General features: G+C 39.3%; 123 protein-coding genes, 2 tRNA genes, 1 other RNA gene, 3 pseudogenes and 1 riboswitch (2 of these 130 cut by a window edge). Of the genes and pseudogenes, 108 read left to right on the top strand and 21 right to left on the bottom strand.

The genetic code is table 11. The annotated features are described in order from the left end of the window. The 14 genes and pseudogenes from RG565_RS00920 to RG565_RS00855 all read left to right on the top strand — a co-directional run. Positions 1-827, top strand: the 3' portion of a protein-coding gene (locus tag RG565_RS00920; RefSeq protein WP_247936865.1) for a sugar transferase. It extends 547 nt beyond the left edge of the window; the window shows 827 of its 1,374 coding nt (coding positions 548-1,374); its start codon lies beyond the left edge, outside the window; its stop codon occupies positions 825-827. 37 nt (positions 828-864) lie between these two features. Next, positions 865-2,043 carry a beta 1-4 rhamnosyltransferase Cps2T gene (gene cps2T, locus RG565_RS00915; protein WP_247936864.1) on the top strand — a complete coding sequence of 393 codons (1,179 nt, stop codon included), beginning with the start codon at positions 865-867 and terminating at the stop codon, positions 2,041-2,043. A gap of 332 nt (positions 2,044-2,375) precedes the next feature. Then, the gene (locus RG565_RS00910; protein WP_247936863.1) at positions 2,376-2,636 is read left to right on the top strand and encodes a hypothetical protein; all 261 of its coding nucleotides are present in this window, start codon (positions 2,376-2,378) and stop codon (positions 2,634-2,636) included. 98 nt (positions 2,637-2,734) lie between these two features. Further along, positions 2,735-2,983, top strand: a complete 249-nt coding sequence (locus RG565_RS00905; RefSeq protein ID WP_308937436.1) for an NAD(P)H-dependent glycerol-3-phosphate dehydrogenase — start codon at positions 2,735-2,737, stop codon at positions 2,981-2,983. After that, a pseudogene (tagD, locus tag RG565_RS00900) lies at positions 2,980-3,371 on the top strand (glycerol-3-phosphate cytidylyltransferase). Before RG565_RS00905 ends, tagD begins: the two are co-directional and overlap by 4 nt. A gap of 9 nt (positions 3,372-3,380) precedes the next feature. After that, on the top strand, positions 3,381-4,208 hold the full coding sequence (locus RG565_RS00895) for a phosphorylcholine transferase LicD (RefSeq protein ID WP_247936861.1): 828 nt from the start codon (positions 3,381-3,383) through the stop codon (positions 4,206-4,208). Beyond that, positions 4,201-5,169 (top strand): capsular polysaccharide synthesis protein, encoded by a 969-nt coding sequence (locus tag RG565_RS00890; RefSeq protein ID WP_247936860.1) that lies wholly within the window; start codon positions 4,201-4,203, stop codon positions 5,167-5,169. The genes RG565_RS00895 and RG565_RS00890 overlap by 8 nt, the downstream gene beginning before the upstream one ends. Beyond that, positions 5,166-6,311: a glycoside hydrolase family 99-like domain-containing protein gene (locus RG565_RS00885; RefSeq protein ID WP_247936859.1), complete on the top strand. Its 1,146-nt coding sequence runs from the start codon at positions 5,166-5,168 to the stop codon at positions 6,309-6,311. Before RG565_RS00890 ends, RG565_RS00885 begins: the two co-directional genes overlap by 4 nt. After that, on the top strand, positions 6,304-8,244 hold the full coding sequence (locus tag RG565_RS00880; protein WP_247936858.1) for a capsular polysaccharide synthesis protein: 1,941 nt from the start codon (positions 6,304-6,306) through the stop codon (positions 8,242-8,244). The genes RG565_RS00885 and RG565_RS00880 overlap by 8 nt, the downstream gene beginning before the upstream one ends. Positions 8,245-8,253: 9 nt before the next feature. Next, positions 8,254-8,841, top strand: coding sequence for a DapH/DapD/GlmU-related protein (locus tag RG565_RS00875; RefSeq protein ID WP_247936857.1), 588 nt, complete (start codon positions 8,254-8,256; stop codon positions 8,839-8,841). A gap of 10 nt (positions 8,842-8,851) precedes the next feature. Next, positions 8,852-10,042: an O-antigen ligase gene (locus RG565_RS00870; RefSeq protein ID WP_247936856.1), complete on the top strand. Its 1,191-nt coding sequence runs from the start codon at positions 8,852-8,854 to the stop codon at positions 10,040-10,042. Further along, complete coding sequence (locus RG565_RS00865) at positions 10,039-11,472, top strand: lipopolysaccharide biosynthesis protein (protein WP_247936855.1); 1,434 nt, start codon at positions 10,039-10,041, stop codon at positions 11,470-11,472. Before RG565_RS00870 ends, RG565_RS00865 begins: the two co-directional genes overlap by 4 nt. 238 nt (positions 11,473-11,710) lie before the next feature. Further along, entirely contained in the window at positions 11,711-12,475 is a 765-nt protein-coding gene (locus RG565_RS00860; protein WP_247936854.1) for a hypothetical protein, read from the top strand. Positions 12,476-12,482: 7 nt separating this feature from the next. Next, the gene (locus tag RG565_RS00855; RefSeq protein ID WP_247936853.1) at positions 12,483-13,034 is read left to right on the top strand and encodes a hypothetical protein; all 552 of its coding nucleotides are present in this window, start codon (positions 12,483-12,485) and stop codon (positions 13,032-13,034) included. 193 nt (positions 13,035-13,227) lie between these two features. On the opposite strand, the gene RG565_RS00850 is transcribed toward RG565_RS00855, so the two are convergent. Next, complete coding sequence (locus tag RG565_RS00850) at positions 13,228-13,764, bottom strand: histidine phosphatase family protein (RefSeq protein ID WP_247936852.1); 537 nt, start codon at positions 13,762-13,764, stop codon at positions 13,228-13,230. A gap of 152 nt (positions 13,765-13,916) precedes the next feature. Between RG565_RS00850 and RG565_RS00845 the strand changes: the two genes are divergently transcribed. The 6 genes from RG565_RS00845 to RG565_RS00815 all read left to right on the top strand — a co-directional run bounded on the left by RG565_RS00845 (position 13,917) and on the right by RG565_RS00815 (position 21,838). Next, positions 13,917-16,013, top strand: coding sequence for an SSURE domain-containing protein (locus tag RG565_RS00845; protein WP_247936851.1), 2,097 nt, complete (start codon positions 13,917-13,919; stop codon positions 16,011-16,013). Positions 16,014-16,110: 97 nt separating this feature from the next. Beyond that, the gene (locus tag RG565_RS00840; RefSeq protein WP_221739136.1) at positions 16,111-16,797 is read left to right on the top strand and encodes a response regulator transcription factor; all 687 of its coding nucleotides are present in this window, start codon (positions 16,111-16,113) and stop codon (positions 16,795-16,797) included. 1 nt (position 16,798) lies between these two features. Further along, positions 16,799-17,830: a cell wall metabolism sensor histidine kinase WalK gene (locus tag RG565_RS00835; RefSeq protein WP_247936850.1), complete on the top strand. Its 1,032-nt coding sequence runs from the start codon at positions 16,799-16,801 to the stop codon at positions 17,828-17,830. A gap of 297 nt (positions 17,831-18,127) precedes the next feature. Beyond that, the gene (gene polA / locus RG565_RS00825; RefSeq protein WP_247936849.1) at positions 18,128-20,773 is read left to right on the top strand and encodes a DNA polymerase I; all 2,646 of its coding nucleotides are present in this window, start codon (positions 18,128-18,130) and stop codon (positions 20,771-20,773) included. A gap of 132 nt (positions 20,774-20,905) precedes the next feature. Then, positions 20,906-21,343 (top strand): CoA-binding protein, encoded by a 438-nt coding sequence (locus tag RG565_RS00820; protein WP_037619291.1) that lies wholly within the window; start codon positions 20,906-20,908, stop codon positions 21,341-21,343. Beyond that, complete coding sequence (locus RG565_RS00815) at positions 21,344-21,838, top strand: kinase (protein WP_247936848.1); 495 nt, start codon at positions 21,344-21,346, stop codon at positions 21,836-21,838. It begins immediately after the preceding gene. A gap of 256 nt (positions 21,839-22,094) precedes the next feature. On the opposite strand, the gene RG565_RS00810 is transcribed toward RG565_RS00815, so the two are convergent. Beyond that, on the bottom strand, positions 22,095-22,940 hold the full coding sequence (locus RG565_RS00810) for a DUF975 family protein (protein WP_247936847.1): 846 nt from the start codon (positions 22,938-22,940) through the stop codon (positions 22,095-22,097). A gap of 178 nt (positions 22,941-23,118) precedes the next feature. Between RG565_RS00810 and tgt the strand changes: the two genes are divergently transcribed. The 36 genes from tgt (at position 23,119) to tsf (ending at position 43,623) form a co-directional block, all read left to right on the top strand. Next, the gene (tgt, locus tag RG565_RS00805) at positions 23,119-24,261 is read left to right on the top strand and encodes a tRNA guanosine(34) transglycosylase Tgt (RefSeq protein WP_059221600.1); all 1,143 of its coding nucleotides are present in this window, start codon (positions 23,119-23,121) and stop codon (positions 24,259-24,261) included. Beyond that, positions 24,262-24,897, top strand: coding sequence for a uridine kinase (locus tag RG565_RS00800; RefSeq protein WP_247936846.1), 636 nt, complete (start codon positions 24,262-24,264; stop codon positions 24,895-24,897). A gap of 185 nt (positions 24,898-25,082) precedes the next feature. Further along, positions 25,083-25,547, top strand: a complete 465-nt coding sequence (locus tag RG565_RS00795; RefSeq protein ID WP_247936845.1) for an aromatic acid exporter family protein — start codon at positions 25,083-25,085, stop codon at positions 25,545-25,547. 312 nt (positions 25,548-25,859) lie between these two features. Beyond that, a complete protein-coding gene (rpsJ, locus tag RG565_RS00790) occupies positions 25,860-26,168 on the top strand; it encodes a 30S ribosomal protein S10 (protein ID WP_002894478.1) in 309 nt (102 codons plus the stop codon). Between the two features lie 206 nt (positions 26,169-26,374). Beyond that, complete coding sequence (rplC, locus tag RG565_RS00785) at positions 26,375-27,001, top strand: 50S ribosomal protein L3 (protein WP_003026558.1); 627 nt, start codon at positions 26,375-26,377, stop codon at positions 26,999-27,001. 24 nt (positions 27,002-27,025) lie between these two features. Beyond that, complete coding sequence (gene rplD / locus RG565_RS00780; protein ID WP_037598474.1) at positions 27,026-27,649, top strand: 50S ribosomal protein L4; 624 nt, start codon at positions 27,026-27,028, stop codon at positions 27,647-27,649. After that, on the top strand, positions 27,649-27,945 hold the full coding sequence (locus RG565_RS00775) for a 50S ribosomal protein L23 (protein WP_247936844.1): 297 nt from the start codon (positions 27,649-27,651) through the stop codon (positions 27,943-27,945). The genes rplD and RG565_RS00775 overlap by 1 nt, the downstream gene beginning before the upstream one ends. A gap of 17 nt (positions 27,946-27,962) precedes the next feature. Continuing rightward, on the top strand, positions 27,963-28,796 hold the full coding sequence (gene rplB / locus RG565_RS00770) for a 50S ribosomal protein L2 (protein ID WP_003031126.1): 834 nt from the start codon (positions 27,963-27,965) through the stop codon (positions 28,794-28,796). Positions 28,797-28,882: 86 nt separating this feature from the next. Then, entirely contained in the window at positions 28,883-29,161 is a 279-nt protein-coding gene (rpsS, locus tag RG565_RS00765) for a 30S ribosomal protein S19 (RefSeq protein ID WP_000533765.1), read from the top strand. A 14-nt stretch (positions 29,162-29,175) separates the two neighbouring features. After that, positions 29,176-29,520 carry a 50S ribosomal protein L22 gene (gene rplV, locus RG565_RS00760; protein ID WP_003026550.1) on the top strand — a complete coding sequence of 115 codons (345 nt, stop codon included), beginning with the start codon at positions 29,176-29,178 and terminating at the stop codon, positions 29,518-29,520. A gap of 12 nt (positions 29,521-29,532) precedes the next feature. After that, a complete protein-coding gene (rpsC, locus tag RG565_RS00755; RefSeq protein ID WP_003029478.1) occupies positions 29,533-30,186 on the top strand; it encodes a 30S ribosomal protein S3 in 654 nt (217 codons plus the stop codon). Between the two features lie 3 nt (positions 30,187-30,189). Further along, positions 30,190-30,603 (top strand): 50S ribosomal protein L16, encoded by a 414-nt coding sequence (rplP, locus tag RG565_RS00750; protein ID WP_003029477.1) that lies wholly within the window; start codon positions 30,190-30,192, stop codon positions 30,601-30,603. Positions 30,604-30,612: 9 nt separating this feature from the next. Beyond that, positions 30,613-30,819, top strand: a complete 207-nt coding sequence (rpmC, locus tag RG565_RS00745; RefSeq protein WP_003029476.1) for a 50S ribosomal protein L29 — start codon at positions 30,613-30,615, stop codon at positions 30,817-30,819. 27 nt (positions 30,820-30,846) lie between these two features. Further along, positions 30,847-31,107 carry a 30S ribosomal protein S17 gene (rpsQ, locus tag RG565_RS00740; protein ID WP_003026542.1) on the top strand — a complete coding sequence of 87 codons (261 nt, stop codon included), beginning with the start codon at positions 30,847-30,849 and terminating at the stop codon, positions 31,105-31,107. 25 nt (positions 31,108-31,132) lie between these two features. Then, on the top strand, positions 31,133-31,501 hold the full coding sequence (rplN, locus tag RG565_RS00735) for a 50S ribosomal protein L14 (protein WP_003026541.1): 369 nt from the start codon (positions 31,133-31,135) through the stop codon (positions 31,499-31,501). Between the two features lie 75 nt (positions 31,502-31,576). Continuing rightward, positions 31,577-31,882 (top strand): 50S ribosomal protein L24, encoded by a 306-nt coding sequence (gene rplX, locus RG565_RS00730; RefSeq protein WP_003026539.1) that lies wholly within the window; start codon positions 31,577-31,579, stop codon positions 31,880-31,882. Between the two features lie 23 nt (positions 31,883-31,905). Continuing rightward, on the top strand, positions 31,906-32,448 hold the full coding sequence (gene rplE / locus RG565_RS00725; protein ID WP_003040778.1) for a 50S ribosomal protein L5: 543 nt from the start codon (positions 31,906-31,908) through the stop codon (positions 32,446-32,448). 17 nt (positions 32,449-32,465) lie between these two features. Next, entirely contained in the window at positions 32,466-32,651 is a 186-nt protein-coding gene (locus RG565_RS00720) for a type Z 30S ribosomal protein S14 (protein ID WP_001085699.1), read from the top strand. 180 nt (positions 32,652-32,831) lie between these two features. Beyond that, the gene (gene rpsH / locus RG565_RS00715) at positions 32,832-33,230 is read left to right on the top strand and encodes a 30S ribosomal protein S8 (RefSeq protein ID WP_003026535.1); all 399 of its coding nucleotides are present in this window, start codon (positions 32,832-32,834) and stop codon (positions 33,228-33,230) included. A gap of 18 nt (positions 33,231-33,248) precedes the next feature. Further along, positions 33,249-33,377, top strand: a complete 129-nt coding sequence (locus tag RG565_RS00710; RefSeq protein WP_268732146.1) for a hypothetical protein — start codon at positions 33,249-33,251, stop codon at positions 33,375-33,377. Between the two features lie 95 nt (positions 33,378-33,472). Then, the gene (gene rplF / locus RG565_RS00705; protein WP_021002170.1) at positions 33,473-34,009 is read left to right on the top strand and encodes a 50S ribosomal protein L6; all 537 of its coding nucleotides are present in this window, start codon (positions 33,473-33,475) and stop codon (positions 34,007-34,009) included. Between the two features lie 81 nt (positions 34,010-34,090). Further along, positions 34,091-34,447: a 50S ribosomal protein L18 gene (rplR, locus tag RG565_RS00700; RefSeq protein ID WP_003040651.1), complete on the top strand. Its 357-nt coding sequence runs from the start codon at positions 34,091-34,093 to the stop codon at positions 34,445-34,447. A gap of 18 nt (positions 34,448-34,465) precedes the next feature. Beyond that, complete coding sequence (rpsE, locus tag RG565_RS00695; protein WP_003029472.1) at positions 34,466-34,960, top strand: 30S ribosomal protein S5; 495 nt, start codon at positions 34,466-34,468, stop codon at positions 34,958-34,960. A 14-nt stretch (positions 34,961-34,974) separates the two neighbouring features. Next, positions 34,975-35,157, top strand: coding sequence for a 50S ribosomal protein L30 (gene rpmD, locus RG565_RS00690; protein WP_003029471.1), 183 nt, complete (start codon positions 34,975-34,977; stop codon positions 35,155-35,157). A 160-nt stretch (positions 35,158-35,317) separates the two neighbouring features. After that, positions 35,318-35,758: a 50S ribosomal protein L15 gene (rplO, locus tag RG565_RS00685; protein WP_003029470.1), complete on the top strand. Its 441-nt coding sequence runs from the start codon at positions 35,318-35,320 to the stop codon at positions 35,756-35,758. Positions 35,759-35,770: 12 nt separating this feature from the next. Further along, a complete protein-coding gene (gene secY, locus RG565_RS00680) occupies positions 35,771-37,078 on the top strand; it encodes a preprotein translocase subunit SecY (protein WP_059221599.1) in 1,308 nt (435 codons plus the stop codon). Between the two features lie 241 nt (positions 37,079-37,319). Continuing rightward, positions 37,320-37,958: an adenylate kinase gene (locus tag RG565_RS00675; protein WP_003029467.1), complete on the top strand. Its 639-nt coding sequence runs from the start codon at positions 37,320-37,322 to the stop codon at positions 37,956-37,958. A gap of 116 nt (positions 37,959-38,074) precedes the next feature. Beyond that, the gene (gene infA / locus RG565_RS00670) at positions 38,075-38,293 is read left to right on the top strand and encodes a translation initiation factor IF-1 (RefSeq protein WP_001029883.1); all 219 of its coding nucleotides are present in this window, start codon (positions 38,075-38,077) and stop codon (positions 38,291-38,293) included. A gap of 24 nt (positions 38,294-38,317) precedes the next feature. Continuing rightward, a complete protein-coding gene (rpmJ, locus tag RG565_RS00665; RefSeq protein ID WP_001808836.1) occupies positions 38,318-38,434 on the top strand; it encodes a 50S ribosomal protein L36 in 117 nt (38 codons plus the stop codon). Positions 38,435-38,449: 15 nt separating this feature from the next. After that, complete coding sequence (rpsM, locus tag RG565_RS00660) at positions 38,450-38,815, top strand: 30S ribosomal protein S13 (protein WP_002262317.1); 366 nt, start codon at positions 38,450-38,452, stop codon at positions 38,813-38,815. A 19-nt stretch (positions 38,816-38,834) separates the two neighbouring features. After that, a complete protein-coding gene (gene rpsK, locus RG565_RS00655; RefSeq protein ID WP_001118385.1) occupies positions 38,835-39,218 on the top strand; it encodes a 30S ribosomal protein S11 in 384 nt (127 codons plus the stop codon). A gap of 44 nt (positions 39,219-39,262) precedes the next feature. Continuing rightward, positions 39,263-40,201, top strand: a complete 939-nt coding sequence (locus tag RG565_RS00650; RefSeq protein ID WP_247936843.1) for a DNA-directed RNA polymerase subunit alpha — start codon at positions 39,263-39,265, stop codon at positions 40,199-40,201. 11 nt (positions 40,202-40,212) lie between these two features. After that, positions 40,213-40,599, top strand: a complete 387-nt coding sequence (gene rplQ / locus RG565_RS00645) for a 50S ribosomal protein L17 (protein ID WP_003026513.1) — start codon at positions 40,213-40,215, stop codon at positions 40,597-40,599. 408 nt (positions 40,600-41,007) lie between these two features. Continuing rightward, a complete protein-coding gene (locus tag RG565_RS00640; RefSeq protein ID WP_247936842.1) occupies positions 41,008-41,481 on the top strand; it encodes a sigma-70 family RNA polymerase sigma factor in 474 nt (157 codons plus the stop codon). A 233-nt stretch (positions 41,482-41,714) separates the two neighbouring features. Further along, positions 41,715-42,497 carry a 30S ribosomal protein S2 gene (gene rpsB, locus RG565_RS00635; RefSeq protein ID WP_022525388.1) on the top strand — a complete coding sequence of 261 codons (783 nt, stop codon included), beginning with the start codon at positions 41,715-41,717 and terminating at the stop codon, positions 42,495-42,497. Positions 42,498-42,579: 82 nt separating this feature from the next. After that, on the top strand, positions 42,580-43,623 hold the full coding sequence (gene tsf, locus RG565_RS00630) for a translation elongation factor Ts (RefSeq protein WP_247906492.1): 1,044 nt from the start codon (positions 42,580-42,582) through the stop codon (positions 43,621-43,623). An 86-nt stretch (positions 43,624-43,709) separates the two neighbouring features. Here the strand turns inward: tsf and RG565_RS00625 are convergent, their stop codons facing one another. Continuing rightward, positions 43,710-44,060: a hypothetical protein gene (locus tag RG565_RS00625; protein WP_070670629.1), complete on the bottom strand. Its 351-nt coding sequence runs from the start codon at positions 44,058-44,060 to the stop codon at positions 43,710-43,712. 259 nt (positions 44,061-44,319) lie between these two features. Between RG565_RS00625 and RG565_RS00620 the strand changes: the two genes are divergently transcribed. The 3 genes from RG565_RS00620 to RG565_RS00610 are packed head-to-tail and all read left to right on the top strand — an operon-like array spanning position 44,320 to position 47,701. After that, positions 44,320-44,781 (top strand): CtsR family transcriptional regulator, encoded by a 462-nt coding sequence (locus RG565_RS00620; protein ID WP_037567136.1) that lies wholly within the window; start codon positions 44,320-44,322, stop codon positions 44,779-44,781. Between the two features lie 3 nt (positions 44,782-44,784). Then, positions 44,785-47,214: an ATP-dependent Clp protease ATP-binding subunit gene (locus RG565_RS00615; protein WP_247936841.1), complete on the top strand. Its 2,430-nt coding sequence runs from the start codon at positions 44,785-44,787 to the stop codon at positions 47,212-47,214. Positions 47,215-47,260: 46 nt separating this feature from the next. Beyond that, positions 47,261-47,701 (top strand): GNAT family N-acetyltransferase, encoded by a 441-nt coding sequence (locus RG565_RS00610; RefSeq protein ID WP_022525384.1) that lies wholly within the window; start codon positions 47,261-47,263, stop codon positions 47,699-47,701. Between the two features lie 74 nt (positions 47,702-47,775). Here the strand turns inward: RG565_RS00610 and dusB are convergent, their stop codons facing one another. The 4 genes from dusB to RG565_RS00590 form a co-directional block, all read right to left on the bottom strand. Continuing rightward, complete coding sequence (gene dusB, locus RG565_RS00605; protein ID WP_247936840.1) at positions 47,776-48,747, bottom strand: tRNA dihydrouridine synthase DusB; 972 nt, start codon at positions 48,745-48,747, stop codon at positions 47,776-47,778. Beyond that, positions 48,734-49,606 (bottom strand): Hsp33 family molecular chaperone HslO, encoded by an 873-nt coding sequence (hslO, locus tag RG565_RS00600; RefSeq protein WP_247936839.1) that lies wholly within the window; start codon positions 49,604-49,606, stop codon positions 48,734-48,736. Before hslO ends, dusB begins: the two co-directional genes overlap by 14 nt. 220 nt (positions 49,607-49,826) lie before the next feature. Then, positions 49,827-51,098, bottom strand: a complete 1,272-nt coding sequence (locus RG565_RS00595) for a toxic anion resistance protein (RefSeq protein ID WP_247936838.1) — start codon at positions 51,096-51,098, stop codon at positions 49,827-49,829. 17 nt (positions 51,099-51,115) lie between these two features. Then, positions 51,116-51,934 (bottom strand): hypothetical protein, encoded by an 819-nt coding sequence (locus RG565_RS00590; RefSeq protein WP_247936837.1) that lies wholly within the window; start codon positions 51,932-51,934, stop codon positions 51,116-51,118. Between the two features lie 311 nt (positions 51,935-52,245). Here RG565_RS00590 and RG565_RS00585 point away from each other — a divergent pair. Together RG565_RS00585 and RG565_RS00580 are read left to right on the top strand one after the other, a co-directional pair. Next, positions 52,246-52,497, top strand: a pseudogene (locus tag RG565_RS00585) (alcohol dehydrogenase); the annotation flags it as partial. 122 nt (positions 52,498-52,619) lie between these two features. Further along, positions 52,620-53,177: a GNAT family N-acetyltransferase gene (locus RG565_RS00580; protein WP_106383873.1), complete on the top strand. Its 558-nt coding sequence runs from the start codon at positions 52,620-52,622 to the stop codon at positions 53,175-53,177. A 96-nt stretch (positions 53,178-53,273) separates the two neighbouring features. Here the strand turns inward: RG565_RS00580 and gshAB are convergent, their stop codons facing one another. After that, positions 53,274-55,526, bottom strand: a complete 2,253-nt coding sequence (gene gshAB, locus RG565_RS00575) for a bifunctional glutamate--cysteine ligase GshA/glutathione synthetase GshB (protein ID WP_247936836.1) — start codon at positions 55,524-55,526, stop codon at positions 53,274-53,276. A 289-nt stretch (positions 55,527-55,815) separates the two neighbouring features. Between gshAB and RG565_RS00570 the strand changes: the two genes are divergently transcribed. The 19 genes from RG565_RS00570 (at position 55,816) to rsmA (ending at position 73,319) form a co-directional block, all read left to right on the top strand. Further along, complete coding sequence (locus tag RG565_RS00570) at positions 55,816-57,108, top strand: adenylosuccinate synthase (protein ID WP_003028706.1); 1,293 nt, start codon at positions 55,816-55,818, stop codon at positions 57,106-57,108. A 281-nt stretch (positions 57,109-57,389) separates the two neighbouring features. Next, positions 57,390-57,857: a tRNA adenosine(34) deaminase TadA gene (gene tadA, locus RG565_RS00565; protein WP_247936835.1), complete on the top strand. Its 468-nt coding sequence runs from the start codon at positions 57,390-57,392 to the stop codon at positions 57,855-57,857. A 152-nt stretch (positions 57,858-58,009) separates the two neighbouring features. Continuing rightward, an RNA gene (gene ffs, locus RG565_RS00560) (signal recognition particle sRNA small type) lies at positions 58,010-58,096 on the top strand. A 362-nt stretch (positions 58,097-58,458) separates the two neighbouring features. Next, positions 58,459-59,028, top strand: a complete 570-nt coding sequence (locus RG565_RS00555) for a TetR/AcrR family transcriptional regulator (protein ID WP_003074750.1) — start codon at positions 58,459-58,461, stop codon at positions 59,026-59,028. A 124-nt stretch (positions 59,029-59,152) separates the two neighbouring features. Further along, positions 59,153-59,500: a hypothetical protein gene (locus RG565_RS00550; RefSeq protein WP_003030591.1), complete on the top strand. Its 348-nt coding sequence runs from the start codon at positions 59,153-59,155 to the stop codon at positions 59,498-59,500. A gap of 18 nt (positions 59,501-59,518) precedes the next feature. Then, positions 59,519-60,280 carry a ferredoxin reductase gene (locus RG565_RS00545; protein ID WP_247936834.1) on the top strand — a complete coding sequence of 254 codons (762 nt, stop codon included), beginning with the start codon at positions 59,519-59,521 and terminating at the stop codon, positions 60,278-60,280. Between the two features lie 89 nt (positions 60,281-60,369). Beyond that, entirely contained in the window at positions 60,370-61,719 is a 1,350-nt protein-coding gene (locus RG565_RS00540; protein WP_106083626.1) for a glucose-6-phosphate isomerase, read from the top strand. Positions 61,720-61,871: 152 nt separating this feature from the next. After that, on the top strand, positions 61,872-63,383 hold the full coding sequence (gene glpK / locus RG565_RS00535) for a glycerol kinase GlpK (RefSeq protein ID WP_247936833.1): 1,512 nt from the start codon (positions 61,872-61,874) through the stop codon (positions 63,381-63,383). A gap of 253 nt (positions 63,384-63,636) precedes the next feature. Continuing rightward, complete coding sequence (gene rnpA / locus RG565_RS00530; RefSeq protein ID WP_003030605.1) at positions 63,637-63,996, top strand: ribonuclease P protein component; 360 nt, start codon at positions 63,637-63,639, stop codon at positions 63,994-63,996. Beyond that, positions 63,980-64,795, top strand: coding sequence for a YidC/Oxa1 family membrane protein insertase (locus tag RG565_RS00525; protein WP_247936832.1), 816 nt, complete (start codon positions 63,980-63,982; stop codon positions 64,793-64,795). The genes rnpA and RG565_RS00525 overlap by 17 nt, the downstream gene beginning before the upstream one ends. Positions 64,796-64,807: 12 nt before the next feature. Beyond that, positions 64,808-65,845, top strand: a complete 1,038-nt coding sequence (gene jag, locus RG565_RS00520) for an RNA-binding cell elongation regulator Jag/EloR (RefSeq protein WP_003041762.1) — start codon at positions 64,808-64,810, stop codon at positions 65,843-65,845. A gap of 92 nt (positions 65,846-65,937) precedes the next feature. Further along, positions 65,938-66,570 (top strand): hypothetical protein, encoded by a 633-nt coding sequence (locus RG565_RS00515; RefSeq protein WP_049514462.1) that lies wholly within the window; start codon positions 65,938-65,940, stop codon positions 66,568-66,570. Between the two features lie 154 nt (positions 66,571-66,724). After that, the gene (rpmH, locus tag RG565_RS00510) at positions 66,725-66,859 is read left to right on the top strand and encodes a 50S ribosomal protein L34 (protein WP_003026476.1); all 135 of its coding nucleotides are present in this window, start codon (positions 66,725-66,727) and stop codon (positions 66,857-66,859) included. 129 nt (positions 66,860-66,988) lie between these two features. Then, on the top strand, positions 66,989-67,768 hold the full coding sequence (locus RG565_RS00505) for a TatD family hydrolase (RefSeq protein WP_247936831.1): 780 nt from the start codon (positions 66,989-66,991) through the stop codon (positions 67,766-67,768). Further along, positions 67,768-68,340: a ribonuclease M5 gene (gene rnmV, locus RG565_RS00500; protein ID WP_106083621.1), complete on the top strand. Its 573-nt coding sequence runs from the start codon at positions 67,768-67,770 to the stop codon at positions 68,338-68,340. Before RG565_RS00505 ends, rnmV begins: the two co-directional genes overlap by 1 nt. A 9-nt stretch (positions 68,341-68,349) precedes the next feature. Next, positions 68,350-69,222, top strand: a complete 873-nt coding sequence (locus RG565_RS00495) for an SDR family NAD(P)-dependent oxidoreductase (protein ID WP_247936830.1) — start codon at positions 68,350-68,352, stop codon at positions 69,220-69,222. A gap of 314 nt (positions 69,223-69,536) precedes the next feature. Continuing rightward, a complete protein-coding gene (locus RG565_RS00490; protein ID WP_247936829.1) occupies positions 69,537-71,510 on the top strand; it encodes a retron Ec67 family RNA-directed DNA polymerase/endonuclease in 1,974 nt (657 codons plus the stop codon). A gap of 198 nt (positions 71,511-71,708) precedes the next feature. Then, positions 71,709-72,425: a hypothetical protein gene (locus tag RG565_RS00485; RefSeq protein ID WP_049514469.1), complete on the top strand. Its 717-nt coding sequence runs from the start codon at positions 71,709-71,711 to the stop codon at positions 72,423-72,425. Positions 72,426-72,443: 18 nt separating this feature from the next. Continuing rightward, positions 72,444-73,319: a 16S rRNA (adenine(1518)-N(6)/adenine(1519)-N(6))-dimethyltransferase RsmA gene (gene rsmA, locus RG565_RS00480; protein WP_247936828.1), complete on the top strand. Its 876-nt coding sequence runs from the start codon at positions 72,444-72,446 to the stop codon at positions 73,317-73,319. 59 nt (positions 73,320-73,378) lie between these two features. On the opposite strand, the gene RG565_RS00475 is transcribed toward rsmA, so the two are convergent. Both RG565_RS00475 and RG565_RS00470 read right to left on the bottom strand, forming a co-directional pair. Further along, a tRNA-Ser gene (locus RG565_RS00475) sits at positions 73,379-73,467 on the bottom strand. A gap of 125 nt (positions 73,468-73,592) precedes the next feature. Next, positions 73,593-73,675, bottom strand: a tRNA-Leu gene (locus RG565_RS00470). Positions 73,676-73,785: 110 nt separating this feature from the next. Between RG565_RS00470 and rsgA the strand changes: the two genes are divergently transcribed. From rsgA to gap, 11 genes are all read left to right on the top strand, one after another. Continuing rightward, positions 73,786-74,664, top strand: a complete 879-nt coding sequence (rsgA, locus tag RG565_RS00465; protein ID WP_247936827.1) for a ribosome small subunit-dependent GTPase A — start codon at positions 73,786-73,788, stop codon at positions 74,662-74,664. Between the two features lie 12 nt (positions 74,665-74,676). Beyond that, positions 74,677-75,336, top strand: coding sequence for a ribulose-phosphate 3-epimerase (rpe, locus tag RG565_RS00460; RefSeq protein ID WP_049514475.1), 660 nt, complete (start codon positions 74,677-74,679; stop codon positions 75,334-75,336). Next, entirely contained in the window at positions 75,329-75,961 is a 633-nt protein-coding gene (locus RG565_RS00455) for a thiamine diphosphokinase (RefSeq protein WP_247936826.1), read from the top strand. The genes rpe and RG565_RS00455 overlap by 8 nt, the downstream gene beginning before the upstream one ends. A gap of 1 nt (position 75,962) precedes the next feature. After that, entirely contained in the window at positions 75,963-77,219 is a 1,257-nt protein-coding gene (locus RG565_RS00450; protein ID WP_247936825.1) for a DNA recombination protein RmuC, read from the top strand. After that, positions 77,209-78,153: a 3'-5' exoribonuclease YhaM family protein gene (locus RG565_RS00445; protein ID WP_247936824.1), complete on the top strand. Its 945-nt coding sequence runs from the start codon at positions 77,209-77,211 to the stop codon at positions 78,151-78,153. The genes RG565_RS00450 and RG565_RS00445 overlap by 11 nt, the downstream gene beginning before the upstream one ends. A gap of 91 nt (positions 78,154-78,244) precedes the next feature. Next, complete coding sequence (gene purR, locus RG565_RS00440; protein ID WP_247936823.1) at positions 78,245-79,063, top strand: pur operon repressor; 819 nt, start codon at positions 78,245-78,247, stop codon at positions 79,061-79,063. A gap of 13 nt (positions 79,064-79,076) precedes the next feature. Then, a complete protein-coding gene (locus RG565_RS00435; RefSeq protein ID WP_247936822.1) occupies positions 79,077-79,661 on the top strand; it encodes a hypothetical protein in 585 nt (194 codons plus the stop codon). Positions 79,662-79,862: 201 nt separating this feature from the next. Beyond that, on the top strand, positions 79,863-80,276 hold the full coding sequence (rpsL, locus tag RG565_RS00430; RefSeq protein ID WP_003026451.1) for a 30S ribosomal protein S12: 414 nt from the start codon (positions 79,863-79,865) through the stop codon (positions 80,274-80,276). A gap of 19 nt (positions 80,277-80,295) precedes the next feature. Then, entirely contained in the window at positions 80,296-80,766 is a 471-nt protein-coding gene (rpsG, locus tag RG565_RS00425; RefSeq protein WP_003041799.1) for a 30S ribosomal protein S7, read from the top strand. 159 nt (positions 80,767-80,925) lie between these two features. After that, entirely contained in the window at positions 80,926-83,007 is a 2,082-nt protein-coding gene (gene fusA, locus RG565_RS00420) for an elongation factor G (RefSeq protein WP_003026447.1), read from the top strand. 244 nt (positions 83,008-83,251) lie between these two features. Further along, positions 83,252-84,259 carry a type I glyceraldehyde-3-phosphate dehydrogenase gene (gene gap / locus RG565_RS00415; RefSeq protein WP_003026445.1) on the top strand — a complete coding sequence of 336 codons (1,008 nt, stop codon included), beginning with the start codon at positions 83,252-83,254 and terminating at the stop codon, positions 84,257-84,259. 224 nt (positions 84,260-84,483) lie between these two features. Here gap and rnjA read toward each other — a convergent pair whose 3' ends face one another. Further along, a complete protein-coding gene (gene rnjA, locus RG565_RS00410; protein ID WP_106083610.1) occupies positions 84,484-86,166 on the bottom strand; it encodes a ribonuclease J1 in 1,683 nt (560 codons plus the stop codon). Positions 86,167-86,169: 3 nt separating this feature from the next. Then, complete coding sequence (locus RG565_RS00405; protein WP_020999859.1) at positions 86,170-86,400, bottom strand: DNA-directed RNA polymerase subunit epsilon; 231 nt, start codon at positions 86,398-86,400, stop codon at positions 86,170-86,172. Positions 86,401-86,677: 277 nt separating this feature from the next. Here RG565_RS00405 and tsaB point away from each other — a divergent pair, with 277 nt between their 5' ends. From tsaB to RG565_RS00380, 5 genes are read left to right on the top strand one after another with little or no spacing between them, the layout of a single operon-like run. Beyond that, a complete protein-coding gene (gene tsaB, locus RG565_RS00400; RefSeq protein WP_247936821.1) occupies positions 86,678-87,361 on the top strand; it encodes a tRNA (adenosine(37)-N6)-threonylcarbamoyltransferase complex dimerization subunit type 1 TsaB in 684 nt (227 codons plus the stop codon). Continuing rightward, complete coding sequence (gene rimI, locus RG565_RS00395) at positions 87,358-87,798, top strand: ribosomal protein S18-alanine N-acetyltransferase (protein ID WP_247936820.1); 441 nt, start codon at positions 87,358-87,360, stop codon at positions 87,796-87,798. Before tsaB ends, rimI begins: the two co-directional genes overlap by 4 nt. Continuing rightward, entirely contained in the window at positions 87,791-88,804 is a 1,014-nt protein-coding gene (gene tsaD, locus RG565_RS00390) for a tRNA (adenosine(37)-N6)-threonylcarbamoyltransferase complex transferase subunit TsaD (protein ID WP_247936819.1), read from the top strand. The genes rimI and tsaD overlap by 8 nt, the downstream gene beginning before the upstream one ends. 2 nt (positions 88,805-88,806) lie before the next feature. Continuing rightward, complete coding sequence (locus RG565_RS00385; protein WP_221739166.1) at positions 88,807-89,502, top strand: AzlC family ABC transporter permease; 696 nt, start codon at positions 88,807-88,809, stop codon at positions 89,500-89,502. Further along, on the top strand, positions 89,492-89,815 hold the full coding sequence (locus RG565_RS00380; protein ID WP_049533034.1) for an AzlD domain-containing protein: 324 nt from the start codon (positions 89,492-89,494) through the stop codon (positions 89,813-89,815). Before RG565_RS00385 ends, RG565_RS00380 begins: the two co-directional genes overlap by 11 nt. 440 nt (positions 89,816-90,255) lie before the next feature. Here the strand turns inward: RG565_RS00380 and galU are convergent, their stop codons facing one another. Then, positions 90,256-91,155, bottom strand: a complete 900-nt coding sequence (gene galU, locus RG565_RS00375; RefSeq protein ID WP_143876729.1) for a UTP--glucose-1-phosphate uridylyltransferase GalU — start codon at positions 91,153-91,155, stop codon at positions 90,256-90,258. Positions 91,156-91,183: 28 nt separating this feature from the next. Continuing rightward, positions 91,184-92,200, bottom strand: coding sequence for an NAD(P)H-dependent glycerol-3-phosphate dehydrogenase (locus RG565_RS00370; RefSeq protein WP_247936818.1), 1,017 nt, complete (start codon positions 92,198-92,200; stop codon positions 91,184-91,186). A 251-nt stretch (positions 92,201-92,451) separates the two neighbouring features. Here RG565_RS00370 and RG565_RS00365 point away from each other — a divergent pair, with 251 nt between their 5' ends. Beyond that, positions 92,452-93,141, top strand: a complete 690-nt coding sequence (locus tag RG565_RS00365) for a gamma-glutamyl-gamma-aminobutyrate hydrolase family protein (protein ID WP_247936817.1) — start codon at positions 92,452-92,454, stop codon at positions 93,139-93,141. A 321-nt stretch (positions 93,142-93,462) separates the two neighbouring features. On the opposite strand, the pseudogene RG565_RS00360 reads toward RG565_RS00365, so the two are convergent. The 4 genes and pseudogenes from RG565_RS00360 to rnhC form a co-directional block, all read right to left on the bottom strand. Continuing rightward, positions 93,463-93,861, bottom strand: a pseudogene (locus RG565_RS00360) (transposase); the annotation flags it as partial. A gap of 70 nt (positions 93,862-93,931) precedes the next feature. Next, positions 93,932-96,286 carry an ATP-dependent RecD-like DNA helicase gene (locus tag RG565_RS00355; protein ID WP_247937431.1) on the bottom strand — a complete coding sequence of 785 codons (2,355 nt, stop codon included), beginning with the start codon at positions 96,284-96,286 and terminating at the stop codon, positions 93,932-93,934. Between the two features lie 383 nt (positions 96,287-96,669). Next, a complete protein-coding gene (gene lepB / locus RG565_RS00350) occupies positions 96,670-97,284 on the bottom strand; it encodes a signal peptidase I (RefSeq protein WP_003039532.1) in 615 nt (204 codons plus the stop codon). Between the two features lie 3 nt (positions 97,285-97,287). Further along, complete coding sequence (rnhC, locus tag RG565_RS00345) at positions 97,288-98,178, bottom strand: ribonuclease HIII (protein ID WP_247937388.1); 891 nt, start codon at positions 98,176-98,178, stop codon at positions 97,288-97,290. An 85-nt stretch (positions 98,179-98,263) separates the two neighbouring features. Here rnhC and RG565_RS00340 point away from each other — a divergent pair, with 85 nt between their 5' ends. From RG565_RS00340 to trxA, 5 genes are all read left to right on the top strand, one after another. After that, a complete protein-coding gene (locus RG565_RS00340) occupies positions 98,264-98,569 on the top strand; it encodes a hypothetical protein (protein WP_003026418.1) in 306 nt (101 codons plus the stop codon). Then, positions 98,566-99,114, top strand: a complete 549-nt coding sequence (locus RG565_RS00335) for a CvpA family protein (protein ID WP_003039514.1) — start codon at positions 98,566-98,568, stop codon at positions 99,112-99,114. Before RG565_RS00340 ends, RG565_RS00335 begins: the two co-directional genes overlap by 4 nt. A 60-nt stretch (positions 99,115-99,174) precedes the next feature. Beyond that, a complete protein-coding gene (locus RG565_RS00330; protein ID WP_247937389.1) occupies positions 99,175-101,505 on the top strand; it encodes an endonuclease MutS2 in 2,331 nt (776 codons plus the stop codon). Between the two features lie 62 nt (positions 101,506-101,567). Next, positions 101,568-102,986 carry a C69 family dipeptidase gene (locus tag RG565_RS00325; protein ID WP_268732144.1) on the top strand — a complete coding sequence of 473 codons (1,419 nt, stop codon included), beginning with the start codon at positions 101,568-101,570 and terminating at the stop codon, positions 102,984-102,986. A gap of 225 nt (positions 102,987-103,211) precedes the next feature. After that, the gene (gene trxA / locus RG565_RS00320; protein ID WP_247937391.1) at positions 103,212-103,526 is read left to right on the top strand and encodes a thioredoxin; all 315 of its coding nucleotides are present in this window, start codon (positions 103,212-103,214) and stop codon (positions 103,524-103,526) included. A gap of 729 nt (positions 103,527-104,255) precedes the next feature. Here the strand turns inward: trxA and sstT are convergent. Next, positions 104,256-105,470, bottom strand: coding sequence for a serine/threonine transporter SstT (sstT, locus tag RG565_RS00315; RefSeq protein ID WP_119005798.1), 1,215 nt, complete (start codon positions 105,468-105,470; stop codon positions 104,256-104,258). 160 nt (positions 105,471-105,630) lie between these two features. Here sstT and RG565_RS00310 point away from each other — a divergent pair, with 160 nt between their 5' ends. Beyond that, complete coding sequence (locus tag RG565_RS00310) at positions 105,631-106,488, top strand: mechanosensitive ion channel family protein (RefSeq protein WP_247937392.1); 858 nt, start codon at positions 105,631-105,633, stop codon at positions 106,486-106,488. 17 nt (positions 106,489-106,505) lie between these two features. Next, complete coding sequence (locus tag RG565_RS00305) at positions 106,506-107,093, top strand: DUF4352 domain-containing protein (RefSeq protein ID WP_247937393.1); 588 nt, start codon at positions 106,506-106,508, stop codon at positions 107,091-107,093. Between the two features lie 71 nt (positions 107,094-107,164). On the opposite strand, the gene gdhA is transcribed toward RG565_RS00305, so the two are convergent. Beyond that, positions 107,165-108,511, bottom strand: a complete 1,347-nt coding sequence (gene gdhA, locus RG565_RS00300) for an NADP-specific glutamate dehydrogenase (protein ID WP_268732143.1) — start codon at positions 108,509-108,511, stop codon at positions 107,165-107,167. A gap of 491 nt (positions 108,512-109,002) precedes the next feature. Between gdhA and RG565_RS00295 the strand changes: the two genes are divergently transcribed. The 3 genes from RG565_RS00295 (at position 109,003) to RG565_RS00285 (ending at position 112,704) form a co-directional block, all read left to right on the top strand. After that, positions 109,003-109,938 (top strand): dihydroorotate oxidase, encoded by a 936-nt coding sequence (locus tag RG565_RS00295; RefSeq protein WP_247937395.1) that lies wholly within the window; start codon positions 109,003-109,005, stop codon positions 109,936-109,938. Positions 109,939-110,054: 116 nt separating this feature from the next. Beyond that, on the top strand, positions 110,055-110,990 hold the full coding sequence (gene msrB / locus RG565_RS00290; RefSeq protein WP_247937396.1) for a peptide-methionine (R)-S-oxide reductase MsrB: 936 nt from the start codon (positions 110,055-110,057) through the stop codon (positions 110,988-110,990). Between the two features lie 222 nt (positions 110,991-111,212). After that, positions 111,213-111,315, top strand: a riboswitch (purine riboswitch). 123 nt (positions 111,316-111,438) lie between these two features. Continuing rightward, positions 111,439-112,704 (top strand): TRZ/ATZ family protein, encoded by a 1,266-nt coding sequence (locus RG565_RS00285; RefSeq protein WP_247937397.1) that lies wholly within the window; start codon positions 111,439-111,441, stop codon positions 112,702-112,704. A 186-nt stretch (positions 112,705-112,890) separates the two neighbouring features. On the opposite strand, the gene RG565_RS00280 is transcribed toward RG565_RS00285, so the two are convergent. Then, positions 112,891-114,069, bottom strand: a complete 1,179-nt coding sequence (locus RG565_RS00280; RefSeq protein WP_247937398.1) for an ROK family transcriptional regulator — start codon at positions 114,067-114,069, stop codon at positions 112,891-112,893. Positions 114,070-114,241: 172 nt separating this feature from the next. Between RG565_RS00280 and RG565_RS00275 the strand changes: the two genes are divergently transcribed. Further along, positions 114,242-114,659: the start of a PTS sugar transporter subunit IIC gene (locus tag RG565_RS00275; protein WP_195323247.1), read on the top strand. Its footprint extends 848 nt past the window's final position; the window shows 418 of its 1,266 coding nt (coding positions 1-418); it begins with the start codon at positions 114,242-114,244; its stop codon lies beyond the right edge, outside the window.

The raw sequence follows: 114,659 nt of genomic DNA, 5'->3' as shown, positions 1-114,659 counted from the left end.
CAAGAGAACGTCTCATCGAATTTGCAACTCGCTCTGTTGTAGATGAAGTTTTTATTAGCTTGCCGAGCGATTACTATTCCATTGAAGATTTGGTTATTCAGTTTGAGAATATGGGAATCACCGTTAATGTGAATATTAACGCCTTGGATTTTCAAATTGGTGAGAAGAAGCTTCAAGAAATTGCTGGCTTTAGCGTGGTCACTTTTTCAACAAATTTCTACAATTATAGCCACATCATTGCCAAAAGAGTTTTGGATGTCATTGGTTCTCTCTTTGGACTTCTTATATGTGGAATTGCAGCTATTTTCCTAGTCCCAATGATTCGTAAGGATGGTGGACCAGCAATTTTTGTTCAAGAACGTGTTGGAAAGAACGGTCGGATTTTTAAATTTTACAAATTTCGTTCCATGTATGTAGATGCTGAAGAGCGCAAAAAAGAGCTGATGGCACATAATACCATGAGTGGTGGGATGTTCAAAATGGATGATGACCCACGAATTACGCCTATTGGAAAATTCATTCGGAAAACTAGTCTAGATGAACTACCGCAGTTTTATAATGTCCTTAAAGGCGATATGAGTCTTGTCGGAACACGACCACCAACTAAAGACGAATATGAGCAATACACACCAGAGCAAAAGCGGAGGTTGAGCTTTAAACCAGGAATTACTGGCTTATGGCAAATCAGCGGCCGCAGTAGCATCACAGACTTTAACGAAGTCGTCAAGCTGGATGTCGCTTATATTGATGGTTGGACCATATGGTCAGATATTAAAATCTTACTTAAAACAATTAAAGTTGTGTTAATGAAAGACGGAGCGAAGTAGTCTTACTTCCTCCTCTCTATTTATGATGGAAGAGAGAATGGGAAAAACAGTTTATATTATCGGTTCTAAAGGAATACCAGCTAAATATGGCGGTTTTGAAACTTTTGTAGAGAAATTAACAGAGTTTCAAAAGGATAAAGACATTCAATATTATGTCGCTTGTATGCGTGAAAACTCAGCTAAGTCTGGAGTCACAGAAGATATTTTTGAACATAATGGTGCCACATGCTTTAACATTGATGTTCCGAATATTGGACCGGCTCGTGCAATCGCTTATGATATTGCTGCCCTCAACAAGGCAATTGAAATAGCAAAGAAAAATAAGGACGAAGCACCGGTATTTTACATTTTAGCCTGTCGAATTGGTCCATTTATTTCAAATCTAAAAAAGAAAATCAAAGCTCTTGGGGGCACTTTGATGGTTAATCCAGATGGACATGAGTGGTTGCGTGCTAAATGGAGCTTGCCTGTTCGTAAATATTGGAAATATTCCGAACGACTTATGGTGAAGCATGCAGACCTTTTGATTTGTGATAGTAAGAATATCGAAAAGTATATCCAAAAAGATTACGCTCGTTATCAACCGAATACAACTTATATTGCTTATGGGACTGACACAACTAAATCACAGCTAACATTCTCAGATGAAAAAGTGCGTTCTTGGTATGGGGAAAAGAATGTCTGTGAGAATGAATATTATCTTGTAGTTGGACGTTTCGTCCCAGAAAATAATTATGAAGCCATGATTCGTGGCTTTATGAAGTCTAACTCTAAGAAAGATTTTGTCTTGATTACCAATGTTGAGCAAAATAAGTTTTATGAGAAACTGCGTCAAGAGACTGGTTTTGACAAAGACCCACGTGTCAAGTTTGTTGGGACGGTTTATGACCAAGAGTTGCTCAAGTATATCCGTGAACATGCTTTTGCTTACCTCCATGGTCATGAAGTTGGTGGAACTAACCCGTCTTTGTTAGAAGCACTGTCTTCAACAAAGCTCAATCTTCTGCTTGATGTCGGATTTAATCGTGAGGTCGGAGAAGATGGGGCGATGTATTGGAAGAAGGATGAACTTTATAGTGTAATTGAAAAAAGTGAGAAATTGTCACAAGAAGAAATTAATAAAGTGGATGAAATATCAACAAAGCAAGTGAAGGAAAGATTTTCTTGGGATTATATTGTTGATAAATATGAAAAATTGTTTAAGGAGTTTAATTAATTGTTTCTAATAGGTGCCATTGGTGCAGGAACATGAAGATTGCTTTAGCACGTGTAGTTTCATTAAATGATAATGTAACTGTTTGGGCAACCATTCTGTCAGAAATTGATGAACTGGTAGAAACGCATCGAAATAATTGAGCGCTTAATATGACTATCCCAAACAATATTATTTTTACAAAATCAATTGAGAAGTTTGTACAAATAGAGATATTATTCTGTTTGCTGTACCATCTGTATTTGTACGTGAAACAGTAACTAAAATTCGAGAATTTATTCCTGAAGATTAAATAATTGTTGATGTTGCTAAAGGAATTGAGAAAAATTCACTATATGTTATCGGAAGTGATAACAACTGAAATAAAGGAAAATGGAAAACATGATAAAATTGAAGTTATAGCTTTATTTGATTCAGCATATGCTGAAGATATTGCATTTAACTTGCCCACCACCATAGTCTCTGCTTGTGAAAATGTTGCTAAATTTGTACAAGTTATTTTTATGAAAGAAAATCTACATGTTTATACCCATAATGATGTCAAAGGTGTTGAATTATGTGGAACACTTAAAAATATTGTAGTGCTAGCTACATGAATTTGGACTTGGTTACTAAGGCAGCGTTAATTACAAGAGGAATGTCTGAAATTAAACGTTTAGGATGTTGGGGAAGCATTTTTTAGGGACTTGCTAGTATTGGCGATTTAATCGTTACAGCAACAAGCAAACATAGTCGTAATAATAAAGTAGGTCAACTTATTGGTCAAGGATATTCAGTTCAAGAAGCACTAAATAAAGTTCAAATGGTTGTAGAGGATGTTAATGCTTTGCCAGTAGCTTTAAAATTATCAGAGATTTACCAGATTGAATTTTCAATTATTTTTGAGGTCAAAGATATTACTTTTGAAAATACAATAATAAAAATAAAAGGGGAAATGAAATGAAACGTGTTATTACCTATGGAACATTTGATCTTTTACATTATGGGCACATTAATCTTTTGAAACGAGCTAAAGCTTTAGGAGATTATCTTATTGTTGTTATTTCATCAGATGAATTTAATTGGAATGAAAAACAGAAAAAATGCTATTTTAGTTATGAACAACGTAAAGCCTTAGTTGAAGCCGTTCGTTATGTAGACCTTGTAATTCCTGAAACAAGCTGGGAACAAAAAAATCTGATGTTCGTGAGTACCACATTGATACTTTTGTTATGGGAGATGATTGGAAAGGTAAATTTGACTTTCTAGAAGAAGAAGGTGTAGAAGTTGTTTATTTACCGCGTACACCTGAAATTTCTACAACACAAATAAAAAAAGATTTGAATAAGTAAAGGATAACCATGGAACCAATTGAAAAACTACATAAAATTGATTTAGAAATAGTAAAGAATGTCATTAAAGTTTTTGAAAAATATGATTTAAAATATTTCATGCTTGGTGGTACGATGCTTGGTGCGATTCGTCATGGCGGTTTTATTCCATGGGATGATGATATTGATTTAGGAATGCCTCGTAAGGACTATGAGAAATTTTTGGAAGTTGCAGAAGATGAACTACCTAGTCATTTACAGATTGTTAACTATAAGAATACTTCATCATATCAATATTATATTACGAGAGTTCAAAATACAGATGTTAAGGTAATTGAAGAACGTATTGGAAATGATTCGAAATTTACTTTTGCATCAATTGACATTTTTCCAATTGATGGTACCCCAAACAATAAATTACTTAGAAAAATATATTATTTTAGAGTATTGACCCATAGGGCATTAATGTCATTGCATTATAAAGATTCAATCGATAGGAAGCGAAAACGTAGAAAATTAGAGAGTGCTTTTATTTGGGTAATGGAAAAAATTCCTTTTGACAAAATAATTAATCCATATAAAGAAAAAGAAAAAATTGATAGATTGCTTTCACACCAAAATATTGATAATTCTAATTATATAGGTAATATCATGGGAGCTTATAGAACACGTGAGATAGTTCCAAAAGAATGGTATGGTGAAGGAACAAAATATAAGTTTGAGGATATTGAACTTATTGGATTTGATAACTATCATGAATATTTGAAATACACATATGGAAATTATATGGAGTTGCCTCCTGTTGAAAGTAGAAAGACGCATTATTGTTTAGAAAGTTTAGTCTCTGAGAATGAATAATAAAATTAATTCTTTTTCTAATATTTTTAAAAAAGTAAATGGATTTGGAGTTTTAAAGCAATACTTTAAATCAGGAGTTCTCTTCTTTGCAATTTTTCAAATTTTTTCACAAGGCTTTTCTAAAAAATCTTTAGAAATTGTTCGAAATTCAGTTGATAATAAAATTTTAAATAAGCTGAGAAAAAAATATACATCATATATTATTGAAAATAAACAGAGAATTTTAAATAGTTCTATTAATCGTAAATCAACCAATAAAGTTTGGGTGATGTGGTTACAGGGAATAGATAATGCTCCTGAAATAGTTAAAGTGTGCTATAATTCTTTGGTTAATAACTTAAAAGATAGAGAAGTTATTCTATTAACAGAAGATAATTATAGCAATTATGTTACTTTTCCTGACTATATTCAAACAAAAATTGATAAAGGTCTAATTGGGAAAGCTCATATGTCAGATTTACTCCGTTTAGAGCTTTTAGAAAATTATGGTGGCACATGGATTGATGCTACGGTACTTGTATCAGATAAGCATATACCTGATTTTATTTTTGATTCAGATTTTTTCATGTATCAAAAATTGAAACCAGCGTTAGATGGTAATCCCTTGTCGGTTTCCAATTGGCTTATCACATCTACGACAAGTAATCCAATTTTAATGATGACAAAAGAATTGTTGTATGAGTATTGGAAGAAACATAATAGTGCAATTCATTATTTTATTTTTCACATGTTCTTTCAACTTGTGATTGAAAATTTTGATGATGAATGGAAAAAAGTTGTTCCTGTTTCAAGTTCAACACCTCATATACTTTTATTAATATTATTTGATAACTATGACAAAGATATGTTGAGTGCAATCTTTTATCAAACATCAATCCATAAACTTACATATAAATTTTCTAAAGAAAAACAGAATCAACCAGATACATATTACCAAAAAATAGTAAAGGATAATAAATGAAAGCAAGGGTTATTGCATTTTACTTACCTCAATTTCATCCAACTGTAGAAAATGATAAATTTTGGGGAAAGGGTTTTACAGAGTGGATTAATGTTGCAAAGGCTAAGCCTCTTTTTAGAGGGCATAATCAGCCACGAATACCCGCTGATTTGGGATTTTATGATTTAAGAATGCCTGAAATCCGTGAAGAACAGGCTAAGTTGGCTAAAGAAGCTGGAATTGAAGGTTTTTGCTATTGGCATTATTGGTTTGGAAATGGTATTCAAACGCTAGAGCGACCCTTTAATGAAGTTTTAGAATCTAAGGAGCCTGATTTTCCTTTTTGTTTAGGTTGGGCAAATCATAGTTGGACAACAAAAACATGGGATAAAGGTAAAAGTAAATCAGACGACACAATGATTTTTGAACAGAAATATCCAGGTGTTGAAGACTATAAGAAACATTTTTATGAAATTTTACCTGCATTAAAAGATAAAAGGTATATTACGGTTGATGGAAAACCATTGTTTTATATTTGGGATCCAAATAATCTACCAAATCCTAAAGAGTTTATTAATTTGTGGAAGAAATTGGCGTATAAAAATGGTTTGCAGGGAATGTATTTTATTGCAAAGGTTGATCCACTTGGAACATTAGGTTTTAATAATATAAAAAATGTAGAGGATAACTTTCAGGAAGAATATCAAAAAATATTAAACATGGGGTTTGATGCAGTAAACTCTCATACTTTGAAATATGCTGAATTGAATGCGAATGGAAAATTAAAAAAAATATTTCATGCCCTAGTTAGAAAATATTTTTCATCAGTTTTTATTGAGAAGTATAAATATAAAGATATTATTCGTTCTTTTAATACGAAAGAGGACTTTCAAGAAAATATCTATCCTCAGTTAATTCCTGGTCGTGATAGATCTCCACGTTCTGGGAAAAAAGCTGTTATCTATTATGAAAATACTCCTGAAGAATTTAGAATAGCGGTAAAAAATGCAATTAGTTGTGTTGAAAAAAGAAATTCTGAACATAGGATAATTTTCTTAAATTCCTGGAACGAATGGGCTGAAGGAGCTTATATGGAGCCTGATACTACTTATGGAAAAAGCTATATTCAAGTACTTAGGGAAGAATTAGAAGACGATGAATAAAGAAGTGAAAATTTCAATTATTGTTCCCATTTATAATCAAGAAAAATATCTTGATATTTCAATACCATCATTATTATCACAATCATACACTAATATAGAAATTATTCTTGTAAATGATGGTTCTACTGATTCGAGTGGAACACTTATTAAAAATTACAGCTTAAGTGACAATCGGATTAAAGTAATAGAAAAAACTAATGGTGGTTTGGTTGATGCAACAATTGCTGGGATCAAAAAGTCTACGGGTAATTATGTCGCATTTCTTGATCCAGACGATAGAGTTGATTGTGATTTTATAGAAAATTTTATCAATGAATTGACAGAAGATATTGATATTATTTCTATGGGATATTATTTGGATAATTTGGGAACCTTAACGCCATGTTATTTATATAAAACAGATATATATACTGGTGAAAAATTGGAGGAACTGACTCGTAATTTTATTTATGAATCTGGAAATATAGCTGTGTCAAATAAGATTTTTATTTCTAGATGGAATAAATTATATAAAACTGAATTAGTACAAGAGGTTGTAAATGATTTTGAAACTTGTAAAGACATTAGCTTAGGTGAAGATACAATATTTACCTCACTTGTTTTAAATAGGAGTAAAAAAGTAAAAGTTATTAAATATCCAAATTCCTATTTTTATAATGTTGGAAATCAAAATTCAATGATGAATTCAAATGATATTATAGTAGGAATACAAAAAAGTAAGATTGCATATAATAAGATAAAACAGATATCTAATATCAGTGAAAATCAAGCTTTAGCACTCTATTTTTTCTTAATTGAGAATTTGTTCCAGAAAAAGAAAAAAGTGATAAATAAATCTTTTGATGAATTGTTTAAATACTTAAAAAAAGATTCACTTTACCAAAAAGCCCTGAATCAAATGATTATAGGTTGTTTGGATAAAATTAAAAAAATTGAACTAAATTCACGAAAAGTATTGACAGGGAGCCAATATACATTCTGTTTTTCTATATTAAGTAATATTAAATTTCTAGCTAAATTTTTTTTAAGAGAGGTTCCTAATAGGATGCAAGATATTAAAAAGTTAGGCTTTTATAAAGCTTGTAGGCTTGCCGAATATAGAAAAGATAGAAGAGAAGCACGCAAGGATTTAATAAATAAACTTCCTATCGTCGAACAAGAGGTATTTCCTTTTTTGGAAAAATATATTGGAAAAAGTGTATCAATAGAAGATACATTTTTACCTAAGAATATTTTTGTATTTTGGTGGGATGGGTTTTCAGGTGCCCCAAATATTGTAAGAAAATGTTTAGAGTCAGTAAAGAAATATAATCCTGATTCAAATGTTATTGAGATTTCTAAGTATAATTTTGGAGATTATACAGATATTCATTCAGAAATACTTAAAGGTTTTTATAAAGGAGACATTTCAATTCAAACATTTTCTGATATTTTGAGATTTAATCTTTTAAAAAATAATGGTGGTGCTTGGATTGACGCAACAATTCTATTTTTAGAAAAATTTGATATTTTTGAAGAACTAAAGGATAAGTCATTTGCTACTATATCATTTACCTCAAGTGCGAATTTCTTAGAATATAAAAACGAAGTATGTTCTTGGTCGGGTTATTTTATAGCCTCAAGAAAGGGAGGTTATTTTGTAACTGTTATGAATAATTTGTTTGAAGAATACTATTTATCATACGGAAAATTTCCATTTTATTTCTTTATTGATGCATTATTTATTATATGTAAAATTAATAAAATTGATAACGAAGTTTTATCAAAAACGAAGTTTGTTTGTGCAGATATGTTCTTATTACCAAAACTATATGATAAAGATTTTAATATTTACTCCTTAAAACAATTGAAAAAAATTCCTCAAAAACTTTCATGGTCTCATAAAGGAAATCCAAAATTAACCAATAGTTTTTTTAATCGTTTAGAATTATAAGGTATATTTATGAAAGAATATATATTGAAAGTGTTTCATCCGATAATTATTTTTAATAAACTTTCTTGGTTGATAAATAAAAGAAAGTTAAAAAAAGTGGGTTCACATGTGTCAATTGGTCCGTTCTATGAATTTAAAGGTTCAAAATTTATAACTCTCGGAAACGGTGTTATTGCCAGAAAATTTTTAAAATTACATACTTGGGAAAGTTATAGGGGGAAAAAAACTTGTTATACCCCAAACTTATTGGTTGGAAATTATACTTCATTTGGGGATAACTGTTATATAACTTGTGTCAATAAAATTATTATTGGGAATAATGTACTAATTGGCGATAATGTATTTATAACTGATAATTTTCATGGAAGAAGCTCAAAGAACGATTGTAATATACCACCAGCAGAGAGAGAAATTTGGAGTAAAGGACCAGTTATTGTAGAAGATAATGTTTGGATTGGTCGAAATGTAAGTATAATGCCGGATGTGACAATTGGTCGTGGTACGGTAATTGGTGCGAATTCTGTTGTAACTAAAGATATACCAGAATTTAGTGTAGTAGTTGGCTCTCCGGCAAGAGTTATTAGAAAGATTATGTAGGTTTTATTGTATGATAAAAATTCAAAAGAATGTTTTGATTGCTTTTTTGGCATTAATTATATTTTTTGAACCTACTTATATTTCTATTTTGCCTCATGAGGGAATCCTTTATAATATTTTGAAGCTTATTACCGCACTATTCATTTTTATATATTTTATAAAACGAAAAAAAACTTTATCTATCTCTCAGATTTTAGTATTAGTAGGTGAGTTAATAGTACTTGTTTTTACTATTCTGAATAATGGTCAAATTGAGTCAGAATTTCTTAATTTTATAATGTTAGGTACCTTAGTTCTTTTAATAGAACTATATAGTGATGATTTTATTTCGCTATTAGAGGCACTTATGCTACACTTTGAATTATGTATCTATATTAATTTAGGTTCTTTAATATTATTTCCAGAAAGGTTATTTAGTCGTTCTAATGTCGCTTATGGAGCAACTTATGAATGGTTTCTTGGTTCACGAAATAGTTTTATTAGTTGGTTGCTACCGGGTTTAATAATTGCTTTGATATACAGATTTTATAAGAGAAAAAGTATGCGTTGGTTATGTTTGATAGTTGGAATTTTTGTTACACAATTATTTCAGACTTCATCAACTCTTATAGTTTCTTCCACTATTGTATTGTGCTTAGCCGTCTTACCATATTTTAATCGTGTGTTTAGACCGACCATTAGTTTTTGTATATCCATGGTGATTCAGTTTGTAATTGTAATTTTAAATAATGTAAAATTTTTAGCTCCTATTGTAGAAAGCATTCTAGGGAAAAATTTAACTTTTACAAATAGAACTACAATTTGGAAAAATGCTATAAATCATATTAGTATTTTTAGAGGATATGGCAAGTTACAATCAGATCAAGTTGCGGAAATTCTAGGTAATTTTGGTAATTATATTTGGAAGGGTGCTACACATGCACATAATCAATTATTAAATCTTGGATTTCAGGGAGGAATTATTTTAATAATAATTACACTTGTTATTTACTACATTGCTTTTTGGAAATTAGAATATTTCTGGAATAGTCCCATTGCTCGTGTATATTCTTTTGGTTTATTTGCATACATTATAGCTGGTTATACTGAGGTTACTAATCATTTATTGTTGCAAATGATAGTTATTCTTCCGTTAGTTGTTGAGAAAACAATTATTACCATGGACGATAATGTTCAATTTAAAAGGATTATTTTAAAATGAAGAACTCTAAAAAAAATGTAATTAAAGGACTTTTTTGGACACTTTCAGAGAGATTTATGTCACAGATTGTTTCTGTAATAGTTACTGTAATTTTAACTAGACTATTAGCGCCAGAAGATTATGGTGTGGTATCAGTTGTCACTGTTATAATTACAATCTTAAATGTGTTCATGACGAGTGGTTTTAGTGCATCATTGATTCAGCAAGAAGATGTTGAACAGATTGATTATTCAACTGTTTTATATTTTAGTATCTTATTGGGGTTCTTGCTTTACATTGGAGTAGTTGCCATTTCCCCTATGTTAGCAACGTTTTATAGTTTACCTCAGCTTGAACTAGTTTTGAAAATACTAGCCTTAAAAATCCCTCTGTCAGCTCTAAATTCGGTACAACAAGCTTATGTTTCTAGAAATATGTTATTTAAAAAATTTTTTATCTCTACAGTAACTGCAACAATTGTATCAGGGGGTATAGGAGTGATAATGGCATACACTAATTTCGGTGTATGGGCTTTAGTTGCTCAAGATTTATCAAATGTTATAACTATAAGTGTAGTATTATGGTTTTCTGTAGGATGGAGACCAACATTCCAGTTCTCTTTTACCAGATTAAAAATCCTTTTTGATTTTGGAGTAAAGATATTTGTTCAAACCTTATTTAATACTATATATGCAAATATCCGTAGTTTATTAATTGGAGGATTTTATTCTCCGACTGACTTGGCTTATTATACTAAGGGGAATCAATACCCTAATTTAATAGTTACGAATGTTGATACGGCTGTTAGTAAAACAATGTTTCCAGTTATGTCAAGAGAACAAGAAGATTTGACAAGAATAAAGTTATTAGCTAGAAGGACTGCTCAAGTAAGCTCATATATAATGAGTCCAATATTAGTGGGATTTTTCGTGTGTGCTGAACAGATTGTTTCGGTTGTTATGACAAATAAGTGGCTTCCAGCTGTTCCTTATATCAGAATAATTTGTATCTGTTTGTTAATTAGAGCTTCTCAAACTGCTATTTTACAAGCAATAAAATCTATTGGTAGGTCAGATGTTGTTTTGAAAATGGATATCCCTGTTCGAATATTGGCTCTATTTATCCTCATGATTACAATTAGATTTGGTGTTATCTATATTGCGGTATCAGAGATTATCATAGAATTTTTAGCCTTACTAATTTACTCATATTATTCATCCCGATTGTTGAACTATGGATATTTGGAAATTTTTGGTGATTTTTTAAAAAATGTTGCTTTATCTGTAATCATGGGAGGAATGGTATATTTTCTTGGGAGTATTAGTAGTTTTAGTTCATTAGCCACTCTTATAATTCAGATTTTTCTGGGGGGAATTATTTATATTTTATTGTCAATTTTCTTAAAAAATGAAAGTTGGGCTTTGTTTATCTCTGTAATTCGCAAAAATTAAAAGGATAGTTTTTGTTAGTTCGTTGGAAGATAGTCAATTATTACAATCTTTTCATCTAACTTAGCTTTTACTCTCCCACCTAACTCTAGCACACGAATGAAACTTTCGCATTTTAGGAAAGTGTCTCATTTGCGTGCTTTTTTTAATGCTCAAAAAGAGACAAAAATATATAGACAAATGGTTTGAAAACAGGTATAACTATATTTATCTTAAAATGAAAGCATGTGGGAGGGATTGTATGGACCAAGAACATTTTTTGTGGATAACGATTAGTTCATATTATTATTTCTATTTGGTTTATTGTTTGGTTGTAGACAAGAGATTGTTTAGTGAGATTCGAGAGACAGGTTTTCGACCGATTGATGAGCATGTTTCGATGTCAGAAACAAACACTTTTGGACGGGGAGTAATGAATGGTTTGTTCTACTTTACGTTGCCAGTTTATTTGTTTTTGAATCGCATGCATTATTATCAAGCGAGAGATGAGAAAGGCAAGCGTCTGCACAAGCATGATTTTCTTTATCGCTATAGTGTCTATGTTACTTTTCCTTTATTGATGACGAGGATTATGGTTTATTTTGCTCAGGATGATACGAATGAGGTTATCAATACAGTATCTAATTTATACTATACGTTGGTCTATCGGATTCCGTATTTTCAGTTATTGTTTGCTGTGTTGGCGGTGTATGTATATATCTTGGTGACGCATTATGTTGATAAGAAAGTTTGTGGTTTTTACTTTGTCAGTTATTTAATGGTGATTGTGTTGTCGTTGACTTTTATCATTCGGACATTGATAGGATTTTATTTTCTGGAAAGTGTTCCAGACGGGTTGAAGATTTTTTCTTTTTATTATGGGACGGTCTTAGCGTTAGAGAAGTTTTTGGCTTGGTTGATCCTTTATATGGAAAGTCATACTTATGGAAATCGTTTGAAACGGTATTGCTTGTATCAGAGAGAGGTTGCTTCATTCTCGGATGATGTGGCTTTTTCATTCTCTTAGAAAGTATATGGAACGTGTGTGGAAGTTGCTGAGAGTTCGTGTGATTTCAGTATTGACTTTAGTGGTAACTTCTGTGAGTTTGTCTCGTATGTTGGCATTTTTGTTCAAACGTAGTTTTCGGCATGAGATACGGCATGCGTTTTCAGTCTTTATCTTATATCCAACTTTGTTTTTCTTCTTGCCGATTGTCTTTTTCTATATTTTTCCGACGGATTCAACGGATTCTCCGATAGGGAGTTATCTTCTCGTCCGGAAAACAGAACATGAAACAATTTATTATTCAACGTCATCTTTGAAGATATTTGAAGGAAGGAAAATGTTGTATCGGAAACGATTGTTGTATTTGGTAGATAGTTGGGTGGTTAAGCAAGGAGTTCATTATTTATGTTATCGGTTGGTGGAGACAGGGGATTTTTATTACTTTATCTGGCAACCTCATACGAACTTATTACGATTAAATGGTGAGTCACCGCAAGACTTTATTCGAGACAGAACCAAGGCTTACATTCGGAACTTATCCAAAAATTCAGTTACGAGTTTTTGGGGGGAGCGGTTTTGAGAATCAGGAGCAGACCAAAGGAGAGCAAGAACCATTTTTATGGAAGAAACGAACGCGAAAGAAACTATATAAGAGCTTGAGGTGATTGGAAAATCATTTGTCAAATAAAAATTCCTAAACTAAATAGGAATAGTTTAGAAGTTTCACTAGTGAAAAAATCATTTGTGACTGATAGATAAAGTTAATTCAAATCTTACTGCAAGTATACTTTTTCATCTTTTAATATCAAAATAGCGGGCATGGACAGTTGTTTCCAAAAATCATAATGGATTTGTCCATCAAAATAGCTGAGCAGGATACAAATCAGATTGCCGTGAGAACTGATGATGATGTGTTCATCTTGGTGATTTTCTTCTAATTCTTGTAGAAATGATAGAGCTCGATTTTGAGCTATGAGATTTGATTCGCCGCTCGGAAGAGAACTGTCAGGATTTTGCCAAAGTTGCTTGAGTGTAGTTTCAAATGTTTGGTCGGAAACCGGCTGACTGCTTAGCTTTCTTTCTATCAATCGCTTATCCAGTTGAATCGGAAGTCCAAAAGTTAGTGCCAAAGGCTCAATCGTTTCAATTGCTCGTTGGTAAGGACTAGAATAAATAGCAGAGATTGGCTTATTCTCTAATATTTTTAATTGTGAGAGGGAAGCGAGTCCCTTTTGTGACAAAGGGCGTGTCCATTCGTTAGGTGTATAGGTTGAGTGTGCGTGACGGACAAAATAATAGGTGTTGTTCATGTAATCTAGTATATCACAACATGTGAAAATTCTATAAATAAGCAAGAAATAATGCTTATTTAAGAAAAACTTTAACTTTGTCTTACGGATAGTTAATAAGAGCTTGGTAAACTTTAATCAACCATTAAAAATAAATCAAAGGAGTAAATAATATGGTTGACAAAAATCATCGTCCAGACAATCAAAGATATACAAGATGGTCAATCCGTCGGTTAAGTGTAGGTGTTGCTTCCGTAGTTGTGGCAAGTGGATTCTTTATTCTTATTAGTAATCCGGTAAATGCCCAAGTTGGTACGCAAAACAAGGTGGTCACGACAACCCCGTCAAATAGTCCAACAGAATCTGGGAAATCCATACTTGATTCGAAAGTAGGGCAAACAGAAAGCTCGTCAGCTGAAAAGAAAGAAACACCAAGTACAACAAAAACCTCACAAGACTTGTCTGGCAAAACAACTCAAACACCAGATAAAAAGGTGCAAGAAAAACAAGAAGTTACAAAAGAAAGCAAGGTTGGCAAAACGATTGCAGAGGCTGCTAAGGAAATTCAAAAAGCAACAGAAACGGTTGTAAAAGAAGCAACTCCAAAAGGGCAAGAAGATCCATCTCTCGCTCAAGCCAAACAATCCGTTTCTGACAATATCAAGGGCAGTACAGATGTACCAGCTTCCTTCTTACAAAACGCTAACCACCCTGGTCCCTTTACAGCAGGCGTGAATGAAGTCATTCCGTACGAACTCTTCGGTGGTGATGGTATGTTAACCCGTCTCTTGTTGAAATCTTCAAATGGCGCCCCATGGTCAGATAATGGCACGGCAAAACACGCTGGCTTACTACCTTTTGCCAACATTCCAAAAGGTAAATATTTCTATCAAGTGTCACTCAATGGTAAGGCAGCCGGCAAACAAGGCAAAGCGCTCTTGGATCAATTGAAAGCCAACGGTACGCACAGCTATACCGCAACCGTCACAGTTTACGGTGCAACTAAGGATGGTAAAGCAGACCTGAACAATGTTGTCGCAACACGTCAAGTAAATCTGAATTTGAATGGTCAAAAAGCGCAAGAAGATCCATCTCTTGCTCAAGCTAAGCAATCTATAGCGGATAATATCAAGGGCAGTACAGATGTTCCGGCTTCTTTCCTAGCCAACGCGAACCACCCTGGTCCCTTTACGGCAGGCGTGAACGAAGTCATTCCGTACGAACTCTTCGGTGGTGACGGTATGTTAACACGTCTCCTGTTGAAATCTTCCGACGGGGCACCCTGGTCAGATAATGGCACGGCAAACCATGCCGGCTTACTACCCTTTGCCAATATTCCAAAAGGCAAATATTTCTATCAAGTGTCACTCAATGGTAAGGCAGCCGGCAAACAAGGTAAAGCTCTCTTGAATCAACTGAAAGCGAATGGCACACACAGCTATACCGCAACGGTAACGGTTTATGGTGCAACCAAAGATGGTAAAGCAGACTTGAACAATGTCATCGCAACACGTCAAGTGAACTTGAATCTGAACGGCACTACGACTGCTGACCAAGTGAAAAAATCCGTAGCAGATAACATCAAAGATAAAATTGATGTTCCTGCAAGTTATTTAACAAATGCAGTCTATCCAGGACCATTTACAGCTGGTGTCAACCAAGTCATTCCGTACGAGCTCTTCGGTGGTGACGGTATGTTAACCCGTCTCTTGTTGAAATCCTCAAATGGCGCACCGTGGTCAGATAATGGTAAAGCAAACCATGCAGGTCTCCTACCACTTGCAGGTCTAGGCAAAGGCCAATATTTCTATCAAGTTTCATTAGATGGCAATGTGGCGGGTAAGCAAGATAAAGCTTTGTTAGAACAATTGAAAGCTAATGGAACGCATTCTTATAAAGCAACAGTCACAGTTTATGGTGCAACTAAAGACGGTAAAGCAGACTTGAACAATGTCATTGCGACGAAATCTGTGACGATTAACCTAAAAGGTGAAAAGAAAGCGGACTCTAATGGGCAATCCCAACAAGGTCAAAATGGTCAGGCACAAAACCAAGGTAAAAAAGCAGATCATGACGGAAGCAAACATTCAAATAAAGGCGGCACACCTTCTGCAACAACTTCAAAAGGTGGACAAGCTAGGGCAAGTAAAAAATCGCTTCCTAATACAGGTCAAAAATCCTCTCTTGGTTTAACAGTTTTAGGACTTCTTGGCCTAAGTGCAGCAGCTATTTTAGCACTTGTTGGCATGAAACGCAGAGAAAAGAAGTAATTCTCGCATTTGTGAGCAATAACGCTTGAATCAAGTATAGAAATAGTGTTATACTTTTTCGTGGTATAACACTATTTTTCACAATAGAGGTAAGAAAATGACGAAGAGAATTTTGTTAGTAGATGATGAAGTAGAGATTACCGAGATTAACAAGCGTTATTTAACACAGGCAGGTTATGAAGTCAATGTGGCGCATGATGGACAAGAAGCTTTAGAGTTGTTTCAGAAATATTCAATTGATTTGATAATTACAGATATTATGATGCCTAATATGGATGGCTATGATCTGATTGGGGAAGTACAATATCTTGCTCCAGACCAACCTTTCCTTTTTATCACTGCTAAAACATCTGAACCGGATAAAATTTATTCCCTCAGTATGGGTGCGGATGATTTTATTACCAAGCCTTTTAGTCCGCGGGAATTGGTTTTACGGGTCAATAATATCCTACGTCGCATTCACCGTAGTGCGGGAGCAGATGAAAAACTCCAACTAGGAGATTTAGAGATAAATTATGAAACACGCAAAGTGACAGTTCACGGACAACCATTGATAATGACCCTTAAATCTTTTGAGTTGCTATGGATTTTGGCCAGCAATCCTCAGCGGGTCTTTTCTAAGACAGAATTGTATGAGAAAGTCTGGCAAGAAGATTTTGTAGATGATACAAATACGTTGAATGTTCACATTCATGCCTTGCGGCAAGATTTAGCAAAATACAGTACAGAAAAAACACCCACGATTAAGACCGTCTGGGGCTTAGGGTATAAGATAGAGGTTTAAAATGAAATTAAAACACTTTATTATTGTGGGATACCTCATTTCCACAACGATCACGGTTGTTGCAATCATCTGGTCTGTCAACACCATGCTGATTTCAAAAAGTGATATTTATTTTATTATTGGTATTAGCATTCTGGCTAGTATTACAGGGGCATTGGTTAGCCTTTTGCTGTTGAGTCGTGTCTTTCTCTCTTTGGATAAATTAAAACAGCTCATCAAAGGTATTTCAGATAAGAAGTTTGAAACGGTCAATACAATTAAAAATCCAACAGAATTTAAAGAATTAGCAGATGCTTTTAATGAAATGTCTACTGATTTGCAAAACACATTTGCCTCTTTAGAAGAAAGTGAAAAAGAAAAAGGCTTGATGATTGCTCAGCTCTCACACGATATTAAAACGCCTTTAACATCCATTCAGGCAACTGTCGAAGGAATGTTGGATGGTGTGATTGCGGCAGATGAGCAGCAGTATTATCTCAAAACCATCAGTCGGCAGACCGATCGGTTGAATAAGCTGGTCGAGGAGCTAAGTTTTATCACTTTGAATACGATGAATCAGCCAGATGTACCGCTTGAAAAAGAAGAGATTTTCCTTGATAAGCTCTTGATTGATATTATGTCGGAGTTCCAATTGGTGATTGCTAAAGAAGACCGAGATATTCAGATTTCGGTGCAGCCAGAATCAGCCAAAATCGTGAGTCATTATGATAAGCTGTCACGGATTATTCTCAATCTGGTCAGCAATGCTTTTAAGTATTCAGAAGCAGGCACTAAGCTTACTATTGATGCGGCGGTTGACAATAAGCGCTTGACTTTAACGGTGGCAGATGAAGGTCAGGGCATTAAGTCAGAGGATTTGGAGAAAATATTTAAACGACTTTATCGGGTAGAATCTTCTCGCAATATGAAAACTGGCGGGCACGGTCTAGGGCTCTATATTGCACGTGAATTGGCACGCCAATTGGGTGGTGATATTTTCGTGCAAAGTGAGTATGGACAAGGTAGCAGTTTTTCGCTTGTATTAGATTTATAAAATGAAAGTGAGATAGACTAGAAAAATGAACATTTCGGGTTATCTCATTCTTTATTTTTATTAGTTAGTTTGCAGTCTTTGAAAAATCCGATATTTCCTACTGTATGGCGCATGCTCCGAAGGCCGTCCAAGAAGCAGCTACGTATGTAGTGGATTACTTTGCAGATGCAGTGAAACATTTGGAGAAGTTGTTGTATCAAAATAGTATAAAGGCTTAAGAAAATTTTCTTAGGCTTTTTGTGTGCTGCCATTATCCTTAATCAAAAAATTTTTTTGGTTTCATGTTATAATAAACCTATGGAAAACAAGAATAAATTACTGTTGATTGACGGTTCGTCCGTCGCTTTTCGTGCTTTTTTTGCACTGTATAATCAAATTGACCGATTCAAGAGTCCGTCTGGGCTTCACACCAATGCCATTTACGGCTTCCATCTTATGCTGAATCACTTGATAGAACGTGTACAGCCAACTCATATCTTGGTGGCTTTTGATGCGGGAAAGACTACCTTTCGGACAGAGATGTATGCTGATTACAAGGGTGGTCGGGCTAAAACGCCAGAGGAATTTCGTGAGCAGCTGCCTTTTATTCGCGAAATGCTAGATAAGCTGGGTATTTGCTATTATGATTTGGATCAGTATGAGGCAGATGACATTATCGGTACTTTGGATAAAATGGCTGAAAACACGGCTGTTTCCTACGATGTGACAATCGTGAGTGGAGACAAGGATTTGATCCAGCTGGCCGATGATAATACTATTGTGGAAATTTCTAAAAAAGGTGTGGCTGAGTTCGAGAAATTCACACCAGCCTACCTCATGGAAAAAATGGGAATTACACCCACACAATTTATTGACCTTAAGGCTCTTATGGGCGATTCCTCAGACAATATCCCTGGAGTGACTAAAATCGGTGAGAAAACGGGACTCAAGCTTCTTTTGGAATATGGCTCTCTGGAAGGTATTTATAACAACATTGACCAAATGAAGCAGTCTAAGATGAAGGAAAATCTTATCAATGACAAGGACATTGCTTTCTTATCTAGAACACTTGCAACCATTGATACCCAAGCCCCAATCGAAATTGGTTTGGAAGATATTCTCTATCAAGGTCCGAATATCAAACAATTAAGCAGATTTTACGATGAAATGGGCTTTAAGCAATTTAAGCAAGCGCTAGAAACAGAAGCAGAGCCAGAAGAGGAGACTGACATTGCTTTTGAGGAAGTGACGGAAGTCCGTCCAGAAATGCTCAGTAAAGATGATTTTTTCTATTTTGAAATGTTGGGTGACAATTACCACATTGACGAGATGGTGGGCTTTGCTTGGGGGAATGCACGGCAGATTTATGCCAGTCAGGACATCAGTCTCTTGCAACAACCAGCTTTCAAAGAATTTTTGGAAAACACAGCCCTCAAGGTTTATGATTTTAAACGCTCCAAGGTCTTGCTCAGTCGCTTAGGCATTGAGCTTTCGCGACCTGCATTTGATAGCCGTTTAGCTAAGTACCTTCTTTCAACCGTTGATAACAATGAAATCGCAACAATTGCTAGTCTTTATGGCAAGACCAAACTCGCCGAAGATGAGGCGGTTTATGGGAAAGGCGCTAAGCGGGCACTGCCTGAAAAAGCTATTTTACTGAGTCATTTAGCCAGAAAAGTCACAGTTCTCATTGAAACGGAAAAGCCTATGACAGACTTGCTATGTCGGCATGACCAACTCAATCTACTGTACGAAATGGAGCAACCTTTAGCCTTTGTGCTGGCTAAAATGGAGATTGCTGGTATCAAAGTAGAACGCGAAACATTGCAAACTATGCAGGCTGAAAATGAGAGAATTCTGACTCGGCTAACTCAGGAAATCTATGAGCTTGCTGGTGAGGAGTTTAACATTAATTCGCCTAAACAGTTGGGGGGTATTCTCTTTGAAAAACTAGGTTTGCCAACGTCTTTTACTAAGAAAACCAAAACGGGCTACTCTACGGCAGTAGATGTATTGGAACGTTTGGCACCAATCGCACCAATTGTGGAGAAGATTTTGGACTATCGGCAAATTGCTAAGATTCAGTCGACTTATGTCATGGGATTGCAGGACTGGATTCTAGCGGACGGAAAGATTCATACTCGCTATCTTCAAGATTTGACTCAGACAGGACGCCTATCAAGTGTTGACCCTAATCTGCAAAATATCCCAATCCGCCTAGAGCAAGGGCGCTTGATTCGGAAGGCTTTTGTGCCAGAGTGGGAGAACAGTGTCTTACTTAGCTCCGATTATTCGCAAATTGAGTTGCGGGTTTTGGCGCATATTTCAGGTGATGAGCATTTGATTGAGGCTTTCAGACACGGGGCAGATATTCACACTTCAACAGCCATGCGGGTTTTTGGTATTGAAAAGCCAGAAGATGTGACACCAAATGACCGCCGCAATGCCAAAGCTGTTAACTTTGGTGTTGTTTACGGAATTTCTGACTTTGGACTTGCCAACAATCTGGGTATTAGTCGTAAGGAAGCGAAGTCCTATATTGATACTTATTTTGAGCGCTATCCGGGTATCAAGGCCTATATGGAAAATGTAGTGCGAGAAGCAAGAGACAAGGGCTATGTAGAAACTCTCTTTCACCGTCGTCGGGAGATCCCGGATATCAATTCTCGTAACTTCAATGTCCGAGGATTTGCGGAACGGACAGCTATCAATTCACCGATTCAAGGCTCAGCCGCAGACATTCTTAAAATTGCAATGATTCGACTGGACCAAGCTCTGATAGATGGGAATTTTAAAACCAGAATGTTGCTGCAAGTTCATGATGAAATTGTGCTGGAAGTACCTGAAAACGAACTGACCGCTATTAAAACGCTGGTCAAAGACATCATGGAATCTGCCATTGAACTTGTTGTACCCTTGAAAGCGGACGAAAGTGCTGGCAAGACCTGGTATGAAGCCAAATAAAAGCAAGGTGCTAAGTTCATAAGGACAGCGAGAAGTTCTTGCGTCGTTTGGCTTCTTAGTGTTTATAGCTGTGTTTCGGATTCAAAAGGATCAGCATGACTCACAATACATAAAAATTACGGAGAAAATTTTATGACCTATCATTTCAAAAATCCCAGCGACGGGGTTATCAAACAGTATTTAAAAAACAGTAAGACGATTGCAGTGGTTGGTTTGTCAGATCGTAAAGAGGCAACCAGCCACCGTGTATCCAAGGAGATGCAAGAACGGGGCTATCGGATTGTTCCGGTCAATCCGCGAGCAGCCGGCGGGAAAATTCTAGGCGAAACCGTCTATGCCAGTCTCAAGGACATTCCTTTCTCGGTGGATATTGTTGATGTCTACCGTCGCAGCGAATTCCTGCCAGATGTGGCGCGTGATTTTCTGCAAGCGAATGCTAAGATTTTCTGGGCACAATTAGACTTGGAAAATGAAGAAGCCGAGCAAATCCTTCGTGCAGCTGGACACGATGATATTGTCATGAACCGCTGTATCAAGCGGGAGCATACCCGTCTGATTTTAGGAGAGTAAATGACAACGTTGGTGATTATCAGAGGCAATTCTGGTTCAGGAAAAACAAGTCTGGCAAAAAAATTGCAAGAGTATTATGGACGAAGGACGCTTGTCATCTCTCAAGATGTCTTTCGGCGTGACATGCTGAAAGAAAAAGTCGAGCCGGACAATCTGTCAATTTCTTTGACAGAAACGATCGCCCGCTATGGCTATGAGCGAGATTTGTTGGTTATCATTGAAGGTTTTTATGAAACAGATATTTATGGGCAAATGCTAGAAAAATTGCATACTCTCTTTTATCCAAAAGTTCTATCTTACTATTATGATTTAACATTTGAAGAGACAGTTCGCCGTCACCAAACGAGAAACAAGAAAGCAGACTTTAGTCCAGCTGATATGAAACGTTGGTGGAAAGAATGTGATTTCTTGGGTTGGGAGGAAGCGATATTTACAGATCAGGTTTCGCTGGAAGATGCTTTTCAAAAAATTTCTAAAAATATCAATTTGTTCTAAAAATTAAGGTTGATTTAAGCTAACTTGGTTATACTATGTTTATCAAATGAAGACCTCCTAACTTTATTTGATAGAAATCCTAAACTTTTTCATAATAATCTCCCTAATAAAAGTCACCCATTGGTGGCTTTTTTCATGTAAAGTTTGCAATATGACACTTGAGCTGAATCACTTTACGAAAAATGGATACAACTCAAAAGACCTGAACAGTTCGTTCAAGTCTTTTGTTGGATTGCCAATTGTTTCATGCAAGAAATTAATAAAAAATTGGAGTCTGATCTTGTTCCTTTAGCACAGCTTCATAGAAAAGAGTTTGAGCTGTATAAACGTAGGGATAGACATAAATAGATGCGATCCCCAAAGTAATAGCAGTTAGCAAGTACCAGCCAATAAAACTTAAATCAAGTACAAATCGCTTGCCTTTATATCCTTTCATCATCTGGCGGCTTGTACGAATAATTTTAAAGGCGCTCTCATAGCTCTGGTTTTCTAATGTGTCACAAAGAATAAATTCTACTTGCGAATAAGCGTAATATTGAGGAAGTGCAATAATAATACCGATTACCATCAAAATAAAACCGATGAGAATATAAAGTAACAATGTCCCAACAGTTGTCTGAAGTGCAGTATTTTGTGAGAGAGTTTGAGAATTGGGGAGGAGTTTTATGACACTAAAACTAGCCAGAATCATCATGCCGCTTCCAATCCAGACGAAAATATTCCACAGAAATAGTAATACACGTTTGAGCAAAAGTGTCATGAAAACAGGACCAATTACTTTACTATCAAAAGTTCGTATAGAATCTGCAAAGTGTACTTCTTGCCGTTTTCCACGAATGACTTCCAGTAAGGTCCAAAAGGCAGCAGTTAAAAAGAAAGATACTATAAAACTAATCGCTACTGGGAACAATGAGCGATTGATCCCGTGAACAACCGTATTTTGGATACCATATTGTAAGATATTATTGGACAAGGTGTCTGAAGAATAATTGTAAACAACGGAAACAATCGCAGTCACAATTGGTACTAAAAAGAGTGCATAGATTCCCTTGGCTTGGCGTTGGATACGACGAGCTTCTGCTCGCAATTCACTTAAGTTCATATTTGCCTCCTATATTGAAAAATATTATATCATATTCTTTTAAGAGAAAGAAAAGTTTTTATCTACTTTATCTTTCTTCCTTTTTTTGATAAAATCATACAGGATGTTGTGAGTCAAATGAACTCACACACTGTAAAATGAAGGTCTGGGACTGTTTTTCCCAGTATCGGAGGTAAAAATGTCAGATTCACCGATTCAATATCGTTTGATTAAAAAAGAGAAGCACACAGGTGCTCGTTTGGGAGAAATTATCACGCCGCATGGCATTTTTCCAACTCCCATGTTTATGCCCGTAGGAACTCAGGCAACTGTAAAAACGCAGTCTCCAGAGGAACTCAAAGAAATGGGTTCAGGGATTATTTTATCTAATACCTACCATCTCTGGTTGCGGCCGGGTGATGAGCTGATTGCGCATGCTGGTGGGCTTCATAAATTTATGAACTGGGATCAGGCTATTCTGACAGACAGCGGTGGTTTTCAGGTGTATTCTCTGGCAGACAGCCGCAACATCACCGAAGAAGGGGTGACTTTCAAGAATCATCTGAACGGCGCAAAAATGTTTCTCTCCCCAGAAAAGGCCATTTCTATTCAAAACAATCTAGGCAGTGACATCATGATGTCTTTTGATGAATGCCCGCAGTTCTATCAACCGTACGATTATGTGAAAAAGTCCATTGAGCGGACTAGCCGCTGGGCAGAGCGTGGACTCAAAGCACATCGCCGTCCGCATGACCAGGGTCTCTTTGGGATTGTGCAGGGTGCTGGTTTTGAAGATTTGCGTCGCCAGTCAGCTCAGGATTTGGTCAGCATGGATTTTCCAGGCTATTCCATTGGTGGACTAGCTGTGGGTGAATCTCATGAAGAGATGAATGCCGTATTGGACTTCACAACTCCGATGCTGCCTGAAAACAAGCCTCGCTACCTCATGGGAGTTGGAGCGCCAGACAGCCTGATTGACGGGGTAATACGTGGTGTGGATATGTTTGACTGCGTGCTGCCGACACGAATTGCCAGAAATGGCACTTGTATGACCAGTGAAGGGCGTTTGGTCGTGAAAAATGCTCAATTTGCAGAGGATTTCACACCGCTAGATCATAACTGTGATTGCTACACCTGCAAAAACTATACGCGCGCGTATCTTCGGCATTTGCTTAAGGCTGATGAAACCTTTGGACTCCGTCTGACCAGCTATCACAATCTCTATTTCCTCATCAATCTGATGAAAAATGTCCGCCAAGCCATTCTAGATGACAATTTGCTTGAATTTCGTGAAGATTTCATCGAGCGCTATGGTTACAATCATTCAAAGAGGAATTTCTAGATGAATCACGGTGAGAAGTCGTTAGTAGAAGTAGTCAAGAATTATTTGCTGGATGGGAAAAAACATACGCTTGCGATTTACGGACACGGTGCTTCTGGAAAATCTACTTTTGCCAAACGTTTAGTAGAAAGTCTGGGGCGAGAGCGAGTTAATCTGCTTGTAGCTGATCCTTATATAATAGACGGGGAATATCGTGACTTGCTGGCGGTTAAAGACTTTCCTGAGCAAAAAGTGACAGCCTGTCTTCCAGTGGCTCATGAATTGAAGAGCTTGGAACGTGATATAAGAGCCTTGCAATCTGGCTGTGATATAGTGACGATTGATCAGCCTTGGGAACCAAGTCAACGACTTTCAGTGGAAAAATCAATTCTAATTGTGGAAGGCATGTCAGTTGCTTTTCTGCCGAAAGAGTTGTTTGATTTGTCCATTTGTTTTTACACCGATGCAGCGACGGAATTAGAGCGCCGCTTGTCCCGTGATGTAGCCGTACGTAATCGGCAGCCTGAGTGGATTGAGAGAACGCACCAAGCACGTCGTGAGCAATATGAGCGTTATTATAGACCTTATCACGACCTTGCAGATATATTGATTTGTCAATCGGGAAATACTTTTAAAGTTAAAAAATCTCTATTTTAAAAGATAAAGTTACGTTAAGCTAGTTTTAAGGTTGAAAAGTTATTCTATATTTATCCTAAAACTTTTCTTTTTCATAATCTCCCAAATGCCACTACATTATGTTAGTGGTGTTTTTGTTTAGAAAATGCTCTTTGCGATTGATTGGTTTAGTGTTACAATTAGAACAAATAATCAAGGAGATAAAAATGAAATTAAATTCACTCGATTTTAAAATCGTTGTCTCAGTTATGTTTTGTATTGTGAGTGCCTGGCTCATTCCTTTTTTAGGTATTTTATCAGCTTCTTTTTCGACTTTGCTGTGTGTACAGGAAGAGGGTCTGACCAGCAAAAAGAGTGGATATTATCGGATTTTAGCAACTTTGATAGGTGGTCTAGCGGCTGTTCTTTTGATTTGCTGTTATCATTTCATCCCAAGTAAGATAACATTGTTCTGTCTGTTAATGTTAGCTATTCTTGGAACTCTATATGTTAGCAAATCGGTTGCCTTACCTCCTTTCTTAGCGAGAATTGCAGTTTTAACATTACTGATTGTTGCGATTATGGGAAAAGGAGACTTGCTCTACGTAGCAAATAGACTGTTATCCACTATCTACGGAGCGATTGTTGCTTGGGGTGTTTCAATAGTACCAATAAAGCAAGACAAAAAATAATATTCAATACTCATTATTTAGAAAATATGAACAAGAGAAATTAGTAAGTCTTCTCTTGTTTTTTATCCTTCGCCGAGCTAAATTCGTTTTTTGCCTTGTAAAGTCTCTTTTTGTCAAAGAAATCTCAAAAAAATTATCAAATCCCTTGCAATCAGTGAATCTTTGTGTTATTCTATTATGGTGCTGTGAAAAAACAGTCTGTAGCTTTGATGCAAGAGGTTGCGACACGCTCGGTTGCATTGCCACGCAATGGCGTCTCGGTTTTCTTGTGGAGCTAGCCTATTATCTTAAATAGACGAAAAGGAGAACAAGATGGCAAACAAAAAAATCCGTATCCGTTTGAAAGCGTACGAACACCGTACGCTTGATACAGCGGCTGCAAAAATCGTAGAAACTGCTACTCGTACAGGTGCAGAAGTTGCAGGACCAATCCCGCTTCCAACTGAGCGTAGCCTCTACACAATCATTCGTGCGACTCATAAATACAAAGATTCTCGCGAACAATTTGAAATGCGTACACACAAACGCTTGATTGACATCATCAACCCAACTCAAAAAACAGTTGATGCTTTGATGAAGTTGGATCTTCCAAGTGGTGTGAACGTGGAAATCAAACTTTAATCAGATGCAAGATAAAAGTATTCGGATTTAACTGAATACGGGCTAAGAGCTCTGCAAAAAAGATAAACTTCCTAGTGTTTGTCGAACACTGCGTCAGTTTCCTATTTTTGCCAGACTCTCTTAACGCCCTTAATATCTTAATCTTGAGCATAAAAAACGCTCGTTAAAAACTTTTTGAAAAAATATAGAAAAGGAAACATTTTCTCATGACAAAAGGAATCTTAGGGAAAAAAGTGGGAATGACTCAAATCTTCACTGAAGCTGGCGAATTGATCCCTGTAACTGTTGTTGAAGCAACACCAAACGTGGTTCTTCAAGTAAAAACAGTTGAAACAGATGGTTATAACGCTGTTCAAGTCGGTTTTGACGATCTTCGTGATGTATTGAGCAACAAACCTGCTAAAGGACATGTAGCGAAAGCTAACACGGCTCCTAAGCGCTTCATTCGTGAATTCAAAAACATTGAAGGCTTAGAGGTCGGTGCAGAAATCACAGTGGATACATTCGAAGCTGGCGATGTTGTTGATGTAACAGGAACTTCAAAAGGTAAAGGTTTCCAAGGTGTTATCAAACGCCACGGCCAATCACGTGGTCCAATGGCTCACGGTTCTCGTTATCACCGTCGTCCTGGTTCTATGGGACCAGTTGCGCCTAACCGTGTTTTCAAAAACAAACACTTGGCAGGACGCATGGGTGGCAACCGTGTAACGATTCAAAACCTTGAAATCGCACAAGTTGTTCCAGAGAAAAACGTTATCCTCATCAAAGGTAACGTGCCTGGTGCTAAGAAATCTCTTATCACTATCAAGTCAGCAGTTAAAGCTGGTAAATAATAAAGAAAGGGGAAATCAGTCACAATGGCAAACGTAAAATTATTTGACCAAACTGGTAAAGAAGCTGGTGAAGTAGTTCTTAACGATGCAGTATTTGGTATTGAGCCAAATGAATCAGTTGTATTTGATGTTGTTATCAGTCAACGTGCAAGCCTTCGTCAAGGAACTCACGCTGTTAAAAACCGCTCTGCAGTATCAGGTGGCGGACGCAAACCATGGCGTCAAAAAGGAACTGGACGTGCGCGTCAAGGTTCTATCCGCTCTCCACAATGGCGTGGTGGTGGTACCGTATTTGGTCCAACTCCTCGTTCATACGCCTACAAACTTCCACAAAAAGTTCGTAGATTGGCACTTAAATCAGTTTATTCTGAAAAAGTTGCTGAGGACAAATTCGTAGCTGTAGACAGCCTTTCATTTACAGCTCCAAAGACTGCTGAGTTTGCGAAAGTACTTGCTGCACTTAGCATTGATTCAAAAGTACTTGTAATTCTTGAAGAAGGAAACGAATTTGCTGCACTTTCAGCACGTAACCTTCCAAATGTGAAAGTTGCAACAGCAACAACTGCAAGTGTTCTTGATATCGTAAATAGCGACAAACTTCTTGTTACTAAAGAAGCTATCTCTACAATCGAGGAGGTTCTTGCATAATGAATTTGTATGACGTAATCAAAAAGCCTATCATCACAGAAAGCACAATGGCTCTTCTTGAAGAAGGCAAATACGTATTTGAAGTGGACACTCGCGCTCATAAACTTTTGATTAAACAAGCGGTTGAAGCTGCTTTTTACGGAGTGAAGGTTGCAAATGTGAACACGATCAATGTAAAACCAAAAGCAAAACGTGTAGGGCGTTATACTGGTTTTACAAACAAAACTAAAAAAGCTATCATCACTCTTACAGCTGATTCAAAAGCAATCGAGTTGTTCGGTGCTGAAGCAGAATAATCTAAGGAGGAAATATCGTGGGAATCAGAGTTTATAAACCAACTACAAATGGTCGCCGTAATATGACTTCTTTGGATTTCGCTGAAATCACAACGAGCACTCCAGAAAAAACTTTGCTTGTTTCTTTGAACAACAAAGCTGGTCGTAACAACAACGGTCGTATCACTGTTCGTCACCAAGGTGGTGGACACAAACGCCATTACCGTTTGATTGACTTCAAACGTAACAAAGACGGTGTTGAAGCAGTTGTTAAAACAATTGAATACGATCCAAATCGTTCAGCAAACATCGCTCTTGTACATTACACTGACGGTGTGAAAGCTTATATCATCGCTCCTAAAGGTCTTGAAGTTGGTCAACGCCTCGTTTCTGGACCAGAAGCGGATATTAAAGTCGGAAATGCTCTTCCACTTGCTAATATCCCGGTTGGTACATTGATTCATAATATTGAATTGAAACCAGGACATGGTGGTGAATTAGTACGTGCTGCTGGAGCTTCTGCTCAAGTGCTCGGTCAAGAAGGCAAATATGTTCTTGTTCGTTTGCAATCAGGCGAAGTTCGCATGATTCTTGGAACTTGCCGTGCAACTGTCGGTGTTGTTGGAAATGAACAACATGGATTGGTTAACCTTGGTAAGGCTGGACGTAGCCGTTGGAAAGGCATCCGCCCAACAGTCCGCGGTTCTGTAATGAACCCGAACGATCACCCACACGGTGGTGGTGAAGGTAAAGCACCAGTTGGTCGTAAAGCACCATCTACTCCATGGGGCAAACCTGCTCTTGGACTTAAAACTCGTAACAAGAAAGCGAAATCCGACAAACTTATCGTTCGTCGTCGCAACGAGAAATAATCTAAAACAATCTATCCGCCAGCTCGGTAGCGCTGATTGTCAGTGCAAGCCGTTGTGGTACATATTTTAAAGGAGAAAACATAAAAATGGGACGCAGTCTTAAAAAAGGACCTTTCGTCGATGAGCATTTGATGAAAAAAGTTGAAGCTCAAGCCAACGACGAAAAGAAAAAAGTCATCAAAACTTGGTCACGTCGTTCAACGATTTTCCCAAGTTTCATCGGATATACAATTGCAGTTTATGATGGACGTAAACATGTTCCTGTTTACATCCAAGAAGACATGGTAGGGCACAAGCTTGGTGAATTTGCACCAACTCGTACTTACAAAGGTCACGCTGCTGACGACAAGAAAACACGTAGATAAGAGAGGAGAAAAACATGGCAGAAATTACTTCAGCTAAAGCAATGGCTCGTACAGTGCGCGTTTCACCTCGTAAATCTCGTCTAGTTCTTGACAATATCCGCGGGAAAGACGTCGCTGACGCAATCGCAATCTTGAAATTCACACCAAACAAAGCTGCTGGCATTATCGAAAAAGTGTTGAACTCAGCAATCGCTAATGCAGAAAACAACTTTGGTTTGGAAAAAGCAAACTTGGTAGTATCTGAAGCTTACGCAAACGAAGGACCAACAATGAAACGTTTCCGTCCACGTGCAAAAGGTTCAGCTTCACCAATCAACAAACGCACTAGCCACATCACAGTGGTCGTTGCAGAAAAATAAGGAGGTAAAATCGTGGGTCAAAAAGTACATCCAATAGGTATGCGTGTCGGTATCATCCGTGACTGGGATGCCAAATGGTATGCTGAAAAAGAATACGCGGATTACCTTCATGAAGATCTTGCAATCCGTAAATTCGTTCAAAAAGAATTAGCTGACGCAGCTGTTTCAACTATTGAAATCGAACGCGCAGTAAATAAAGTAAACGTTTCTCTTCACACTGCTAAACCAGGTATGGTTATCGGTAAAGGTGGAGCAAACGTTGATGCACTTCGTGCAAAGCTTAACAAATTGACTAGTAAACAAGTCCACATCAACATCATTGAAATCAAATCACCAGATTTGGATGCTCATCTTGTTGGTGAAGGAATTGCTCGCCAATTAGAACAACGTGTTGCTTTCCGTCGTGCTCAAAAACAAGCAATCCAACGTACCATGCGTGCGGGAGCTAAAGGAATTAAAACTCAAGTATCTGGCCGCTTGAACGGTGCTGATATCGCTCGTAGTGAAGGGTATTCTGAAGGAACTGTTCCGCTTCATACGCTTCGTGCAGATATTGATTACGCTTGGGAAGAAGCAGATACTACTTACGGTAAACTTGGTGTTAAAGTCTGGATTTACCGCGGAGAAGTTCTTCCAGCTCGTAAAAACACTAAAGGAGGTAAATAACCAATGTTAGTACCTAAACGTGTTAAACACCGTCGCGAATTTCGTGGTAAAATGCGCGGTGAAGCTAAAGGTGGTAAAGAAGTAGCATTTGGAGAATATGGTCTTCAAGCGACTACTAGCCATTGGATCACAAACCGCCAAATCGAAGCTGCTCGTATCGCTATGACGCGTTACATGAAACGTGGTGGTAAAGTTTGGATTAAAATCTTCCCACACAAATCATACACTGCCAAAGCTATCGGGGTTCGTATGGGATCTGGGAAAGGTGCTCCAGAAGGTTGGGTTGCGCCAGTTAAACGTGGTAAAGTGATGTTTGAAATCGCTGGTGTGCCTGAGGAAGTTGCTCGTGAAGCGCTTCGTCTTGCAAGCCACAAATTACCAGTTAAAACAAAATTCGTGAAACGTGAAGCTGAATAAGGAGAAGGCATGAAACTTAATGAAGTAAAAGAATTTGTTAAAGAACTTCGTGGTCTTTCTCAAGAAGAACTCGCGAAGCGTGAAAGAGAATTGAAGAAAGAATTGTTTGATCTTCGTTTCCAAGCAGCAACAGGTCAATTAGAACAAACTGCACGCTTGAAAGAAGTGAAAAAGCAAATCGCTCGTATCAAAACTGTTCAATCAGAAATGAAATAATAGACTTGGGAAAGGAGAAATTCTAAAATGGAACGTAATCAACGTAAAACGCTTGTTGGACGCGTCGTTTCTGACAAGATGGATAAAACAATCACAGTTGTAGTTGAAACAAAACGTAACCACCCAGTCTATGGTAAGCGTATTAACTACTCTAAAAAATACAAAGCGCATGATGAAAATAACATCGCTAAAGAAGGCGATATTGTTCGTATCATGGAAACTCGTCCGCTTTCAGCTACAAAACGCTTCCGTCTTGTAGAAGTTGTAGAAGAAGCAGTTATCATCTAATCAAACCAGAAAGGAGAAAACTTAAATGATTCAAACAGAAACTCGTTTGAAAGTTGCTGACAACAGCGGTGCCCGCGAAATCTTGACAATCAAAGTTCTTGGTGGTTCAAAGCGTAAATTCGCTAGCATTGGTGATGTCATCGTTGCATCTGTAAAACAAGCTACTCCTGGTGGTGCGGTTAAAAAAGGTGACGTTGTAAAAGCGGTTATCGTTCGTACTAAATCAGGTGCTCGTCGCAAAGATGGTTCATACATCAAATTTGACGAAAATGCTGCAGTGATTATCCGTGATGATAAAACTCCTCGCGGAACACGTATCTTTGGTCCAGTTGCACGTGAATTGCGTGAAGGTGGATTCATGAAGATCGTTTCACTTGCTCCAGAAGTACTTTAATCAAAAACAAACTAAGTCCCCTATCTTCGACAGATAGGGTGCCCTTCAGGGCGTAAGAAATCAAAGGAGAAACCAATGTTTGTAAAAACTGGCGACAAAGTTCGCGTGATTGCTGGTAAAGACAAAGGTGTTGAAGCCAAAGTCGTTGCCGCACTTCCAAAAGTAAATAAAGTTGTTGTTGAAGGTGTAAATATCATCAAGAAACACCAAAAACCTAATAACGAAAACCCTCAAGGTGCTATCGTGGAAAAAGAAGCACCAATCCATGTGTCAAACGTTCAAGTACTTGACAAAAATGGTGTTGCAGGACGTGTTGGCTACAAGTTTGTAGACGGCAAAAAAGTTCGTTACAATAAAAAATCAGGCGAAGTGCTTGACTAATCACGAAGGAAAGGAGAAGTATAATGGCAAATCGTTTAAAAGAAAAATATCTTAAAGAAGTAGTTCCTGCTTTGACTGAAAAGTTCAACTACTCATCTGTTATGGCTGTGCCAAAAGTGGATAAAATCGTTTTGAACATGGGTGTTGGTGACGCTGTTTCAAATGCTAAAAATCTTGAAAAAGCTGCTGAAGAGCTTGCTCTTATCTCAGGTCAAAAACCACTTATCACTAAAGCTAAAAAATCTATCGCCGGCTTCCGTCTTCGTGAAGGTGTAGCGATCGGTGCTAAGGTAACTCTTCGTGGTGAACGCATGTATGAATTCTTGGATAAATTGGTTACTGTATCACTTCCACGTGTTCGTGACTTCCACGGTGTTCCAACAAAATCATTTGATGGACGCGGGAACTACACACTTGGTGTGAAAGAACAATTGATTTTCCCAGAAATCAACTTTGATGATGTTGACAAGACTCGCGGTCTTGACATTGTTATTGTAACAACTGCTAACACGGATGAAGAATCACGTGAATTGCTTACAGGCCTTGGAATGCCTTTTGCAAAATAATCTAGGAGGTAAATAAATTGGCTAAAAAATCAATGATTGCTAAGAACAAACGCCCTGCGAAGTTCTCTACGCAAGCTTACACTCGTTGCGAACGTTGTGGTCGTCCACATTCAGTTTACCGCAAGTTTAAACTTTGCCGTGTTTGCTTCCGTGAATTGGCATACAAAGGACAAATTCCGGGCGTTACCAAAGCTTCTTGGTAATTATAGTTTCCTTTTCGTCATGAGTCGTTGTTATTCGCTCTTACTTAACTCAAGTTATGCCTACGAGCGAATGCCTAGACTTATCTAGGAAATGAAATCTATAAACAAAACTTATGAGCCTAGCTCAATCATTAACTAGCAAGTGAATTATCAAACTACTAGTAAGAGGAGAAAAATAAAATGGTTATGACTGACCCAATTGCAGACTTTTTGACACGTATTCGTAATGCGAATCAAGCAAAACATGAAGTGCTAGAAGTACCTGCATCAAATATCAAAAAAGGGATTGCTGAAATCCTTAAACGCGAAGGTTTTGTGAAGAACGTTGAGTACATTGAAGATGATAAACAAGGTGTTATTCGTGTATTCCTTAAATACGGTCAAAACGGTGAAAAAGTTATCACTGGTTTGAAACGTGTTTCAACACCAGGACTTCGTGTTTACAAAAAATGTGAAGATCTTCCAAAAGTCTTGAATGGACTTGGAATTGCGATTATCTCAACATCTGAAGGCTTGTTGACTGACAAAGAAGCACGCCAAAAGAATGTTGGTGGGGAAGTAATCGCCTACGTTTGGTAATTGCATGATACAAAGAGCATGACGGACAAAGTGAAAATAGGGAATCTAGCGATGAATGCCCGCATTCAAGATAAATTTATCTTTTTCACACAGGTCGTAGCTCGTGTTCAGATTGGCAAAACTGATTTGAATGATATATTTGAATAAAACGTTAGAACTATCATACAAACTGCTATGATAGTTCCCCCGTGAAAACTGGCCGTCCTCGGACGACCTGACAATTTAACAGGAGAAAAAATAACATGTCACGTATTGGTAATAAAGTTATTGCATTGCCTGCGGGTGTCGAATTGACAAACAAAGACAATGTAGTAACTGTAAAAGGACCTAAAGGAGAACTCACTCGTACGTTCTCTAAAGATATTGATATTCGTGTGGAAGGAACTGAAGTAACTCTTCACCGTCCAAACGATACAAAAGAAATGAAAACAATCCACGGAACAACTCGTGCTCTTTTGAACAACATGGTTCATGGTGTATCAGAAGGATTCAAGAAAGAACTTGAAATGCGTGGGGTTGGATACCGTGCTCAACTTCAAGGTAAAAAATTGGTACTTTCAGTTGGTAAATCTCATCCAGATGAAGTGGAAGCTCCTGAAGGTATTACTTTTGAACTTCCAAATCCAACGACTATTGTTGTGAACGGAATCTCAAAAGAAGTAGTTGGACAAACTGCTGCTTATATCCGTAGCTTGCGTGCTCCTGAACCATATAAAGGGAAAGGTATCCGCTACGTTGGTGAATTTGTTCGCCGTAAAGAAGGTAAAACAGGTAAATAATGTTAAACGGTTGTTCTTCAACCGAAATAATTATTTCCAACTTTGTGCTTAGGCACACAATAAAATTAAGAGGTGAAAATTGTGATTTCGAAACCAGATAAAAACAAAGTCCGCCAAAAACGCCATCGTCGCGTTCGCGGAAAACTCTCTGGAACTGCTGATCGCCCACGTTTGAACGTTTTTCGTTCTAATACAGGCATCTACGCTCAAGTAATTGATGACGTAGCGGGTGTAACGCTCGCAAGCGCTTCAACTCTTGACAAAGAAGTTTCAAAAGGAACTAAGACTGAACAAGCCGTTGTTGTTGGAAAACTCGTTGCTGAACGTGCAGTTGCTAAAGGTATTTCTGAAGTGGTGTTTGACCGCGGTGGATATCTATATCACGGACGTGTAAAAGCTTTGGCTGATGCAGCTCGTGAAAACGGATTGAAATTCTAATAGGGAGGACACTAAAAAATGGCATTTAAAGACAATGCAGTTGAACTTGAAGAACGCGTAGTTGCGATTAACCGTGTTACAAAAGTTGTTAAAGGTGGACGTCGTCTTCGTTTTGCAGCTCTTGTAGTTGTTGGTGACCGTAATGGTCGTGTTGGCTTTGGTACTGGTAAAGCTCAAGAAGTACCAGAAGCAATTCGCAAAGCCGTTGAAGATGCAAAGAAAAACCTAATTGAAGTACCAATGGTTGGCACAACAATTCCACACGAAGTAACATCTGAATTTGGTGGAGCTCGTGTCTTGTTGAAACCAGCTGTAGAAGGTGCTGGAGTGGCTGCTGGTGGTGCTGTTCGTGCCGTCATCGAATTGGCAGGTGTAGCAGATGTAACATCTAAATCACTTGGTTCTAACACTCCAATCAACATCGTTCGCGCAACTGTTGAAGGTTTAAAACAATTAAAACGCGCTGAAGAAGTTGCTGCCCTTCGTGGTATTTCAGTTTCTGACTTAGCATAAGAAAGGAGATTCACATGGCTCAAATTAAAATCACTTTGACAAAGTCTCCAATCGGACGCATTCCGTCACAACGTAAAACTGTTGTAGCACTTGGACTTGGCAAATTAAATAGCTCAGTTATCAAAGAAGATAATGCTGCTGTTCGTGGTATGATTACAGCAGTATCACACTTGGTAACTGTTGAAGAAGTTAAGTAAGCAATCATTTTACTAACAAAACTTTAAATTGAAATAAACTAGGGGATGAGAGGATTTTCTCAGCCCCTTAAACTAAATATATGTATAGGCGAGTTTATACTGGGAACACCTTTTTCTCAGTATGAGCGCTAGCATTTTACAAAAGAGGAGAAAAAATATAATGAAACTTCATGAATTACAACCTGCTACAGGTTCTCGTAAAGTCCGCAACCGTGTTGGACGTGGTACTTCATCTGGTAATGGTAAAACAGCTGGACGTGGTCAAAAAGGTCAAAAAGCTCGTAGTGGTGGTAAAGTTCGTCTTGGTTTTGAAGGTGGACAAACACCATTGTTCCGTCGTATGCCAAAACGCGGTTTCTTGAATATCAATCGTAAAGAATATGCAATTGTAAATCTTGATCAATTGAATATTTTTGAAGACGGGGCAGAAGTAACTCCAGTTGTCCTTATCGAAGCAGGGATTGTAAAAGCTGAAAAATCTGGTGTTAAGATTCTTGGTAACGGCGAATTGACAAAGAAATTGACTGTGAAAGCAGCTAAATTCTCTAAATCAGCCGAAGAAGCTATCACTGCTAAAGGTGGTTCAGTGGAAGTCATCTAAGCGAGGTGACCTATGTTTTTTAAACTATTAAAAGAAGCATTAAAAATCAAACAGGTTCGTTCAAAAATTCTCTTTACAATTTTTATTGTATTAGTATTTCGAATTGGCACGACGATTACTGTTCCAGGTGTTAATGCAAAAAGCTTGGAAGCTCTTAACGGGCTTTCATTTCTAAACATGCTCAGCCTTGTGTCAGGTAATGCTTTGCGGAATTTCTCAGTATTTGCATTGGGAGTTAGTCCGTATATTACCGCCTCTATTGTTGTTCAATTACTACAAATGGATATTTTACCTAAGTTTGTAGAATGGGGCAAGCAAGGTGAAGTTGGACGAAGAAAGTTAAATCAAGCAACGCGCTATATTGCCTTAGTCTTGGCGTTTGTTCAATCTATCGGTATTACAGCAGGTTTCCATACCTTGTCTAGTGCTAAGTTGGTGGCAACACCTAACTGGCAAACTTATTTGCTGATTGGATTCCTTTTGACAACAGGTTCTATGATTGTGACTTGGTTAGGAGAACAAATCACGGATAAAGGCTATGGTAATGGCGTTTCTATGATTATCTTTGCAGGTATCGTAGCAGCAATTCCAGGAATGATTAAGAGTATATATGTAGACTACTTTGTCAATGTACCAAGTAGCCGTATTACTTCATCTATCATTTTTGTGACTATTCTGATTATAGCTGTTTTGCTCATTGTTTACTTTACAACATTCGTTCAACAAGCAGAATACAAAATTCCAATCCAGTATACAAAGATTGCGCAAGGTGCGCCTTCTAGCTCATACCTTCCTTTGAAGGTCAATCCAGCAGGTGTTATTCCGGTTATCTTTGCAAGTTCGATTACTGCCGCACCTGCAGCTATTTTCCAATTTTTGACAGCTACAGGTCACAATACACAGTGGGTTCGAGTGGCCCAGTCCTTGTTTGCGACAACAACCGCAAGCGGAATTGTGATGTACGCACTCTTGATTATTTTGTTTACATTTTTCTATACATTTGTACAAATCAATCCAGAGAAAACTGCAGAGAATTTGCAAAAGAGTGGTGCTTATATTCATGGTGTACGTCCTGGTAAAGGAACAGAAGAATATATGTCTAAGCTGCTTCGTCGCTTAGCAACAGTTGGTTCACTTTTCTTAGGCTTTATTTCAATCTTACCGATTTTAGCAAAAGATTTGTTTGGATTGACAGATGCTGTTGCTTTAGGTGGTACTAGTTTGCTGATTATTATTGCAACTGGTATTGAAGGAATGAAACAGCTTGAAGGTTACCTTCTGAAGAGAAAATATACTGGCTTTATGAATACAACAGAATAGAAACAGAGTAAAGAAAGATATTCTATACTTTAAAAGCAATTTGCGTTAAAGTACGAACGCAGTGGTTGATGATGAAAATGAGCTTTTGTTTTCATCCTAAATCAACTATGTTGCGGGGTGGGAGAGCAAATCGAAAATCATAGATTTTCTGAAGTCTGTCCCACTCTTTCTATTTTGTTTTTAAACAAGTTTACTAAGAATTTGTAATAGATTTATTTAAAAACAAAAAAGGAGAAGGATCATGAATCTTTTGATTATGGGCTTGCCAGGTGCAGGCAAGGGGACTCAAGCGACCAAAATCGTGGAGGAATTTGGTGTTGCGCATATCTCAACAGGGGATATGTTCCGTGCAGCCATGGCAAACCAAACTGAAATGGGTGTGCTTGCGAAATCATATATTGACAAAGGTGAATTAGTGCCAGATGAAGTGACCAATGGAATTGTCAAAGAACGTTTAGCACAAGATGATATTAAAGAAAAAGGCTTTTTATTAGATGGCTACCCACGCACCATTGAGCAAGCTCACGCACTGGATCAGACACTTGCTGAACTTGGTCTTGCTTTGGATGGGGTTGTCAATATCGAAGTGGATCCTAACAGCTTGCTAGAGCGCTTGAGCGGACGGATTATTCACAAAAAAACGGGAGAAACTTTTCATAAAGTCTTCAATCCACCAGCAGATTATAATGAAGAGGATTATTACCAACGTGAGGATGATAAACCAGAAACCGTGAAACGCCGTTTAGATGTCAATATCGCTCAAGGAGCACCAATTATTGAGCACTATCGTTCTCAAAGCTTGGTTTATGATATTCAAGGAAATCAAGAAATTGATGATGTATTTAAAGACATTGAAAAAGTCTTGTTAAAGTTAAAATAAAAGCGTTTTTTACACTTGCAATATTTGACAAGTAGTGATACAATGAATTAGTCTGGCTTATAATTGTTACCTCTGTGCTCAGAGGAATGAATCGAAATTTAGGGGGGTGCTTTTGCGTGGCAAAAGACGATGTGATTGAAGTTGAAGGCAAAGTAGTTGATACAATGCCGAATGCAATGTTTACGGTTGAACTTGAAAATGGACATCAGATTTTAGCAACAGTTTCTGGTAAAATTCGTAAAAACTATATTCGTATTTTAGCGGGAGACCGTGTTACTGTCGAGATGAGTCCTTATGATTTGACACGTGGACGGATCACTTACCGCTTTAAATAATCGAAATACTTGGAGGGATAAGAAATGAAAGTAAGACCATCGGTCAAACCAATTTGCGAATACTGCAAAGTTATTCGTCGTAATGGTCGTGTTATGGTGATTTGCCCAGCAAATCCAAAACACAAACAACGTCAAGGATAATAGAAAGGAGAAAAAATGGCTCGTATTGCTGGAGTTGATATTCCAAATGACAAACGTGTAGTTGTTTCACTGACTTATGTATACGGTATTGGTCTTCCAACATCTAAGAAAATTTTAGCAGCTGCTGGAGTTTCAGAAGATATTCGTGTGAAAGATTTAACATCTGATCAAGAAGACGCTATCCGTCGTGAAGTGGATGCCATCAAAGTTGAAGGTGACCTTCGTCGTGAAGTAAACTTAAACATCAAACGTTTGATGGAAATTGGTTCATATCGTGGAATCCGTCATCGTCGTGGACTTCCTGTACGTGGACAAAACACTAAGAACAACGCTCGCACTCGTAAAGGTAAAGCTGTTGCGATTGCTGGTAAGAAAAAATAATATAAGGAGGTAAAAAGTCTTGGCTAAACCAACACGTAAACGTCGTGTGAAGAAAAATATCGAATCTGGTATTGCTCATATTCACGCTACATTTAACAACACTATTGTTATGATTACTGATGTGCATGGTAACGCAATTGCTTGGTCATCTGCTGGAGCTCTTGGATTTAAAGGTTCTCGTAAATCTACACCATTTGCTGCCCAAATGGCATCTGAAGCTGCTGCAAAGTCTGCACAAGAACACGGTCTTAAATCAGTTGAAGTTACTGTTAAAGGTCCAGGTTCTGGTCGTGAGTCAGCTATTCGTGCGCTTGCTGCCGCTGGTCTTGAAGTAACAGCTATTCGTGATGTGACTCCTGTGCCACACAATGGTGCTCGTCCTCCAAAACGTCGCCGTGTATAATCATAAACCATTACACTGCTTTTCGTTTAAGAGGGAGTAACTAAATGATTGAGTTTGAAAAACCAAATATAATAAAAATTGATGAAAATAAAAACTACGGCATATTTGTAGTAGAACCACTAGAACGTGGTTATGGTACAACGCTTGGGAACTCACTTCGTCGTGTACTTCTTGCATCTCTACCAGGTGCTGCTGTAACATCTATCAATATTGAAGGTGTATTACACGAATTTGATACAGTTCCAGGTGTCCGTGAAGACGTGATGCAGATTATTTTGAACGTCAAAGGGATTGCTGTAAAATCTTACGTCGAAGACGAAAAGACAATTGAGCTTGATGTTGAAGGTCCTGCAGAAATCACTGCTGGTGATATTTTGACAGATAGTGATATTGAAATTGTAAACCCTGATCATTATCTCTTTACAATTGGTGAAGGTGCTAGCTTAAAAGCTATTATGACTGTAAATACAGGTCGTGGTTATGTACCAGCTGATGAAAATAAAAAAGATGATGCACCAGTAGGAACACTTGCGGTAGATTCAATCTATACGCCGGTTAAAAAAGTTAATTATCAAGTGGAACCAGCTCGCGTTGGTAGCAATGATGGTTTTGATAAATTAACTCTTGAAATCATGACAGATGGGACGATTATTCCAGAAGATGCTCTAGGTCTTTCTGCGCGCATTTTAACGGAACATTTAGACCTGTTTACTAACTTAACTGAAGTAGCAAAATCTACTGATGTGATGAAAGAAACAGAAAAAGTTTCAGATGACCGTGTGTTGGATCGTACAATTGAAGAATTAGATTTGTCAGTTCGTTCGTACAACTGTTTGAAACGTGCTGGTATCAATACTGTATTTGATTTGACAGAAAAAACTGAACCTGAAATGATGAAAGTAAGAAATCTAGGACGTAAGAGTCTTGAAGAAGTGAAAGTAAAACTTGCTGATCTCGGTCTTGGATTAAAAAACGATAAATAAAGGAGGAAAACATGGCTTACCGTAAACTAGGACGCACTAGCTCACAACGTAAAGCAATGCTTCGCGACTTGACCACTGACTTGATTATCAACGAATCAATTGTGACAACAGAAGCTCGTGCTAAAGAAATCCGTAAAACAGTTGAAAAAATGATTACTTTGGGTAAACGTGGTGATTTGCATGCTCGTCGTCAAGCAGCAGCTTTTGTTCGTAACGAAATTGCATCAGAAAACTATGATGAAGAAACAGAAAAGTATACTTCAACTACTGCTCTTCAAAAATTATTCTCTGATTTAGCTCCTCGTTATGCAGAACGTAACGGTGGATATACTCGTATCCTTAAAACTGAACCACGTCGTGGTGATGCTGCTCCAATGGCAATCATTGAATTAGTATAATTTTTATCAATTTTGTTGAGTGTTATGATGATGGAGTAATGTTACTCTTAGTCTAGCTCTGGTCTACCGCTAGGATTTTTCCTAGCGGGAACACTCATCTTATGATAAGAAACGTAGACGCTTGTTTACGAAATTGCTTTTACAAAAAAACAATTTCGTAAGCAGGCGTTTTTTAGAATTTCATAATCGATGACTCACTACAGAACTTATAGAATTATCATGCTGAATTTATCACAGCTATTAGTTTTAACTTTATCTGCTGAAAAGTATGTAAAAGTACCTGAAGAGATAGATAGGTGTATTAAGAAGTACGAAATAGAAACCAAAAAGAGTAGAATAGCTACCAGAAAACAAAAGGTTTCTCCTTCATGCTATCCTTAAAAGGTAAGAGCAAGGAAGGAGAAGGAAATGGAGTTCAAGGAGTTGTATGGGAAGGTAAGGGGGATTGTATTAAAGTGCCGTCGGGATTATTATGTTCACCTGTGGGAATTAAGCGATTGGGACCAAGAGAGCATGTTAGTACTCTATCAGTTGGTGAGTCGCTATCCGCAGCTGGTAGAGACAGAAAGTCAGCTCTATGTTTACTATAAGACCAAGTTCCGCAATCATATCCTGGACATCCTCCGCAAACAAGAAAGCCAAAAGCGCAAGCTGGACTGTCAAGCTTATGAAGAAGTGAGCGAGATTGGTCACAAGCTCAGCCTGAAAGAGTTGTATCTGGATGAACTGGTGATTCTCCGGGACCAGCTAAAGAGTTACCAAGCTCAACTGAGTCCAGAGAAACAAGAACAGTACGAGCGCTTACTAGCCGACGAACGGTTCAAAGGCCGCCAAGCTATGATTCGAGAATTAAGAGCCTACTTAAAAGACTATAGCGATTAAGATAAGTCAGAACTTTCCCCTTTTCAAAGGTTATAAATTTTGAATGATTTTCTTCGTGCATTTGGCATGAAAAAACAGAAATTCTCTTGTAAAATGGAAGAAATTTTGATATGATAGTAGATGTCGTGTAATCGGCAAATACTCATTTCAGATGAATTGTGAAGCCGTTGCCTACGGGTGGTTTTGCGAGTTGAAATCTGGGAGAGGAAAAAACAAAAAAGGAGACATTACTCATGGCAGTAATTTCAATGAAACAACTTCTTGAGGCTGGTGTACACTTTGGTCACCAAACTCGTCGCTGGAACCCTAAGATGTCGAAGTATATCTTCACAGAACGTAACGGTATCCACGTTATCGACTTGCAACAAACTGTAAAATTTGCAGATCAAGCATACGACTTTATGCGTGACGCAGCTGCTAACGATGCAGTTATCTTGTTTGTTGGTACGAAAAAACAAGCTGCTGATGCTGTAAAAGAAGAAGCAGAACGTGCTGGTCAATACTACATCAACCACCGTTGGTTGGGTGGAACACTTACAAACTGGGAAACGATTCAAAAACGTGTTGCTCGTTTGAAAGAAATCAAACGTATGGAAGAAGACGGAATTTTTGATGTTCTTCCTAAAAAAGAAGTCGCTCTTCTTAACAAACAACGCGCTCGTCTTGAAAAATTCTTGGGTGGTATCGAAGAAATGCCACGTATTCCAGATGTGATGTATGTTGTGGATCCACATAAAGAACAAATCGCTGTTAAAGAAGCTAAGAAATTAGGTATTCCGGTTGTAGCGATGGTGGATACAAATACAGATCCAGATGACATTGATGTGATTATCCCAGCTAACGATGATGCTATTCGTGCTGTTAAGTTAATCACTGCGAAAATGGCTGATGCGATTATCGAAGGCCGTCAAGGAGAAGACAACGTTGAATCAGTAGAAGCAGAATTAGCTGCAGCTGATTCACAAGCAGATTCTATCGAAGAAATCGTTGAAGTTGTCGAAGGCTCAAACGAATAATCAAGTAACGAACCTATGGGGCGGGGCCTAGCCCTCCCCTTTTTATTAAATAAAATCGTAATATCTTAATTGGAGGATCAAAATGGCAGAAATTACAGCTAAGCTTGTAAAAGAATTGCGCGAAAAATCTGGTGCTGGTGTCATGGACGCTAAAAAAGCACTTGTAGAAGTAGATGGCGATATCGAAAAAGCAATTGAATTGCTTCGTGAAAAAGGTATGGCAAAAGCTGCTAAAAAAGCAGACCGTGTTGCTGCTGAAGGATTGACGGGTGTCTATGTAAACGGTAATGTTGCTGCTATCGTTGAAGTGAACTCAGAAACAGATTTTGTAGCAAAAAATGCTCAATTTGTTGAATTGGTAAACGAAACAGCTAAAGTTATCGCAGAAGGCAAACCAGCTAACAACGAAGAAGCTCTTGCTTTGACAATGTCTTCAGGAGAAACGCTTGAAGCTGCTTATGTTAGTGCAACTGCTACCATCGGAGAAAAAATCTCATTCCGTCGTTTTGCAGTTGTTGAAAAAGCAGATGATCAAGTATTTGGTGCTTACCAACACAATGGCGGGCGTATTGGAGTAATCACTGTTCTTTCAGGTAGTGACGAGGATCTTGCAAAACACGTGGCAATGCATGTTGCAGCTATGAAGCCTTCTGTTCTTTCATACAAAGAATTGAGCGAAGAATTTATCCATGATGAATTGGCTCAAATGAACCACAAAATTGATCAAGACAACGAAAGTCGTGCAATGGTTGGTAAACCAGCGCTTCCACACTATAAATTTGGTTCTAAACTTCAATTGACGGATGAAGTGATTGCACAAGCTGAAGAAGACATCAAAGCTGGTCTTGCGGCTGAAGGCAAACCAGAAAAAATCTGGGACAAAATTATTCCTGGTAAAATGGATCGCTTTATGTTAGATAATACAAAAGTTGACCAAGCATACACATTGCTTGCGCAAGTTTACATCATGGACGACAGCAAGACTGTTGAAGCATTTCTTGAAAGCCAAGGTGTGACAATTGCAAGCTTTACTCGTTTTGAAGTGGGTGACGGTATTGAAAAAGCTGCCAACGATTTTGAATCAGAAGTAGCTGCTACGATGGCTGCTGCTCTTGGTCAAAACTAAGGCAATCAATAGCTAGCGTTTAAATCATAAATAAAAAGGTTAGAGAGCTGATATAACTCTCTAGCCTTTTCTAGTAGTGTCTGCTTTTATTTTACAATTTTTTTCGTGAATCCCTTGTGAGAAATCACAGAGTTTACAAATATTAAAACGATTAAAGAAATTAGTAGATAGGTAATTTCGGAATAGGTAAAAGCGATTCGGTATGTTTGTGTAAAGAGAATAGCACAGACACTTACAGCAATGATGACTAAATCAATTGTCCATTTTGTTCTAGGGTTTATTGAAGACGGTTCAAATAAAAATGGAGCAAATAAGCAGATGACTAACGGGACGACTTGGACATCCACATAATCAGCAGAAATAACTGTAAAAAAGAATAAAGTTGAAACCAACCAAACCAGTGCATGACGTGTATATTTGAACCAATCCATTTTCATTCATTTGGCCTCCTTTTATTATTATCGTCAAATTTTCATCTATATTATAACGCTTTAAAATTATAAGGCAAGCGTTTACACTCGAATTATTCCTATTCTATAAGCTTTTTCACTTGATTGAATAATCAGACTTTTCAGTTTTTCATTTGGGTCTTTTTCTTTCAAAAATAAGAGATTTTCGGTATAATATTAGTCAAAGATAGTCAATGTCAGTTGCTCATTTATGGAGCAAAAGAAAGAACTGGAAGAAAGGGTTGTCATGAGCCATAAGAATACGTCAGACAGTATTGAGGAATATATCAAAGCAATTTTAGCTCAAGCTGGGATTGCAGAGTTGAAGCGCAGTGAAATTGCGGATGTTTTTCAGGTTGTTCCGAGTCAGATAAATTATGTCATCAAGACACGTTTTACGGAAAGTCGTGGCTATGTTGTTGAAAGCAAGCGTGGTGGAGGCGGCTACATTCGGATTGGTCGGATTGAATTCTCTAATCATCATGAGCTGCTTTGTGATTTGCTGCATAGAGTTGGTGAACAGATCAGTCAGCAGGTTTTTACAGATATTATTCAGCTACTATTTGATGAAAAAATCATGACGGAAAGAGAAGGTAACCTTCTTTTAGCGACGGCAACTGATAGAGTATTGGGAACAGATGCTGCACGAATTCGTGCGCGGATGTTGAAGAAAATTTTACAACAAGTTGATAGAAAAGGGAAAAACTAATATATGAAATATTCAAAAGCTTTGACAGAAAGTATTGAGTCGGCGCAGCTGCTAGCAAGCCATTTTGAAACAGATTATTTGGAGTCTTGGCATTTGTTGATTGCCATGGCGAATAATCCTTATAGTGTTGCGGGTTCTGTTTTAAATGATTATCCGCTTGAAATTGATGATTTTGAGAAAGCAGCCTTTCATATCACAGGAAAGATTTATCAACAAGAGGGAAGCTTTACCATTTGGCCATTTTCTCATCGTATGAAAGTGTTGTTTTTGACAGCTGAGCGAATTGCAGAGGCTGTTCATGCTAAGAATCTTGGGACAGAGCATGTGTTGTTAGCTATGTTATTTGACCGAGGAAGTTTGGCGGCACGTCTCCTTGAATTTACAGGATTTAGCTATGAGGATAAAGAAGGCGTTTTGCGCATGACCGATCTTCGGAAAAACTTAGAGCATAAGGCTAGCTGGGGTAAAGAGGATATAAAGGCTATTCGCCACTTAAATAAAAATGCTGCTGCAGCGAAACAAACGATGGCCAATATGATGGGGATGCCTCCTTCTACTAGTGGCGGATTAGAAGATTATACTCGTGATTTAACCGAAATGGCTCATACGGGTCTTTTAGAACCGGTCGTTGGGCGTGATGAAGAAATTTCGCGTATGCTTCAGATTTTAAGTCGCAAGACGAAAAACAATCCAGTTTTGGTAGGAGATGCAGGAGTTGGGAAGACAGCATTGGCCCTTGGTTTGGCACAGCGTGTGGCTGCTGGTCAGGTGCCAAATGAGCTTGCAAAGATGAGAGTTCTGGAGCTGGATTTGATGAATGTGGTAGCTGGGACTCGTTTTCGCGGTGATTTTGAAGAGCGGATGAACAATATTATCAATGATATTGAAGCAGACGGGCACGTGATTCTCTTCATTGATGAGCTTCATACTATTATGGGTTCTGGCAGTGGGATTGATTCGACATTAGATGCAGCGAACATTCTCAAGCCAGCTTTGGCTAGAGGAACACTTAGAACGGTCGGCGCAACGACACAAGAAGAGTACCAGAAATATATTGAAAAGGACGCAGCTCTTTCACGGCGATTTGCCAAGGTTACTATTGAAGAGCCGACAGTAGCTGATAGTATTGCGATTTTACAGGGGCTCAAGAAAAGCTATGAAGAACACCACAAGGTGGTGATTACAGATTCAGCGATTGAGACAGCTGTTAAGTATGCTCATCGTTATCTAACAAGCAAACATCTACCTGACTCGGCGATTGATTTGCTAGATGAAGCTGCTGCAACGGTACAAAATAAAGGTCCGCAAAATCATGTAAAAGCAGAATTGAGTGCAGCAGATGAGGCTTTAATGGCAGGCGATTGGAAAAAGGTTGGCGCTTTGTTGGAGAAAGAAAGTCAGCCAATTGTCTACAAACTAAAGGTTAAAGACGAGGATATTTTGGCAACACTCAGCGGTTTATCGGGCATTCCTGTGCAAAAGTTGACGCAAACAGATGCGAAGAAATACCTCCATTTAGAAAAGGAACTGCACAAACGGGTCATTGGGCAAAATGAAGCAATTTCTGCTATCAGTCGAGCGATTCGGCGCAATCAATCTGGCATCCGCACCAGCAAACGTCCAATTGGCTCCTTTATGTTCTTGGGCCCAACCGGGGTTGGAAAAACTGAGCTGGCTAAGGCTTTAGCAGAAGTCCTCTTTGATGATGAGTCAGCGCTGATTCGCTTTGATATGTCCGAATATATGGAGAAATTTGCTGCCAGTCGTCTCAATGGAGCGCCTCCAGGTTATGTCGGTTATGAAGAAGGGGGCGAATTGACTGAAAAAGTTCGCAATCGTCCTTATTCGGTGCTCCTCTTTGACGAGGTGGAAAAAGCTCATCCTGATATTTTCAATGTGCTTCTTCAAGTCTTAGATGACGGGGTGCTGACCGACAGCAAGGGACGTAAGGTGGATTTTTCTAATACCATTATCATTATGACCAGCAATCTTGGTGCGACAAGTTTGCGGGACGATAAGACGGTCGGTTTTGGAGCGCGTGATGCCCGCTTTGATCATGAAAGCATGGAAAAACGGATGATGGAAGAGCTCAAGAAAAGTTATCGTCCGGAATTTATCAACCGGATTGATGAAAAGGTTGTTTTTCACAGTTTGACTAGCGAAGACATGCAGGAAGTGGTGAAAATTATGGTGCAACCACTTATTGTCAGTCTCGCTGAAAAAGGAATTGAGCTGAAATTCCAACCTAGTGCTTTGAAACTTCTGGCTAAAAAAGGTTACGATCCTGAAATGGGAGCAAGGCCACTTCGCAGAACTCTACAAACTCAGGTGGAAGACCATTTATCAGAATTACTTTTGGCAGGTGAGCTAAAAACGGGACAAAGCTTGAAAGTCGGTGTCAAGGCTGGAAAATTGAAGTTTGAAGTGCTCTGAGTTTCTATTCGAAGCATTCATCAGAAAGTAGATAAGGTATTTTAATATGAACATTCGTGAAATGGTAGAAGAAGATTACGACCAAGTTTACCAATTATGGCTGTCATGTGCAGGCATGGGATTGAATGATTTAGATGATTCAAAAGAGGGAATTGCTCGGTTTTTGCAGAGAAATCCTCAAACTTGTCTGGTGGCAGTAGAAAATCAAACGATTATCGGAGCGATTTTAGTTGGTTCGGACGGACGAAGAGCCTATATCTACCATACAGCTGTTCATCCGAATTACCGTAGGAGAGGGATTGCTCGGCAGTTGGTTGAGACAGTTTTAACCGTCTTAGATGATTTGAAAATTCATAAGGTTGCCTTGGTTGTTTTTAAAAGAAATACAGAAGGAAACCAGTTCTGGGAAAGATTAGGTTTCTCTGTTCGAGAAGATCTCATTTACCGCAATCAAGCAAGGACTGAAATGACTCGGATAGATACCTAGTAGAAATTGCTCTTTAAATAAAAAGCACCAACCATTTGGAAATAATCTTCCAGATAATTGGTGTTTTTTGATGTTTAAATTTGCAGCAACTCTTCAATTTCTGCAAGACTGTTGGCTTGGGAAATAGCACCGCGGAGTTTGGCAGCACCAGCTGTTCCACGGAGGTAATGAGGAGCTAAACCGCGAAATTCTCGAACGGCGATATGTTCTCCTTTAAGGTCAATCAAGCGCTTCAAATGATCGTAAGCAATGTGCATTTTATCCTCAAAGCTGAGGTCGGGTAAGATTTCTCCCGTTTCAAAATAATGGTTGATTTGTTGGAAGAGGTAAGGATTGCCCATGGCAGCACGTCCAATCATGACTGCATCTGCACCGACTTCTTCTATACGTTGTTTTGCATCTTGAACGGTGCGAATATCGCCATTGGCAATGAAAGGAATCTTGGTTAAGGCTTGCGCAACACTGTGGAGGGTTTCAAGATCGGCGTGACCGGTATACATTTGTTCGCGTGTGCGTCCGTGCATAGCAAGAGCTGCTGCACCGGCACTTTCCGCAGCTAAGGCATTTTCCACAGCTAGTGAGGCGTCCGACCAACCAGTGCGCATTTTCACAGTCAACGGAATATTGAGAACAGACCGAACCTTGTTGATAATAGAATAAATCTTGTCTGGATCCCTGAGCCATTTTGCACCAGCTTCGTTTTTGACAATTTTATTGACAGGACAGCCCATATTGATATCCACAATATCTGTTTGGGTATTTTCTTGGATAAACTCGGCTGCACGCGCCAAACTATCTTCGTCACTCCCAAACAACTGAATGGAAACGGGATGTTCTCCTTCATCAATATGCAGCATGTGAAGTGTCTTTTCGTTGTTGTACTGAATGCCCTTGTCTGAGACCATTTCCATGACGACAAGACCTGCACCCAGCTCTTTTGCAATCGTCCGAAAAGCTGAATTGGTGACGCCTGCCATGGGAGCAAGAACAGTCCGGTTGGGAATTTTTACATCACCAATCAAAAAAGGGGTATTAAGATTTGTCACGAATGAGTTCCTCCAAGTCGTTTTCGTCAAAATGATATGTGCTTTGGCAGAATTGGCAAGTGATTTCAGCTCCGTGGTCTTCGTCTCGCATTTCTTCAAGGTCTGACTTAGGTAGGCTTGAGAGAGCATTTAGGAAGCGCTCTTTGCTGCAATCGCATTGGAAGCGAACTTCTTCTTCTGACAATCGTTTGTAAGGTTCGTTGCCGTAGATAGCTGAAAGCAAGGCTTCAATATGGTCTTCGGATTCCAAAAGTGTTGAAATAGCAGGCATTTCTTGGATTCGTTTTTCAAAGCGGGCGATTTCTTCTTCTTTGGCACCTGGAAGGACTTGCAAGAGGAAACCACCAGCAACCTTGACCTTGTCATTGGCATCTAGTAGAACATTTAACCCGACAGCTGACGGAGTTTGCTGGCTTTCTGTTAGATAGAATGCCAAATCTTCGCCAATCTCACCGGATACAAGTGGTGTCATAGAATGATAAGGATTTCCAGTTCCATAGTCTGTAATGACGAGGAACTCGCCGTTTCCAACAAATGGTCCGACCAGCACTTCGCCAGTTGCGGTTTTTTTAATGTCTACGCCGGGATTTTGCACATAACCTTTGACCGTACCTTTTGTATCTGCAACGGTGATAATAGCACCGAGAGAGCTTGTTCCCAGCACTTTGACGGTGATTTTTGTATCTCCTTTTTCGTTTGCTGCAAGAATTTGACTGGCAATGAGCGTGCGACCTAGTGCTACAGTTGAGCTGGCCTGAGTATGATGTTTTTCTTGAGCTGTCCGAACGGTTTCAGTACTGTCTAGTACATAAGCTCGGAAAGCTCCGTTTTCTGAAATTGTTTTAATAATATTGTCCATACCCTTTATTGTAACATAAAAAAAGAAAAGGGAGCGGGACAAAAATCGGTATTTCGTAAGAAATTGATTTTGTTGTCCCACCCCGCATAGTTGACGAGGCTGTTGTCATTCTTTGCGTAGCAAGGAGTGACAACCACCAAGCACCTATTTCGTTTCGATGAAAAAATAGTATATCGTAAGAATTTAGGAAACTTTTGTCCTAAACTCTTGTTCCAGTCCATTAGCTTTCGTTTGTAGTCCGTTCATCCACTTCTTTTTGAGTTTCTTTTCCCTGGTCTAGCAAAGCCTGGATAATCTTGTGGTCGCGTAGTTTAACAGAGTCGTTAATGGTTTCAGCGGATTGGATCACAGTCGCTTCAAGGAGAGCGCGTTTCTCCCGTCCTTTGTCAATGGCTTCGATAATACCTTGGTTTTGAGCAACTAAGCTTTCAGCCAACTTAGTAACAGATTCGACAGCAATTGTTGGATTTTGCGAGATTCTCTCCATTTGTGGAATGACTTCTTTGCTGGTTTCAGCCAGCATTTGAAGCGCTGCATTGTTGGCATTAGAAATGGCGTCCGCTACCTGACCAGATTTCATTGATTGTTGCAAAATGCCTAGTTGAGCAATAGAGAGCTTCATGGTCGGAATGGTATTGCGACGAAGCATGCCGAGCTTTTGGCGCATATCAGAAGATACCTTCACGAGATTACGCATTTGCGGGGTAGTGGCCCAAGCAACATACAGACGGCTGATGTATTCAGTGTGTTGCTGTTCCAATGTATTGACAACTTCAGTCAAGCGAGCCAATTCTTGTGATTTGGTTTGGTAATCTAGAGTGGCAGTATCTAATTGTGCCACTTTATTTTGAAGAGTCAAGGCACGCGCACTGGCTTCTCTTTGACTGGCTTCGATAAAGGAAATGACACCGACTAGATTTTCAATGGATTTGGTGTTGTCTTCAATTAACATTTCGGCAGAAACGATATTGCGTGCGAGTACATCTTCTTGCTTGACGACAGTAGCAGCCATTCCGTCCATTTTTTGCTCGATATTTTGTGAATCAAAATAGAACTCTTGCAAGGTATTCTTACTTTGTTTAAAGAGTTTTTCTAAGAAATTTGGCTTTTTATCTAGTTCTGCAATTTGAGCATCCTTGTACTTAGCAACAAAACCATTTAACTCTTTATTAGTATTTTTTAGCAATTCATCGACTTGTGGGATTTGAAGTTTCTTTTGCTCGGCTAAAATACGGTTGACAGTGTTATTAACATCTTCGACCGCGGCTTGTCCAAAATCTAAAAGAGCATTCTGGTCAGAAATAAAGTTATCTACCAACTGTGGGGCTTTTGCCATGATAGCATTTTGTTGTTCAGGAGTTAATTTCTCCAAAAAAGTTAACTGCCCATTTGCTTGAGTTTTGGTTGATTCAATAATCTCGGTGGTTTTATCCGTTTTCGTAATGGCATTGTTAGCGATTTTGTCAATGTCGAAGTTAAATTCTTGGCTCATAAGGTCTCCTTTTGATGTTATAGTTCTGTGTTCGTCTCTTTTTTAGTTAAAATCCGCAAGCTGATATCAAAGTCTCGTAGGTCAGCTTCGTTGAGCTGACGGAGTGTTTCATCCAAGTCTAAATCAAACTGCTCAATAGCCACTTTGGCACTGGAGAGCCGTTCCTTGGCATTGTAAAAATCTTTCGGGGAAGTCTTGATTTTTAGGTAGCCCTCCAAAATATCCTCATAATGCTCCATTTGAGACTGATGGATCGCAGTTAATTCTTCCTTGTTGTTGCTTTCTGACTGAGAAATTTTCTTGAGAATAGCTTCATGGTCGGTTTGGATATTGTGAATGGTTTCGAGCAATTCTGGTGCTAATTCTTCAAGGTTTGACTTTGTACTCTCAGCATCTTGCGTGCGGAGGTTGTAAAGTTGAGCATGAATATCTGCTGTTACGTCTTGCACTTTCCGTTGAATCCGCTGGTAAATCTCAGGTGAGATATGTTTTTTCAAGGTATCAGTCCGACTTTGGATATAGCTTAATTGAGGTAAGAGCTGTTCAGCCAACTGTTGGTATTTTTCATAAGCCTTTTCTTCCAGATAAGCCTCTAACTGCTTGATTCGACTATCTGCGGCACCGATTTCCTCTTTCAAATCTTCAATTTGCTGACTGGCGCTAGGTCCTGTAATTTTTTTCGGCTGATGGGTTGCATAGTAGTAAATTCCGTAGCCTATACCGATGGCAAAGAGGATCGGGATGAGGTACTGCATAATAATACCGACTGCGATAAAAATAAGCAGTATACCAATCCATCTTCTAGAACGTACATTTCTATAATCTCTTCTGGACATAAATTCTATAATCCCGTTTCTTCTGAAATTTCTAAGTCTATTTTAGCATAAAAAAGCATCAAAGACGGAACTGAACAATATTTTTAATAAAAAGTTTGGCTGAAAATAATCATGGACTGCTAAGATTTTTCAAAAATTTCTTGACTTCGAGTGCACTCCAAAGTATATAATAAAAGTGTAAATGTTTTATCTTTTTGATGAATTGGAGCATCATCTTTTTAATAGAGAAAGGAGCAATAAGATGAAAGCAGCAGTTTTTGTAGAACCAGGAAAAATGGAGGTAAGAGAGGTTGCGCGTCTAGATGCTATTTGTCGGACGCGTCGGTGTACCACATACAGGAGACATCAATATCGGTGACTACTGGACGGTCAATTTGGCAATGGCTGGTGGACCGGCTTCTTGTACAACTTATGACAAAGAAATCTTGTTAAAAGCAGTTCTAGACGGTCGAATCAATCCTGGTAAAGTTTTCACTCAATCTTACAAATTGGAAGACATTGACCAAGCCTACAAAGATATGGCTGACAGAAAAACAATTAAAGCGATGATTGTGATGAATTAAGAATTCCGAAAGAGGTTGGTAGAATCCGACCTCTTTTATGGTTGTGAATGTTAGTCCAATAGTTCTCAAATACCTTCATTTTTGATAAAATAAAAGAAAAGCAGTTAAAAGGGGAGAAAATCATGTCTTTAACTAGTCAGATTGTTACAGCTGAATTTCCAGATTTAGAAAAAGTGGAACGACTCAACACGGAAGCCTTTCCTGAGGAGGAGCGTGCACCGCTATCCGAGTTGCTACGCTATGGAGATGGGGAATATTCTCATTTTTTTGCCTTTTATGATGGCAATGAATTTGTCGGTTTTGCCTTTTCAGTTTACAATGAAAGAGCCTTTTATATCAGTTTTTTTGCGATTATGCCTCATTTGCGTAGTCATGGTTATGGCGGGAAGATTATTGATAAGTTGGTGGATTTTTATCAAAGGACTATGGTGCTAGAGGTAGAACGACTTGATGAGCCTTGTGATAATCTGGAACAGCGAAAAGCCCGTATGGATTTCTACAAGAGAAATGGTTTTCGCTCTTCGCACGCCTACTTAGAATACGACGGTTTAAGTTTTGAAATTCTTTATAAAGGACCGTTTTTTGATGAAGAAGCCTATCGTGACATTTTCAAAAAAATCCAAGAAGACGGTTATTTTGAATTTGAAATCAAGCATGGACATGGCAGGGACTGGGAGTAGCTGAGAAATTCTAGCAGATATTTCTATTTTTCATTGAAAGGTATACATAAAAAAACGAGCTGTTGTTTTCGGCTCGTTTTACAGTGTATCTAGTGTTTAATGGATTTCTGGGAAAAGTTTAGCTAATATTTTAGGTGTAATGCTTTGACCGGGACCTTCTGCACAATAAGTGTGCATATACATGGAAGGATTGAAATTGAGCTCAATGCAGGTACAGTTAGGATTGTTTTTGCTGGCTGAAAGTGTGCTATCTGGGATAATTAAATCCACGCCACAGACCCAAGCCCCCATAGCTGTTGCCATATCTGCTGCTAGTTCCTTATAGGAGGTGTGCATGGTTTCAGTCACATCTACTGAGTCTCCACCAGTGGATATATTAGAATTGCGACGGAGAAAGACTTGAACCCCTTGCGGTAGGATATCATCTGCTTTATAACCTTGCTGGGCTAGCATGAGCAGCTCAATCTCACCAAGCTCAATCATTTCCAGTGGAGAGCGATGGTCGCGCCCTCGTAGGGGATTGGTATTTTTAAAAGCTACCAGTTCTCGAATGGTGTGCCGACCGTCTCCTACAACATTGGCTGCTAAGCGCAGAAGCACCGCCTCACATTTGCCGTCTAGGACAAAGAAACGGTACTCGGTTCCTGCGATAAATTTTTCGACAAGGACAGAGCTGTCCTCTGAAAAGGCAATTTCCAATGCTTTTTGGTAACTGTTTCTGCTGGCTGGTTCCTGAAAAATAGAAATTCCTAACCCGAAGTTGGTGGATTTGGGTTTGACAACAATCGGCATATTTTTGATAAGGGGATAGTAAGCTAGCCCTTCTTCCAGAGTGGAGAATTCAGCTCCAGCAGGAACAGGAAAACCAGTAGCAGATAAAATTTTCTTAGTCACCGTCTTATTTGCCATCGCAAGAGGCACGATATAGTTGTCCTTTGAGGTCATATTGCCATTTTTGACATACTCGATGTGATCTTTATGTTGAAGTTTTAAAAACTGGTCACTTTCGTCCAATATTTCGACCTGCAACCCTTTTTGAATCGCATCAAAGAGCAGCATCTGGGTAGAGAGCTCCATTTCCTCGTAGCCTTTCAGAGTGTATGGAGCAGTCCAGGCGTAGTGGTGATATTCTTTAGCTTTTTCCAAACCAAAGGCTTCTAAGGATTGGTTATAAATATAAGGCAAGAGCTGGGCAGAAAGGGTCAGACTGGGATTAGCAACTGCATCTTTCACATGATGAAGCAGGTCTTGATAATAGGAGCTTAATCCGAACTGGTGGATGACAGCTTGCATGGCTCTAAGGATCAGATCACTATCAGCTTCAACAGGCAAAGGAGTTAGAGGGTGGCTAAGAGCGATTTTTTCATTTAGATCATGAGCTTGCTCTAGGATCTCATCAGGGTATGCTATATCATCTAGCCAGAGCAAGGCAAGCAAAAAGAGATGAACCGTGTCCATGGTCTCTTGGCTGATTCCTAGCACTTCAAAAGGATTGAGGTCAAAACAGCGGAATTCCAAATAGGTAATTCCTTTTTCTAGGTAATGCCGATTTTCTTTTTGCCCACGGAAGCGGACGGGTGTGTAGCATTCTTTCTCGGCAATTAAATCGCCTTGTGCCACGTATTTCTCTATATCGCTCACATAAGACTCTAGTGAAGCATAGGAAATGTGAATCTTTTTATCATTTACATATCCCAAATCACTGTTGCGGATAGAGCGTACAGGCTGAGAAATCTTTCTCGTCAAAACCCCTTCTTCAGCAATTGGTGCTGCCCCGTATAAATAAGTCAGAAACCAGCGGAACCGTAAAAAGTTTCGAGCCAATTTAAGATAGAGGTCATTTTTAAAAAGCCGAATATTTTGGTAATCACTGACCTTGAAAAGGGCTTGAATCAAGTCTGGTCCTAATTCCATGTTGTAGTGAATGCCTGAGATAGCTTGTAGCGTTTTTCCATATTTTTTTGCTAAACTTTCTCGATAATGCCGTTCAAAGTCATTTTCTAAATGAGCGATTTGAATTTCTGCTGGTGACAATTTTGGAGGCATAGAGAGCGGCCAGATTGCTTCGCTTTTGGAAATGGTGCGTCCAGCTACATCAGTAATGGCAGCGAGAAAACGCCTTGCTTCTTTTGTAGAAGGAGCAATTGGAGTGATGAGTTCTAACTGCTGCTCGCTAAAATCTGTCTGAATCGTTGGATGAAAATTGCGACTGCCAAATGCTTTTGGATGAGAAGTTTGTGCTAATTTCCCGTCTTGATTGACGCGCAAGCCCTCCCTTTCCAACCCGAAAGTAGCTTGTAAAATAGGTGCATCTGCTGCTAATTTTTCGAATAAGTGATTGATGTTCATGGGAAATACCTGTTTGTTTTCTAATACTTTTAGTCTATTATAAAAATGCTCAGAAAACAAATTTCTACTACGTTTTCCGAACCTTTTTTAAAAGAAAACGATTCTATTTTAGATAGGATGAGAATTTTCCAAAAGAGGGGGCCTCAAACTTCGTCATTTGCAAACAACTGCGATAGTCTTATCTTGAAAAAAGAAGGAATTTTTCTTATAATAGAGTGTAAGACATAATTGCAGGTGAAACTCCTGCCATGTAGACAAGAAAGGACGAGCGCTTAGCTCAGACAAGATTATGACATCAGTTGTAGTTGTAGGAACCCAGTGGGGAGATGAAGGAAAAGGAAAGATTACAGATTTCCTTTCAGCTAATGCCGAAGTGATTGCCCGTTATCAAGGCGGAGACAATGCCGGTCACACCATTGTAATTGACGGTAAAAAGTATAAATTGCACTTGATTCCGTCAGGTATTTTCTTCCCAGAGAAAATCTCTGTTATCGGAAATGGAATGGTAGTCAATCCAAAATCTTTGGTAAATGAATTAGCTTATTTGCATGGCGAAGGTGTCACAACAGATAATCTGCGCATTTCAGATCGTGCACATGTGATTCTTCCTTATCATATCGAGTTGGACCGTCTGCAAGAAGAAGCCAAAGGCGATCACAAAATCGGAACGACTATCAAGGGGATTGGTCCAGCTTATATGGACAAAGCAGCTCGCGTGGGAATCCGCATTGCGGATTTGTTGGATAAAGATATTTTCAGAGAACGTTTGGAGCGTAACTTGGCTGAAAAAAATCGTCTCTTTGAAAAACTCTACGACAGCACAGCTATCCAATTTGACGATATTTTTGAAGAATACTACGCTTATGGTCAGCAGATTAAACAATACGTGACAGATACGTCGGTTATCTTGAACGATGCTCTTGATCAAGGTAAACGTGTCCTTTTTGAAGGAGCGCAGGGAGTTATGCTAGATATTGATCAGGGCACTTATCCATTTGTTACCTCTTCCAATCCTGTTGCAGGTGGTGTGACGATTGGTTCCGGTGTGGGTCCAAGCAAAATTGACAAGGTTGTTGGGGTTTGCAAAGCCTATACCAGTCGTGTTGGTGACGGACCATTTCCTACAGAACTGTTTGATGAAGTAGGCAACCGCATTCGTGAAGTCGGACATGAATATGGAACGACCACAGGGCGTCCTCGTCGTGTTGGTTGGTTTGATTCGGTTGTTATGCGTCACAGTCGCCGTGTGTCTGGGATTACCAACCTTTCTCTCAATTCAATTGACGTTTTGACGGGACTGGATATAGTTAAAATCTGTGTAGCTTACGACCTAGACGGTGAACGTATTGACCATTACCCAGCTAGTTTAGAGCAACTCAAACGCTGCAAACCAATCTATGAAGAATTACCAGGCTGGTCAGAGGACATTACAGGCGTTCGTAGTTTAGAAGAGTTGCCAGAAAACGCCCGCAACTACGTCCGCCGTGTGAGTGAACTTGTTGGTGTTCGCATTTCCACTTTCTCTGTTGGACCAGGTCGTGAACAAACTAATATTTTAGAAAGCGTTTGGTCAAGTTTGTAATAGAAATTATAGTCGGAAGCGAGTTCAAGCTCGCTTTTTATGCGTAAAAAACAAAGAATTTAAAAAATTTTAAATAATACATCTCTTCTTAAGTTAATTTTAAGCTAGCGGGTTTATACTAACATCATCAGATGAAGACCTCCTAACTTTATTTGATAGAAATCCTAAACTTTTTCATAATAATCTCCTGAAAGTCACTGTAAAGTGGCTTTTTTTCTTTCTCTTTGTCTTATGATATAATGGAAAGCAGAGTGAAAATGAACTGAAGAAGAGATGAGAAGATGGAATATACTCGCGAAGAAAAAGAAGAATTCATGCTAGAAGCCTTGAAAGAAGCAGAGATTGCGCTTGCTAATGATGAAATTCCGATTGGTTGTGTTATTGTCAAGGACGGAGAAATTATTGGTCGTGGGCACAATGCGCGTGAGGAGCTGCAGCGCGCTGTCATGCATGCTGAGGTGATGGCGATTGAAGAAGCCAACGCTTATGAAAAAAGCTGGCGCTTGTTAGACACGACTCTTTTTGTCACCATTGAGCCTTGTGTCATGTGTAGCGGTGCTATTGGTCTAGCTCGCATTCCGCAGGTTATCTACGGTGCAAAGAATCAAAAATTTGGTGCTGCCGGTAGCCTCTATGATATTCTAACAGATGAGCGACTTAATCACCGAGTTGAGCTTGAAAATGGGATTTTGGAAGCAGAATGTGCTCAGATGATGCAAGATTTTTTTAGAAAGAGGAGACAAAAATGAAGTGTTTTGTTAAGAAGGCTATGCTCTTATCCAGATAGTAGCAGAGTTAATGTTATTATTGGTAGATTAGCAATTTTTCGCTCTGAATATCTATTCTTTTTTGAGAAAAAGAAAATCTTGATTGGCACAAAAACAAATTTATGGTATAATACTTATCGGAGCAACAATTCTGCGTGAAGCGGGTCAGGGGAGGAATCCAGCAGCCCTAAGCGAGTGTGAATTGTGTGCTCTTTTTATTTTGAAGAATGGGATTAGAGAACGAAGTTTAGTATAGTCAAATAATGTATTTTAAGCAGGAACAAAAACTAAGTTTTGAAGTAGTGGTTCTAGAATATCGCTTATGGTGTCTAATTAATGGGAAAACAATATAAAATGCTTCTGGCTTATTAATATTTTAGCTATTTACACACCCCATTGCCTATAAGTCAAGTATGTGGCTGTGATTACTGAGGATTGGAGCCAACAAATATTAGAATCTTTCTAAAGTTTCTTTTTAAGGACACTATTGACAAAAAACTGATAGTGCTCTATAATATGAATGAATAACATTTTACATTCATTCATATTATATCAGTATACACTACTTAGGAAGGAGTTCATCATGTCGCAAGACAAAAAACAAAGATTAAAATCTGCTGCCTATGTCATTTTTTCAAGAAAAGGTTATAAGGCAACAGGAATTTCTGAGATTGCCAAGCAAGCTGGCATGGCAGTTGGTTCTTTTTACAACTATTATGACTCCAAGGAAGCCATTTTTCTGGATGTTTATATTGATGAAAATAACCGTGTGCGTCAAGCAATGAGAGACGATATTGATTGGCAAGGAGATGCGGTCGAGCTCGTCGGGCAGATTTTTAGTCAGTCGCGAAATCTCGTTTCATCCAGTAAAATTCTGGCAGAATGGTATAACCCGGCTATTTCTGATGAGCTGCATAGCTATTATTCTTCGGAAAAAGGCAAGGACGCGAATCCATTTCATCAGTTTTTAGTGGAAACCTTTACCAATCGTATGCTGGCGGAGGGTTATTCTCAAGAAAAAATCCAAGAAGTGCTGCAGGTTTATCAGCTTTTCTACTATATGGATACCCATATCACTGAAGAGGCTTTCCCTCATATCAGTCAAACCATTGAAACCTTGGCGACTTACTTTGTTAAAGGACTTTTTAAATAAAGGATTGCGATTCTTTATTTTTTAAACAAAAAAATGAATGAATATAATTATTTGTTCATTCAAGATTTTTTCTGAATTGGCTATTACGTAATCACTCAAATTTTAAAATAAAAGGAGGAAAAGCATGAATACGAATGGAGGAAAACAAATGAACGGATTAACCATTAGTGGTCTTAGCCTAGCATTAATCGGTATTTTAGTGATTATTTGGGGAACTACCAAAGTGTCTGTTAGTCTAGCAAATCCTGATTTTATGTCATTTGCGACTGGTGGTCTGATTTTGCTTGCAATAGGTCTCTGTATAGTGCCTCAATTATCATTTATCTATCAAATTGTAGGGATTTGGCTGGCGGCAGTAGCTATTATGGTTTATATTTACAGTCTGCCTAATATGGATGTTATTGTGATGGCAATAAGCTTCATTGTGACTATTGCGCTAGTACTATGGATATCATTTAAATTTTGGAAATAAAAGTTTTAAGGAGAAATCATGAAAGGACGTTCTAAAATGTTAACGATTATTGTATCAATTCTTGCTGTAGGCCTTTTTGTATGTCTCATTATTTGGGGTACGATTGTCTATTTTGGAGGCAGTCAATCTTTATCGGTTAAACGTATTGAAAATCCTAGCGACGATATTCACCTCATTCATCTGACAAAACTTAAAAATATGACTTGGAAGGCCGGTTCTTATGCTAAGATTGCCTTACCTAATGTTAAAGAGAGTGGACAAAAGAATCGCTGGCTGACTATTGCCTCCAATCCTGATGAGAATGAAATCCTCATTTTGACACACAATAGTGGTAGTTTATATAAGAAAACTTTGACCAGTTTATCAGCAGGAAGTAAGGTCGAGATGAGTTGGCTTTACTCTAATTTATCTGTTAAGGATGGTGAAGAGCCGCTTGTTTGTTTTGCATCTGATGTAGGTATTGCTGCAACACGACCAATTATCAAAAAGTGGGCTGGTAAACGTTCCATTGTTCTCAGCCACTTGGACAAAGGTGTCTTGGTTTTTGATAAAGAATTGTCTCAAATAGCTCAAAAATATAGTAACTTGGATTATAGCAAAAGTGCCAACCTTTCTCAAAGTAAAAAAAGACTGAAGCACGCAGCAGAACAGTATGGCAACAAAGCAATTTATCTCTTGGCTGGTCATCCTGGTGATACAGAAGCGATGAAAAAATTTCTTGAAGACAAAGGGATTGATAGCAAACAGATTAAGTTAGATTCTTTTAGGGGATTAAAATAATAATTTGGAAACGTTTTAGTCAAGAAAATTGCTTGATAAAAAAGTAGTAAAGCGGTATCATAGTAGAGAAGAAAAATTGGAGGACTATAATGACACATATTCAGTTTAATTACTCAAACGTGCTTGGAAAATTTGTTGCACCGCATGAAGTAGATTACATGCAAACACAAGTTTCTGCGGCAGATGAACTGTTGCGCAAAGGAACTGGTGCAGGAAGTGACTTCCGTGGCTGGCTTGACCTTCCAGAAAACTATGACAAAGAAGAATTCGCTCGCATTTTGAAAGCGGCAGCACAAATCAAATCAGACAGCGATGTTTTGGTCGTGATTGGGATTGGTGGGTCATACCTTGGAGCAAAAGCAGCGATTGATTTCTTGAGCAATCATTTTGCAAACTTGCAAACCAAAGAAGAACGCAAAGCTCCGCAAATTCTATATGCAGGAAACTCTATTTCATCTACTTATCTTGCAGACTTGGTGGAATACGTTTCGGATAAAGATTTCTCAGTTAATGTGATTTCTAAATCAGGGACAACGACAGAACCTGCCATTGCATTCCGTGTCTTCAAAGAACTTTTGATTAATAAATACGGTCAAGAAGAAGCTAACAAACGTATCTATGCGACAACTGACCGCCAAAAAGGTGCAGTTAAAGTGGAAGCAGATGCTAATGGTTGGGAAACATTTGTGGTGCCAGATGACATCGGTGGACGCTTCTCAGTATTGACAGCAGTTGGATTGCTTCCGATCGCTGCATCAGGTGCTGACATCAAAGCCCTTATGGAAGGTGCCAATGCTGCTCGTAAGGACTACACTTCAGACAAGATTGCAGAAAACGAAGCTTATCAGTACGCAGCTCTTCGTAACATCCTTTATCGTAAAGGCTATGCGACTGAAATTTTGGTTAACTATGAACCTTCTCTGCAATACTTCTCAGAATGGTGGAAACAATTAGCTGGTGAGTCAGAAGGAAAAGACCAAAAAGGTATTTATCCAACATCTGCTAATTTCTCAACAGACCTTCACTCTCTTGGGCAATTCATCCAAGAAGGTGCGCGTATTATGTTTGAAACAGTTGTCCGTGTGGACAAACCACGCAAAAACGTGACGATTCCTGAATTGGCAGAAGACTTAGACGGACTTGGATATCTTCAAGGAAAAGATGTTGACTTTGTTAACAAGAAAGCGACAGACGGTGTACTTCTAGCTCATACTGACGGTGACGTGCCAAATATGTATGTCACTCTTCCAGAGCAAGACGCCTTTACTCTTGGCTACACTATTTACTTCTTTGAGCTGGCTATCGCTATTTCTGGTTACTTGAATGCTATTAACCCATTTGACCAACCAGGTGTAGAAGCATATAAGAAAAATATGTTTGCTCTTCTTGGAAAACCAGGATTTGAAGAATTGAGCAAAGAATTGAACGCTCGTTTGTAATTTGTATACAATGGAACGACTTCTGAAAAGGAGTCGTTTTTTATATGCCAAGCATATAATTGAGTGAAATTTTTACAAAAACAGAAGAAAAAGATAGAAAGAAAGCGCTTTATTGTGTATAATAAAAGCAGATTATACAACGGAGGCGCTTCATGTCACAAGAAACTTATATCATGGCGATTGACCAAGGAACAACCAGCTCACGGGCGATTATTTTCAATAAGAAAGGTGAGAAGGTTGCTACGAGTCAAAAAGAGTTTACTCAGATTTTTCCACAGGCGGGCTGGGTTGAGCACAATGCAAATGAGATTTGGAATTCTGTGCAGTCGGTCATTGCAAATGCTTTTATTGAAAGTGGCATCAAGCCCACAGAGATTGAAGCAATTGGCATTACCAATCAACGGGAGACAACAGTTGTGTGGGATAAGAAAACAGGTTTGCCTATTTACAATGCCATTGTCTGGCAGTCTCGGCAAACAGCTCCTTTAGCAGAAAAGCTCAAGCAAGATGGATATGTAGATTTCTTTCATCAAAAAACAGGTTTAATCATAGATGCTTATTTCTCTGCGACCAAGGTACGCTGGATTTTGGATCAGGTAGAGGGCGCGCAGGAACGTGCAGAGCGAGGAGAATTGCTTTTTGGTACGATTGATACCTGGTTGGTTTGGAAATTAACGGATGGTGCGGCTCATGTGACAGATTATTCAAATGCAGCGCGGACCATGCTATACAATATCAAAGAGTTACAATGGGATGATGAGATTTTATCCTTGCTCAATATTCCTAAGGCTATGTTGCCAGAAGTTCGCTCGAATTCAGAAATTTATGGCAAAACAGCACCCTATCATTTTTATGGTGGAGAGGTACCAATTGCAGGAATGGCGGGCGATCAGCAGGCAGCTCTCTTTGGGCAATTAGCATTTGAGCCAGGAATGGTGAAGAATACTTATGGGACAGGCTCTTTCATCATTATGAATACTGGTCAGGAATGCAATTTATCAAAAAATAATCTTTTGACTACTATTGGTTATGGGATAAATGGCAAAGTGACCTATGCTTTGGAGGGTTCGATTTTTATTGCGGGTAGTGCCATTCAGTGGCTTCGTGATGGGCTTCGTATGATTGCTAGCTCACCTGAGTCTGAGCGATATGCAAAAAATTCCACCAATGAAAATGAAGTGTATGTTGTTCCAGCTTTTACGGGACTTGGAGCGCCTTATTGGGATCCAGAAGCAAGAGGTTCTATTTTTGGCTTGACACGTGGAACGAGTAAAGAAGATTTTATCAAAGCAACTTTGCAATCCATTGCTTATCAAGTGCGCGATATTATTGACACCATGCAAATGGACACAGGTACAGCTATCCAAGTTCTAAAGGTAGATGGTGGTGCTGCCATGAATGATTTTCTCATGCAGTTCCAAGCAGATATTCTGGGAATTGAATTAGCGCGTGCGGCAAATTTGGAAACAACAGCTCTTGGAGCAGCTTTTCTGGCAGGTCTTGCGGTTGGCTATTGGAAAGATATGGAAGAACTCAAAACATTAAATGCGGTTGGGGAAACGTTCCAACCTGCTATGCTAGAAGCAGAGCGCCAAAAATTGTACAAAGGCTGGAAAGCAGCAGTTGCAGCTACGCAATTTTTTGCAAAAGAATCTAGCAAATAGTTGAAAAATATAACTATGAGTTACAAGTGTCGGTAATCATTTAGTATAAGATACGAGAAGAGGGATTAGGAGCCAATCTTAGTTGCTCTTCTTTACTTTACTAACTCTTTTAGCATTAAATTTTCAGACTAAGAGTGAATTACATGCGTTTTGTATCAGTTGGATAGAGTAAAATGGTGAATATGCCTGCTCTTATTGGTTTTTTTGAAAATTATGGTATAATAGATATAATTTTGGTAGATGGAGTTGAGTTTTGAAGAAAAGCTATCGCGTCAAGAGCGAGAAAGATTTTAATGCGATTTTCAAAAGTGGGCAAAGTTTTGCCAATAGAAAATTCGTAATTTATAAATTAGAAAAGAAACAAAAACACTTTCGAGTAGGAATATCTGTCAGTAAAAAACTAGGAAATGCGGTCATGCGCAATAAGATTAAACGCCGTATTCGACACGTTTTGATAGCTCATCAAGCAGAGTTAGCAGCGCTTGATTTTGTCGTTATTGCACGCAAAGGTGTGGAAATTCTGACTTATCAAGAATTAGAGCAAAATTTGCTTCATGTACTAAAAATAGCAAAAATTTATCAGGAAGGTTTGAGTAGTGAAAAAGAAAAGTAAACTGGCGGGGCTTTTAGTTTTAGCTTCGCTCATCTTAACGGCGTGTGGGACGAGTGAGGTCACAGCGAGTTCGCCGGATTTATGGGAGAGATTTGTCTATTTCTTCGCCGTAACGATTCGTTTCCTGTCATTCAATGGAAGTACAGGAATTGGGATTATCCTTTTCACATTGATTATTCGGACAGTTCTTTTGCCTGTTTTCCAATTGCAGATCAATGCTTCTCGGAAAATGCAGGAAGCGCAGCCGTTAGTGAAAGAATTGCAAGCGAAGTATCCAGGGCGTGATATGGAAAGCCGTAATCGTCTGGCTCAAGAAACGCAAAAACTATATAGAGAATTAGGAGTGAAGCCTTCGGCATCATTTTGGCCCTTGCTCATTCAAATGCCTGTGCTGATTGCCTTATACCATGCTTTGATTCGTGTTGAGTTTCTTAAAGTTGGGCATTTTCTATGGATGAACCTTGGGGCGACAGACCCTTATTATATTTTGCCAGTTTTAGCAGCCGTTTTCACCTTTTTGAGTACTTGGTTGAGCAATAAAGGAATGGCGGAACGCAATGGCTTGATGACAGGAATGATGTTTGTCATGCCGCTGTTTGTCTTCTTCTTTGCCATGAGTGTAGCGAGTGGGGTTGCTTTGTATTGGAGCACATCGTACGCGTATCAAGTGTTCCAAACGCTTTTACTGAGCAATCCATATAAAATCATTGCAGAAAGAGAAGCGAAAGCGACTGCTGAGCGGGAACGTGAAGAAAAGAAAAAACGTGCTTATCGCAAAGCACAAAAAAAGAAAAAGTAAGGAGGCGCTTGTATGGTATTATTTACAGGAGCGAGTGTTGAAGAAGCCATTCAAAATGGCTTGCGCGAGTTAGATATTCCACGGATGAAAGCACATATCAAAGTGATTTCTCGTGAGAAAAAAGGATTTTTAGGATTATTTGGCAAGAAATTAGCCCAAGTTGATGTGGAACCTATTAACGAAACAACGGTAGTAAAAGCTAACCAAAAAGCTGTCAAAGGTGTTCCGGAAGCAATCAATGCTCAAAATGAGCCCGTTAAAAGCGTGAGTGAAGCAACTGTTGACTTAGGACATGTTGTTGCAGCCATTAAAAAAATCGAAGAAGAAGGCAAAGAAATCTCAGATGATGTGAAAGCTGAAATTTTGAAGCACGAAAAAGAAGCCAGCACGATTCTTGAAGAAACAGGCACAATTGACTTATTGAAAGATAGTGACATCGTAAATTTTCAAAAATCGGTCGCTCAAGAAGAAAAGACAACTGACAAGATTATTGCTTTTGACCAAGCTGTAGAAAAGCACTCGGAAGTCCAACCGATAGCTGAGGAGCCGGCTGATTTTGAAGATTTGGGCATTCAAGTGGAAGAAGATTATGATGTTGAAGAAGTTGTTGCGAGTGTGACAGGTTATGTGCAAAACATCGTGGACGAAATGGACGTTGAAGCTAGCATTGCAAGTGCTCATAATCGTCGGACAATCAATATGCAGATTGATACCAATGAGCCTGGTCGCATTATCGGCTATCACGGAAAAGTACTGAAAGCTCTTCAATTGTTGGCACAGAATTATCTTTATAATTGCTATTCTAAGAGTTTTTACATTTCTATCAATGTTAATGATTATGTAGAACATCGAGCAGAAGTTCTACAAAGCTACGCTCAAAAGCTAGCTGATCGTGTGTTGGAATACCAACATAGTCAAAAAACCGACCCAATGTCCAACAATGAGCGGAAAATTATCCACCGTATCATTTCTAAAATGGATGGACTTACTAGCTATTCAGAAGGTGATGAGCCAAATCGTTATGTTGTTGTGGATATTGACAGTGAATAATAAACTAAGGACTGAGAAGAATTTCTTTTCAGTCTTTCTTTCCGCTTAGTCCACTAATTGACGTGCTTGAGATTGAGAAGAAAGGAGCTTACATGTCTATTTTTCCAGCTATTGAAACTTACTTAGCATTACAAGGACATAAATATATTTCTCCTGATAAAGCGGGAGAATTGAGAGAGACGATGCTTGATGTTAAACAGAAAGGTCAGACAGCACGTACGGAATTTTCAGACTTGGTTAAGCAATTTCAAACATCTTATCCAAAATTAACTCTGGAGCGTACCAGCAACTGGATGAATCAAGCTCAAATTTTGCGTCCCCATTTTTGGAACTATTTGTGTGGTTATGGCGATATCACAGAACCAATGTTTGCGCTGCGTTTATATGGGAAGCCAAGAGATTTTGGAGTATCGTTAGAAGTCAGCTTTATCGAGCGCAAGAAAGATGAAACCAGTCTGACGAAGCAAAATAGAGTTTTGCAGGTGCCAATCGCAACTCCAGTTTATTACTTGGCTCAAATAAATGGTGTCAGTCAACGATTTGCTGGGACAGAAGAAAATCGGCAGTATTTGAGCCAGCAAGTAAAAATAGGGCAAGTCCGTAAAGTCTTAGTAAAATACGATGTAGATTTAGCCCAAGCCACATCAGTAAGACAAGTGTTGGAGCAACTCCAGAAAGCTATGACAACTCTCATTCCTTTTTATGAGGCAACCAGAAAATTGTAAGAGGTTTAAGCAACCTTTTTTTAGATTTAGCAAAAACAATTTCGCGCTGCTATTGACAAAAGGCTTAGAATCATATAGAATAGTAAAGTATGTTTAGTAACTGATCACAATAGCCGGCTAAACGAATACAAGAATCTAAGAGGAGGTATTCAAAGTGAAACGTACTTATCAACCAAGTAAAATCCGTCGTGCGCGCAAACACGGTTTCCGTCATCGTATGGCAACTAAAAACGGTCGTCGCGTGCTTGCTAGCCGTCGTCGTAAAGGACGCAAAGTTTTGGCTGCATAATCCAAACGAATACAAGATGAAGAACCAACGGAAACTCGAGACCGCTGGTTTTTTTGTTGGAGAACAAAGGGACAATCTGCATTTGCTCAGAGATTTTGATATAATAGAAACTGATATAAAGAGGAATGAATGATGAACATTTTTGACACACATACACACCTCAATGTGGACAATTTTGCAGGCAAAGAAGCTGAAGAAATTGTTTTTGCACGCGAGTTAGGTGTTACCAAGATGAATATTGTGGGTTTTGATGCAGAAACCATTGAAAAGTCGCTAGCGCTGTCTCGTCAATATGATGAGCTTTACAGTACGATTGGCTGGCATCCGACGGAGGCAGGTTCTTACACGCAGGAAGTGGAGGACATGCTTGTCAGTCATTTGCATGATCCAAAAGTTATTGCTCTTGGTGAGATTGGTCTGGATTATCATTGGATGACAACACCAAAAGAAGTACAAGAGCGAGTTTTTCGGCGGCAGATTCAATTATCAAAAGATCTTGACTTGCCTTTTGTAGTGCACACTCGTGATGCCTTGGACGAAACATATGAGATTATTAAAAGTGAAGGTGTTGGTCCTCGTGGCGGCATTATGCACTCTTATTCAGGTTCTTTGGAAATGGCAGAGCGTTTTATCCAGCTTGGTATGATGATTTCATTTTCGGGTGTGGTCACGTTTAAGAAGGCTGTAGATGTGCAGGAAGCTGCGCAAAATCTCCCTTTGGATAAAATCCTAGTTGAAACTGACGCACCTTACTTAGCTCCTGTTCCAAAACGTGGTCGTGAAAACCGGACGGCTTATACTCGCTATGTTGTAGACAAGATTGCAGAACTTCGTAGTTTGACTGTCGGAGAAGTTGCGCAAGCGACCTATGAAAATGCGCTGCGAATATTTAATTTGAAAGAAGATTGATGAAAGAAAAAATTTCTCAAGTCATCGTTGTAGAAGGTCGAGATGATACAGCTAACCTTAAAAGATACTTTGACGTAGAAACTTATGAAACGAGAGGGTCTGCAATTTGTCAAAAAGACATTCAACGCATCAAACATCTCCATAACTTGCATGGAGTGATCGTTTTTACCGATCCAGATGTCAATGGCGAGCGGATTCGTAGAATGATTATGACAGAGATTCCTAGCGTTCAGCATGCTTTTTTAAAGCGCAATGAGGCAGCTCCCAAGTCTAAAAGTAAAGGAAAATCATTAGGTATTGAGCATGCTTCTTATGAAGATTTGAGGACAGCTCTTTCGCAGGTGACTAAGAATTTTGAAAAAACGACTGATTTTGACATTACACGCTCAGATTTGATTCGTTTAGGATTTCTAGCTGGAAAAGATAGCCGCAAACGTCGCGAGTTTTTAGGGAAAGAACTCCGTATTGGCTATTCAAATGGGAAACAATTGCTTAAACGCTTGGAATTATTTGGGATAAATTTAGCAAAAGTTGAGAGCGTGATGGCGCATTATCAAGAAAGTGAAAAGTAAAGGAATAGTATGAAAAAATGTATCATAACAGGTGGAAATAGCGGGATAGGTTATCAAGCAGCTAAACAGCTAGCTGATAAAGGCTGGCAGGTAACGATTTTTTGTCGTAGTAAAGAGAGAGCTGAGAGCGCCTGTGAGACAATCATTAGTGAAACTGGTAATTCTCATGTCAGCTACCTATTAGCAGATCTTTCTGACTTAACGAGTACCAAAACAGCTATTGAAAATTATATCCAGACTCAAGGAGCGCTTGATGTCTTGATAAATAATGCTGCTGACTTTGATTTATCAATTAAGCAACCAGTTTTAACCAAAGATGGATTGGAAAAGCAGTTTGCGACCAATGTTGTAACTCCTTTTTTGCTATCCCAGTCTTTTATTTCCTTATTGAAAGAGTCCGAGAGTGGTCGCATTCTCAATATTTCATCGCAAGGTTTACAAGCCTATCCTTTTATTAAATTGAATTTTGATAATCTAAAGGGCGAACAATCTTACACCCCTTCAAAAACTTATTACCAGAACAAATTAGCGCTTCTTATGCTGACCTTAGCGATGAGAGCAAGGTACAAAGACGTTACAATTCAGGCTATCAGAGTACCTAGTGTTAAGGTAGATATGAAGCGTTATAGTCACCTTTCTTCCTTTATGAAAAACCTATACAAACTGAAATCTCGATTCTCAATTTCGCCTGAAGAAATGGCACAAACCTATGTCGCTCTCGCCACGGGAAACAGCTATAACGGCTTTTTATACAATGAAAAATGCCAAGAGGTCAAAGCCAATCGCTCGGTTTATGATCAAGAGGCACAAGAGAAACTCTGGCAGCTCCTGAGCCAGTTGACCTTAGAAAAGAGAAAAAATGCGAATAGCAGACTGGGTTAATATTGAAGTGTATAAGAGAAATAATTCATATTTTTAATATGATATAATCTCATTTATTTCTATTCAAACAGAAAATTTTGTGTTAATATATAATTGCGTATGATAAGATTTTTGACTTGTGTGTTCGCAAGTATTAACGACAATGTTATAGGAGTGTCTAGCTCACTCCAGCATTCCAGCTTAAGAGGAAGGGTAAGGATGACTGCTGCTGGAAAAAATTCTTAGTGTTATTTATTTTACCATTCGGAATTATTCTATTGCTGTCGTTCGCCTAAGAGTTGTCATACGCTTTTTTCTTTTTTAAGGAAGACCTTATGAATAAATTGAAACAGTTAGAAACAAAAGATGATTTTGCAAGTCTGCTTGGGTTTAAAAATAGCAAATACATTAATTACATATTGTATAGTGTTGGGACGGATCACCTATATAAGACATTTTCTATCCCCAAGAAAAACGGTGGAGAGAGAATTATCCATGCTCCTAAAGAGAAGCTAAAACGTCTTCAAAGGAAATTAGCAGCTGTATTGTGGGATTGTTATGTTGAAAGTTTAGAAATAAAATCAAAGAATAAAAAATTTAAAATTCCAGCTATATCACATGCTTTTGAGAAAGATAAAAGTATTATTACAAATGCACAGATACATAGGAATAAAAAATATGTTCTAAATGTCGATTTAAAAGACTACTTTGATAGTTTTAATTTTGGTCGGGTAAGGGGGTTCTTTCTAAAGGATGCTACTTTTAAAGTTCCTGAAGAGATTGCGACTGTTATTGCTCAAATTGCCTGCTACAAAGGGAAGTTACCTCAAGGAGCGCCGTCTTCCCCCATTATAACTAATTTGATTGCAAAAATTTTAGATTATCGAATTGTGAAAATTGCTAAAAAATATAGGTTCGCATATACCAGGTACGCAGATGATATGACTTTTTCTACAAATCGAGATTTAAGCTCCAATAAGTCGAGAGCTTCCAAAGAATTGCAACATTTTATGGAAGAGTTAGAAAATGTAATAACGTCATCAGGATTTAAAATAAATCCTAAAAAAACACGCTTATCCGATGAAACACAACGGCAAGAGGTTACAGGACTAATTGTAAATAAGAAGATTGGTGTGAAAAGAGAGTACATCAAGAATACCCGTGCAATGGCTTTTAAGCTATATAAAGATGAAAAGTTTGAGATTGATGGAAAACAAGGGACAATGGAACAGTTAACGGGTCGCTTTGCTTTTATCTTGCAAATAAGCCAATATAACAATTATCTTTTGTATAAAAAATCTTTAGTTGAAAACAACTTCGAATATCAAAAGAATCTTTTGGGGAGAAATTCGTCAAAAAAATCTGCATCTAAATATTATTGGAAATATATTTTTTACAATAGAGATTTGAGAAAAGAATTATTTTATAATAAGCAGCACAAAAAATACAGTCTTCCTCAAGAGTTTTATAGTATTAATGAAGCTGAAAAAGAAACTTATATGTCTTTATTTGATTCCAGAGAGAAGGAATATAAAAAGTTTCTCTTTTACAAATATTTTTTTGGGAATGATAAACCGATGATAGTAACTGAAGGAAAAACTGATTCAAAGTATATAAAGGCTGCGTTAAAAAAACTTTATAAACGATATCCTGAATTAATTGAGAAAATTAATGGTAACTTTATATTTAAAATTGATTTTTTAAAACATAGTAACACAGCAGAATACCTTTTTTATGTACCAGAGGGGGGAGAAGGCTTCAAATATTGGTATAATTATTTTTCGAGTAAAATACCTAGTAATATTTTTAAACAAAAATTTCCTATAAAAGATTTAGGGCAAGATATATATCATAAGATATACCCGAATTACATTGAGTATTTTCAGACTCTAACATCCAGAAAACCGAATCATCCAACTATATTTTTATTTGATAATGAACCTGTAGGAAGTCCGCTTTATGAGTTCGCGAATCATGCGAGTGAATTACAAATTGATACAAATACTTTAAATCAAATTAGAGGAAGTAATTTTTATAGAATTAGTAAAAGAAATAGTTTGTACGTAATGGCAATACCTTTAATATCTAATATGAATAACGGAAAGTCATCTGATATTGAGGATTTACTACTTGCTTGCAATCAACCACCTGTTTTAAATGGGAAGACCTTTTCGAAAGGTGGAGGGTCAAATCATTATGGGAAAGAAATATTTTCAAAATATGTATTAAAAAATTATAAACAGTTTGATTTTATGGAATATATTCCCTTGCTAGATGGGATAAGAGACAATATTCTAGATTATAAGTAACATTATTTATGAAAAAGAGAGCCTGAATCTATTGGAAGAACTATCAAGAGAAGTGTATCATCACAGGTGGTAACAGAAAACGATTTGACTGAGTAGCCTGAAGCTTAGTCGGAAGTACTAGTAATCATTGGTAGTGTACCTTAATATCAGATAAACTATCTATTTGAATTTGTTTGGTAAAATACGAAAGGAAGCGAGATGGCAAATAGAAGCTATATTTATTTAAAAAACGGAGATGAGGCACGTGTTTTAGCAGAGGGAATTTATATGATTCCTTATTTCTGGCAACTGTTTTGGGGTGAAGAAGAGTTACAAACAGCCATTGCTCTATGGCAAAAAGCAGAAGAGCTTGAAAAAGAAGATAAAGGAAAAACAGAAGAATTTTATCGGACACAGGATATGGGGATTACTCTTTCTGTTGAAAACTTTCATCAGAATGCTCGTCGCAATCGCTCCTTTTTAGAGCAGCATGCTCCACAAACTTTGCAACTGTACGATGACTTTGTGTGTTACATTACTGCAAATATCAAAGAGGGCGATACGCTAGGATTTGACGTTTTAGAAATTATTTCTATGGACGAGTTGCCTATTGCTTCTGACAAACTTTTAAAAAATGTCCGTGCTATTCAGCAAAATCAACCGAAAGATTTGGATTTTTCTTTAACAGATAAAGATTTGCTTGGGATAGCTATGGGTTTCCCAGATGATTATGCTTCAGACATGTTGCCAGTAGATAATATTCTAAATTCGGTTGCCTACCAAGATGAGTTGAAGAAAGGTAAAAATCAAAAAAACAAGCAAATGACTGATGTGACTGAATCTACTTCAACAGAAACTAAACGCCGTATTCATCCGGCATTTTGGATTTTGCTTGTGCTGGGAATTATGCGAATTTTATATATTTTATTCAGATAACAGATAGAAAAGAGATTTATGAGAATTGCGGATTATAGTGTGACGCGGGCTGTGCTTGAGCGTCATGGCTTTACTTTTAAAAAATCGTTCGGTCAGAATTTCTTGACTGATACCAATATTTTACAAAAAATTGTGGACACAGCTGAGATTGATGAGAATGTTAATGTTATCGAAATCGGACCAGGCATCGGGGCACTGACTGAGTTTTTGGCGGAAAATGCAGCCGAAGTCATGGCTTTTGAAATTGATGATCGCTTGGTGCCGATTTTGGCAGATACTCTGCGGGATTTTGACAATGTGCACGTGGTCAATGAAGATATTCTTAAGTCAGACTTGCAAGCCCGAATCAAGGAATTTGCTAATCCAAATCTTCCTATCAAAGTGGTGGCCAACCTGCCTTACTACATTACCACTCCTATCCTCATGCACTTGATTGAGAGTGGCATTCCTTTTAGTGAATTTGTCGTGATGATGCAGCGAGAAGTGGCTGATCGTATCTCGGCGCAGCCCAATAGTAAATCTTATGGCAGTTTGTCAATAGCAGTGCAGTATTATATGACCGCCAAGGTCGCTTTTATCGTACCACGAACAGTCTTTGTTCCTGCCCCAAATGTGGATTCGGCTATCCTCAAGATGGTCCGCAGAGACCAGCCAGCAGTTGGGGTCAAAGATGAAGCTTTCTTCTTCAAAGTCTCAAAAGCTAGTTTTACCCACCGCCGGAAAACCCTCTGGAATAATCTAACCAGTTATTTTGGGAAGTCTAATGAAGTCAAAACAAAGCTAGAGTCCGCTTTGGACAATGCTGAGTTATCTCCAAGTGTACGAGGAGAAGCGCTTGATTTGCAAGAATTTGCGCATTTAGCAGACAGCTTATATGATGAAGGATTCAGATAAGTTGGATAATACTGTAAACAAAAAGCCTCGCTAAGTTCGTCTTAGTGAGGCTCTTTATAAGGAAAGGACGGGATTTGAACCCGCGCATGAATAAAATCCATTTGCCGGATTTCGAGTCCGGTGCCGTACCAAGCTGGGCCACCTTTCCAAAATTTAGAATAAGGAATTTTTGAATGGGCTCGATAGAAGCATTCAAAATAGGCTATTTCGTTTTAGGAGAGAAAGCAAAGCGCAGCATAGGCTGCAATACCAAAACACCTAACAAAATAAAAATGCGGAAAAAGGGATTTGAACCCTCACGTCCGAATGGACACATGCGCCTGAAGCATGCGCGTCTGCCGTTCCGCCATTTCCGCTCGGTATCTATTATACCACATTGGCGACGTTTTTCATCATTTTTTTGCACTAAAAAGCAAAATACTGCTTTTTTTGATATAATGAACTTATTAAGGTTAAAGGAGTTCATTTGAAAGGAACAATCGTGAAAGCCTTAGCTGGCTTCTATTATGTAGAGTCGGAAGGCAAGGTGTATCAGACCAGAGCTAGAGGGAATTTTCGCAAGAAAGGTCAAACGCCTTATGTGGGAGATGAGGTCGAATTTTCTGCTGAGAAAGATTCTGAAGGATACATTTTAAAAATAGCAGAGCGAAAAAACAGTCTGGTACGTCCACCTATTGTTAATATCGATCAGGCTGTCGTGATAATGAGTGCCAAAGAGCCAAATTTCAATCCCAATCTTTTGGATCGGTTCTTAGTTCTTTTGGAGCAGAAAGCCATTCATCCGATTATTTATATCAGTAAATTGGATTTGTTGGAGTACGATAAAGAGCTAGATGCTTTCCTTGAGGTTTACCAAGCGATTGGTTATGATACTGCCAAAACAGTAGCCGAACTATTGCCATTTTTGACAAGTAAAAAGACAGTTTTTATGGGGCAGACGGGAGTTGGCAAGTCCACTTTGCTCAATAAAATTGCACCGGATTTGCAATTAGAAACAGGTGAGATTTCAGAAAGTCTGGGCCGTGGTCGTCATACCACGCGGGCAGTTAGTTTTTACAATCTCAATGGAGGAAAAATTGCGGATACTCCGGGATTTTCTTCCTTGGATTACGAAGTGGACAATGCGGAGGATTTAAACCGAGCATTTCCTGAAATTGCTGAAGTCAGTCGCGACTGTAAATTTCGAACCTGTACTCATACGCATGAACCAAATTGTGCGGTGAAACCTGCCGTTGAAAATGGAACAATTGCAGCCTTTCGATTTGAAGATTACTTGCAATTTTTGAGTGAAATTGAACATCGTCGTGAAATCTATAAAAAAGCAGTTAAAAAGCAACCTAAATGAGGAGGAAGCTAAATGAAATCTTATAAAATTGCACCGTCTATTTTAAGTGCAGACTATGCAAACTTTGAATCAGAATTGAAAAAATTAGAAGCCACAGGGGCAGAGTACGCTCATATTGATATTATGGACGGACATTTTGTTCCCAATATCAGCTTCGGTGCGGGTGTGGTAGCGAGCATGCGACCACACAGTAGATTAGTATTTGATTGTCATCTTATGGTCTCCAATCCAGAACACCATATTGAAGATTTTGCTCGTGCGGGTGCAGATATTATCAGCATCCATGCTGAAGCAACACCACATATTCACGGAGCTTTGCAAAAGATTCGGGCAGCTGGTGTCAAGGCAAGTGTTGTTATCAATCCGGGAACGCCTGTTGAAGCGGTGAAAAACGTACTTAATCTGGTTGACCAAGTCTTAGTAATGACTGTCAATCCGGGCTTCGGTGGACAAGCTTTTCTACCAGAAACAATGGATAAAGTACGCGAATTAGTCGTTTTGAGAGAAGTGAACCAACTAGACTTTGATATTGAAGTAGACGGTGGTATTGATGATGAAACCATTCGCATTGCCAAAGAGGCTGGTGCTAATGTCTTTGTGGCAGGTAGTTATGTGTTCAAAGGTGATGTCGCTCATCAGGTTCAAACCTTGAAAGAAGCATTGCATGATTAAAATTGCTCTCTTTGCTGGTGGGACGATAGATAGCTTTCAAATGGATTTTGACCTCTTTATCGGAGTAGATAGGGGAAGCCTGTTTCTCATTGAACAAGGCATTTGCCCAGATTTAGCGGTCGGTGATTTTGATTCCGTTTCGGAGAAAGAGTTGGCTTTGATTTGTTCTCAATCGAAAGAGGTACTTCAAGCACAACCTGAAAAAGATGATACGGATTTAGAGTTGGCTGTCAAAGCTGTTTTTGCACGTTATCCACAAGCTCAACTAACGATTTTTGGTGCTTTTGGTGGGCGCTTGGATCATACTTTGGCAAATATTTTCTTACCAAGTAATCCAGAAATTGTCCCTTGTATGCAGCAAATTCGACTGTGCAATGCACAAAATGAGCTCCGCTATTGCCCTCAAGGGCGTCACGAGATAAAGCCAGTAGCTGGTATGAACTATTTAGCTTTTATGCCTGCAGACGACGGTCGTTTGACCATTGAAGGCGCCAAATATCCTTTAAACGAATCCAATTATTTTTTCAAAAAAGTGTATGCTTCTAACGAATTTATAGATGAGTCCGTTTTTTTAGAGTGCCAATCAGGTTATGTTATTGTCATTTATAGCAAAGACAGGAGTTAGTATGGAGTTTGTAATCATCCTCTTATTGCTGGGAAATCTTATTGTGACCTTTCTTTTGTGGCAAAAGAATCAGCAACAGACAGACCAAGCGAAGAAGATTTTTGAAGATCAAGCCGATCAATTATCTGATCAGTTGGATTACCGTTTTGAGCAGGAGCGGCAGCAACGCCTTCTAGCACAGCAACAGCTGGAATTAGCTCTGGGAGATCGTTTGGGAGAGGTGCGCACGGATTTACATCGAAATTTAACGGAAATGCGGTTAGAGATAAGCGAGAATCTAACTAAAAATCGTGATAAGACAGACGAACGAATGCGTCAGATTCAAGAGTCAAATGACCGTCGTTTAGAGCAAATGCGCCAAACAGTGGAAGAAAAATTAGAGAAAACGTTGCAGGCGAGATTGCAAACGTCTTTTGAAACAGTTTCAAAACAATTAGAGTCGGTCAATCGTGGCTTGGGAGAAATGCAAAATGTAGCGCGTGATGTCGGCACTCTAAACAAAGTGCTCTCCAATACCAAAACGCGTGGAATTTTAGGAGAATTGCAGCTTGGTCAGATTATTGAAGATATTATGACACCGAGTCAGTATGAACGCGAATTTGCGACGGTTGCAGGATCTAGTGAGCGCGTAGAGTATGCGATTAAATTACCGGGACAAGTGGAAAAAGAATACATCTACTTGCCGATTGATTCCAAGTTTCCGCTTGCTGACTACTATCGCTTAGAGGATGCTTACGAATCAGGAAACAAAGAAGAGATTGATTTGTACCGCAAGTCTTTGCTAGCGAGTGTCAAACGTTTTGCCAAGGACATCAATAAGAAATACTTAGCGCCTCCTGCAACAACAAACTTTGGCGTGATGTTTTTACCAACGGAAGGGCTTTATTCAGAAGTTGTTCGCAATCCGGAATTCTTTGATAATTTGCGTCGAGACGAGCAGATTGTGGTCGCAGGACCGTCTACGTTGTCTGCCCTACTCAATTCGCTTTCGGTTGGTTTTAAAACGCTCAACATTCAACGAAGTGCAGATGACATCAGCAAGGTTTTGGGCAATGTCAAATCAGAATTTAATAAATTTGGCGGTGTTTTACTCAAGGCACAAAAACATTTGCAACACGCTTCTGGCAATATTGATGAATTACTGACGCGCAGAACCAATGCTATCGAGCGAACTTTGCGCCATATTGAAATTTCGGATAAGTCGGACTTCAACGGTCTACTAGATTTCCAAGATGAAGAGGAAGAATATGAAGATTAACCAAATGAAAAAAGACGAGCTGTTTGAGGGGTTTTACCTCATCAAATCCGCTGAACTGCGTCAGACAAGGGCTGGAAAAAATTATTTGGCATTTACTTTTCAAGATGACACAGGAACGATTGAAGGAAAATTGTGGGATGCACAACCACACAATGTAGAAGAGTTTACTGCTGGGAAAGTCGTTCGCATGCAAGGGCGCAGAGAAGTTTATAACAACACCCCTCAAGTCAATCAAATTACCTTGCGATTGCCTAAAGTTGGCGAGCCAAACAATCCGGCTGATTTTAAGGAAAAACCACCGGTTGATGTCCAAGAGTTACGTGACTATCTCTCGCAAATGATTTTTAAAATTGAAAATCCAGTTTGGCAGCGTGTGGTACGGGCTTTGTATGCTAAATACGATAAAGAATTTTACTCCTATCCAGCAGCGAAAACCAATCACCACGCTTTTGAGGCAGGACTTGCTTTTCATACTGCGACTATGGTGCGGCTGGCAAATGCTATTGGTGAGATTTACCCGCAACTAAATAAGAGTTTACTTTATGCAGGAATTATGCTCCATGATTTAGCAAAGGTGCTGGAATTGACAGGCCCAGAGCAAACAGAATACACCGTTCGAGGCAATCTCATCGGACACATCGCTTTGATTGATGAAGAAATAACAAAGGTGTTGGCAGAATTAAAAATTGACGACACTAAAGAAGATGTCATTGTTCTCCGTCATGTTCTGCTAAGCCATCATGGCTTGTTGGAGTACGGCAGTCCTGTCCGTCCGAAAATCATGGAAGCTGAAATTATCCACATGATTGATAATTTAGATGCGGAAATGATGATGATGACTTCGGCTCTAGCCTTGGTTGGCGAGGGTGAGATGACCAATCGAATCTTTGCTATGGACAACCGCTCTTTCTATAAGCCTAATTTTGATAAGTAAAAAACGAAAAACGAATGTTATTGCAAAAATAATGTTCGTTTTTTGGACTGATTATGATATAATGAAGAAAATAAAATAAATTGGTGAAAAAATGAAATTAAGAAGAAGTGAACGCATGGTAGTTATTTCTAACTACCTAATCAATCATCCGTACGAATTAACAAGTCTCAATACATTTGCTGAGAAGTATGAGTCCGCAAAATCTTCCATTTCTGAAGATATTGTCATTATCAAACGTGCTTTTGAAGAAATGGAAATCGGGCACATCGAAACCATTACAGGAGCAGGAGGAGGCGTTATTTTTACTCCCTCTATCTCGGATAAAGAAGCTAGAGCAATGGTGGAAGACCTCCGCACGAAATTGTCTGAAAGCAATCGAATTTTACCCGGTGGCTACATTTATTTGTCAGATTTGTTGAGTACACCTTCTATTTTAAATAACATTGGACGCATTATCGCCAAAACATTTAGAAAACAAAAAATTGATGCTGTTATGACAGTTGCTACAAAGGGAGTGCCATTGGCGAATGCAGTGGCAAATGTGCTAAATGTTCCATTTGTAATTGTGCGGCGCGATTTGAAAATAACAGAGGGTTCAACGGTCAGTGTCAATTATGTGTCAGGCTCAAGCGGCGACCGTATTGAAAAGATGTTTTTGTCGAAGCGAAGCTTAAAAGCTGGCAGTCGTGTACTAATTGTAGATGATTTCTTGAAGGGCGGTGGGACAGTTAATGGGATGATTAGTCTTTTACGAGAGTTTGATTCGGAATTAGCTGGTGTAGCTGTTTTTGCCGAAAATGCACAGACAGAACGCGAACACCTAGAGTACAAATCATTATTGAAAGTGACAGATATCGATGTGAAGTCCAACAAAATTAGCGTAGAAGTTGGGAATATTTTTGACAAATAGATGAGGTGAAAATTTGAAAAATATATTGGATAAATTGGATCAAAGCTCTTTGTGGCTAAGAATTTCGATTGTTACAGCTTTGGCGCTCATTCTTGCTGCTGGATTGTTTTTCGTTAAAAAGCAAGATGACGCGACGCGTGCAGCTGCTCCGACTGTAAGGCGAACCATTTCAACATCAAAATCTTCAGAATCGAAAGCAGAAAAAGAGAAAAAAGAGCAAGCCAAAATTGCACAAGAGGCAGAAGAGGCTGTTAAAAAACTGGAAGCGGAGCAGACGACGGCTAATGTAACACCTGCTCAAGAAAAAGTGGACAAGTTGAAAGACGAAGCTCAAAAAGCTCAACTTCAACAACGGATTAAGGCAGTTAGTGACGCGATTGCTGCGCGTGAAGCCAATGAAGCAGCTGCTACAGCAAATCAAAACGCTGTGACGCCTCAAACAGATGCAGGGCAAACGTACCAACAAACTTATCCTCAAACCTATCAAGCTCCAGCAACTTCAGCTACCACAGGACAGGCTGAGACCAATTCAACTCAAACTCCAACGACTAACGGAAACGGAGCAAGTGTCCCAACCATAAATACTACTGGACAATAGCTGGGATTTCAATAGGAAAACTATAAAAAATATATTGACAAAGAAAGTGCCGTCGTGTTATACTAATAGACGGTACTTTTTACTTTTGGTCTCTCAAAAGTGTACAGAGACGTGCTGACAAATGTTGCAAAAGTACACACAGATGATAGCTGTCACCAAGTGTATCATCACCAAAATTAAAAAAATACAGGAGAAATGTAGATGCCTACAATTAACCAATTGGTTCGCAAACCGCGTAAATCAAAAGTAGAAAAATCTAAATCACCAGCTTTAAACGTTGGCTATAATAGTTTGAAGCGTGTACCTACTCGTGAAAACTCACCACAAAAACGTGGTGTAGCAACTCGTGTTGGTACTATGACACCTAAAAAACCGAACTCAGCTCTTCGTAAGTTTGCTCGTGTACGTTTGAGCAATCTGATCGAAGTAACTGCATATATCCCAGGTATCGGACATAACTTGCAAGAACACAGCGTTGTGCTTCTTCGTGGTGGACGTGTAAAAGACCTTCCAGGGGTACGTTACCATATTGTTCGTGGTGCACTTGATACTGCAGGTGTAACTGATCGTAAACAAGGCCGTTCTAAATACGGTACGAAAAAACCAAAAGCATAAGGAAAGGGGATAAAGATCAATGAGTCGTAAAAACCGTGCGCCTAAGCGCGAAGTATTGCCAGATCCGCTCTACAATTCAAAATTAGTGACACGTCTTATCAACCGCGTTATGCTTGATGGGAAACGTGGTACAGCAGCTTCAATCGTATATGGTGCTTTTGAGCAAATCAAAGAAGCTACTGGAAATGATGCACTTGAAGTATTTGAAGCAGCTATGGAAAACATCATGCCTGTACTTGAAGTACGTGCTCGCCGTGTCGGTGGTTCTAACTACCAAGTCCCAGTTGAAGTTCGTCCAGAACGTCGTACAACTCTTGGACTTCGTTGGTTGGTAACTATTTCACGTTCACGTGGAGAACACACTATGCAAGATCGCCTTGCAAAAGAAATCATGGATGCAGCTAACAATACTGGTGCAGCTGTTAAAAAACGTGAAGATACTCACCGTATGGCTGAAGCTAACCGTGCTTTTGCTCACTTCCGCTGGTAAGATTGCTTCTCTTTTTAGAGAATTGCAAAAGCTCTTTCAAAGGCTTAATACTCTTACTAATTAGCATGAGTAATCAACAAGCGGGTAGGATTTGCCTACTCGCTTTTCTTAAAATATGTTATAATAAACTGTAAATAAAATAATAGGAGAAACAACCAAATGGCTCGCGAATTTTCACTTGAAAAAACTCGTAACATCGGTATCATGGCTCACGTCGATGCTGGTAAAACAACAACGACTGAACGTATTCTTTACTATACCGGTAAAATCCATAAAATTGGTGAAACACACGAAGGTGCTTCACAAATGGACTGGATGGAACAAGAACAAGAACGTGGTATTACTATTACATCTGCTGCAACAACAGCACAATGGAAGGATTACCGTGTCAACATTATTGACACACCAGGGCACGTGGACTTCACAATTGAAGTACAACGTTCTCTTCGTGTATTGGATGGTGCCGTAACTGTCCTTGACTCACAATCAGGTGTTGAACCTCAAACGGAAACAGTTTGGCGTCAAGCAACTGAATATGGCGTTCCACGTATCGTATTTGCTAACAAAATGGATAAAATCGGTGCAGACTTCCTTTACTCAGTAAGCACACTTCACGATCGCCTTCAAGCAAATGCTCATCCAATTCAATTGCCAATCGGTGCAGAAGATGATTTCCGTGGTATCATTGACTTGGTTCGCATGAAAGCTGAAATCTATACAAATGACCTTGGAACAGATATTCTTGAAGAAGATATTCCAGCTGATTATCTTGAACAAGCTCAAGAATGGCGTGAAAAATTAGTCGAAGCAGTTGCTGAAACTGATGAAGATTTGATGATGAAATACCTTGAAGGGGAAGAAATTACTGAAGCAGAACTAAAAGCTGCCATCCGTAAAGCAACTATCAATGTTGAATTCTTCCCAGTTCTTGCTGGTTCTGCCTTCAAAAACAAAGGTGTTCAAATGATGCTTGATGCAGTTATTGACTACCTTCCAAGCCCACTTGACATTCCAGCTATCAAGGGTGTAAATCCAGATACTGAAGAAGAAGAAACTCGTCCTGCATCTGATGATGAACCGTTTGCAGCACTTGCTTTCAAGATTATGACAGACCCATTTGTTGGTCGTTTGACTTTCTTCCGTGTGTACTCAGGTGTCTTGAACTCAGGTTCATACGTTTTGAATACTTCTAAAGGTAAACGCGAACGTATTGGACGTATCCTGCAAATGCACGCAAACCACCGGAATGAAATCGAAACAGTTTACTCTGGTGACATCGCTGCAGCTGTTGGTTTGAAAGATACTACAACTGGTGACTCATTGACAGATGAAAAGGCAAAAATTATCCTTGAATCTATCGAAGTTCCAGAACCAGTTATCCAATTGATGGTTGAACCTAAGTCAAAAGCTGACCAAGATAAGATGGGTATTGCCCTTCAAAAATTGGCTGAAGAAGACCCAACTTTCCGCGTTGAAACTAACGTTGAAACTGGTGAAACAGTTATCTCTGGTATGGGTGAACTTCACTTGGATGTCCTTGTAGACCGTATGCGTCGTGAATTCAAAGTTGAAGCAAACGTAGGTGCTCCTCAAGTATCTTATCGTGAAACTTTCCGTGCACAAACATCAGCACGTGGATTCTTCAAACGCCAATCAGGTGGTAAAGGTCAATTCGGTGATGTTTGGATTGAATTTACTCCAAACGAAGAAGGAAAAGGCTTCGAGTTTGAAAATGCTATCGTTGGTGGTGTCGTTCCACGTGAATTCATCCCAGCTGTAGAAAAAGGTTTGATTGAGTCAATGGCAAATGGTGTTCTTGCTGGTTACCCAATCGTTGACGTGAAAGCAAAACTGTATGATGGTTCATACCATGATGTCGACTCATCAGAAACAGCCTTCAAAGTTGCTGCCTCTCTTGCTCTTAAAGAAGCTGCTAAGACTGCGCAACCAACCATTCTTGAACCAATGATGCTTGTTACAATTACTGTACCAGAAGAAAACCTCGGTGACGTTATGGGACACGTAACAGCTCGTCGTGGACGTGTTGATGGTATGGAAGCTCATGGTAACAGCCAAATCGTTCGTGCCTATGTTCCACTTGCTGAAATGTTCGGTTATGCAACAGTTCTTCGTTCAGCATCACAAGGACGCGGTACTTTCATGATGGTATTTGACCACTACGAAGATGTACCGAAGTCAGTACAAGAAGAAATCATTAAGAAAAACAAAGGTGAAGCTTAAGATAAGCTGATTTTGGAGCGCCTGCGCAAGCAGGTGCTTTTTGCATATCTCCCACTTAGCTTCCGAAAATGAAAGAGAAATGAAAATCTTTGAAAGAAATGATATTCCTTGTTAATAATGCTGAAATCAGTTGCAATTTTAAGGGATAAAGTATATAATAGATATGTTGAAAGGTGATTTGTAGCAACTCAAGTTACTCTTTTCACATAAAAATTTTTTGATTTTCATAAGGAGGAAATCACGAATGGTAGTTAAAGTTGGTATTAACGGTTTCGGTCGTATCGGTCGTCTTGCATTCCGTCGTATCCAAAACGTAGAAGGTGTTGAAGTTACTCGTATCAACGACCTTACAGATCCAGTTATGCTTGCACATTTGTTGAAATATGACACAACTCAAGGTCGTTTCGACGGTACTGTGGAAGTTAAAGAAGGTGGATTCGAAGTTAACGGTAAATTCGTTAAAGTTTCTGCTGAACGTGACCCAGAACAAATCGACTGGGCTACTGACGGTGTAGAAATCGTTTTGGAAGCAACTGGCTTCTTTGCTAAGAAAGATGCAGCTGAAAAACACCTTAAAGGTGGAGCTAAGAAAGTTGTTATCACTGCTCCTGGCGGAAACGATGTTAAAACAATCGTATTTAACACTAACCACGATGTTCTTGATGGTACTGAAACAGTTATTTCAGGTGCTTCATGTACTACAAACTGCTTGGCTCCAATGGCTAAAGCACTTCAAGACAACTTCGGTATCGTTGAAGGTTTGATGACAACAATCCACGCTTACACTGGTGACCAAATGATTCTTGACGGTCCACATCGTAAAGGTGATCTTCGCCGTGCTCGTGCTGGTGCTGCAAACATCGTTCCTAACTCAACTGGTGCTGCTAAAGCTATCGGTCTTGTTATCCCAGAATTGAACGGTAAACTTGATGGTTCAGCCCAACGTGTTCCAACTCCAACTGGATCAGTTACTGAATTGGTTGCTGTTCTTGAAAAGAATGTAACTGTTGATGAAGTAAATGCAGCTATGAAAGCAGCAGCTAACGAATCATACGGTTACACAGAAGATCCAATCGTATCTTCAGATATCGTAGGTATGTCATTTGGTTCATTGTTTGATGCAACTCAAACTAAAGTTCTTGATGTTGACGGAAAACAATTGGTGAAAGTTGTATCTTGGTACGATAACGAAATGTCATACACTGCACAACTTGTACGTACTCTTGAATACTTTGCAAAAATTGCTAAATAATTCATCAGTATAGAGAAGAGAGGTTCGCCTCTCTTTTTTTGTTGTCATTCGCTCCTCGGCTCAGACTTGTGGAAGTTGGGAGTTGAATACGTATAAAAATTAAATTGGAATGTTGATAAAACTCCAGAGTTTCCACTCGTTTGGTCGTTATGACCAAGCTACAATAAAAACAACTTGACTTTACCCAAATCAAGTTGTTTTTTTACTATGTAAGGATTGTATTGCTAGATTTCTTCATCTGGTGTTAAAATCATTGGGATGATAATAGGCTCACGCTCTGTGTTTTCGTATAAAAATGGTCGGAGAGCATTTACGATAGCACCATTGACTGACTGAATACTAGCATCTTTATTTTTTAATGCAATACGAATCGCATTGAAAAGAATACGCTGGCTGTGACGAATGAGATCGCCTGATTCACGCATATAGATAAAACCGCGACTAAGGATATCGGGACCAGCCAAAATCATTTTTGATTTAAAGTCAACGGTAGCTACTGCAAGGACAACGCCGTCTTCGGAAAGGTCACGTCTGTCACGGAGGACTGCAGCACCGATTTCTCCGATACGATTACCGTCAACATAAATATCTTGGGCATTGAAACTTCCTGCGATGCGAGCCGAATTGGCAGTTAAAGCAAGGACGTCTCCATTACTCATGATAAAGATATTCTTTTTAGGGATGCCTGTATCCATTGCAAGTCCAGCATGAACTTTTTGCATGCGGTATTCACCATGGACTGGCATGAAATACTTAGGTTTTATCAAACGGAGCATCAATTTTTGCTCTTGTTGTCCACCGTGTCCAGATGTATGGATGTTATTGATTTTTCCATGGATAACATCAACGCCAGCTTCTGAAATGGTGTTGATGAGCTTATTGACACTAGTAGTATTTCCGGGGATAGGACTAGAAGAGAAAATCACTGTATCACCTGGTTGGAGTTGGACTTGACGATGGGTTCCATTCGCAATGCGTGAAAGAGCTGCCATCGGTTCTCCCTGACTTCCTGTACACATGATTAGAATTTCATTTGCGGGATAATCTTTGATTTCATTTGGTTCAATGAACGTTCCTTTTGGGGTTTTAATATACCCTAGTTCAATTCCGTTGACAATGGCTTTTTCCATTGAACGTCCAAAAACAGCAATTTTTCGGCCAGTTTTAACCGCAGCATCCGCAGCTTGTTGGAGACGGAAGATATTTGAGGCAAAGGAGGCAAAAATAATCCGCCCATGAATGCCTTCAATGATTTTCATAATAGACTGACCAACGACTTTTTCGGAATTTGTGAAAGTTGGAATTTCTGCATTGGTGGAGTCAGAAAGAAGTGCTAAAACACCATCTTCACCAAGTGCTGCCATTCGATGTAAATCTGCTGGCTCGCCAACAGGTGTAAAGTCAAACTTGAAGTCACCCGTACAAACAATTTTCCCTTGAGGTGTGTGGATGACAATTCCCAAAGGCTCTGGGATGGAGTGAGTTGTGCGGAAGAAGGTTGCTTTTAAATTTTTAAATTGAAGTTCGGTATTTTGATTGATTTCGTAGAGTTTAGCGTCACGTAAAAGTCCGTGCTCTTCTAATTTACCACGAATCAGTGCAAGGGCAAGTGGTCCAGCATAAATAGGAACATTTGCTTGCTTGAGAAGGAAGGGAATCCCTCCGATGTGGTCTTCATGACCGTGAGTAATTAACACTCCTTTGATACGGTCAATATTTTCTACGATATAAGAATAGTCAGGAATGACATAATCAATCCCTAAGAGGTCATCTTCAGGAAATTTAATCCCTGCATCAACGATGATAATCTCATCTTGGTATTCAATCCCGTAGGTATTTTTCCCGATTTCTCCTAAACCACCAATGGCAAATACACCGACTTCTTCGGGTTTTAAAGTATATGACATGGTTTAGAGCTCCGTAATTGTAAAGTTGCCTGATTCTTTTTCGTATTCTAAATGTTTGTCAGACAAAAGTGTAATCAATTCAACATTGTAAGGTGTTTTTTCTTCGACGAGTTTCCGGGCTTTGATGCGTCCTTCTAATTCGTCTTTGGCGTCAATATCCAAGTAGAGAGAATGCGTGTTTTCCCGACGTGGATTGCGTTCTTTTGTTTCTTGATAAAAAACTTTGTAAATCATTTCAATTCCTTTCTCATTCATAATCAATCTACCAGAAAATAGCCACCTTATTTTCAAGGGCGGTCTTCATCTATTTGATTTTCCGGGTAATAAATTGATTTTGATACGTTACAATTATAATTATTATATCATAAAAAGGATATTTAGTAAAAGAAAGAAGTGAGAAAATCTAGGAAAGCGATTTTCAAAAGGTCTTGTTTTTTTGGAAATCATATTGAGGAAATCCGTATTTTTTGTAGTATAATAGAAAGTAGATTATCACAAAGGAAAGATAAGAATGAAAGTTTTAGCTTTTGACACATCCAGCCAAGCCTTAGCAATTGCGATTTTAGAAGATGATAAGTTGCTTGCTGAGATGACGATAAATATTAAGAAAAATCATAGCGTTACATTGATGCCGGCTATTGATTTTTTAATGGAAAGTTTGGATTTGAAACCAAGTGACTTAGGTCGCATTGTAGTTGCAGAAGGTCCTGGTAGTTATACAGGTTTGCGAATTGCTGTGGCAACGGCCAAAACGTTAGCACATACGCTTAAAATAGATTTGGTGGGAGTTTCTAGCTTGCGGATTCTGGTGCCAGAGGACATTGACGGCTTGGTCATTCCTCTCATGGATGCTAGACGAAACAATGTCTATGCTGGTTTTTATGAAAATGGCAGAGCAACTCAGCCGGAAGCTCATTTATCTTTTGAAGAAGTTTTAGAAAAAGCCAAGTCTGCTTCTCAGGTAACTTTTGTAGGAGAAGTGGAAAATTTTGTGGAGCAGATTCAATCCGCTTTGCCAGCAGCTCTTATCAAAGCAACCTTACCAAGCGCTGTACTCCTTGCTAAAATCGGTCTGCAACTACCAGCTCGCTCTGTTCATGATTTCGTGCCGAATTACCTCAAGCGAGTGGAAGCAGAAGAGAATTGGCTGAAAAACCATCAAGAAACAAAAGATTCTTACATCAAGCGCTTATGATTGAGATTAAAAAAGATGAAAAAAAGCGGGCTGCTAATTTAGCAGAGCAGATTTACCAAATATTGAAAGAAGTGTATGCTGTCAGTCCTTGGAATATAGAGCAGATTGAGAAAGATTTACAAAATCCTTTGTCGGTTTATGTTTTGGCTTTAGAAGCCCAAAATTTAATCGGGTTTCTGACTTTTCAAGAGTCGGACTTTGAAGCAGAAGTTTTACAAATTGCGGTTAAGAAAGCCTATCAAGGAAAGAAAATTGCGACCGCTTTGTTTGAACATCTGCCAATTGACAAAGAGATTTTCCTAGAAGTGCGAGAATCTAACAAAGCAGCTCTGCTGTTTTACCAAAAAGAGAAATTTATAGAAATCGCTCGGCGCAAGAATTACTATCATGAGCCAGTGGAAAATGCGATTGTAATGAAAAGGGAAAACTATGAATGATAGATATATTTTAGCTTTTGAGACGTCCTGCGATGAGACTAGCGTAGCGGTTTTAAAGAATGGCGATGAACTCTTATCCAATGTTATTGCCAGCCAGATTGAGAGCCATAAACGTTTTGGTGGCGTGGTACCGGAAGTAGCTAGCCGTCACCATGTGGAAGTTATCACGGCTTGCATTGAGGAAGCTCTTGCGAAAGCCGGTATTACAGAAAAAGAGGTGACCGCAGTAGCAGTAACTTATGGACCAGGGCTCGTAGGCGCCCTCTTAGTCGGACTGGCAGCTGCTAAGTCTTTTGCGTGGGCACATCATTTACCGCTTATTCCTGTCAATCATATGGCAGGTCATCTGATGGCGGCTCAAAGTGTTGAGAAATTAGAATACCCTCTTTTAGCGTTATTAGTCAGCGGGGGGCATACTGAGTTGGTTTATGTCAGCGAAGCTGGTGATTATCAGATTGTCGGGGAAACACGCGATGATGCAGTTGGAGAAGCTTATGATAAAGTTGGTCGTGTGATGGGATTGACTTATCCAGCAGGGCGTGAGATAGATGAATTGGCCCATAAAGGACAAGATATTTATGATTTTCCGAGAGCGATGATCAAAGAGGATAATTTGGAATTTTCCTTTTCTGGGTTGAAGTCTGCCTTTATCAACCTCTGTCACAATGCAGAGCAAAGGGGTGAAAGTTTGTCAAAAGAAAATTTGGCTGCTAGTTTTCAAGCTGCTGTTTTAGATATTCTCATGGCAAAAACAAAAAAAGCTTTGGAGAAATATCCTGTTAAGACCTTAGTCGTTGCGGGCGGTGTTGCTGCTAATCAAGGTTTACGTGAACGTTTAGCAGCTGAAATGACAGATATCAAGGTAATCATACCGCCTTTGCGTCTCTGTGGGGATAATGCAGGAATGATTGCTTATGCGAGTGTTAGTGAGTGGAACAAAGGGAATCTTGCAACATTGAGCTTGAATGCTAAACCAAGTCTGGCATTTGACGCAATGGAAGAATAAATATGATAGGAAAAAGTTTTAAGGACGGGGCTAAGGCAGCGATGCCAACGGCTCTTGGGTATGTTAGTATTGGACTAGCTTGTGGAATTATTGGTGCTTCTTATGTCAGTCCTCTTGAGATGGTACTGATGAGCAGTTTAGTCTATGCAGGAAGTGCTCAGTTTGCTATGCTAGCACTTCTTGCGATTCACGCCCCGGTAACAGCTATTGCTCTGACAGTTTTTTTAATCAATTTGCGTCTATTTTTGCTAGGTCTTCATACATCTACTTTTTTTCGGCATGCAAGTCTCTTGCAAAATATTGGTATCGGAATACTCTTGACAGATGAAACATACGGCGTTTTACTAAGTGAGCACGTCCATACAAAATATATTTCGCTTCAATGGATGTACGGCAATAACATTACGAGCTATCTCGCTTGGTTCGTCGGATCTGTAGTCGGAACGACATTAGGAAGTCTATTGCCAAATCCAGAAATGTTTGGCTTGGATTTTGCGCTGGTTGGTATGTTTATTGGGATTTTTTCTTCCCAATTTTTAGTGATGTTACATAAAACAAAATTTCAAAAACTATTAGTGATGTTGTCTGTGGTAGCGTTATCGTTCTATGCTTTAAGCATGCTTGTTTCTTCGTCTTTAGCTGTTTTAATGTCGACCTTATTAGGCTGTGCTGCGGGGGTAATGCTAGATGATAAATAATTATATATTTGTCGCCATTCTTCTCTCAGCCTTGGTGACATGGTTATCACGGATTACTCCGTTTATATTGGTAAAATATCGCGGGTTACCTAAGATTGTCGAACGTTTCTTGCAATATTTACCGGTCTCTATTATTTTTGCGTTGATTTTATCCAGCATTACCAAGGGAGGAGTAGGACAGTTGCCAACCTTTAAATGGCTAGATTTAATAGCTGTTTTTCCAACAATTTATATTGCTTTTCGCTATCGTAACTTAGTGGTAACTGTGATTTTTGGTGTGGTATTGGTGGCTGGTTTGCGATTCATCTTTTAAATTTATAGAAATAACTCTGTCTTAGGAAATCACTAAGGCGGAGTTTTAGTTAAAAATGACCGTTTAAGACCTAAAACAGACCATTCAGGATTTTAATGAGTTTTTTATTTAGATTGGGTACAATGAGAGTTTGTTGTAAAGTAGATTTGCGGTTACTATTTTCATTTCCAAAGGGGCTTTTTCCGAGTCTGCCAAAAGCAGTATTGAGACTTACTTCGCAAACTCTATCTATAACCTCAAGTTAGTGCTTTGAGCAATTATCTACTTCATTAAGAATTTTGGGTATCAAAAAGTAAGGCAGGGATGATATTTTCCCTGCCTTTTACAAGTTATTGTTTTCCCAACAAATGTAGTGATTGGAAAAGCACTTTTGATTTTAATCAATTAGAGTTCCTTGGAACAATTGATTAGGAATAGGTGCCACCCATCACAGCTATCTGTTAGTTTTCTTTTTTGTCTAATTTCTTGCCTAACTCAATAATGTATTGTTTCATATCGTCTTTGACTTGAGGATGTTTGAGGGCATAGTCAATAGATGTTTTCATAAAGCCAAATTTGTCGCCGACATCATAACGGTCACCTGTAAACTCACGAGCGAATACTCTTTGTGTTTTGTTGAGAGTATCAATAGCATCTGTCAGCTGGATTTCATTCCCAGCACCTGGCGCTTGTGTTTCCAAGATGGAGAAGATTTCAGGCGTTAGTAGGTAACGACCGATAATGGCGAGATCACTTGGTGCGTCTTCTGGTTTTGGCTTTTCAACAAAAGTTTCAACGCTGTAGAGTCCATTTACTCCTTCACCTTGTGGATCAATAACGCCATAAGAAGAAACTTCGTCGTGTGGCACTTTCATGACAGCAATAGTTGAAGCGTGTGTTTCCTCGTAATCGTTCATCAATTGTTTGGTAAGTGGTACTGCTTTGTCATTTGTAATGTCCATTAGGTCATCGCCTAGCATGACAACGAAAGGTTCGTTACCAACGAAAGCCTTGGCTTGCAAAACAGCATCGCCAAGCCCTCGTGGATGGCTTTGACGAATGAAATGAAGACCGATACCAGTCGTTTCATCTACGAGTTTTAAAAGATCAGATTTACCTTTTTCTTTGAGGTTGTACTCTAATTCAAAATTTGAATCAAAGTGGTCTTCAATAGAGCGTTTGGATTTACCTGTTACAACCAGAATGTCTTTGATACCGGATTTTAACGCTTCTTCAACGATAAATTGAATAGTTGGTTTGTCAACAATAGGCAGCATTTCTTTTGCGAGTGCTTTTGTGGCTGGTAGGAAACGAGTTCCAAGTCCAGCAGCAGGAATGACTGCTTTTCTTACTTTTGTCATAGAACGACTCCTTATTTAATGTGGCTAATCACGACCATTCGTTCTCAGCTTTGAATTCATTATTCATTATATCATAAATGGCATCTTTTATGTTAAGGTTTTCATAAATGACATGATAAATGGCTTGGGTGATAGGCATGTAGACGTCTAACTCTTGTGCGAGTTCATAGGCCGCTTTGGTAGTGGAAATGCCTTCGATAACCATGCCCATGTTAGCTTCGATATCTTCTAGCTTTTCACCGCGACCAAGAGCGTCACCAGCGCGCCAATTGCGTGAGTGAACGGAGGTCCCTGTGACAATTAAATCTCCTACTCCTGATAACCCGCTATATGTCAAGGGGCTGGCACCAAGTTTGACGCCGAGACGGGTGATTTCTGCTAAGCCACGCGTGATAATAGCGGCTTTTGCATTGTCACCATAGCCAAGACCGTGAAGAGCCCCTGCTCCGACCGCAATGATGTTTTTGAGTGCACCCGCTGTTTCCACACCGATGACATCTGTATTGGTGTAGAGACGGAAGTAGTGATTGCTGAAAAGGTTTTGGACGTATTTAGCTGTTTCTAAGTCTTTTGAAGCTGCTGTGATGAGAGTAATGTCGCGAACGATAGTCTCCTCAGCGTGGCTGGGACCAGAGACAACGACGATTTCGCTACGGAATTGTTCAGGCAATTCTTCCTCTAAAATCATGGAAAGTCGTTTGTGAGTGTCGGGCTCCAGACCTTTTGAAGCATGCATCACTTTAACTGGATGATCCAGCACCTCGGCTACTTGTTTGGCTACAAGACGTGTGACCTTGGTTGGAACGACGAAAAGGATAGCATCCACGCCATCAAGGGTTTCTTTTAAGTCGTAATACGCTGTGATCTTTTCATCAAGAACAATATCTTTAAAATACCGTTTGTTAGTGTGGTGCTCGTTGATTTCAGTAATTTGTTCGGCAATATTGCCCCAAATACGAACTTCATGTCCGTTGTCATTTAATACTTGTGCCAAGGCAGTACCCCATGAACCAGGGCCTAAAACAGCAACTGTTTGTTTTTCCATGTTCTTCTCCTTATAGAGTTTTCTAATTTCATTTTACCATAGAAAGCGATAAATTTCTTGTTTAGTAGTAGCTTGTTTTTATAAGTTATTATTTTATAAGAATAAAGGCTGATTAAAGTGCATAAAAAGAGTGTAATGAGGCAGGAGTTGTGGCTAGTATAAAAACTATTTATCACGACCTTTAAAAAAATCAATTGGACGGCAGGTAGAGGAAGTGGTAAGATTGTGTATATCAATGAGGAGGGAATCGTATGAGCAGACCGATTGTTGGAGTGACCGCTAATCTTTGTCCTGTCGATAAGGAAGGTAAAAATATCCATTCGTCCGTTTCTAGTAAATTTGCTGAGAGTATCAGAATTGCTGGTGGATTGCCTATGATTATCCCTGTTGGTGACAAAAGTTTGGTGAGGGATTATATTGAAAGTATTGATAAATTGATTTTGTCTGGCGGACAACATGTGCACCCCACTTTTTACGGAGAAAAGCAGACGATTGAGAGTGATGATTACAATATGGTGCGAGACGAATTTGAGCTGGCTCTGTTAGTAGAAACTATTCGGCAAGAAAAACCAATTATGGCGATTTGCCGAGGCTTGCAGCTAGTCAATGTTGCTTTTGGTGGAACGCTGAATCAGCATATTGACAACCATTGGCAGGGCTTACCTTTTGGAACTTCTCACTCTATTCAAACTGAGAAAGGCAGCATTGTTGAAGAACTATTCGGTCGTGCTAGTCAGATTAACTCTGTCCACCGACAAAGTATTAAAGATTTGGCGCCGAATTTTCGCGCAACAGCTTTTGATCCTAGGGATAAAACCATTGAAGCGATTGAGTCGCTAGATGATAGTCGGATCATCGGGCTTCAATGGCACCCAGAGTTTTTAGTCAATGAAGAAAAAGGAAATCTAGAACTTTTCCAGTATCTTTTGCAGAAATTGTAAATTTAAAATGCAGCTTAAGCTTCATTTAAGAAAATCATTTTATAATAACATCATCAAATGAAGACCTCCTAACTTTATTTGATAGAAATCCTAAACTTTTTCATAATAATCTCCCTATAAGGGCCACCAAGAGGTGGTCTTTTTTCTACCATTTGTCAAGCAATTCAATGTTTTTCAGTCAAAGAATTGATGATTGATTTGATTTTAATAGTTTATCCTAGCCCTTTTCGGCTCTTTTGATTGGAAAAAGAGTACACAAAATCAACACCTTATCTAGCTATTTTTTTCATAAGGTGTTACAATGATAGAGCATAGACGGCTTTAATGATTTTGGGTTAAAGTGTAATCGTAAAGTTTGTTATGCGTAATGAGGTAATACATTGTCCTTATGAGGCGATGCATTGAGGCAATCGTATGAGGCTTAGTTGAAGTCGTCTGCGATTGTCTTTTTCGTTTCTCATAAAAGTCCACAATGTGGCAAGGATTGGTATGACTGGCCGAAGCAATGTTGTGAATCATCTTGAAGAGAATCTTTCTGGCATAAGGATTGCCCTGTTTGGTGATGTGTTCTTGAGCCAGAAAGTTTCCAGATTCGTAGTGTCTGAGATCAATTCCAATAAAGGCGTTGATTTGATTGGGAGACTGAAAGCGATGGATATCTCCTAATTCGCCTATGATAGATGTGGCTGTTGTTTCAGCGATACCAGAGATGGAGAGAACGAATCTCGTCCTCTCTCAATCTTAGCTTTTCATCAACCCACTACAGTTGACAAAGAGCTACTTTTTTCTATCATTCTCCAAAAACATTTTGAATATCCTCATCCGTTATTCCAATCATAGGGTTGATTTTCAAGAAATTTTCCTCAGTCAAGATATATTTTTCCACAGTTGTTTCCAAATTATTCACAGAAGTGTGTATAACTTTTTCATCAGTTAGGAGGTCTGAAAAGCGTTGGATTAGATAGGTATTGCGAGCTGTACCAGTATTTTTGACAGCAAAGTCAAAGGCAGACTTTTCCCCAAGAAGGATGAGCTTGCTTTTAGCACGAGTGATAGCGGTATAGATGAGATTACGTTGCAGCATGCGGTGGCTGCTGGACGTAATCGGTAAAATGACCACAGGAAATTCACTGCCTTGCGATTTGTGGATACTCATAGCGTATGCCAGACGAATCTTATACCATTCGCTGCGTGGGTAAATGACTTCATTGCCATCAAAGTTGATAGTCAACTCGTCCTGTTTAGAGTCCGTATATTTTGCTGGCAGCAAATCAGTGATATAACCCAAATCGCCGTTAAAGACATTGCTTTCCGCATCATTGACCAGATGAATCACCTTGTCGCCTTGTCGATATTGACAATCAGTTGCTTCAAAAATGATTTGTTCTGTTTCGACAGGATTGATTAGATTTTGCATGAGTTGATTGATGTGGTCAATCCCAGCCTGTCCGCGGTACATAGGCGCAAGCACCTGCACATCTTGAGCTGGAATGCCGCTGCGGAGAGCAGCCTCTACGATGCGCTCAATCATCTGTGGAATATGCTCGTTGCGCGCTTCAAAATAAGAGCGGTCGGCTTTTTTCTCAGTGAAATCAGTTGGGAGGATGCCTTTTTGAATCTGACTGGCTAAGGTGACGATAGTGGAGTCTTTGCTTTGTCGATAAATTTTTTCTAATTTGGTCTGCGGAAGAAGAGGGATTTTCAGCAAATCTGCTAACACTTGTCCAGGACTGACAGAGGGTAGTTGGTCGGCATCTCCGACGATTAGGAGTTTGGTGTTTGATGAAATGTTGCTGAGGAGTTGATTGGCTAACCAAGTATCTACCATTGAAAATTCGTCCACAATAATAAAGTCTGCGTCCAAATAATCGTCTAAATGGCTGGTGTCGTCGTCTCCTGTCATGCCTAAATGCCGATGAATTGTAGCGCTTGGAAGCCCTGTTAATTCATTCATGCGTCTGGCAGCACGCCCAGTAGGAGCTGCTAGCAGGATAGGCAAATCCTGATATTTGCGCAAATCCAACCCATGCAGCAGAGCATAAACAGCAATGATTCCATTGATGACGGTCGTTTTTCCTGTTCCGGGGCCACCCGTTAGGATAAAAATTTTGTGATTGATAGCGTCACAAATTGCTTGTTTTTGAGTCACATCATAGGAAATGGCAAACTCATTTTCGATTTGAGCAATAGCAGCTTCGATCTTTTTTGGTTCAAATTTATTTTGCTTCCCTTTTTCTAAAATGCGCAAGAGATTGCTACGAATCCCTTCTTCGGCAAAAAAGAGACTGTTTTCAAAAATCTTTGTATCAATATTTTGAACTTTATCTTCTTCAATCAAATGTGCCAGCTCATCCGCAACAGAACTTGGGTCTAACTCAATCTGACGGGAACTTTCGAGGAGTTCAATCGTATGTTCCAGAAGTTCTTTGGCTTCAAGATAGGTGTCGCCTTTTTCCATAGATTGAGTGAGGAGCGTGTGAAGCAACCCAGCACGAAAACGCTCTGGAGCGGTACTTTCAATTCCTAAGCTTTGTGCCAGTTGGTCGGCAATTTTAAAACCAATTCCTTGAATGTCTTCTACCAATTGGTAAGGATAGTGTTCCACGATTTCTAAGGTTTCTTCCTTGTAGAAATCTTGCACTTGAAAAGCTAGTTTGTTGGGGATACTGTATTCAGATAGCTTGGCAAGGATTCTCTCGGTACCGTAATTTTGTCTTAGTTTCGTGAGAAAGGCTTCGCGATTTTTGGCAGAAAGACCTGCAATATCCTTTAATTTTTCTGGCTCTGCTAAAACTTTGTCAATCGTGTTATCGCCATAGAGATCCACGATTTTTTGCGCTGTTTTTACACCAATCCCTTTAAAATGATCGCTTGAAAAATATTTGACTAAGCCTTTGCTGGTTGGCTTTGCCCGCTCATAGCGTGTTATTTTGAGCTGTTCCCCATATTTAGGGTGTTGCACGAGGTTTCCCCAAAAAGTATAGTCTTCGCCCTCCATAATATCCGCCATGGTGCCCGTGACAATAATCTCAAAATCATCAAAATCTGCATCGGTGTCGTCAATATCTAACAGTAGAATCCGAAAGAAACTGCTGGGATTTTCAAAAATAATGCGTTCAATAGTGCCTGAAAAGTAAAATTCCATCATCTTCCTGTATCAATGTTAAAAGAATGGGAGTGGAACAGAACTAAAAATCGAAAATTTTTAGTTCGTAGTCCCACCCCCGCAAGGGTGCTTAAACAGTTGTCAAGCTGTTTAAGGTTGCAGATGAAGAAAACGAAGTTTTCGTCAAAGGTGCTCTTCCAAGCTTGAAAAGCGAACAACTTTGATACTTGCTTCGCAAGTTTTATCTGCCACCTCAAAGCAGTGCTTTGAGCAATCACGGTGGCTTGCTTCGCAAGTCTGATTTCCAACCGTCAACAATTCACTAGATTGTTGAAGCTGCGTTATTCGTTTATTCCTAAATCTGATAGAAGCTGGAACACTTTTTGTCCACCTCCAACGAATCAAAATAGACTTGTTTGGGATTAAAAAGTGCCAATTCTATTCAAAGGCCAGAAGCGGAATTTTGCTTCGCCCTGTAATTGACTGGCTTTAAAGGTTCCTACCTGACGGCTGTCTTTTGAAACAAGACGGTCGTCTCCTAAGAGCAGGTATTCGCCTTTTGGAACTTCAATAGTGAAACTAGTGTTGCCGTTTGCGTCCTGCGTAAAGGCTTGAGCTTTGTCTGCTAAAGATTGGAAGAAACTATTGTAGGAATAGGTTTTCTGCAATTTATCATCTTTAAACTTCGTGAGGTAATTTTTAAGATAAGATTCGTTGGTCTTTTTGCCATTTACATACAATTGGTCGTTTTCGTAGCGGATAGTGTCTCCAGGAAGACCGATCACCCGCTTGACAATTTGCTTGGTTTTTCCATCTTCGTCTTTTTCACTTGCAACGACAATATCAAAGCGATTGACAGGCAGGTGTTTGACAACAAATAAATACTCTCCATTAGCTAAGGTTGGATCCATTGAATGCCCGTCTACCTTGACAGGAACCCAAAGAAAGGCGCGTGATAAGAATAGGATTGCCATAAAGAGGATAAAAAATCCCCATTCTTTCATAAATTTTGAAAAAGTAGTTGATTTTGCTTGCATAACTTACCTTTCTAGAAGTTTTTTGGCTTTTTTAGTATTTTTAAAATGTAGTTTCGCACTAGCTTCTAAACTCTTCATACCATAGGCTTGAAGAAGCTGACTTGCGACTTTATCGGACTTTGCTCCTGCTCCGCTAGGCAATTCGTAGCCGAGCTCTTGGCTTAAATTTTCAAGATTTTCTAAAAAGAGGTCGCGTGCAATCATGGAACTGACTGCTACGGCTAAGTATTTCCCTTCTGCTTTTTCCTCTAATGTAATAGGATTTGAAAAGCGATTGCTTTCCTGCTGGAGGTATTTCTGATAATTTTTGTCACTTGTGAAGGCATCAATGACAATCTTTTCTGGCTGCACTCCCGTTTGCAAGAGCAGATAAATGGCTTGATTGTGAAGGGCAACCTTGACAGACACCGCATTGTAGCCAGAAGCGATAACTTGGTTGTATTTTTTCGGGGACAATAGCAGAGCTTGGTGCTGGATTTTTTCTTTCAACAGAGGAACGATTTGCCTGATTTTCTGGTCTGTCAGGCTTTTAGAGTCATCAACTCCCAGCTTTCGTAGAAACCTATGCTGTTCTGGTGTGACAAAAGATGCCACAACAGCGAGTCCGCCAAAATAAGAACCATTTCCCACCTCATCTGTTCCAATCAGAGGATAATTCTGCCGATGAGCTGTCGTTTTTTCTTTGGATGCTTGATAGCCAAAAAATTCTGCTGCCTGTCCGGCTGTTTCCCCTTGAAAGAGGACTTTTCCTGAAGTATAGATGGAGACAGTTGCCTTATCAAGCTTAAAAAGATAGCGAATGTAGGGATTTTTGCTAGCGACAAGCTGTGTCTGATATTGTGTGACAAAATCTTGAATTTGTCTCTCGCTTGGTTGCAAGGTAATACTTTCCATATTGTTATTGTACCATAAAAGTTATAAATTTCTTTAAAAACTGACAAAATCGCTTCCTTTTGGTATAATATTTTGAGGTGATTTTATGGCAAACTTAAATCGATACAAATTTACTTTCGGAAAGAAGAGTGTAACCTTAACAACAGAACACGATAATTTATTCATGGAAGAAGTTGAAAAGGTTGCGACAGAAAAATATCACGCAATTAAAGAGAAGATGCCTGCGGCAGATGATGAAACATTAGCTATTTTGCTGGCAGTCAATAGTTTAGCGACGCAATTGTCACGTGAGATTGAGTTCGATGACAAGGAGCAAGAGCTGGAAGAGCTTCGTAAAAAAGTGTTAGAAGCCAACAAGCAAAAGGTAAGTGAGCAAGAGGGCACCCTATGATTTCATTAGTAATTTTGCTGATTTTAGCTTGGAGTTTTTACATTGGCTATTCGCGTGGGATTGTTTTGCAGGCTTATTATACTGTTTCGGCGGTTATTTCAGCAATTATTGCAGGGCAACTGTACCAATCTCTGGGTGAACAAATCAACCTTTTAGTTCCCTACGCCAGTGCACAGGAAGGAACATTTACCTATTTCTTTCCCAGCAGCCAATTGTTCCAGTTGGATAAGGTTTTTTATGCCGGTCTGGCTTATTTAGCCGTTTATACGATTGTTTATAGCATAGCCCGTTTTATTGGGATTTTTATTCACTTGGTGCCAAACAAGAAAGCCAATGAGCGTTGGTACAATGTTGCTAGTGGTGCTTTAGCTGTTTGCGTCACTTTATTTGGAATTCAAATGCTGCTGACCGTTTTAGCAACGATTCCCTTACCACTTGTTCAAAATCATCTCAATGCCAGTGGTTTAGCTCGTTTTATCATCAGTCACACACCAATTACTTCAGGAATGTTGAAACAACTCTGGGTGACCAAAATCATCGGATAAATACAAAGACTCAGTTGGTGGTGCTAGCTGAGTTTCTTTTTCATCAGGAAAGATAAGAATATGAATAGAAAAATTTTAGAAACATTAGAATTTGGGAAAATCAAGGCGCTCTTTGAACCCTATCTTCTGACAGAACAAGGATGCTTGGAATTGCAGCAGCTGTTCCCATCCGATAAACAGGAAAGGCTGGAGACAGCATTCTTAGAAATGACGGACATGCAGCAGATTTTTGTACAGCATCCGCATTTTAGTCTAGCTGCGACCCAAGACATTACGGGCTTGACCAAGCGCTTGGAGCTGGAAGGCGACTTAAACATTGAAGAATTTCTCGCTCTGAAGCGGGTTCTGGCTGTCACGCAAGAATTGACTGATTTTTATGAGGATTTGGAAAATGTTGAGTCACAAAGATTGAACCGGCTTTTTGAAAATCTGGTTCCTTTTCCGAGCTTGCAAGGAGCGCTGCAAGCTATCAATGAAGGCGGATTTGTTGAAAGTTTTGCTAGTGATAATTTGGCTCGCATTCGCCGGAAAATTCAAGAAAATGAAGTTCAAGTGAGAGATATTTTGCAAGATATTCTCAAAACGAAGGGCGATATGTTGGTAGATCAAGTAGTAGCCAGTCGAAACGGTCGCAATGTTTTGCCGGTCAAAAATACATTCCGCAATCGTATCTCAGGCGTAGTGCACGATATTTCTGCCAGTGGAAACACGGTGTATATTGAGCCGCGGGCAGTGGTCAATCTCAATGAAGAAATCACCAATGCACGTGCAGACGAGCGCTATGAGATTTTGCGGATTCTGCAAGAGTTATCAGAACGCATTCGTCCGCATGCTGCTGAAATTGCCAATAATGCTTGGATTATTGGGCATTTGGATCTAGTTCGGGCAAAAGTGTGTTTTATGCAGGAGAGAGGCGCGGTAGTGCCCAAGCTGTCTGACCGTCAGGATATTCGGCTGCTCCATGTTGCTCATCCTCTGATAGAAAATGCAGTAGCTAATGACCTGTACTTTGCGGCGGATTTGACAGAGATTGTCATTACGGGCCCGAATACAGGCGGGAAGACCATTATGCTCAAAACTCTAGGTTTGGCTCAGCTTATGGCACAGTCTGGTCTGCCTATTTTGGCAGATGTAGGGAGTCGAGTGGGGATTTTTGACCAAATCTTTGCGGACATTGGAGATGAGCAGTCTATTGAGCAAAGTTTGTCGACTTTCTCCAGCCACATGACGAACATTGTCTCTATTTTAGAGCAGGCTGATGAGAATGCTTTGGTGCTTTTGGACGAGCTGGGAGCAGGAACTGACCCTCAGGAAGGAGCAGCTCTTGCTATGGCAATTCTTGAAGACTTGCGGCTACGACAAGTCAAGACAATGGCAACAACCCACTATCCAGAGCTCAAAGCTTATGGGATTGAAACGGCAGGCGTACAAAATGCCAGCATGGAATTTGATACAGAGAGCCTAAGACCGACTTATCGTTTTATGCAGGGAGTACCGGGGCGTTCCAATGCTTTTGAGATCGCAAGGCGTTTAGGTCTGTCTGATAGAGTGGTTAAAGATGCTCAAGAATTGACTGACACGGACAGCGATGTCAATCGTGTTATTGAGCGCTTGGAAAAACAAACCTTGGAAAGCCGCAAGCGGTTGGATAATATCCGAGAAGTGGAGCAAGAAAATCTTAAATTTAACCGCGCTCTTAAAAAGCTCTACAATGAGTTTAATCGGGAAAAAGAAGCCGAGCTGAATAAGGCAAGGCTAGAAGCGCAGGAAATCATTGATGTGGCGCTGACGGAGAGTGATACGATTCTCAAAAATCTACATGCTAAATCCAGTCTCAAACCGCACGAAATTATTGAAGCCAAAAGCCAGCTGAAAAAATTGGCTCCTGAAACGGTGGATCTGTCACAGAATAAAGTGTTGAAACAAGCTAAAAAAGCACGAAAACCAAAGGTGGGAGACGATATTCTGGTAATTAGTTATGGTCAGAGAGGCACGCTTGTCAATCAGCTCAAAGACGGTCGCTGGGAAGCACAAGTTGGTCTCATCAAGATGACCTTAGAGGAAGCAGAATTTAACCTGCTCAAAGCTGAAAAAGAACAGCCTAAGAAAAAGCAGGTCAATGTGGTGAAACGAACGACAACAAGTGGGCCAAGAGCCAGACTGGATTTGCGAGGCAAGCGCTACGAAGAAGCTATGCAAGAGTTGGACGCTTTTATTGACCAAGCCTTGCTCAACAATATGGCGCAGGTGGACATTATTCACGGGATTGGGACTGGCGTCATTCGCGAAGGCGTCACCAAATATCTCCGCCGCAATAAGCATGTCAAGAGTTTTGGCTATGCACCGCAAAATGCTGGTGGCAGCGGAGCGACGATTGTGGTGTTTAAGTAATGCAGAGTTGGTGAACAAAACTGTTCATGGTAAAGAAGAAAGATTGAAAAGAGGAAACATTTATGAGACAAAAAGGAATACAAGATTCTTGTACAACGATTCTGGTTGGGAAAAAAGCGAGTTATGATGGTTCAACTATGATTGCACGTACAGAGGATTCGCAAAATGGTGTGTTTACGCCCAAGAAATTTATTGTTGTTAACCCAGAAGATCAGCCGCGGCATTATAAATCAGTGCTGTCAAGTTTTGAGATAGATTTGCCGGACAATCCAGTTCGCTACACCAGTGTACCGGACGCTCTTGCAAAAGACGGGATTTGGGGTGAAGCTGGTATCAATGTTTACAATGTAGCCATGAGCGAGACAGAGACGATTACCACGAATAGTCGAATATTGGGAGCCGATCCTTTGGTGGCGACTGGTATCGGAGAAGAAGATATGCTGACCTTGGTGCTGCCTTATATCAAAACGGCGCGTGAGGGCGTGTTGCGCTTAGGGAAGATTCTTGAAGAATACGGCACCTATGAGTCAAACGGGATTGCCTTTTCTGACGTGGATGAAATTTGGTGGTTGGAGACAATCGGCGGACATCATTGGATAGCTCGCCGTGTGCCAGATGACGCCTATGTGACCAATCCAAACCAGCTGGGAATGGATTATTTTGAGTTTGACAATCCAGAATATTTCCTCTGTGATTCTGATTTGAAAGACTTTATTCGTCGCAATCATTTGAATCTCAACTATGACGGGGAATCTTTCAATCCGCGCTATGCTTTTGGCAGCCAGCGTGACAAAGACCGTCATTACAATACACCGCGTGCTTGGGATATTCAGCGTTTTCTCAATCCAGAAATCGAGCAAGACCCGCGCTCCTTTTTCCTTCCTTGGTGTCAAAAACCCTACCGCAAAATCACGATTGAAGATGTCAAGTATGTCCTTAGCAGCCATTACCAAGACTCTCCTTATGACCCTTATGGCTTAGAAGGCACAACTCACAGCCAGCGGACCTTCCGCACGATTGGGATTAACCGCACAAGTCAAACATCTATCTTGCAGTTGAGACCCAATAAACCGCAGGAAACGACGGGCATTCAATGGTTGTCCTATGGCTCTATGCCTTACAATACAGCCGTGCCTTTCTTTACTCAAATTTCTATGACGCCGACTTATTTTGCGAATACAGGTGAGAAAGTCTCTACGGATTCGTTTTATTGGACAAATCGCTTAATCGCTGTTTTGGCTGACGCGCATTTTTCTAGTCATCTGGGAGATTTGGATGATTATCAAGAAACAACTATGGCTTTGGGACATGAAATGCTGGGGCGCGTGGATTGTGCCTTGGAAAAGGGAGAAATAGTTGACTTTGAAGCAGAAAATCAAGCCCTAAGCGATAAGATTCAAGAAGCAACGGACCAACTTCTGAATAAAATCTTGCTAGACGCCAGCAATCTGATGACCAATCATTTTTCTTTGAGCGACTAACTCCGCAGAAGAACTTTTGCTTCGTAGTAAATTCTGCTCCTACAAAAGATTTGTATCAAGCAATTTCCAACGGATAGAAGTTTATTTTTGGAATGATTGAACGCTAATCTGCGGAGGAGCTCTTCGCTCCGTAGCAAATATTTTGCAAATGCTTACTTTTAGTGTAGAATGATGTCAAGAAATGAAATAGAGCGATGACATCGGTCATCGTCAGAGGAGAACAATATGGTAGCAGCAGTTACAGATGCAAACTTTGCAGAAAAAACAAAAGACGGACTTGTCCTCATTGACTTTTGGGCAGCATGGTGTGGTCCTTGCCGCATGCAGGCACCAATTTTGGAAAATTTAGCCGAAGAAGTACATGAAGACGAATTGAAGATTTTCAAAATGGACGTGGACGCTAATCCAAATACACCAAGTGAATTTGGAATCATGTCAATCCCGACCCTCATCTTCAAAAAAGATGGGCAAGTGGTGAAGCAAGTTGTCGGTGTTCATACCAAAGAACAATTAAAAGCTATTGTAGCCGAATTAAGCTAAAAAAGAAAAGGCTTGAACGAAAGTTTCAAGTCTTTTCTCTTTTTAAGATTAGAAGAGTATTTTTGACGTAAATTCGCTTTCGTCATCCACACCCTTTTGCCAATAGAAAAATGCACAAATCGATGCTATAATGAAAATGAAGAAAGATTGTTTCAATCAGAAGGGGCGGTCAAATTATGGGAACATTTGGAATAGTAACTGTATTCGTCATTGTTGTACCCTTATTCATTTGTATCTACCTTCTTTTCAGAGTTATCTTCAAAAAATAAAGTTAGAAGTTAAGTAGGAAATAATTACAAACAAGACAATTTCATTTCGTCCGCGCAGCTGACAAGGCAAACTGATTGTCGTTCACTCCGTCCGCTCGGCGGACGAGATAAACTTCTTTTGATTCATGCTGTCCGCCGGGCGGATGGAGTGAACCAAAAGTAAGGAAAACTTTCCGCCGGGCGGACGGAGCAAACAAAAAGTAGTTGAGGTCATCCGCCGCGCTGACGGAAAAAGGAGAAGTCATTGAAACGGTCGCTTTAAGTGATAAGTAAAAAAGGAAAGAAGAAATTTATGAAGCAAGAAAAGCTCATTGGACTTAAAATTAGTAATCTTCCTTTCCGTGCTCAATAACAGCCGCAAGCACTATGCGGATATCCTTGCCCGTTGCAAGGGCAAGGAGTCTAAAGCAGAATTGGGTTAATTAAAAAATGAGGCTGGGACATTTCCAATCTCATTGTATTACGCTTTTTTCCTTTTTCCCCAAACACTTTTTTCTGCAACTGCGGTAAAGAGGGCATCCGTTGAGGAATTGAGCGCCGTTTCACAGGAATCTTGGATAACTCCAATGATGAATCCTACCCCAACGACTTGCATGGCAACATCATTTGAAATCCCGAAGAGACTACAAGCAACAGGAATGAGCAAAAGAGAGCCACCTGCCACCCCGGAAGCGCCACAAGCAGAGATAGCGGCGACAATGCTGAGGATTAATGCTGTCGCAAAGTCAATCGAAATGCCTAATGTATTGACTGCAGCAAGGGTGAGCACATTGATGGTAATAGCTGCTCCAGCCATGTTAATAGTGGCACCAAGTGGGATAGAAACGGAATAGGTATCTTTGTTGAGTCCTAGTTCTTCACAAAGTTTCATGTTGACAGGAATATTAGCAGCTGAACTACGTGTGAAGAAAGCTGTCACACCACTGACTTTTAAACACCGCCAAACAAGTGGGTAGGGATTTTTTCTCATCAGAACAAAGGCAATGAAAGGGTTGACGACCAGAGCTACAAAAAGCATGATAGCGATTAAAACTGCTAACAAGCTGCCATAGTTAGCCAACACTGCCAACCCTTTGTCAGAAATCGTTTTAAAGACTAAACCAAGAATTCCAAAAGGAGCCAAATTGATAATCCATTCAACGACCTTAGAGGTTACACTTGCCATAGTTTGCAAAAGCTCTTTACTGCTTTTGCTGGCTTCACGCATGGCAAGTCCAAATACCACAGCCCAAGATAATATTCCAATATAGTTTGCGGTGATGAGAGCATTGACTGGATTGTCCACTACTTTGAGCAATAAATTACTGAGGACTTGCCCAATCCCATCTGGTGGTGTAATCTTGGTCTTTGACGCTGTGAGTGTGATGTGTAGAGGGAAAAGGTAGTTAGCTAGCACTGCGACTAAAGCTGCTGAGAATGTTCCCAAAAGATACAAGATAATGATAGTTTTCATGTTGGTTTCTTGCCCTTTCCGATGTTGTGATAGAGCATTGGTCACCAAAGCAAAAACCAACAGTGGAGCAATGCCCTTTAAGCCACCAACAAATATATCTCCTAATAACCCAATTGCTGATAGCTTAGGAAAGGTCAAGCCAAGGACAGCTCCTAATGCAATCCCGATAGCAATACGCTTAATCAAACTAGATTTTTTCCAAGCTAAAACTATTCTTTTCATATCATATGATCCCTTCATAATCATAATGTCTCCCATTATAGTATAAATATTCTGAAAAATCAATCTGTTTTAGATAGAATACACTGGGGGGAGTTAGCATTCCCCTGATTCAATTAGGCTCAGATATGGTATAATAGAGATAAATACGAGGAGGTGAAGTATGCTCTCAGTAAACAAGAATGTATTCTATCGCTACTTTGAAAAACTCAACTGGTCTCATTTGGTAGATGATGTCTTTAGCAAGCTCGTTTCACTTTTGCTCTTGCTAGCTCTCTTTTACCTTGCTAAAAAGCTGGTACATGTACTCGTAAGAAAGATTATCTCACCCTCTTTGAAACTTTCCAGTCAAGACGAAGGGCGGCAAAAGACCCTCACTCGTTTGATTGAAAATTTGCTGAATTACACCCTTTACTTTCTCTTGATTTATTGGATATTAGCGATTTTAGGCTTGCCGGTGTCAAGTTTACTGGCAGGAGCTGGGATTGCTGGGGTGGCAATCGGGATGGGAGCGCAAGGCTTCTTGTCTGATTTAGTCAATGGTTTCTTTATTTTGTTGGAGCGGCAGTTGGATGTCGGAGACAGCGTTCGTCTGACTAATGGCTCGATTAAAATCGCAGGAACAGTCGTGAGTGTCGGAATTCGGACGACACAAGTGCGCGATGCAGATGGCACTTTGCATTACGTTCCTAATCGCAACATTACCGTCGTCAGCAATCTCTCACGCGGCAATATGCGAGCGCTCATTGATATTCCATTATACGCTCAGACGGATTTGGAGAAGGTCACTCAGATTATCCAGCAGGTCAATGAGGAATACGCGGGCGATCAAGTAGAAATTTTGCAGGAACCAGTGATTCTAGGTCCTCAACTCGCAGACAATGGTCAATTTTATTTTCGTATTAGTATCACCGTCCAAAGCGGTAGCCAAAGCACCGTTTATCATCAATTTTACAGACTGTATCATGACGCTCTATTAAAGGGAGAAATTGATTTGCCAACGATTTATGCACCAGCGTAAGCAGAAAGGAGATTATTATGGAAGAACAAGTACCGCATGAAATAACGACCCCTGACGGTCATGTCTATCGCTTGAAACAGCCTTTGTATAAACAGCCTTTGTTTTGGACGACAATCATTAGCTGTGTCATGCTCTTTTGCATCACCCTCATGGTGGCTGGTTTAAGTATTGTCAACCTTGCTTTTCTAGGGCATGGCACTCGAACTGAAATTTATCAAGATAATTACAAACATCATCGTCTGGGAGATAGCGTTCGTTTTGAAAATGGTCTGAAAGTTACTGTCCAGTACATTCACGTGGATTCTAAAGAGCGAATGGAAGGTCAAGCAACAGGTGCGATGATTACGGCTAAGGTTATTATCGAAAATACCTCTAGCGAAAAGCTCCCACTCAATGTTTATGACTTTGATTTACAAGACGAAATGGGCGAATCCTATGTAATGGATGATGATATTTTTGAGGTCAACAAAATCAAAGAGGAACTCGTAGCGGGTGAAAAGGTAGAATGGAAGCTGATGTATGACGGTGAGGACGGCGCGCAGCAGCCTTACACTCTCACTTATGACAATGTCAAGTGGGGAGAAGCCAAAAGCGTGAAGTTTTAGAAATTTTCAGCAGAAGAACAGTAAAAGGCTGTGGACAAATTCGTCCACAGCCTTTTATCCTGTATATTCGTTTAAACAATTCCTTGGGCAATCATAGCATTGGCGACATTTTCAAAAGCAGCAATGTTCGCTCCTGCTAGATAATCTTTGCCAAGATTGTAGTTTTCAGAAGTTGTCTTAGCAGTGTTGAAGATGTTGGTCATGATGTCTTTCAGACGAGTGTCTACTTCTTCACGCGTCCATGAGAGACGGAGACTATTTTGGCTCATTTCAAGAGCAGATACAGCCACCCCACCGGCATTGGCAGCCTTGGCAGGACCATAAAGGAGACCATTTTCTTTGTAAACGGCAATGGCGTCAAGATTACTTGGCATGTTAGCACCTTCTGATACACAGAATACGCCTTGCGCTACCAAGCGTTTTGCTGCTTCACCATCGATTTCATTTTGAGTGGCACATGGCAGGGCAATGTCAAATGCACCTTCGTAAGTCCAGACAGAGCCTTCGTGATAAGTAGCACTGGCTCTGTCAGCAGCGTATTCTGTCAGACGAGCACGACGTTTTTCTTTCACATCTACCAAAAGATCAAAGTCAATTCCGTCCTTGTCAATGATATAACCATTTGAATCAGACACAGAAATGACTTTAGCACCGAGGGCAGTTGCTTTTTGCACAGCATACTGAGCTACATTTCCAGCACCGGATACGACAACGGTCTTTCCGTCAAAACTTTCACCGTTTGCTTTAAGCATTTCTTGCGTATAGTAAACAAGGCCGTAACCAGTTGCTTCTGGGCGAATCAGAGAACCTCCAAATCCAAGTGGTTTACCAGTCAAGACACCAGCATCAAATTGGCGTAGGCGTTTGTACTGACCGTAAAGATAGCCAATCTCGCGTCCGCCAACCCCAATGTCACCAGCGGGAACGTCAAGAGAAGGACCGATGTATTTTTGCAATTCTGTCATGAAGCTTTGGCAGAAACGCATCACTTCAGCATCTGTCTTGCCTTTCGGATCAAAGTCAGATCCACCTTTACCACCGCCGATTGGCAGTCCAGTCAAAACATTTTTAAAGATTTGTTCAAATCCAAGAAATTTCAAAATCCCTTGATTAACCGTTGGGTGGAAACGAAGACCGCCCTTATATGGGCCAACTGCGGAATTAAATTGTACGCGGTAACCGCGATTGACTTGAACCTTGCCGTCGCGATCAACCCAAGGAACACGGAAACTAATCACACGTTCTGGCTCGGTAATGCGCGCCAAAATGTTTTCTTCAATGTATTCAGGATGTTTTTCAAAAACTGGTTCAAGCGTGTTTAAAAATTCTTCTACAGCTTGCAGAAATTCTGCTTCGTGAGCATTGCGAGCTTTCACAGCTTCAAAAGTGCTTTGGATATATTCTTTAGCAGTTGTCATAGATTTCTCCTTAAATAAGATACGAGGACGAGTAAAAGTCGTACAAAAATAGGAGGCTAACGCCGTGTTTGATAAACACAAGGAAACCTATCTTTTTTGCTAGACTTTCCATCCTAGTTCAGTTGCAATAAGATACTAAGACCGTAAAAAATAAAAGAAAAATAGGAAATATAACGAAGAAGCGATGCTTCAAGGAATATTTATCTTTTTTCTGAAATTTTTAGGTTGAGTTCAATTACGCTGAACATGCCAGACTTTCGTCCTAGTTCTGTGTGTGTTATCTTTTGTTACATGTGCCATTATAACAGAAAACAAAAGAGCTGTAAAGAAAAAAGTTGAATTTTCTGAAAATTCAAACATATAATTTTACATCAAACTCTTGCTCAACAAAGATTCAGTTGTTTATCCCGAACGTTTCTTCTTTCTATTCCGTTAAAAGAGTCAGATTTCTGCTTTTAGTGGTACAATAGAAAAAATGAAAGGAGCATTTCATGCTATCAACTCAAACACAAATTGCTGGTTTTTCTTTTGACAACTGCCTGATGAATGCGGCTGGCGTTGCCTGCATGACGATTGAAGAACTAGAAGAAGTTAAAAACTCAGCTGCGGGAACTTTTGTGACTAAGACAGCAACCTTGCAAGCGCGAGCAGGAAATCCTGAACCTCGTTACCAAGATGTACCACTAGGTTCAATCAATTCAATGGGACTACCCAATCATGGATTGGATTATTATTTGGAGTATTTGTTAGACCTACAAAAAACAGAGTCCAATCGAACCTTCTTTTTGTCGCTGGTAGGTCTGTCGCTAGAAGAAACCCACATCCTTTTGAAAAAGGTGCAGGATAGTAACTTTGAAGGCTTGACTGAGCTCAATCTATCTTGTCCAAATGTTCCTGGAAAGCCACAAATCGCTTATGATTTTGAGGCGACAGAGAAGATTTTGAGTGAAGTATTTGCCTATTTCACTAAACCGCTGGGTATTAAATTGCCACCATATTTTGATATGGCACATTTTGATCAAGCGGCAGCAATTTTTAACAAATTTCCTCTTTCTTTTGTCAACTGTGTTAACTCAATTGGAAATGGTCTTTATATTGACGATGAAACAGTTGTTATTCGTCCGAAACATGGCTTTGGCGGAATTGGTGGTGAATATATCAAACCGACTGCACTTGCTAATGTTCATGCTTTTTATCAACGACTCAATCCTACAATCCAAATCATCGGTACAGGTGGTGTGTTGACGGGTCGAGATGCTTTTGAGCATATTCTCTGTGGAGCTAGTATGGTGCAAGTCGGAACAACGCTGCACAAAGAAGGTGTAGGAGCTTTTGAGCGTATTACTGAGGAGCTGAAAGCAATCATGTTAGAAAAAGGCTATGAAAGCATAGAAGATTTTCGTGGGAAGTTGAACTATCTGGATTAAACCAGAGTGGTATTTAACAGTTCATTGCCATATCATTCTCAAGAAAGTTCTAATCAAATTCTTATAACATTTTAGGAATTTGTGAGAAAATAAGAACAAAGAAATGAGGTGTTTTTATGGCTAAAATTTATCTAGCAGGTGGCTGCTTTTGGGGCTTGGAAGAATATTTTTCCCGTATCACAGGTGTGACTGATACAACTGTCGGCTATGCCAATGGGCAGGTGGAATCTACCAATTACCAGTTGATTCATCAAACCGACCATGCTGAAACAGTTCATGTGACTTATAATGAAAATTTAGTTAGTTTGCGAGAAATTCTGCTCTATTATTTTCGGGTGATTGATCCGTTGTCTGTCAATAAGCAAGGAAATGATGTCGGACGTCAGTACCGCACAGGGATTTATTACATAAACGATATGGATGTGTCAGTTATTAGTGAAGTCGTAAAAGAGCAAGAACGGCAATTTGGCCAGAAGATTGCGGTGGAGGTAGAACCGCTGCGCCATTATGTATTGGCAGAGGATTATCATCAAGATTACCTCAAGAAAAATCCTGGTGGTTATTGCCATATCAATGTCAATGATGCCTACCAGCCTCTAGTAGATCCAGGACAATATGAGAAACCGAACGAAGCAGCTTTAAAGGCAGATTTGTCTGAAGAATCCTACCAAGTTACTCAACATGCCGCAACCGAACAACCATTTCATAACGAATATTTTGCAATGTTTGAAGAAGGCATCTATGTAGATGTGACAACGGGAGAACCGCTTTTCTTTGCCAGTGATAAGTTTGATGCTGGTTGTGGCTGGCCGAGTTTTACAAGACCGATTGCCAAAGATGTGATTAAGTATTATCAAGATAAAAGTCACGGCATGGAGCGGATTGAGGTGCGGTCGCGTTCAGGAAATGCACACTTAGGTCATGTTTTCACAGATGGTCCACAGGATCAAGGTGGACTTCGCTACTGTATCAATTCCGCGGCATTGCGCTTTATTAAAAAAGAAGACATGGAAGCTGCAGGATATGGCTACTTGCTTTCATATATGAAGTAAGATCAGAAGAGTAAACAGGGCCTGAGCTAGATGGCTCTGCTTATTTCGCAACTACTCATAAATGTGTGGATAGAGCGACTAGCAGTTTCAAAGCTAATTACAGACTAAACAAATGTTGTAGTGATTGATTGCTCAAAGTATTGCAGATAGGATTTGCGGAGTAAATTTCAATGTTTTTCCTATTTTTTAAAGCTTGCTATTTGGTGTGGATTTTGCTACAATAACTAAAAAATTCAATGAAAACATATAATCTCCATAATAGGGTTGGAGAGCTTCTACCGTCTTACCGTAAATAAGCGTGGCTTTGTCCTTAGTTATGTTGTCAGATACAAATAGAGCATAAGGTGAATGTGAAATGAGTATCCATACGGCTTTTGTTTTTGCGATTGCTGCTAACGATGCACAGTAATTGAACATCATCTTATGGCTCTTGTTTAAAGGAGAAGCAATGAAAGCATTTAAACAAGTGAATTTGGTGACATGTGACGCAGATTTTCATGTCTATCGAAATGGGCTGCTGGTGGTAAACGAGGACAAGATTGTTTATTGTGGGAGTGAGGATGCCACTTGGGAAGCGCGGGCAGATGAGACGGTAGATTGTGAGGGAGCTTGGCTTATGCCTGGTCTAGTCAATTGCCATACTCACTCTGCTATGACCACACTTCGTGGCATTCGAGACGACAGCAATCTCCACGAATGGCTAGAAGATTATATCTGGCCGGCAGAAAGCGAGTTTACACCAGAGGTCACAACAAGAGCTGTCAAGCTGGCACTTACAGAAATGCTTCAGACTGGGACGACGACTTTTAATGATATGTACAATCCCAACGGTGTTGAAATTGGGCAGATTCATGAAGTGGTGGAACGCTCTAAAATGCGTTGTTATTTTTCACCGACTTTGTTTAGCTCCGATATGGAGACGACGGAAGAAACCTTGGCGCGTACTCGGACCATTATTGAGGAAATTTTGTCCTACAACGATGACCGCTTTAAAGTAATGGTAGCACCACATGCGCCATATAGTTGCAGTAAGGAGTTGCTAAAAGGAAGCTTGGAGCTGGCGCGTGAATTACAGCTGAAATTGCATATCCATGTGGCAGAAACACAAGCAGAAAATGGCATAATTTTAGAGCGTTATGGAAAACGCCCACTTGCTTTCTTGAAAGAATTAGGTTATCTGGAGCATGAGGGGATTTTTGCCCACGGTGTGGAATTAAATGAGCGAGAAATTGCAGAACTAACAGCCTCTAAGATTCATATCGCCCACAATCCCATCAGCAATCTCAAATTAGCATCTGGCATTGCTCCCATAACAGACTTGATTCAAGCTGGCGTGACAGTCGGACTTGCAACGGACTCGGTCGCTTCTAATAATAATTTGGATATGTTTGAAGAAAGTCGTACCGCTGCTCTTTTACAAAAAATGCGCACAGGTGACGCCACTCAATTTACCATTGAGCAGGCTTTGAAAACAATGACAATTGAAGGTGCCAAAGCACTCGGCATGGATGATCAAATCGGCAGCCTAGAAGTTGGCAAACAAGCAGATTTTTTAATCATTCAGCCAAAAGGAAAAGTGCACTTGTACCCAGAGGAAAATATGCTCTCCCACCTTGTCTATGCTGTCAAGGGAAATGATGTTAAAGATGTCTATATAGCAGGTGAGCAAGTTGTAAAAGACGGACAAGTCCTGACGATGGATGTAGTTATGTAAAAATGAAAGTTCTAAAGGAATCTTTGAAGAACCTCTTTGACACAATAGAGGTTCTTTCTTTATAAATATTTCAGACAAGTTAGTAAGTCCATCTTGTATTGTATAGTAAAAATTAGAGGTTCGTGACAATTGTTCTGACCTCTAATTTTTGTAATAAGTATAACAAGTTTATGAGCCATAATGAAGCTAAATGGATAAAAACTCCTTTTGCAAACAAAGAGCAACGCCAGCGACTGCGCCAGTAAAATCACTATAAGGCTCGATAATGAGTTCAGGCAAGTCTTTGAAGAGTAGTTTTGGTTGTAGTGAGATTTCTTGATAGAAAGCTGCAATGACTTTGTCATCAGTCAAGATGGGACTGTGCAGATAAATTTTCTTTGCATCAATCATCATGCTAAGGTTTAGCAGGGATTGTGCCAAATACTTAAATGCCAAATGCAGGAGATTGAGAATAGCTTGGTCTCCTAAGTTATATGCTGTGAGGATAGTTTGAATCGTGATCTCTTCTTTATCTGTGACAAGTGATTTTAAATGTGTCAACTCGGCAGTTTCAAAGATGATTTTTGCTTTTTTTATCAGCCAGCTTTCACTAGCGTAAGTCTGCAAACAGCCTCTGCGTCCACAACCACAGACTTCTCCGTCAGGACAAACGACGGTATGACCAATTTCGCCGATGACAATATTGCTTTTGCCGTAGATTTTGCCATTGTACATATAAGAGCAGTGCATACCCCGTGCAAAATGAAAATAGATAAAATTCTCATCCAGTTGGTAAGCAGAAAAAAGGCGCTTTGCTAGTGCCATGCAATTGACATTATTAGAAAAGTAAATTGGAAAAGAGAACTCGTTTTTAATCTTCGCTAGATCAAATTGTTTCCATGTTTGATTGTTTGTTGTAATCAAATCATTGTGCAAATAGCGTCCAGGGATAGCTACTCCTACAGCTTGAATTGTATAGGAATTGTTCCGAAAAATGAATTGTTCAAGTAAATGACAAAACAAATCAGCGCCTTCTGCTAGAATTTTTTCCGAGGTGACGGTTGCTTTATCTTTATTAATCACATTTCCTGTATTATCACTCAAAACAAAAGAAAAATACTTTTCTGACAGTTCACAGCCGATGAAATAGGAGTGTTGTCTTTTGATATTCAAGAGGATCTTTTTGCGTCCGACCTTTGCATGCTCCTCGTCTTCTCCTAGTTCATATAGCAGTTTTTCTTGAATAAAATCTCCTGTAATTGCACTGACTGTGGCAGGAGTAATACCCGTCTCTTTTGAAATATCAATGCGAGAAATTGGCCCCTTGGCGTAAATTTTATCTAAAATAATTGTTCGTAACTCAGCTTGTTTTTTCGTTTGATTCATTAACTACCATCCTTCCCTGCATCTATTATATATTGATTATAAAAAATTATCAAATATAAGTGAAAGCGCTTGACTTTTGTAGGTAATAATTCTAAAATATAATTAAAAGGCGAGATAAAGTTGGTTTTGTCTACTATTTAATAATATATTATAACCAAAGGAGATTGTAAAGATGGACAAATTTTTACAAGAGAAGTTAATGCCCATTGCCATTAAGCTGGGAAATAATAAAGGCTTAGTGGCAATTCGGGATGGAATTACGCTTGCAGTACCATTACTGTTGATTGGTTCTTTGTTTATGGTTATTGCTAGTTTTCCTGTTCCAGGATGGGAAGCTTATTTGACCAAAATTGGGGTTTCTGCCTATCTATGGAAAGGCGTGGATAGTAGTTTTGGTCTGATTGGTTTGGTAGCCAGTTTTGGGATTGCCTACTATATGAGCCGCCAATACAAAGTGGATGGGATTCCTTCTGGGATTATCTCGCTTGCTGCCTTTATCACAGTGACACCATTCCTTGCTACTAAAACAGGAAACGGTGTTCCTACAGCATTTTTAGCTTCACAAGGTCTTTTTGTAGCAATCATTCTTG

This window comes from Streptococcus sp. IsoGale021 (genome assembly GCF_031142795.1).
In the GTDB taxonomy this organism is placed as follows: domain Bacteria; phylum Bacillota; class Bacilli; order Lactobacillales; family Streptococcaceae; genus Streptococcus; species Streptococcus hominis.
Note: the sequence above shows the minus strand (reverse complement) of the source record. Positions and strands in the feature narration are given on the sequence as shown.

Bases quoted from the DNA above. Each gene is read 5' to 3' on its own strand.
- RG565_RS00850 (WP_247936852.1), bottom strand. From the start codon at position 13,764: ATGAACAACACCTATTATTTTGTCCGTCACGCACACTCAACCTATACA.
- RG565_RS00335 (WP_003039514.1), top strand. From the start codon at position 98,566: ATGATTTCATTAGTAATTTTGCTGATTTTAGCTTGGAGTTTTTACATT.
- rnjA (WP_106083610.1), bottom strand. From the start codon at position 86,166: ATGTCATATACTTTAAAACCCGAAGAAGTCGGTGTATTTGCCATTGGT.
- RG565_RS00550 (WP_003030591.1), top strand. From the start codon at position 59,153: ATGAATACGAATGGAGGAAAACAAATGAACGGATTAACCATTAGTGGT.
- RG565_RS00855 (WP_247936853.1), top strand. From the start codon at position 12,483: ATGGAACGTGTGTGGAAGTTGCTGAGAGTTCGTGTGATTTCAGTATTG.
- RG565_RS00445 (WP_247936824.1), top strand. From the start codon at position 77,209: ATGAAGATTAACCAAATGAAAAAAGACGAGCTGTTTGAGGGGTTTTAC.
- rplN (WP_003026541.1), top strand. From the start codon at position 31,133: ATGATTCAAACAGAAACTCGTTTGAAAGTTGCTGACAACAGCGGTGCC.
- rplF (WP_021002170.1), top strand. From the start codon at position 33,473: ATGTCACGTATTGGTAATAAAGTTATTGCATTGCCTGCGGGTGTCGAA.
- rplC (WP_003026558.1), top strand. From the start codon at position 26,375: ATGACAAAAGGAATCTTAGGGAAAAAAGTGGGAATGACTCAAATCTTC.
- tsaB (WP_247936821.1), top strand. From the start codon at position 86,678: ATGAAAGTTTTAGCTTTTGACACATCCAGCCAAGCCTTAGCAATTGCG.
- RG565_RS00540 (WP_106083626.1), top strand. From the start codon at position 60,370: ATGACACATATTCAGTTTAATTACTCAAACGTGCTTGGAAAATTTGTT.
- rsmA (WP_247936828.1), top strand. From the start codon at position 72,444: ATGAGAATTGCGGATTATAGTGTGACGCGGGCTGTGCTTGAGCGTCAT.
- RG565_RS00880 (WP_247936858.1), top strand. From the start codon at position 6,304: ATGAATAAAGAAGTGAAAATTTCAATTATTGTTCCCATTTATAATCAA.
- RG565_RS00490 (WP_247936829.1), top strand. From the start codon at position 69,537: ATGAATAAATTGAAACAGTTAGAAACAAAAGATGATTTTGCAAGTCTG.
- tadA (WP_247936835.1), top strand. From the start codon at position 57,390: ATGGAATATACTCGCGAAGAAAAAGAAGAATTCATGCTAGAAGCCTTG.
- RG565_RS00625 (WP_070670629.1), bottom strand. From the start codon at position 44,060: ATGAAAATGGATTGGTTCAAATATACACGTCATGCACTGGTTTGGTTG.
- RG565_RS00620 (WP_037567136.1), top strand. From the start codon at position 44,320: ATGAGCCATAAGAATACGTCAGACAGTATTGAGGAATATATCAAAGCA.
- RG565_RS00495 (WP_247936830.1), top strand. From the start codon at position 68,350: ATGAAAAAATGTATCATAACAGGTGGAAATAGCGGGATAGGTTATCAA.
- rplO (WP_003029470.1), top strand. From the start codon at position 35,318: ATGAAACTTCATGAATTACAACCTGCTACAGGTTCTCGTAAAGTCCGC.
- RG565_RS00890 (WP_247936860.1), top strand. From the start codon at position 4,201: ATGAATAATAAAATTAATTCTTTTTCTAATATTTTTAAAAAAGTAAAT.
- RG565_RS00370 (WP_247936818.1), bottom strand. From the start codon at position 92,200: ATGGAAAAACAAACAGTTGCTGTTTTAGGCCCTGGTTCATGGGGTACT.
- rplP (WP_003029477.1), top strand. From the start codon at position 30,190: ATGTTAGTACCTAAACGTGTTAAACACCGTCGCGAATTTCGTGGTAAA.
- rpe (WP_049514475.1), top strand. From the start codon at position 74,677: ATGAAATCTTATAAAATTGCACCGTCTATTTTAAGTGCAGACTATGCA.
- tsaD (WP_247936819.1), top strand. From the start codon at position 87,791: ATGAATGATAGATATATTTTAGCTTTTGAGACGTCCTGCGATGAGACT.
- rpsL (WP_003026451.1), top strand. From the start codon at position 79,863: ATGCCTACAATTAACCAATTGGTTCGCAAACCGCGTAAATCAAAAGTA.
- rpsM (WP_002262317.1), top strand. From the start codon at position 38,450: ATGGCTCGTATTGCTGGAGTTGATATTCCAAATGACAAACGTGTAGTT.
- RG565_RS00865 (WP_247936855.1), top strand. From the start codon at position 10,039: ATGAAGAACTCTAAAAAAAATGTAATTAAAGGACTTTTTTGGACACTT.
- RG565_RS00330 (WP_247937389.1), top strand. From the start codon at position 99,175: ATGAATAGAAAAATTTTAGAAACATTAGAATTTGGGAAAATCAAGGCG.
- RG565_RS00340 (WP_003026418.1), top strand. From the start codon at position 98,264: ATGGCAAACTTAAATCGATACAAATTTACTTTCGGAAAGAAGAGTGTA.
- RG565_RS00675 (WP_003029467.1), top strand. From the start codon at position 37,320: ATGAATCTTTTGATTATGGGCTTGCCAGGTGCAGGCAAGGGGACTCAA.
- galU (WP_143876729.1), bottom strand. From the start codon at position 91,155: ATGACAAAAGTAAGAAAAGCAGTCATTCCTGCTGCTGGACTTGGAACT.
- RG565_RS00570 (WP_003028706.1), top strand. From the start codon at position 55,816: ATGACATCAGTTGTAGTTGTAGGAACCCAGTGGGGAGATGAAGGAAAA.
- RG565_RS00815 (WP_247936848.1), top strand. From the start codon at position 21,344: ATGACAACGTTGGTGATTATCAGAGGCAATTCTGGTTCAGGAAAAACA.
- purR (WP_247936823.1), top strand. From the start codon at position 78,245: ATGAAATTAAGAAGAAGTGAACGCATGGTAGTTATTTCTAACTACCTA.
- RG565_RS00380 (WP_049533034.1), top strand. From the start codon at position 89,492: ATGATAAATAATTATATATTTGTCGCCATTCTTCTCTCAGCCTTGGTG.
- RG565_RS00615 (WP_247936841.1), top strand. From the start codon at position 44,785: ATGAAATATTCAAAAGCTTTGACAGAAAGTATTGAGTCGGCGCAGCTG.
- RG565_RS00580 (WP_106383873.1), top strand. From the start codon at position 52,620: ATGTCTTTAACTAGTCAGATTGTTACAGCTGAATTTCCAGATTTAGAA.
- RG565_RS00870 (WP_247936856.1), top strand. From the start codon at position 8,852: ATGATAAAAATTCAAAAGAATGTTTTGATTGCTTTTTTGGCATTAATT.
- RG565_RS00795 (WP_247936845.1), top strand. From the start codon at position 25,083: ATGAAATTAAATTCACTCGATTTTAAAATCGTTGTCTCAGTTATGTTT.
- RG565_RS00285 (WP_247937397.1), top strand. From the start codon at position 111,439: ATGAAAGCATTTAAACAAGTGAATTTGGTGACATGTGACGCAGATTTT.
- RG565_RS00455 (WP_247936826.1), top strand. From the start codon at position 75,329: ATGATTAAAATTGCTCTCTTTGCTGGTGGGACGATAGATAGCTTTCAA.
- RG565_RS00310 (WP_247937392.1), top strand. From the start codon at position 105,631: ATGCTCTCAGTAAACAAGAATGTATTCTATCGCTACTTTGAAAAACTC.
- polA (WP_247936849.1), top strand. From the start codon at position 18,128: ATGGAAAACAAGAATAAATTACTGTTGATTGACGGTTCGTCCGTCGCT.
- RG565_RS00835 (WP_247936850.1), top strand. From the start codon at position 16,799: ATGAAATTAAAACACTTTATTATTGTGGGATACCTCATTTCCACAACG.
- RG565_RS00590 (WP_247936837.1), bottom strand. From the start codon at position 51,934: ATGTCCAGAAGAGATTATAGAAATGTACGTTCTAGAAGATGGATTGGT.
- rnmV (WP_106083621.1), top strand. From the start codon at position 67,768: ATGAAAGAAAAAATTTCTCAAGTCATCGTTGTAGAAGGTCGAGATGAT.
- rplX (WP_003026539.1), top strand. From the start codon at position 31,577: ATGTTTGTAAAAACTGGCGACAAAGTTCGCGTGATTGCTGGTAAAGAC.
- RG565_RS00325 (WP_268732144.1), top strand. From the start codon at position 101,568: ATGAGACAAAAAGGAATACAAGATTCTTGTACAACGATTCTGGTTGGG.
- gdhA (WP_268732143.1), bottom strand. From the start codon at position 108,511: ATGACAACTGCTAAAGAATATATCCAAAGCACTTTTGAAGCTGTGAAA.
- rnhC (WP_247937388.1), bottom strand. From the start codon at position 98,178: ATGGAAAGTATTACCTTGCAACCAAGCGAGAGACAAATTCAAGATTTT.
- cps2T (WP_247936864.1), top strand. From the start codon at position 865: ATGGGAAAAACAGTTTATATTATCGGTTCTAAAGGAATACCAGCTAAA.
- rpsE (WP_003029472.1), top strand. From the start codon at position 34,466: ATGGCATTTAAAGACAATGCAGTTGAACTTGAAGAACGCGTAGTTGCG.
- RG565_RS00515 (WP_049514462.1), top strand. From the start codon at position 65,938: ATGTCTATTTTTCCAGCTATTGAAACTTACTTAGCATTACAAGGACAT.
- fusA (WP_003026447.1), top strand. From the start codon at position 80,926: ATGGCTCGCGAATTTTCACTTGAAAAAACTCGTAACATCGGTATCATG.
- rpmC (WP_003029476.1), top strand. From the start codon at position 30,613: ATGAAACTTAATGAAGTAAAAGAATTTGTTAAAGAACTTCGTGGTCTT.
- secY (WP_059221599.1), top strand. From the start codon at position 35,771: ATGTTTTTTAAACTATTAAAAGAAGCATTAAAAATCAAACAGGTTCGT.
- msrB (WP_247937396.1), top strand. From the start codon at position 110,055: ATGGCTAAAATTTATCTAGCAGGTGGCTGCTTTTGGGGCTTGGAAGAA.
- sstT (WP_119005798.1), bottom strand. From the start codon at position 105,470: ATGAAAAGAATAGTTTTAGCTTGGAAAAAATCTAGTTTGATTAAGCGT.
- RG565_RS00295 (WP_247937395.1), top strand. From the start codon at position 109,003: ATGCTATCAACTCAAACACAAATTGCTGGTTTTTCTTTTGACAACTGC.
- RG565_RS00355 (WP_247937431.1), bottom strand. From the start codon at position 96,286: ATGGAATTTTACTTTTCAGGCACTATTGAACGCATTATTTTTGAAAAT.
- RG565_RS00365 (WP_247936817.1), top strand. From the start codon at position 92,452: ATGAGCAGACCGATTGTTGGAGTGACCGCTAATCTTTGTCCTGTCGAT.
- gshAB (WP_247936836.1), bottom strand. From the start codon at position 55,526: ATGAACATCAATCACTTATTCGAAAAATTAGCAGCAGATGCACCTATT.
- rimI (WP_247936820.1), top strand. From the start codon at position 87,358: ATGATTGAGATTAAAAAAGATGAAAAAAAGCGGGCTGCTAATTTAGCA.
- rpsQ (WP_003026542.1), top strand. From the start codon at position 30,847: ATGGAACGTAATCAACGTAAAACGCTTGTTGGACGCGTCGTTTCTGAC.
- RG565_RS00775 (WP_247936844.1), top strand. From the start codon at position 27,649: ATGAATTTGTATGACGTAATCAAAAAGCCTATCATCACAGAAAGCACA.
- rplD (WP_037598474.1), top strand. From the start codon at position 27,026: ATGGCAAACGTAAAATTATTTGACCAAACTGGTAAAGAAGCTGGTGAA.
- rplV (WP_003026550.1), top strand. From the start codon at position 29,176: ATGGCAGAAATTACTTCAGCTAAAGCAATGGCTCGTACAGTGCGCGTT.
- RG565_RS00710 (WP_268732146.1), top strand. From the start codon at position 33,249: ATGACGGACAAAGTGAAAATAGGGAATCTAGCGATGAATGCCCGCATT.
- RG565_RS00385 (WP_221739166.1), top strand. From the start codon at position 88,807: ATGATAGGAAAAAGTTTTAAGGACGGGGCTAAGGCAGCGATGCCAACG.
- trxA (WP_247937391.1), top strand. From the start codon at position 103,212: ATGGTAGCAGCAGTTACAGATGCAAACTTTGCAGAAAAAACAAAAGAC.
- RG565_RS00810 (WP_247936847.1), bottom strand. From the start codon at position 22,940: ATGAACTTAAGTGAATTGCGAGCAGAAGCTCGTCGTATCCAACGCCAA.
- glpK (WP_247936833.1), top strand. From the start codon at position 61,872: ATGTCACAAGAAACTTATATCATGGCGATTGACCAAGGAACAACCAGC.
- RG565_RS00885 (WP_247936859.1), top strand. From the start codon at position 5,166: ATGAAAGCAAGGGTTATTGCATTTTACTTACCTCAATTTCATCCAACT.
- RG565_RS00650 (WP_247936843.1), top strand. From the start codon at position 39,263: ATGATTGAGTTTGAAAAACCAAATATAATAAAAATTGATGAAAATAAA.
- rpsS (WP_000533765.1), top strand. From the start codon at position 28,883: ATGGGACGCAGTCTTAAAAAAGGACCTTTCGTCGATGAGCATTTGATG.
- RG565_RS00800 (WP_247936846.1), top strand. From the start codon at position 24,262: ATGAATCACGGTGAGAAGTCGTTAGTAGAAGTAGTCAAGAATTATTTG.
- hslO (WP_247936839.1), bottom strand. From the start codon at position 49,606: ATGGACAATATTATTAAAACAATTTCAGAAAACGGAGCTTTCCGAGCT.
- gap (WP_003026445.1), top strand. From the start codon at position 83,252: ATGGTAGTTAAAGTTGGTATTAACGGTTTCGGTCGTATCGGTCGTCTT.
- RG565_RS00840 (WP_221739136.1), top strand. From the start codon at position 16,111: ATGACGAAGAGAATTTTGTTAGTAGATGATGAAGTAGAGATTACCGAG.
- RG565_RS00485 (WP_049514469.1), top strand. From the start codon at position 71,709: ATGGCAAATAGAAGCTATATTTATTTAAAAAACGGAGATGAGGCACGT.
- RG565_RS00305 (WP_247937393.1), top strand. From the start codon at position 106,506: ATGGAAGAACAAGTACCGCATGAAATAACGACCCCTGACGGTCATGTC.
- RG565_RS00820 (WP_037619291.1), top strand. From the start codon at position 20,906: ATGACCTATCATTTCAAAAATCCCAGCGACGGGGTTATCAAACAGTAT.
- RG565_RS00910 (WP_247936863.1), top strand. From the start codon at position 2,376: ATGTTATCGGAAGTGATAACAACTGAAATAAAGGAAAATGGAAAACAT.
- rplQ (WP_003026513.1), top strand. From the start codon at position 40,213: ATGGCTTACCGTAAACTAGGACGCACTAGCTCACAACGTAAAGCAATG.
- RG565_RS00610 (WP_022525384.1), top strand. From the start codon at position 47,261: ATGAACATTCGTGAAATGGTAGAAGAAGATTACGACCAAGTTTACCAA.
- tgt (WP_059221600.1), top strand. From the start codon at position 23,119: ATGTCAGATTCACCGATTCAATATCGTTTGATTAAAAAAGAGAAGCAC.
- RG565_RS00280 (WP_247937398.1), bottom strand. From the start codon at position 114,069: ATGAATCAAACGAAAAAACAAGCTGAGTTACGAACAATTATTTTAGAT.
- jag (WP_003041762.1), top strand. From the start codon at position 64,808: ATGGTATTATTTACAGGAGCGAGTGTTGAAGAAGCCATTCAAAATGGC.
- RG565_RS00895 (WP_247936861.1), top strand. From the start codon at position 3,381: ATGGAACCAATTGAAAAACTACATAAAATTGATTTAGAAATAGTAAAG.
- rplE (WP_003040778.1), top strand. From the start codon at position 31,906: ATGGCAAATCGTTTAAAAGAAAAATATCTTAAAGAAGTAGTTCCTGCT.
- RG565_RS00450 (WP_247936825.1), top strand. From the start codon at position 75,963: ATGGAGTTTGTAATCATCCTCTTATTGCTGGGAAATCTTATTGTGACC.
- rpsB (WP_022525388.1), top strand. From the start codon at position 41,715: ATGGCAGTAATTTCAATGAAACAACTTCTTGAGGCTGGTGTACACTTT.
- RG565_RS00860 (WP_247936854.1), top strand. From the start codon at position 11,711: ATGGACCAAGAACATTTTTTGTGGATAACGATTAGTTCATATTATTAT.
- RG565_RS00640 (WP_247936842.1), top strand. From the start codon at position 41,008: ATGGAGTTCAAGGAGTTGTATGGGAAGGTAAGGGGGATTGTATTAAAG.
- rpsH (WP_003026535.1), top strand. From the start codon at position 32,832: ATGGTTATGACTGACCCAATTGCAGACTTTTTGACACGTATTCGTAAT.
- RG565_RS00545 (WP_247936834.1), top strand. From the start codon at position 59,519: ATGAAAGGACGTTCTAAAATGTTAACGATTATTGTATCAATTCTTGCT.
- rpmJ (WP_001808836.1), top strand. From the start codon at position 38,318: ATGAAAGTAAGACCATCGGTCAAACCAATTTGCGAATACTGCAAAGTT.
- RG565_RS00845 (WP_247936851.1), top strand. From the start codon at position 13,917: ATGGTTGACAAAAATCATCGTCCAGACAATCAAAGATATACAAGATGG.
- RG565_RS00405 (WP_020999859.1), bottom strand. From the start codon at position 86,400: ATGATTTACAAAGTTTTTTATCAAGAAACAAAAGAACGCAATCCACGT.
- rpmD (WP_003029471.1), top strand. From the start codon at position 34,975: ATGGCTCAAATTAAAATCACTTTGACAAAGTCTCCAATCGGACGCATT.
- rpsJ (WP_002894478.1), top strand. From the start codon at position 25,860: ATGGCAAACAAAAAAATCCGTATCCGTTTGAAAGCGTACGAACACCGT.
- rpsG (WP_003041799.1), top strand. From the start codon at position 80,296: ATGAGTCGTAAAAACCGTGCGCCTAAGCGCGAAGTATTGCCAGATCCG.
- RG565_RS00505 (WP_247936831.1), top strand. From the start codon at position 66,989: ATGATGAACATTTTTGACACACATACACACCTCAATGTGGACAATTTT.
- RG565_RS00875 (WP_247936857.1), top strand. From the start codon at position 8,254: ATGAAAGAATATATATTGAAAGTGTTTCATCCGATAATTATTTTTAAT.
- tsf (WP_247906492.1), top strand. From the start codon at position 42,580: ATGGCAGAAATTACAGCTAAGCTTGTAAAAGAATTGCGCGAAAAATCT.
- RG565_RS00595 (WP_247936838.1), bottom strand. From the start codon at position 51,098: ATGAGCCAAGAATTTAACTTCGACATTGACAAAATCGCTAACAATGCC.
- RG565_RS00555 (WP_003074750.1), top strand. From the start codon at position 58,459: ATGTCGCAAGACAAAAAACAAAGATTAAAATCTGCTGCCTATGTCATT.
- lepB (WP_003039532.1), bottom strand. From the start codon at position 97,284: ATGCAAGCAAAATCAACTACTTTTTCAAAATTTATGAAAGAATGGGGA.